The following is a 102353-nucleotide window of genomic DNA, read 5'->3' as shown; positions in this document are numbered from 1 at the left end:
CCTGCGCGGTGCCGGACGCGGTGGACGCGCCGGCGGGCGGGCCGCCGCTCGCGGCCTTCCCCCGGCCGACCCTGGCGGCGGCACGGCGGCGCTCGGCCCGGCCGGGCCCGGGAAGGGGCTCCACGGCCTCCAGGACCGTCGTGTCACCCGGGGAGGAGCGCGGGGCCTCTTCCGTCTTGTACGGCTCGTACGAGGGCACGTAGGGGTCTTCGTACGGGGTCTCGTAGGCGGGTTCAGGGTCCGGGTAGGGCTGCTGGGGTTCCCGGTACGGCTGTTGGGGTTCCGGGTGGGGCCGCCGAGGCTCGCTGTAGGGCCCTGGGGGCTCCGGGTAGGTCTGCTCCGGGGCGGGGGCCTGCCCGTACGAGGAGCCTCCCTCGTACGCGGGTGTCTCCCCGTAGGCAGGGGGTTCCGCGTACCCCGGGGTTTCCGCGTACCCGGGGGTTTCCGCGTACCCGGGGGACGCGGCCTGTTCCCCGTACGTCGAGGGGGCCCCGTACGGGTCGGCGGGTATCGGCTCGGGTCCCGGCTCGTTCGTCGCCCGGAACCACGGAGAGCCCGTCGTCACGCGACGGCCTTGCCCACCACCGGCGCGAGCCCCGCCGACCGTCCGACCGCCCCCTTGTCACCGCACTGCTCCAGCCAGTTGGCGAGCATCAGGTGTCCGTGCTCGGTGAGGACCGACTCGGGGTGGAACTGGACTCCTTCGACCGGGAGTTCCCGGTGGCGCAGGCCCATGATGATGCCGTCCGCGGTCCGCGCGGTGACCTCGAGCTCGTCCGGCACGGTGGCGGGCTCGGCGGCCAGCGAGTGGTAGCGGGTCGCGGTGAACGGAGAGGGCAGCCCGGCGAACACGCCCCGGCCCTCGTGCGTGACCGGGGAGGTCTTGCCGTGCAGCAGTTCGGGCGCGCGGCCGACGACTCCGCCGTAGGCCACGGCCATCGACTGCATGCCGAGGCAGACGCCGAAGACGGGCACGCCGGTGGCCGCGCAGTGGCGGACCATGTCGATGCAGACTCCGGCCTCTTCGGGCGTGCCGGGCCCGGGTGAGAGCAGGACGCCGTCGAAGCCGTCCTGGGCGTGGCTCAACTCGACCTCGTCGTTGCGGAGCACTTCGCACTCGGCGCCGAGCTGGTAGAGGTACTGAACGAGGTTGAAGACGAAGCTGTCGTAGTTGTCGACGACGAGAATTCGCGCGCTCACTGGCCGTCCACCGTCACATCGTTGAACGGAAGCAGCGGCTCCGCCCAGGGGAACACGTACTGGAAGAGGGCGTAGACGACCGCGAGCACCAGCACGACCGAGAGCAGCGCCCGTACCCATGCGTTGCCCGGCAGATGCCGCCAGATCCAGCCGTACATGACGTCGACAGCCCCTTCCGTTCGTTACGGGGACCAGAGTACGGGGCGACGGGGCCGTGAGGGGTCAGCTGTCCAAAGCCTGTGGACGGCCGTCGGCGACCGGCCGGGTGGCGTCGAGGTGCGCCCAGACGACGAGCCGGTGGCTGCTGCCCCACTCGGGGTCGCAGGTGGTGAGGGTGAGATAGCGGCCGGGCCCGTCGAAGCCCGACTTCACCGGTACGGGATCGATGACGCCGATGTCGGTGGGCACGGTCCGGTACGGCGCGCGGTCCACGCGGTAGGTGAACCAGGTCGTCCCGTCGGTGAGGACGATCGCGTCGCCCTCGCGCAGCCGGGGGAAGTCCTTGAAGGGGTCGCCGTAGGTGCGGCGGTGGCCTGCGACGGCGAAGTTGCCGGTGGCGCCGAGCCGGCCGGAGTTCGCGTAGTGCCCGAGGCCCTTCTTCAGGGTGGCGACCTCGGTGCCCTGGAGGACGGGCCACTTCCAGTCCTTGCCGAGCCGGGGGACGTACATGACGGCCATCCCCTTGCCGCGCACGTACGGCACGGCCTCGGGGGCGGGCTCTGCGGGCCGGACGGGGACGTCGGTCCACTCCCGCTGGAGGGTGTCGATCTGGCCGGCGCTCGCGCTCTGGGCCTGGACGCCGGTCCAGTACAGGACGTACACGACGAAGAGGACGATCAGGGTGCCGACCGTGAGGCACAGCTCGCTGAAGGTCCTCACGACGAGACGCAAGCGCCCCTCCCGCAGTCAACGCACCGGGTGTCGGCCCACCGCGGTCAGCTCACCGGCTTCGCGTAGTGGAGGTCCACTGTGCCCGAGTACCCGGGAAGAGTCACCGCCCTGTGCTCGTCGACTTTCCAGCCGAGCCCGTACGCCTTCACGTACAGCTGGTAGTTCTGGATGGCCGGGGAGCCCGCGAGCGCCCTGTTCAGCTTTCCGCGGTCGCCGACCGCGGTGATCTTGTACGGGGGCGAGTAGACGCGTCCCTGGAGGATCAGGGTGTTGCCGACGCAGCGCACGGCGCTGGTGGAGATGAGCCGCTGGTCCATCACGCGGATGCCTTCGGCGCCGCCCTGCCACAGGGCGTTGACGACGGCCTGGAGGTCCTGCTGGTGGATGACCAGGTCGTTGGCCTGCGGCTCGGGGTAGCCGGGGGCGGCCTGGGCGTTCGGAGGGGCATCATTGAGGGTGACGGTGAGACCGGAGCCGGAGACCTCGGTGGTGCCCGCCGCCGCCTCCAGCGCGTCGAGTCTCGCGTCCTCCGCGCGGGTGGATCCGTCGTCGCGGGCGGCGAGGGTGTCGACCTGGGAGCGGAGGGCGGAGGTGGACTCGTCGAGGCCCGCGTTCTTGTGGCTGCGTTCCTCGATCAGGTCGGAGAGCCGCAGGAGGGAGGCGTCGGTGCGGATATTGGTGCCCTTGGCGGTGTTGAAGCTCGTGACGAAGATCAGACCGGCGAGGGCGAAAACGGCAAGGGTGAGCACCCGGACGGGGCGCCACCTCTCGGTGCGGCCAGGTCCTTCGGGAGTGCCGGCGGAATTGGTCAACGTACCCTGATCCCCTTCGGTGCCGCGGAACCACTACGCTAACGGACGCCTGGGGGACGCAGTCGTCCTCCTTCGTCACATCCCGGCGCCAGCCACAGTTCCCTGCGCGGTCACGCAGCGCATCGACAGGAGAGTCCCTCGTGCCGAAGTCACGTATCCGCAAGAAGGCCGACTTCACGCCCCCGCCCGCGAAGCAGGCCACCAGTATCAAGCTGACCAACCGCAGCTGGGTGGCGCCTGTGATGCTGGCGCTGTTCGCCATCGGTCTGGTGTGGATCGTGGTCTTCTACGTCACCGACGGGTCGATGCCGATCGAGTCGATCCGGAACTGGAACATCGTGGTGGGCTTCGGCTTCATCGCGGCCGGTTTCGGCGTCTCCACGCAGTGGAAGTAGCGGCGATCTAGCGTCAGTACGGGCCGCTCGTCAAGCTCTCCCCTGAACTTATCCACAGCGTTGTGCACAGCACTGGATAACTTACGAAGATCTGTGGATAACTCGCACGAGGTTGACGCCGGTATGACCGGAATCACCCTCGCCGGAGCCCAGAACGCCCCTCGCCTCCCTGGAGAAACGCCAGGTCAGAGGCGAGGGGCGCGGTCTTTCCCCACAGAGTGCCGAGAGGCCGCCACGCACTGTGGATAACTCTGGGGAAAGCTCACAGAAGAGCTCGTCCACAGCGCTGTGCGCTCAGGTGAGCGCCGACGAGCGGGCCAGGACGATCCCCAGGTCGATCAGGAGCATCAGCCCGCAGGCCCCGTACTGCACCAGGTCCCGGCGCGCCCGGGGCGCGTGCACCAGTGCGTACGTCACCAGGACGCCCGCGACCAGACCGCCGACGTGGGCCTCCCAGGAGATCCCCGGACGGGTGAACGTCATGAGCAGCGACAGGGCCACGAAGAGGACCACCGGACGCATGTCGTGGCGCCGGCGCCGGGCCAGCACCACCCAGGCGCCGATCAGGCCGTAGACGACGCCGGAGGCGCCCAGCGAGGGCTGGTTGGGCGCGGCGACGAGATAGGCCAGCGCGGAGCCGGAGAGACCGGAGAGCAGGCACAGGGCCGCGTACCGGATCCGGCCCAGCTCCGGCTCGACGATCCCGCCGATCACCCACAGGCCCAGCACGTTGAAGAGGATGTGCCAGACCTCCTGGTGGAGGACGGTCGCGGTCAGCAGCCGGTACCACTCGCCGTCCGCGACCCCGACGACCTCGCCGAGCGCAGGGCTGAAGGCATAGCCGATGAGGACGAGCTCGTCGACGAGCCGGTCGCCGAACGCCAGAACGGCGAGGTACACCGCGAGATTGATCCCGATGAGGATCTTGGTGACCAATCGGTCGTCCGACACCACCCGGCCGCCGGCGAGCGTCCGCGGCTGGTTGGCGTCGGCCGCGTGACCGGTCCCCGAGCCGTTGCGCACACAGTCGGGGCACTGGAAGCCGACGGAGGCGGAGACCATGCACTGCGGGCAGATCGGCTTCTCGCAGCGCGTGCAGCGGATGCCGGTCTCGGCCTCCGGGTGCCGGTAGCAGCGCGGCAGGCCCTCGTGGGCCCGCTCGGAGGGTTTCGGTTCCATGAGAGGTGCCGTCCCTTCCGAGTCAGCGCTTCTCGATCACCACGGACTCGATGACCACGTCTTGGAGCGGCCGCTCGGTGTGCGGGTCGGTCGCGGTGGTCGCGATCGCGTCGACGACCTTCCGGCTCTCCTTGTCCACGACCTCGCCGAAGATGGTGTGCTTGCGGTTCAGCCAGGTCGCGGCCCCGACGGTGACGAAGAACTGCGAACCGTTGGTGCCCGGCCCCGCGTTCGCCATGGCCAGCAGGTAGGGGCGGTCGAAGAAGAGCTCCGGGTGGAACTCGTCGGCGAACTCGTAGCCGGGGCCGCCCGTGCCGTTCCCCAGCGGGTCGCCGCCCTGGATCATGAAGCCCTTGATCACCCGGTGGAAGACCGTGCCGTCGTAGAGCGGGTCCGAGGAGACCTTGCCGGTCGCCGGGTGCGTCCACTCACGCTCACCACCGGCGAGCTCGACGAAGTTCCGGACCGTCTTCGGGGCGTGGAACGGCATCAGCCGCACCTCGATGTCACCCAGGCTCGTCTTGAGGATCGCGTACAGCTGCTCGGCCACGGTCGCCTTCCGTCCACGTCATGTCGCGTCATGTCACGTCTGTCTCTGGCGTGTCCGATCCTCGCATGCCCCGGATGCCCGCCCCACATGCCGGACTTTGCTCCGGGGGGCATGATTCCGAAAAGGATGGAAAGGCGAAAACCCGACATCGTCGCCACCGAGGAGGAGGAATCCCGTGACCCGCATGGACAGCGTGCGCGCCGCGTCAGATTCGGCGAAGGAGAGCGTCCTGCACGCCGCGGAAGTGGTGGCGCCGTACGCCGGCACGGCGAAGGACCAGGCCGCGCACTACGCCCACGAGGCGCGTGTGCTGATCGCACCGAAGGTCTCGAAGGCCGCTCGACAGGCCCGGGCGCAGGCCCGTGAGCAGTACGACTCGTACGTCGCACCGCATGTACCGCCGCGGGTCGACGCGGCCGCGCAGATCGCGGCGGTCAAGACCCGCTCGGCCTACCGTCAGGCGGCCGACTACACCGTTCCACGTGTCGAGCACGCGGTCGCCGCGACCGGTCCCGTCCTCGAGGAGGCCGGGTCGCGTTCCACTGCCGCCTGGGCCGCGCTGCGCGGTCAGGTGACGCCGAAGGAAATCCAGAAGATCGTGAAGAAGCACGAGCGACAGGCCAGGGCCGGACGCCTCGCCAAGGGCCTGTTGGTCCTGGGCATTCTCGTCGGCGGCGCCTACGCCGCCTGGAGGTGGTGGGACAAGCAGGCCAATCCCGACTGGCTGGTCGAACCGCCCGCTCCCACCGATGTGGACGAGGGCACCGTGCTGACGTCCGTCGACGACAGTGAGGCTCCCCTCGACCCGGAGGTGGAGGCGAAGGAGACCGAGGCCGAAGCCGCGGCCGCAGCCGAGAAGGCCGCCGAACGCGACAAGCGCCGCTGACCGACCGGGTACTGCCGGCACTGCTGAACTGCTGGGCACCACTGGCACCGCCGGCACTGCTGAACTGCTGGGCACTGCTGGCGCTGCTGAGGTGCTGGGCACCACTGGCGCTGCCGGCACTGCTGAGCTGCTGGGCTTTGCTCTGCTGGGTTCTGGCGGGCGAGGCCTGCTCCGTGCTGCCGGGTTCCGGCGAGGCCTTGCCGGGTGCTGCTGGGTGCTGCACGGGTGCCGCGGTACTGACGGGTGTTGCTGGGCTCCACGGGTTCCTGCCGACTTCTGCGGGGTCCCGCTGGGGTCCAGCTCGCCTTTACGCGGTCCAGCCGGGTCCTGAGGGATCTGGCCGGATCCTGCCGTGGCGCTCCTGCGGTCCTGCGGTTCCTGCTGCGGTGGCGCCAGGAGTCTCGCCGTGCCTGCTGCGGTGGCGCCGGGATCCTCTGTGCTCCTGCCGCGGTGCTACCGGGGTCCTGCGGGTCCTGATGAAGCCCCGCGAGCCGGGTTCCTCCGCGGTGACGGTGTGAGGCCCGAGGCGCGTGACGTGCCGGTCGTGAGGTGTGGGGAGTGCGCATGATCGTCTCCCCGCGCCCTACGCGGCAGCGGCGAGCGCCGACTCCGTCAGCGCGGCCGGCTCGTCGTTCTCGGCCACGGCGCTCGCGCCGGCCGCGGAACGGTGCCGGGCGGCGGGGGAGGAACCGTGCGCCTCGGCGGCGATGCGCTGCTTGATGGTGGGCGGCAGGGAACGGTCACCGGCGACCGGCCACTGATGCGCCCGCTGTGCCGGTACGGAGGCGAGAGCGGCGCGCTCCCCGACGACGGGGGCGGTACCGGCGGCCGTGCCGGCCGGCTCCTCGGGCTGCTGCACGGCCGGCTGCTGGGTCGCGGCGGCGGTGCCCGCCAGGCCGACGGAGGCGAGCAGGGCGAAGAGGACGGAGATGAAGGCGGTCCAGAACTGCTTGACCTTGGCGGTGGCCATGGCCCCTCACTTTCGTGACGTTCCCGAATGGTTCATTTCGGTTTGCGCGCTTTACGTACTTTCCTCATGATGTGGATGCGCTCCCGATTTCCACGGAACACCGCCGCTGCCGCGCAGTTCTTCCGATGAACACCACCCGTCCGGACCAGTGCCCCCTCATGCGGAGAGCTCCGGGCCCGCGGGGGAGCGGCCCGAAAGGTCTCGTGGAGCCACTCGTGGAGTCGACGTGGAGTCGACGCGGAGTCGACGCGGAGTCGTCGCGGAGCCGCCCGTGGAGGTCTCCCCGCCCGCCGCCCCGGAGCCGGGAAACCCGCCCGCTAAATCGGGAGAAATCGGCCTTCCGTGGCACAAAAACACCCCCCTGACTGCGTTTTCGCAGGTCAGAGGGGTGCATTCACGTGGAGCCTAGGGGAGTCGAACCCCTGACATCTGCCATGCAAAGACAGCGCTCTACCAACTGAGCTAAGGCCCCGGAACGAGGACAGCGTACCGGGTCACCCCCCATGTCCGGCAAAAGGATTGGGACTCCCGGTCGGCGACCACTCTCCGTAAGATGCTCGTCGAGGTTCGCAGTGGCGAACCGAGGGATGGGGAGAAGACATGGACGCAGCGCAGCAGGAAGCCACGGCGAGAGCCAGAGAGCTTCAGCGCAGTTGGTACGGAGAGCCGCTGGGGGCGCTCTTCCGTAGGCTGATCGACGATCTCGGGCTCAATCAGGCCAGGCTCGCGGCCGTGCTCGGACTGTCCGCGCCCATGCTGTCCCAGCTGATGAGCGGCCAGCGGGCCAAGATCGGAAACCCGGCCGTGGTCCAGCGTGTCCAGGCGCTCCAGGAGCTCGCGGTGCAGGTCGCCGACGGCAGTGTCAGCGCCGCCGAGGCCACCGACCGGATGGACGAGGTCAAGAAGTCGCAGGGCGGCTCGGTCCTGACCAGCACGGGTCAGACCACCACCGGTTCCGGTGCTCCGACCGTCCGCCGGGTGGTCCGCGAGATCCAGTCGCTGCTGCGCTCCGTAGCCGCGGCGGGCGACATCATCGATGCCGCCGACTCCCTCGCCCCTGCCCACCCGGAACTGGCAGAGTTCCTCCGGGTGTACGGCGCCGGGCGCACCGCGGACGCGGTCGCCCACTACGAGTCGCACCAGAACTGACGCCGCCGGCAGCCGGCCGGCATCGCTGAAAGACGAAGCAACGGGGAGCGGGCGCAGCACGATGGGTGAGGTCTTCGCCGGGCGTTACGAGTTGGTCGACCCGATCGGACGGGGCGGGGCGGGCGCCGTGTGGCGCGCCTGGGACCACCGTCGCCGGCGTTATGTGGCGGCCAAGGTACTCCTGCAGAGCGACGCTCATACGCTGCTCCGTTTCGTCCGCGAGCAGGCCATGCGGATCGACCATCCGCATGTCCTCGCGCCGGCCAGCTGGGCCGCGGACGACGACAAGGTCCTGTTCACCATGGACCTCGTCGCCGGCGGCTCGCTGGCCCATGTCATCGGCGACTACGGGCCGCTGCCGCCCCGGTTCGTCTGCGTCCTGCTCGACCAGCTGCTCTCGGGCCTGGCCACGGTGCACGCCGAGGGGGTCGTGCACCGGGACATCAAGCCCGCGAACATCCTGCTGGACGTGACCGGCACCGGCCGGCCGCATCTGCGGCTCTCCGACTTCGGCATCTCCATGCGTAAGGGCGAACCGCGCCTCACCGAGACCAACTACGTCGTGGGCACGCCCGGCTATTTCGCGCCCGAGCAGCTCCTCGGCGCCGAGCCGGACTTCACCGCGGACCTCTTCGCCGTGGGCCTGGTCGCGCTCTATCTGCTCCAGGGCCGCAAGCCGGACTCCCAGGCCCTGGTCGAGCACTTCGTCGCCCACGGCACTCCCGGCGCGCCCCAGGGCGTTCCAGAGCCTCTGTGGCAGGTGCTCGCCGGGTTGCTCCAGCCCGATCCGCAGGCCCGCTTCCGGACCGCGACGGGCGCGCGGAAGGCGCTGAGCGCCGCCGTCGAGATGCTTCCCGAGCCGAGCGCCGACGAGGACCGGGTCGAGATCTTCGACCAACTCGGTCCCCTGCCGTCCGGCTTCGGCCCCCAGGGCCCTCTGGGGCCCGCCGACGCCTCCGCTCCCTCCGGTCCCGCCGGCGACCCCGCCGCGGCCGTCCAGGGCGCCTCCACGGGCGCCGCGCCCGGTTCCGCGCCGTCGCCCGGCCCGCTGCCCGTAGCACCCCCGCAGCAGCCACCACAGCCGCAGTACCAGCCACCGCACCCGGGCACTCCGAGTACGGCCCCGCTCGCCGCCGGAGTGCCGGCTCACGTGCCGGTGCCCGTTCCCTCCGAGACGGGCAGCTTCCACCTGCCTCCGCCGGCCACGCATCCGACCCCCTCCTTCGAGCAGACCCCCACCGCGGGCGCGCCGTACGGACAAGCCCCTACTCATCCATACACCGCTCACCCGCATCAGGTTCCCGGGCAGTACGGGGCGCCCTTCGCCGCCCCGGCGGCCGGCCCCGCCCCCGTACGCCGACCGGGACCGCCCCCGAAGGTGGCGATCCCGGTCCTGCTGCTGGCGCTGGTCTGCTTCGCGGTCGGATTCTGGGCCCTCGCCCAGATCTGACCCCTCGCCCGCGGGCGTCCTACGCCGCCCGCCGCCGCGCGATCAGCGTCCAGGCGCCGAGCCCGAGGAGCAGCACCGTGCCGCTGCCGATTCCGGCCGCCGCGACGACCCGCATGGCGCTGTTCGTCTCCGTCGCCCGGGCGCCGGTGGCGCCGTTCGCCGCCGCTTCCTTGTCGTCGGCGGTCACGGTGAACGGCCCGGGGTCGCCGTCGTACCCGGGGCCGGGCTCGGCGTCGTTCTTCACGGAGACCCGCAGGGTCAGCGGGACCGCCTTGTCGCCGAACTCCTCGGCCACCGCCGGGCTGAGCGTGGCCGACAGGTAGTACCAGCCGGCGAAGCGCATGCCGCTGGTGGCGTTGTCGTAGGTGTGGCGGTTCTCGTGGGCCACCGGCCGCAGCGGGTCGAGCGCCAGCGTCGTGGGCTCCCCGCCGTAGCTGACCGTGTTCATGTCGACGAAGCCGAGAGCCGGGTTGTCGAGCGAGAGGGTGAGCGCGTTGCTGACGGAGTCGCCCTCGGCGCCGCTGCCCAGTTCGGCGCTGGCGAAGAGCTGCTGCCCCCAGTCGACGGGCACGCGGTAGAAGAGCGTCTGACCGGGCCGGATGTCGGCCCGCCACTCGCCCTCCCGGAGCGAGACGGCCTCGTGGAATCCGGCGCCGCCCTGCCTGTTCTGCTGGCCTCCGGCCGGCGGGGCGGGTGTGGCCGATGCCCAGGTCTCGGGGAGCTCGGTGGGGCCCGCCTTCTTGAGGAGCGGCTCGGACACGTGCCGGAGTTCCAGTTCCCAGTCGTCCGGGGTGGAGACCGCCGCCGACTCGCGTTCGACGAGCACGTAGTGGGCACCCTCCTTCTGGCAGCTGGAGGATTCCGGGTCGATGATCCGGCGGGCGTAGGCGGCGAGCGGCCGGGCGTACTCCCCCGAGCCGAAGTTGACCTCCTGGTAGCCGCACTCGGCTCCGGTGGTGTCCTGGATGCTGACCTTGAAGCCGTCGCCGTACTCGACCTTGCCACCGGGCTTGGGGACGGCGACGACGGACACGTAGGTGTTCCGCTTCGTGTCGAGGTCGATCCGGTAGTAGACCTTGCCGTCCTTCTTGAGGGTGTCCCGGTACGTCTGCCCGGTCTTGAGGGCCTTGGCGTCCAGGCTGGAGGCGGCGCCCCGCACCCGCTGGGCGGACCCGTCGAAGGCGTACGGCGGTACCGCGGTGCCCTCGGCCCCTTCGGCCGCGCGGGCCTGCACGGGCAGCGCCGTCACCGCGCCCACCGCCGCGACCGCGGCGATCAGGGCTCCCGCCGTCCGGCCGATCCCGGTCCGCCTCCCGGCCTGCGTGCTCACGCGTTTCTCCCGTCCGTTCCTGCCCTGCGCCGCGCCCGCCCGAGGGCGATCAGCACCCCGGGGAGCGGCACCGGAGCCCCGCCGCCGACCGCGACGGCCGTGGTGCCGGTCCATCCTGCCCCGCCCGTACCTCCGGTGTCCGCCCGCGGAGTGGATTCGTCCTGCTTCGCGGGTCCGCCACGCGCGCGCGTGGCGCTCGGGTGCCGTCGCACCGCCCGATCCCCGGACAGGACGGTGCGGGTTCGATGGTTCCGGGGCCGGCTCGGGCAGGCCTCGGGGGCCTTCCGCGGCGAGGGCCCGTTCGTCGAACTCCCATGAGCGTCCGCGTTGTTCGCGCCGGCTCACGCCTGTTCGCGATCATTCGAATTTGCCTGAGCAAGCAAATGATTTGCTCAGGCGAACTCAAGGGTCCCCGCGTCGAAGCCCCCGAACAGCGAAACCCCGGCGGCGCTCACGCGCGGCCGGGGTTTCACCCACAGAATGTGTGTGTCTCAGACACCGGAACCTGCGGGCACGGAGTCGGTCGCCTCCGTCCACAGGTCCTGCTCGGCGCGATCCGCCTGAATCTGGCGGTACACGAGGAGCCCGCCGATGGCGGCCAGTGCGACCAGGAGAAGCTTCTTCACCGCGCGACCTCGTCTTTCGTTGACGTAGGAGACTTCTGACGCCCACTCTACACATCGACCGATACCGATCGGTGACCTGTGCGAGCTTCGAAACCGGTTCAAACCTGGAGAGGCCCCGGAAAAGCAGATCGACCCGGACGGAGGAACCGTCCGGGTCGATCGATACTGTGGGGCTAACAGGATTTGAACCTGTGGCCTCATCCTTATCAGGGATGCGCTCTAACCAACTGAGCTATAGCCCCGCCGCGCTTTGCGGTGTGTGTCCCGCGCGCTGACTCCTGAACATTAGCGCACCTGGGGGCCAGTCCCAAAATCGGTAACCACCCGGCCCCCGCGCACGTCATCCGGCCGTCACTCGTCCTCGGCGAGCGTGAGCTCCACGCCACCCACGAAGCCGGCCGACAGGTTGTAGATGAACGCGCCCAGAGTCGCCAGCGCGGTCATCAGGACCACGTCGATCACGGCGATCACCGAGGTGAACATCAGCACCCGCGGCAGCGACAGGAACGACTGCAGATCGAAGCCGTTGGACTCGTTCGAGCCCGTGGCCTCGCTGATCGTCCCGCCGACCGTCGAGAAGACGCCCATGGCGTCCATGACCATCCAGAGCACCGCCGCGGCGACGATCGTGCAGATGCCCAGCGCGATGGAGAGCAGGAAGCTCACCTTCATCACCGACCACGGGTCGGCCTTGGCCACCCGCAGGCGCGCCTTGCGCGTACGGGGCGTCGTGCGTGCCCCCGTACGCGGTCGGCGCACGGCACCGGTCTGACCGCCCGCCGTGCCGCCCGACGCCGGAGCGCCGTACGCCTGCGGAGGGTGGTAGGCCCCGCCCGGCTGCTGCGCACCCGCGCGCTCGCCGGGCAGCGGCCCGTTGTAGGTCTCGTACGAGGGCTGCTGCCCCCGAGTGTCCGTCACCGCAACCCCCTGGGAGTCCGTGGCGGAGCCACGGGCGCCGTTCGCTCCAGCACCAGCAGAAGCTCCGGCGGCCGCCGATCCGGCGCCCGTGGCTCCACTCACGCTCTTACTCCTCGTGCTCCCCGGCCGAGGGCTCCGTGCCCTCGACTGCCTCGGCCTCGACCACCACGGTCTCGGCCACCGCGCTCTCGGACGCCTCCACGGCGCCTTCCACGTCCTCGGCGTCGTCGACGTCGTCGTCGCCGCCGGCCTCGGCGTTCCGTGCGATGCCGACGACGGCATCGCGCTTGCCCAGGTTGATCAGCTGGACGCCCATGGTGTCACGGCCGGTCTCCCTGACTTCGTTGACTCGCGTACGAATCACACCGCCGGACAGCGTGATGGCGAGGATCTCGTCCGTCTCCTCGACCACCAGCGCGCCCACGAGCGAGCCGCGGTCCTCCACGATCTTGGCGGCCTTGATACCGAGGCCGCCACGGCCCTGGACGCGGTACTCGTCGACGGGGGTGCGCTTCGCGTACCCGCCGTCGGTCGCGGTGAAGACGAACGTACCGGGCCGGACGACATTCATCGAGAGCAGTTCGTCGTCGGCTCGGAAACTCATCCCCTTGACGCCCGAGGTGGCACGTCCCATCGGGCGCAGCGCGTCGTCGGTCGCGGTGAAGCGGATCGACTGCGCCTTCTTGCTGATGAGCAGCAGATCGTCCTCGGCCGAGACCAGCTCGGCGCCGATCAGCTCGTCAGCGACGCCCTCGGCGCCGTTGTCGGTCTCCCGGAGGTTGATCGCGATGACACCACCGGAACGCGGCGAGTCGTAGTCCTTCAGCGCGGTCTTCTTGACCAGACCGGCCTTGGTGGCGAGCACCAGGTACGGCGCGGCCTCGTAGTCGCGGATCGCCAGGATCTGGGCGATCTGCTCGTCCGGCTGGAAGGCCAGCAGGTTGGCCACGTGCTGACCGCGCGCGTCCCGCCCGGCGTCGGGCAGCTCGTACGCCTTGACCCGGTAGACCCGGCCCTTGTTGGTGAAGAAGAGCAGCCAGTGGTGGGTGGTGGAGACGAAGAAGTGGTCGACGATGTCGTCCTGCTTCAGCTTCGTGCCCCGCACGCCCTTGCCGCCGCGCTTCTGCGAGCGGTAGTCCTCGGTCTTCGTCCGCTTCACATAGCCGCCGCGGGAGATCGTGACGACGATGTCCTCCTCGGCGATCAGGTCCTCGATGGACATGTCGCCGTCGAAGGGCACGAGCTTGGACCGGCGGTCGTCGCCGAACTTGTCGACGAGCGCGGCCAGTTCCTCGCTGACGATCGCACGCTGGCGCTCGGGCGAGGCCAGGATCGCGTTGTACTCGTTGATCTTGGCCTGGAGTTCGTCGTGCTCGGCGACGATCTTCTGGCGCTCCAGGGCGGCGAGCCGGCGGAGCTGCATCTCCAGGATCGCGTTGGCCTGGATCTCGTCGATCTGGAGCAGGTCCATCAGGCCGCCGCGGGCGACCTCGACGGTGTCGCTGCGCCGGATGAGCGCGATGACCTCGTCGATCGCGTCGAGCGCCTTGAGCAGACCGCGCAGGATGTGGGCGCGCTCCTCGGCCTTGCGCAGCCGGAACTTCGTCCGGCGGACGATGACCTCGATCTGGTGCGTCACCCAGTGGCGGATGAACGCGTCCAGCGAGAGGGTGCGCGGCACGCCGTCGACGAGCGCCAGCATGTTCGCGCCGAAGTTCGTCTGCAGATCGGTGTGCTTGTACAGGTTGTTGAGGACGACCTTGGCGACGGCGTCGCGCTTGAGCACGATGACGAGGCGCTGACCGGTCCGGGACGAGGTCTCGTCGCGGACGTCGGCGATGCCGCCGATCTTGCCGTCCTTGACCAGGTCGGCGATCTTCTGCGCGAGGTTGTCCGGGTTGGTCTGGTACGGAAGCTCCGTGACCACCAGGCACTGGCGGTTGTGGATCTCCTCGACCTCGACGACCGCGCGCATCGTGATCGAGCCACGGCCGGTGCGGTACGCCTCCTCGATGCCCTTGCGGCCGACGACGAGCGCGCCGGTGGGGAAGTCCGGGCCCTTGATCCGCTCGATCAGGGCGTCGAGGAGCTCCTCGTGGCTGGCGTCGGGGTGCTCGAGCGCCCACTGCGCACCGGCCGCGACCTCGCGGAGGTTGTGCGGCGGGATGTTGGTGGCCATACCGACGGCGATGCCGGCGCTGCCGTTGATCAGCAGGTTCGGGAAGCGGGACGGCAGAACCGTCGGCTCCTGGTTGCGGCCGTCGTAGTTGTCCTGGAAGTCGACGGTCTCCTCGTCGATGTCCCGGAGCATCTCCATCGACAGCGTCATGAGCTTGCACTCGGTGTAACGCATGGCGGCGGCCGGGTCGTTGCCCGGGGAGCCGAAGTTGCCGTTGGAGTCGACGAGCGGCATGCGCATCGACCAGGGCTGGGCCAGGCGGACGAGCGCGTCGTAGATCGAGGAGTCGCCGTGCGGGTGGTACGTACCCATGACGTCACCGACGACGCGGGCGCACTTGTAGAAGCCCTTCTCGGGCCGGTAGCCGCCGTCGTACATCGCGTACAGCACGCGACGGTGGACGGGCTTGAGGCCGTCCCGGACGTCGGGCAGAGCTCGGGACACGATGACGGACATCGCGTAGTCGAGGTACGAGCGCTGCATCTCGGTCTCGAGCCCGACGGGCTCGATGCGCAGGACGGGCTCTTCTTCTTCGGTGGTCCCGGTCGGGGTGTTTTCGTCGGCCATTGCTGGTCGTCAGTCCTTTCGTACGGTCAGCTGAGACCGACTCAGATGTCGAGGAAGCGAACGTCCTTGGCGTTGCGCTGGATGAACGAGCGCCGTGCCTCGACGTCCTCGCCCATCAGCACCGAGAACAGGTCGTCGGCCTGCGCGGCGTCGTCCAGGGTGACCTGGCCGAGTACGCGGTGCTCGACGTCCATGGTGGTGACGCGCAGCTCCTCGGCGTTCATCTCGCCGAGACCCTTGAAGCGCTGGATCGAGTCTTCCCTGATCCGCTTGCCGCTCTGCTTGCCCAGCTCGACGAGCGCGTCCCGCTCCCGGTCCGAGTACGCGTACTCGAAGTCGTCCCGGCCCCACTTGATCTTGTAGAGCGGCGGGCGGGAGAGGTAGACGTGACCGGCCTCGACCAGCGGCCGCATGAAGCGGAAGAGGAAGGTCAGCAGCAGGGTGTTGATGTGCTGACCGTCGACGTCGGCGTCCGCCATCAGGATGATCTTGTGATAGCGGAGCTTCTCGATGTCGAAGTCCTCGTGCACACCGGTGCCGAAGGCCGAGATGAGCGCCTGGACCTCGGTGTTCTGCAGGATCTTGTCGATCCGGGCCTTCTCGACGTTCAGGATCTTGCCGCGGATGGGCAGGATGGCCTGGTACATCGGGTTGCGGCCGGACTTGGCCGAGCCGCCGGCGGAGTCACCCTCGACGATGAAGATCTCGCACTTGGCCGGGTCGTTCGACTGGCAGTCGGACAGCTTGCCCGGCAGCGACGCCGACTCCAGGAGGCCCTTGCGACGGGTCAGGTCGCGCGCCTTGCGCGCGGCCACGCGCGCGGTGGCGGCCTGGATCGACTTGCGGATGATGTCCGCGGCCTCGATCGGGTTGCGGTCGAGCCAGTCGTTGAGGTGCTCGTAGACCGCCCGCTGGACGAAGGTCTTGACCTCCGTGTTGCCCAGCTTGGTCTTGGTCTGGCCCTCGAACTGCGGCTCGCTCAGCTTGACCGAGATGATCGCGGTCAGACCCTCGCGGATGTCGTCGCCCGTGAGGTTGTCGTCCTTCTCGCGGAGCAGCTTCTTGTCGCGCGCGTACTTGTTGATCAGCGAGGTCAGCGCTGCGCGGAAGCCCTCCTCGTGCGTGCCGCCCTCGTGGGTGTGGATGATGTTGGCGAAGGAGTAGACGCCCTCGCTGTAGCCGCTGTTCCACTGCATCGCGACCTCGAGGGACAGGGCCTTGTCCTTGTCCTCCGCCTCGAGGTCGATGACGGTGGGGTGGACCAGCTCGCCCTTGCGCGAGTTGAGGTACTTCACGAAGTCGACGATGCCGCCCTCGTAGTGGTACTTCACCGTGCGCGCGGCCGGCTCGGCGGCCGCCTCGGCGTCCGGGTCGTCGGCGCCGACCGTGGCCTTGGCGGACTCGCGCTCGTCGGCGAGCGTGATCGTCAGGCCCTTGTTGAGGAAGGCCATCTCCTGGAAGCGGCGCGAGAGCGTCTCGAAGGAGTACTCGGTCGTCTCGAAGATGTCCGGGTCGGCCCAGAACGTGACCGAGGTGCCGGTCTCGTCGGTCTCCTCGTGCTGCGCGAGGGGCGCGGTCGGGGCGCCCATCTTGTAGTCCTGGGTCCAGCGGTGGCCGTCCGTCTTGATCTCGACGGAGACCTTGGTGGACAGGGCGTTCACCACCGACACACCGACACCGTGCAGACCGCCGGAGACGGCGTAGCCGCCACCGCCGAACTTTCCGCCCGCGTGGAGCACGGTCAGCACGACCTCGACGGCCGGCTTGCCCTCGGAGGCGACGATGCCCACCGGGATGCCGCGGCCGTTGTCGACGACGCGCACGGCGCCGTCGGCCAGGATCGTCACGTCGATGGTGTCGGCGTGGCCGGCCAGGGCTTCGTCGACCGAGTTGTCGACGACCTCCTGCACCATGTGGTGCAGACCGCGCTCGCCGGTCGAGCCGATGTACATACCAGGGCGCTTGCGCACGGCATCCAGGCCTTCGAGGACCTGGATGTTGCTGGCGGTGTACTGGTTGTTCTCGTTGGGGTCGCCGGAATCGGCCACGAAGCGCCCTTTCTGGCACAGCACAGGCCGTTCTCCGGGCATACGGGAGCGGCTGCGTCGTTCGACTTGTTCCGCAGGGTGGCGGGATTGTCTCCCAGTCTACCGGTAGCGCCGACAGTCATGGGGGTTTGCCGGTGCCTGAGTCCGCATGTGCCGCCCTGAGCGGGAGCCAAACGACTCCCCATATCCGGACAGGGGCTTCAGAGCCCCCTGACGGCCACCCAGCGCTTCGGGCCGTAGCGCGCTGTGGGCGGAGGCGGAGCCAGGTCGTGGACACCCTCGCCGCAGCGTCGTGGGCATGGGTTCCGCGAGGGCGGAACGCGCGGGCAGACCGCCCCCACGGCACGGCACCCGCACCACCGGGACCCGCTCACCAGGGCTGCCGCGCGACCCGGAACCCGCTCCGGTTCGAAGGGACGGGTCCGGAAGAGACGGCCTAGCCGTACGTGTCTCCCGGGCCCACGGACCCCGGCGCCCGCAGCGGCCCGTACCCCCGCCGCGGCGCCCCCGGCCCGAGCACCTTGATCACTCGCACCGTCCCGTGCCCCAGATCCTCGTTCAGCCGCGCGACGAGCCGCGGCGCGAGCAGCCGCAGCTGCGTGGCCCACGCCGTCGAGTCGCACTGCACCGTCAGCACCCGCGCGTCCGGTTCGTCGTCGAACTTCAGCGGTACGCAGTGCTTGGCGAGGTCCTCGCCGACGATCTGCGGCCAACGGCCCATGACCCCGCCGACGGCGGCCGGTGTCTCCCAGCCCCGCTCGGTGATCAGCCGGTTGATCGCCGCGCCGAGCGCCATCGGGTCGCGCCCGTCCGCGCCCGCGCCGGAGCGCAGGCCGCCCCCGCGCCGGGCCTGCTTCTTCTGCTGGGCGGCCGCGCCCTTGGCCTTCGCCTGTTCCTTGGCGGCGCGCAGCGCGACCCGTGCGAGATCCACGCCCGAGGGTTCGGGAACCGACGGCTTGTCCACAGCCTGGGGAAGGTTTTCCTCGCTCATACGCGCTCCACCGTCCCGCCGGCCACCTCGTACCGGGTCCCCGCGAGCACCCCCGGTACGTCGTCGTCCACCGCGGCCGTCACCAGGACCTGCTCGCCGCCGGCCACCAGCTCCGCCAGCCGCTCGCGCCGCCGGGCGTCCAGCTCGGCGAAGACGTCGTCGAGGACGAGGACGGGCTCGTTGCCCTCGGACCGCAGCAGGTCGTAGGAGGCGAGACGCAGCGCGAGCGCGTACGACCAGGACTCGCCGTGGCTGGCGTACCCCTTGGCCGGGAGGTCGCCGAGCTTCAGGAGCAGTTCGTCGCGGTGGGGGCCGACCAGCGTGACGCCCCGCTCGATCTCCTGCTTGCGCACCTCGGCGAGAGCGGCGATCAGCTGCGCGTACAGCTCCTCGCGGGTGTGTCCGGTGCCCGGCGCGGAGGGCCGGTACTCCAGCAGGATCGGTCCGCCGCCGGGCGCGAGCTGCTCGTACGCCTTGTCGGCCAGCGGCTGCAGTACGGAGATCAGGTCGAGCCGCTGGGCGAGCAGTTCGGCCCCGGCCCGTGCCAGATGCTGGTCCCAGACGTCGAGGGTGGAGAGGTCCATGCCGCGGCCGCCGTGGCGCCTGGCCATCGCGGCGGACTTCAGGAGCGTGTTGCGCTGCTTGAGCACGCGCTCGTAGTCGGACCGCACTCCCGCCATGCGCGGCGTGCGCGCCGTGATCAGCTCGTCGAGGAAGCGCCGGCGCTCGCCGGGGTCGCCCTTCACCAGGGCGAGGTCCTCGGGCGCGAACAGCACCGTCCGTACGATGCCGAGCACATCACGGGGTCTGACCTGCGAGGACCTGTTGATACGGGCACGATTGGCCCGGCCCGGGTTGAGTTCGAGCTCGATCAGCTGGGAACGCTCGCCCTGGGTGACGGCGGCACGGATCACCGCGCGTTCCGCCCCCATCCGGACGAGCGGGGCGTCGGAGGCGACGCGGTGGCTGGAGAGGGTCGCCAGATAGCCGACGGCCTCGACCAGATTGGTCTTGCCCTGGCCGTTGGCGCCCACGAAAGCGGTGACGCCCGGGTCGAGCGGGACCTCGACCCGGGCGTAGGAGCGGAAGTCGGCCAGCGACAGATGCGTGACGTGCATGGTTGGGCGCCGACCTTCTTCCCCCGGCGGCTGTGCACCGCGGGGTGCACAGCCTGTGGATTACTTCTTCGTCTCGACCGCGTGGCCACCGAACTGGTTGCGCAGCGCGGCGATCATCTTCATCTGCGGGGAGTCGTCCTGACGGGAGGCGAACCGCGCGAACAGCGAGGCGGTGATCGCCGGCAGCGGTACGGCGTTGTCGATGGCGGCCTCGACCGTCCACCGGCCCTCGCCGGAGTCCGAGGCGTAGCCGCGCAGCTGGTCCAGGTGCTCGTCCTCGTCCAGCGCGTTGACCGCGAGGTCGAGCAGCCAGGAACGGATGACCGTGCCCTCCTGCCAGGAGCGGAAGACCTCGCGCACGTCGGTGACGGAGTCGACCTTCTCCAGGAGCTCCCAGCCCTCGGCGTAGGCCTGCATCATCGCGTACTCGATGCCGTTGTGGACCATCTTCGCGAAGTGGCCGGCGCCGACCTTGCCCGCGTGGACCGAGCCGAACTCGCCCTCGGGCTTGAGGGCGTCGAAGATCGGCTGGACCTTCGCGACGTCCTCGGCGGAACCGCCGTACATCAGCGCGTAGCCGTTCTCCAGGCCCCAGACACCGCCGGAGACGCCGCAGTCGACGAAGCCGATGCCCTTGGCCGCCAGCTCCTCGGCGTGCTTCTCGTCGTCGGTCCAGCGGGAGTTCCCGCCGTCCACGACGATGTCGCCGGGGGAGAGCAGGTCGGCCAGCTCGTCGATGGTGGACTGGGTCGCGGCACCGGCCGGAACCATGACCCACACGACGCGCGGACCCTTGAGCTTGCCCACAAGCTCTTCGAGGCTGTGGACATCGGCGAGGTCCGGGTTGCGGTCGTATCCGATGACGGTGTGGCCTGCGCGGCGGATGCGCTCGCGCATGTTGCCGCCCATCTTGCCGAGACCGACGAGACCGAGCTCCATCAGAGATTCCTTAAGCGTCGTGTGCGGTTTACCCGGGTCCGAGCCTACGCCCGGACCCGCATGCACACCTGTGGGGTCAGCCGCTCAGGCGATGCCCCGGCCGCGGTCTCCCCGGGGGTGCTTCCCCCGGGGACCCGGACGGCATCAACCGGACAGTCGCACCGGCATGATCAGGTACTTGTACGCCTCGTCCGCCTCGGCGTCCACGGCCGGCTTGCCGCTCAGCAGCGCGGGCTTGGTGGAGGTCGTGAAGGAGAGCTGGGCGACCGGGGAGTCGATCGCGCTCAGACCGTCCAGCAGGAAGGTCGGGTTGAAGGCGATCGAGATGTCGTCGCCCTCCAGCTGCGCGTCCACCCGCTCCACAGCCTGTGCGTCGTCGCTGGAGCCGGCCTCCAGGATCAGCACGCCCTGCTCGAAGCTCAGCCGGACCGGGGTGTTGCGCTCGGCCACCAGGGCCACACGCTTGACGGCCTCGACGAACGGCGCGGTCTCGATCACCGCGACCGAGTTGAACTCGGTGGGGAAGAGCGTCCGGTACTTCGGCAGATCGCCCTCGAGGAGACGGGTGGTGGTGCGGCGGCCCGCGCCCTCGAAGCCGATGAGGCCCTCGCCCTTGCCGGAGCCCGAGAGCGCCAGGGTGACCGTGTCGCCGCTGGTGAGTGCCTTGGCGGTGTCCAGGAGGGTCTTCGCGGGCACCAGGGCGACCGCGGAGGCGTCCGGGGACTCCGGCTTCCACAGGAACTCGCGGACCGCGAAGCGGTAGCGGTCGGTGGAGGCCAGGGTGACCGTGTCGCCCTCGATCTCGATGCGCACACCGGTGAGGACGGGCAGCGTGTCGTCACGGCCCGCGGCGATCGCCACCTGGGCGGCGGCGGAGGCGAAGACCTCACCGGGGACGGTGCCGGTCGCGGTGGGCATCTCCGGCAGCGCCGGGTACTCCTCCACGGGCAGGGTGTGGAGGGTGAAGCGGGAGGAGCCGCAGACCACGGTCGCCCGTACACCGTCTGTGGAAATCTCCACCGGACGGTTGGGGAGGGCGCGGCAGATGTCGGCGAGCAGTCGGCCGGAGACCAGGACGGTGCCGTCCTCCTCGACCTCCGCCTCGACGGAGACGCGGGCCGAGACCTCGTAGTCGAAGCTCGAGAAGCTCAGCGCGCCGTCCTCGGCCTTCAGCAGAAGGCCCGCGAGTACGGGAGCCGGCGGACGGGCCGGGAGGCTGCGGGCCACCCAGGCCACCGCCTCGGCAAGTACGTCGCGCTCCACCCGGATCTTCACCGGAACCGCCTCCTGCTTGTTGCTGGCTCTTCGTCGACTGCGGGAACCAGTCTGACGTACGCCGCCGACACTCGGTGCTGCTCGGGGTCAAGTCGAGACGAGAGCGGGTCGGAGCTCCGGCGCCGAGTTGTGCACAGGCCCCACTTCGAAGCGGATTCCGGGCTAACTCTATGTGGGAGTAGTAGTAGGGCCTGTGGAAACGGTGGATAACGTCGTTTTCGCAGGTCAGGCCCGGTTTTTTGTCCACTGCGCCTGTGGGTGGAGCCGGTGGACAACTGGGGTTCTCTGTGGACACCCGAAAGTTCTGCACACCCGGTACACAGGCCACGGGGAGTTCTCCCCAGCGCTGTCCCCAGCTTTACCCACGTTCCCCACAGCCCAACCGTCCTCCTTGGTGTGACGGCTTTCACTCGACGCGGTGAGAGGGGGTGATTCGTTGCCGAACAGTGGACAGGGGTGTGGAGAAGCTGTGGGCAACGGACCCGGCCCTGTGGGCAGCCGGTGGACAACCCTCCGGACCCCCTGTGGACGAAAGTCTTGTCCACAGCCTGTGGAGATCTTTTACCAACAATTCCACAAGGGCCTGACCTGGGGTGATGATCTGTCAACAGTCCAGCCTGTGGACACGATCCGGATAACTCGACAGTCCCCACCCTGTGGACGGGAGATCATCCCCCAATCTGTGGAGAACCCGCCACCGGAACGGAGTAATCGAACAGCCCGTCCCCCGGACGAGGTTGCCGTAGGGCCCCGAGCGGGGTCCGGCAGGGCTCGGACAGGGCTCCACGAGCGCTCGACGAGGGCTTCGGGACCGCCTCCCGAGGGCTCCGGATGGACTCCGGCGGGCCTCTGAAGCGTTTCTGGAGAACATCCACAGAGGTTCCCGAGAGGTGCCCGAGAGGTTCCTCGGGGCTCCGGAGAACTCCGGGAACGCCGAAGGGCGCCCCGGGAGGTGTCCCGGAACGCCCTGTCGGAGGCCGGCTGCGGCCCGTCGGTCAGTCGGTCAGTCGGCCGTCAGCCGTTCTTGATGCGGTTGGTGAGCTCGGTGACCTGGTTGTAGATGGAGCGCCGCTCCGCCATCAGGGCACGGATCTTCCGGTCCGCGTGCATCACCGTCGTGTGGTCGCGGCCGCCGAACTGCGCGCCGATCTTGGGCAGCGACAGGTCCGTGAGCTCACGGCACAGATACATGGCGATCTGCCGGGCCGTCACCAGGACGCGGCTGCGCGAGGATCCGCAGAGGTCCTCCACCGTCAGACCGAAGTAGTCGGCGGTGGCCGCCATGATGGCCGGTGCCGTGATCTCCGGCGACGAGTCCTCGCCGCCCGGGATCAGGTCCTTGAGGACGATCTCGGTGAGCCCGAGGTCCACCGGCTGCCGGTTGAGGCTCGCGAAGGCCGTCACCCGGATCAGCGCGCCCTCCAGCTCACGGATGTTCCGCGAGATCCGGGACGCGATGAACTCCAGCACCTCCGGCGGAGCGTTGAGCTGGTCCTGCACCGCCTTCTTGCGGAGGATCGCGATACGCGTCTCCAGCTCCGGCGGCTGCACGTCGGTGGTGAGGCCCCACTCGAAGCGGTTGCGGAGCCGGTCCTCCAGGGTCACCAGCTGCCGGGGCGGCCGGTCCGAGGAGAGCACGATCTGCTTGTTCGCGTTGTGCAGGGTGTTGAAGGTGTGGAAGAACTCCTCCTGCGTCGACTCCTTGCTCGCGAGGAACTGGATGTCGTCGACGAGCAGGATGTCCACATCGCGGTAGCGCTTGCGGAAGGCGTCGCCCTTGCCGTCGCGGATCGAGTTGATGAACTCGTTGGTGAACTCCTCGGAGCTCACGTACCGCACGCGGGTACCCGGGTAGAGGCTCCGCGCGTAGTGCCCGATCGCGTGCAGCAGATGGGTCTTGCCGAGGCCCGACTCCCCGTAGATGAACAGCGGGTTGTACGCCTTCGCCGGCGCCTCGGCCACCGCCACGGCGGCCGCGTGCGCGAAGCGGTTCGAGGAACCGATGACGAAGGTGTCGAAGAGGTACTTGGGGTTGAGGCGCGCGTGCTGCTCGCCGGGGGCGCCGGCGCCCTGCCCGGAGGTGGAGGAGCCCTGACCGCCGCCCGGGACACCCATCGGGCCGCCCGGCCGGGGACCGGGGCGGGCGCCGAGGTTCTGCGGGTCGGGGAGCTCGGCACGCTCCGGCCGCTGCTGCTCGTAGCCGCGGGACGGCTCGTCGTAGCGCGACTGGCGGGGCTGCTCGGGGCCGGTGTACGGAGCCCGCTCCTGGTAGCCGCCCAGCCGGGGCTGCTGCCAGGACAGGTCCTCCTGGGTGCGCGGCCAGGCGCCGGGGTCGGGCCGCTGCTGCGGGTAGTCCGGGTAGGCCGGGCGAGCGGTGGGCAGTCCGTCGTCGGGCAGGGGCCGGTGGCCGTAGCCGTCGTACTTCTCGTACGGCTCGGGCTGCGGGCGCTCGTCGTAGCGGCCCTGCTGCAGCTGCTGCGTCGGGGGCGCGGGGGGCGTGGGCTCGCCGACGGAGTCGTCCACGGTGATCGCGATCCGGATCGGGCGGCCGCACTCACGGCTGAGGGTCTCGCTGATCAGCGGGGCGAGCCGGCCCTCGAGGACGCGCTTGCCCCACTCGTTGGGCACCGCGAGGAGCGCGGTGTCGGCGACCAGGGCGAGAGGCTGGCAGCGCTCGATCCACTGCTTGTCCTTGGGCTCGATCCCCTGCTGGCCCTCGGCGAGAAGGTGCTCGAGGACGCGTGGCCACACTGCGGCAAGATCGGCAGGTACGTCAGCCACAGGGCACGCTTTCTCGCAGGTCCCACGATGGTGTGGTTTTCGGGGGACAGTGGGTCGATGTCCGTGAGGACAGGTCCGTGAGGACAGGTAAGGACAGAACGGAAAAGATTGTGGAGTCCATCCACGGTAGTCGTGGCGGATGACGTGGTTCAAGTTGTTGTCCACAGCCTGTGCACAATGGGAGGTGGCGACAGGTCGGTTTGACCGGATGGCGTAGCCGCGCGTACCGTAACCAGGTCGAGTTGTCGATGGCTGCTGCCGCCTGCCTCCGATGGGCAAAGATCACGGTCTGTGATCGTGTAGCGGTGCACTCGGGCGTATTGCGAGCTACTCGTGGGCGCACGGTGACAGCCAGGCGATGTCCCGCCATCTACGAATCATTTCTGGAGCCCCCGAGTGAGCAAGCGCACCTTCCAGCCGAACAACCGTCGTCGCGCCAAGACCCACGGCTTCCGCCTGCGGATGCGTACGCGTGCCGGCCGAGCCATCCTTGCGAACCGCCGTTCCAAGGGTCGCTCTGAGCTGTCCGCCTGATCTGCTTAACAGGTCATGACGTGCTGCCTACCGAGAATCGGCTGAGGCGGCGCGAGGACTTCGCAACCGCGGTACGCCGAGGTCGCCGGGCCGGTCGCCCGCTCCTCGTCGTCCACCTACGCAGCGGTGCAACGAGCCCGCACGCGCCTGGGGAGAGCGCTTCCCCGGCACGTGCGGGTTTCGTCGTGAGCAAGGCCGTGGGCGTTGCGGTCGTGCGCAACCAAGTGAAGCGTCGTCTGCGCCACCTCGTCCGCGACCGACTCACCGAGCTGCCCCCCGGTAGCCTGGTGGTCGTACGGGCGTTGCCCGGAGCCGGCGACGCCGACCACGCACAGCTGGCCCGAGACCTGGACGCCGCTCTCCAGCGGCTTCTGGGAGGTGGCACGCGATGAAGTACCCGCTGCTGGCTCTCATCAAGCTGTACCAGTGGACGATCAGCCCTCTTCTGGGACCCGTCTGCCGGTACTACCCGTCGTGTTCCCACTACGGATTCACGGCCATCGACCGGCATGGCGCGATCAAGGGCACAGCCCTGACCGCTTGGCGCATCCTGCGGTGCAACCCGTGGTCGCCCGGCGGTGTGGACCATGTCCCCCCGCGTAAGCGCCCCCGCTGGCACGAAATGCTGAGGAACGCGCTGCGTGGCGACAAGGGCGGTTCCACCGCCGAGACGAGCCCGGCCGCAGAGACTTCGCCCAATGCTCAAGGAGCCTGATTAGTGGACACGATTGCCAGTCTGTTCAGCTTCATCACCTGGCCCGTTTCCTGGGTCATCGTCCAGTTCCACAAGGTGTACGGGGCGATCTTCGGCCCGGACACAGGCTGGGCCTGGGGCCTGTCGATCGTGTCCCTTGTGGTGCTGATCCGGATCTGTCTGATCCCGCTGTTCGTCAAGCAGATCAAGTCGACCCGGAACATGCAGGCGCTCCAGCCGAAGATGAAGGCGATCCAGGAGCGCTACAAGAGCGACAAGCAGCGTCAGTCCGAAGAGATGATGAAGCTGTACAAGGAGACGGGTACCAACCCGCTCTCCTCGTGCCTTCCCATCCTGGCGCAGTCGCCGTTCTTCTTCGCCCTGTACCACGTGCTGTCCTCGATCGCCTCGGGCAAGGAGATCGGCGTCATCGACGGCCCGCTGCTCGCCAGCGCCCGTCAGGCCCACATCTTCGGTGCCCCGCTGGCCTCGAAGTTCACGGACAGCGCCGCTGAGGTCGCCGCTCTCGACGCCTCGCTGACCTCGGTCCGCATCGTCACCGCGGTCATGATCGTCATGATGTCGGCCTCGCAGTTCTTCACCCAGCGCCAGCTGATGATGAAGAACGTCGACCTCTCCGTGAAGACGCCGTACATGCAGCAGCAGAAGATGCTCATGTACATCTTCCCGGTGATCTTCGCCGTCATGGGCATCAACTTCCCCGTCGGTGTCCTCGTCTACTGGCTGACCACCAACGTGTGGACCATGGGCCAGCAGATGTACGTGATCAACCAGAACCCGACCCCGGGCAGCAAGGCGCAGGACTCCTACCTCCAGCGCCTGCTGAAGAGCATCACGCAGCACGGTGAGGTCCGCGGACGCCGGCGCAAGACCATCGTCAAGGTGATCGTCGCCAAGAGCACCAGCGACCGCAACGAGAACGAGCGCCGCTTCTTCTCGGGCCTGACCAAGGCCGGCTTCGCCGCCCAGCCCGACGGCACCGTGATCAAGAGCGACACCATCGAGGCCGAGGCCGAGGGCGGTGCCACCGCCAGGCGCCAGCAGCCCAAGCGTCAGACCAAGTCCCAGCGCCAGGCCGCCGCCGCTCAGCACGGCGTGGTGAAGGACACCGAGGACGACTCCGAGCCGGCCGCCGAAGAGGCGCCGACCACCTCGCTCGAGAAGAAGCCCCAGGGTCCGGCCAAGGAAGAAGCGAAGGACGAGGCTCAGGGCGACAAGCCCGCGCGTCCCCGCGCCAATTCCGGAGGGTCCCGTCAGCAGGGCAAGTCCGGACAGCGCAAGGGCCAGCAGCGGCCCAAGCACCCGTCCTCCAAGAAGTAAGCCTCGTCGAAGCAAGAAGGAGTCCATCCGTGACGGAAGGCACCACCTCCGCCGCCGCCGAGGGTGGCGACACCCTGACCCGCCTGGAGCAGGAGGGTGAGATCGCTGCCGACTACCTCGAGGGTCTGCTCGACATCGCCGACCTCGACGGCGACATCGACATGGACGTCGAGGCGGACCGGGCTGCGGTTTCGATCATCAGCGACTCGGCCCGTGAGCTGCAGAAGCTTGTCGGCCGTGACGGTGAGGTCCTGGAGGCCCTCCAGGAGCTGACCCGGCTGGCCGTGCACCGGGAGACCGGTGACCGCAGCCGTCTGATGCTCGACATCGCCGGCTTCCGTGCCAAGAAGCGCGCTGAGCTCGCCGAGCTGGGCGCCAAGGCCGCGGTCGAGGTGAAGTCCACCGGTCAGCCGGTGAAGCTGGACCCGATGACGCCGTTCGAGCGCAAGGTCGTGCATGACGCGATCGCCGCCGCCGGTCTGCGCAGCGAGTCCGAGGGCGAGGAGCCGCAGCGCTTCGTCGTTGTACTCCCGGCCTGAACCCTCACGTAGTGTCGGCCCCGTCTGTTCGCAGGCGGGGCCGATCTTTGTCAGCCTGATAGTCAGCCACCACAGTGCGCTCGCACGCGATGCGTGCGGTACGGAAGGACGGTTCCCGTGACGGAGGCAGCGGAGCTCCCCGAGGCTCCGGAGCAGGCGCGGACAGTCTTCGGTGAGTACTTCCCGGAGGCCGTACGGTACGCCGAGCTCCTCGCGGACGCGGGCGTGAAGCGCGGCCTGATCGGCCCGCGTGAGGTCCCGCGACTGTGGGAGCGCCACCTGCTCAACTGTGCCGTCCTCTCGGAGGTCGTCCCCGAGGGCGTCACCGTCTGCGACGTGGGCTCGGGCGCCGGCCTTCCCGGCATCCCCCTGGCGCTGGTCCGGCCCGATCTGAAGATCACGCTCCTGGAGCCGCTCCTTCGCCGGACGAACTTCCTCCAGGAAGTGGTCGAGATGCTCGGTCTCGACCATGTGACCGTGGCCCGGGGGCGCGCCGAGGAGATGCTCGGCAAGATCACGCCCGTGCATGTGGTGACGGCTCGCGCGGTGGCGCCGCTCGACCGGCTGGCCGGCTGGGGAGTTCCCCTGTTGCGGCCGTACGGGGAGATGCTGGCGCTCAAGGGCGACACCGCAGAGGAGGAGATCGTCGGTGCTCGCGCCGCGCTCTCCCGGCTCGGTGTGGTGGAGACCTCGGTGCTGCACGTGGGCGAGGGGATCGTCGATCCGCTGTCCACGGTCGTCCGCGTGGAGGTCGGCGAGAGCCCGGGTGGTGTGAGGTTCGCCGCCAAGCGGGCCAAGGCGGCCCGGACGAGTAAGACCCGCCGACGCCGCTGAGCGTCGCATTCGTACCATTTCGGAGTGTCGAACGGTCCCGGCCGGGCAGCAGGGGCATGGTGTTTCACGTGAAACATCGCTCACTGCTGCAGGGGATCATCAGCCGTGGTCGCGCGGCTGCCGCGCCCCGGGACCGTAGACCCCGCGTGAAGCCACCCGCGAGGGTTACGGAGATGTCCACAGAGGTGGATTCACCCACAGAACCACCGACCTCGCTGGTTCACGACCCCGAAAGCATGGCAGGCTCTCCCCATCGCGAGCCTGAAGCCGAGGAGAGTGAATCCTTGCGGTCCGACGCCAACATCGCGGGACCGATGACCGATCCGGTCCCCGGTCCCCGAACCGAATCGGTGGGGGAGGATGTTTCACGTGAAACACCGCCCCCGATGGACGACACCCCCATTGGTCGTGCTGCCCAGCTGGCAGTAGAGGCCCTGGGTCGTGCCGGTGAGGGACTTCCCCGCCCGGCTCAGACTCGCGTGATGGTGGTCGCCAATCAGAAGGGCGGCGTGGGCAAGACGACCACGACGGTCAACCTTGCCGCGTCCCTCGCCCTGCACGGTGCTCGGGTCCTGGTCATCGACCTCGACCCCCAGGGCAACGCCTCCACGGCGCTCGGCATCGACCACCACGCCGAGGTCCCCTCGATCTACGACGTCCTCGTGGACAGCCGGCCGCTCTCCGAAGTGGTGCAGCCGGTCATGGACGTGGAGGGCCTCTTCTGCGCTCCCGCCACCATCGACCTCGCCGGCGCGGAGATCGAGCTGGTCTCGCTGGTGGCCCGTGAAAGCCGCTTGCAGCGGGCGATCCAGGCCTACGAGCAGCCGCTCGACTACATCCTGATCGACTGCCCGCCCTCGCTCGGGCTCCTCACGGTCAACGCGATGGTGGCCGGAGCCGAGGTGCTGATCCCCATCCAGTGCGAGTACTACGCGCTGGAGGGGCTCGGACAGCTCCTGCGGAACGTCGACCTGGTGCGGGGACATCTGAACCCCGCACTCCATGTCTCGACGATCCTGCTCACCATGTACGACGGCCGGACGAGGCTCGCCTCCCAGGTCGCCGACGAGGTGCGGACCCACTTCGCCGAGGAGGTGCTGCGGACCAGCATCCCGAGGTCCGTCCGTATCTCGGAGGCTCCGAGTTACGGGCAGACGGTTCTCACCTACGACCCGGGCTCCAGCGGCGCCCTGTCGTATCTCGAAGCGGCACGTGAGATCGCCCTGCGGGGGGCCGCCGTGCACTACGACCCGCAGCATGCCCACCTCGGGCACCAGAACCACCAGCGCAGCATGTCGGAGGGGATCCAGTGAGTGAGCGACGTAGGGGATTGGGGCGTGGGCTCGGTGCGCTGATCCCGGCTGCTCCCCAGGAGCGGCAGGCGCCGACGGGCGGCGTGGGTGTGGCCTCCCCCGGAGCGGTTCCCGCCATGCCTTCGGACCGAGGGGTGGCCGCCGCCAAGCTGGCCACGCTCCCCCAGAGCGCGAAGTCCCCGGACTCCTCGGCGCAGTGGGCCCAGGCCGAACCGGTGGCCGTGCCGGAGTCCCCCGCCGGGGCACACTTCGCCGAGCTGCCGCTGGACAGCATCACGCCCAACCCGCGTCAGCCGCGTGAGGTCTTCGACGAGGACGCCCTGGCCGAGCTGGTCACCTCCATCAAGGAGGTCGGTCTGCTGCAGCCCGTCGTCGTGCGCAAGGCCGGTGCCGACCGCTACGAGCTCATCATGGGCGAGCGGCGCTGGAGAGCCTGCCGTGAGGCCGGCCTGGAGCGGATCCCGGCGATCGTGCGGGACACCGAAGACGAGAAGCTGCTCCTGGACGCCCTCCTGGAGAACCTCCACCGGGCTCAGCTGAACCCGCTGGAGGAGGCGGCCGCCTACGACCAGCTGCTCAAGGACTTCCACTGCACCCATGACCAGCTGGCCGACCGGATCGGGCGCTCGCGCCCCCAGGTCTCCAACACGCTGCGTCTGCTGCGCCTCTCCCCGCCGGTGCAGCGCCGGGTCGCCGCCGGAGTGATCTCCGCCGGCCATGCCCGTGCACTTCTGGCCGTGGAGGAGCCGGAGGCGCAGGACAAGCTGGCGTACCGGATCGTGGCCGAGGGCCTCTCGGTGCGTGCGGTCGAGGAGATCGTCACGCTGATGGCCTCGGAGCCCACCTCCGCGGTCAAGCCGAAGGGCCCGCGTGCGGGGGGCCGTGTCTCGCCCGCGCTGACCGATCTGGCGTCCCGGCTCTCCGACCGCTTCGAGACCCGGGTGAAGGTCGACCTGGGGCAGAAGAAGGGAAAGATCGTCGTCGAGTTCGCCTCGATGGACGATCTGGACCGGATCCTCTCGACCCTCGCTCCCGGCGAGGGACGGGTCATGGACCAGAAGAACGACGAGCAGGGTGCGGAGGGTTGATCCCTCCCACTTGCTGAGGTGGCCCAGGGCGGGCCGTGCTCCGGTCTTCACCGGAACGCGGTCCGCCCTTTGCCTGTGCGCGGTGTCCCACCGATCGCCTGATCGATACGATTCCAAGAGGCGTATCCGTACTCGATGGCGAGGGAAGTGGGGAGCGGCCGTGGGGCGTCGGCTTGTACCGCTCACGCTGGACAATCTTCCGGACCTGCCCAAGCGGTGTCGCTCCTGCGTCTTCTGGGAGCTCGACCAGGTCAGTGGAGAAGCCGCGGTGAAGGCGGGCCGTTCGGAGCCGGAGAAGGAGGCCTGGATCTCCGGCGTTCTGCTGGAGTGGGGCTCCTGCGGACGGGTGGTCTACGTCGACGAGGTGCCGGTCGGTTACGTCCTCTACGCTCCCCCGGCCTATGTGCCGCGCTCGACGGCCTTCCCGACGAGTCCTGTGTCGGCCGATGCCGCGCAGTTGATGACGGCCTGGATCATGCCCGGCTACCAGGGGCAGGGGCTCGGCCGGATGGTCGTACAGACGGTGGCCAAGGATCTGCTGCGGAGGGGGTTCAAGGCCATCGAGGCGTTCGGAGACGCCCGGTGGAAGGAGCCGGCCTGTGTGCTGCCGGCCGACCACCTGCTGGCGGTGGGCTTCAAGACGGTGCGGCCGCATCCGTCCTTCCCGAGGCTGAGGCTGGAGCTCCGGACGACGCTCTCCTGGAAGGAGGACGTCGAGATGGCACTGGACCGGCTTCTCGGCGCGGTGCAGAAGGAACCCGTTCTGAGGCCGCTCTAGCGTCCGGCCACGAGAACGGCCCGCTCCCGAAAGGGAGCGGGCCGTTTCTGTTTCACGTGAAACGCTGCTTCTGCTTCGGCTCCTGTTTCACGTGAAACAGGGGACGGCATCAGGCCTTGGACGGCTCGACGAAGTCCGCGAGGTCGCGCAGAATCGCGGCCTTCGGCTTGGCACCGACGATCGTCTTCACGACTTCGCCGCCCTGGTAGACGTTCAGCGTCGGGATCGACATGACGCCGTACTTGGCGGCCGTGGCCGGGTTCTGGTCGATGTTGAGCTTCACGATCTCGATCTCGCCGTGCTCGGCAGCGATGGCCTCGAGCGACGGAGCGATCTGGCGGCACGGGCCGCACCACTCGGCCCAGAAGTCCACCAGGACGGGCTTGTCGCTCTTGAGGACGTCCTCGTCGAAGGAAGCGTCGGTCACAATCTTGAGGGCCACAGCGGCCTCCTTGATCTCGCGGGGTGTGGGGTGGGGAGAGACGGGGATCAGACCACGGGGGTCTCGGCCAGCTTCTCGCTGTCGGCGAGCGCGGCCAGGAAGCGCTCGGCGTCAAGCGCGGCCGAGCAGCCGGTACCGGCCGCCGTGATGGCCTGGCGGTAGGTGTGGTCGACGACATCGCCGGCGCCGAAGACACCCGTGAGGTTGGTGCGCGTCGACGGGGCGGCCACCTTGAGGTAGCCCTCCTCGTCGAGGTCCAGCTGGCCCTTGAAGAGCTCGGTCCGCGGGTCGTGGCCCACGGCGATGAAGAGGCCCGTGACGGGCAGCCGGCGGGTCTCGCCCGTCTTCGTGTCGCGCAGGGTCAGTCCACTGAGCTTCTGCTCGCCGTGGATCTCGGTGACCTCGCTGTCCCAGGCGAACGAGATCTTCGGATCGGCGAAGGCGCGCTCCTGCATGGCCTTCGAGGCACGCAGGGTGTCACGGCGGTGGACGATCGTGACGGTCTTGGCGAAGCGCGAGAGGAAGGTGGCCTCCTCGATCGCGGTGTCGCCGCCGCCGACGACGGCGATGTCCTGGTCCTTGAAGAAGAACCCGTCGCAGGTGGCGCACCAGGAGACCCCGCGACCGGAGAGCGTGTCCTCGTTCGGGAGGCCGAGCTTGCGGTGCTGGGAGCCGGTGGTGACGATGACGGCCTTGGCGCGGTGCACGGTGCCGGCGGTGTCGGTGACGGTCTTGATGTCACCGCTCAGGTCCACGGCGATGACATCGTCGGGGACCAGCTCGGCGCCGAAGCGCTCGGCCTGGGCCCGCATGTTGTCCATCAGGTCCGGGCCCATGATGCCGTCACGGAAGCCGGGGAAGTTCTCGACCTCGGTCGTGTTCATCAGTGCGCCACCGGCGGTGACGGCACCTTCGAAGACCAGGGGGTTCAGCGACGCTCGGGCGGTGTAGAGCGCAGCGGTGTAACCCGCGGGCCCGGAGCCGATGATGATCACGTTACGGACGTCGCTCACGGGTTTCTTCCTCGTCTCTGCAGACTGCTACTGCCTACGGGGGCGGTCGCCTCGGCCACTCTCACCCCACCCAACGGATCCTAAGGGGCGTACATTCCCGAGACCGCCGCGCGGCACCGTGGCCGGACGGGAAGAGGGATCAGGAGCGGGGGTATGTCTCACTGAACAGGAGCTCGGCGGCCGGGCTTCCGCTCCCGGTGGTCCGGTCCGCGCAGGAGGCATCCAGGACGTAGGCCTGGACCCGGGTGCTGTCCGCGGGATCCGTGAGGACCAGCAGATACGCGGGCGCTCCCCGGTATTCGCCCTTCTCCTGGCCGAGGACCGCGTCGGTGCGGCCCGTGCCGGCCAGGACGCAGCCGGGCACGGCTCCGTCCCTGTTCCGCTCGGGGGCCGCGGTGCGGGCTTCCGAGGACATCGATTCCGGTCCGATTCCCTGGGGCGTCGTGGTGCCGCCGCCCTCGGCGAGGAGGGCCTGGACCCGGTCCTCGACCGGAGCACCGGAGAAGGGGCTCAAGGCCGCTCCGGCGACGGTGTCGGCCTTCTTCGTATCGGCCGCGTCACCCCCGGCGGTCAGGTTGCCCGCCTGGCTGAGGTACAGGCTCGTCCCGAGGACCACGGCTCCGAAGGCGGCGCCGAGCGTGGAGAGCAGGGCGATCCGACGGCGTCGCGGCTTCCTGCTCCGTCCGGGGCCGGTGCCGGGGCCGGTGGCGGCGGGGCGTCCGGCCGGGCGGTCCGTGCCGGGGCGGTCCACTGCCGGGCGTTCCACCGCCGCGCCGGGAGCCTGGGAGGGCGCCGGTTCCGACGGGGTGCGCGATGTTTCACGTGAAACAGGGGCGTCCTCGGTCGGCGTGGTGGCGTTGAGGAGGGCTTCGGCGGCAAGGGCGGCGTCGATCCGGCCGGCGATCTCCGCGGGCATACGGGGCGGCCCGGGGAGGGTGCCGAGCAGACCGCGGATCTCCTCCAGGGAGGACCGCACGTCCGCGCAGAGGGGACAGCCGTCCAGATGCCGGCGGACGGCGGCGGAGCGGGTCGGTGAGAGGAGCCCCTCGGTCAGATCGGAGATTTCCGAGACGTCCGGGTGCTGTGTGGTGTTGGCCCTGCCGGCCGTGGAAGTCACGTGCGCCCACCTCCGCCCTTCACAGCAGCTGGATCAGTCGGTCCGGTTTCCGTAGGCCCCGGCACCGGTGGGACGGATGTCCCCGGCGTCCGGTTCCTTCCCCCCTCGGGGGCCTCGTTACCCACAGTGTCGGCGCGCAGATGAGTGACCATCGGAACCAGTCGTGCCCGTCCGCGCGCGCAGCGGCTCTTCACCGTGCCGGTGGGAACGCCGAGGATACGGGCCGCCTCCGCGACCGGGTATCCCTGCATGTCGACCAGGACGAGGGCGGCGCGCTGGTCCGGGGGCAGTGTGGCGAGCGCGGCCAGCAGCTCCCGGTGGAGGTCCTGACGCTCGGCGGGGGCCTCGGCCGACTCGGCCGGTTCGAGGAGCTGCTCGAACCGGGCGGGGTCGTCGACGGACGAGGTCTTGCGGGAGGCGGTCTTGCGGGCGCGGTCGATACAGGCGTTCACCGTGATGCGGTGCAGCCAGGTTGTGACGGCCGACTGGCCACGGAAGGTATGGGCGGCCCGGAAGGCCGAGAGCAGGGCGTCCTGGACGGCGTCAGCGGCCTCCTCGCGGTCCCCCAGGGTGCGCAGGGCCACGGCCCACAGCCGGTCGCGGTGTCGCCGTACGAGCTCACCGAAGGCGTCGGGGTCCCCGGCGACATGGCGTGCCAGCAGGTCGTCGTCCGTCGCGGTCCGGGGATCGTCAGCCGCTGGTGCCAAGGTTCCCCTCCTCGATCGGCAGCCGTGCAGGCATTCAATCCGGTCCGTGCCCGGAAGTAAATGAGCGCCGAGCTGGGCTCGGCGCTCATGGACGGGTGTGGTCGTGCCTAGGGGGTGGTCCCCTCGAAGGAGACGTTCGTGATGGCCTGCTTGAAGCCGGCCCCGAAGAAGTCGTCCCCGCCGGAGTACGGCGCGGAGGTCATCCACAGAAGCACGTAGCGGGTCTTGACCGGGGTCTTGGTCTCCGGCTTCGCCGTCGAGTCCGAGGTCTCGACCGTGGCGATCTTCTTCATGGAGTCAGGGGTCCCGGAGGGCGCCAGCGAGTCCGTCGCGTACAGGGTGACGGACGTGTGCGGGCCGCCGTAGCGGAGAGCTATGGACGCCGACGAGACGTTCCGCTCGCTGCCCAGGTCGTAGACGATCCCGACGCCCTGCTTGTACGGCGCCAGGACGGGGCCGCCGACGAAGGTCTTGGTGCGCCAGTACGAGGAGCTGTCGCTGTCGTAGGTGTTGCGGACACCTTCGGGGTTCTGCGGCAGCCCGTCGGGTGCGTACTCCTCGGCGGACTCGATCGCGAGCGGCTTGGGCGGCTCGGGCTTCTCGTCGTCGATCGTCGGAGACGTGTTCGGAGGCTTGGGGGCGTTGTCCTGGCCCAGGAGCCGGTCCGCGATCTGCCAGCTGCCGAGTCCCAGGGCGGCGATCAGCAGGGCGGAGACGGCCCACTTCAGTGCCTTGCCGGTGCGGCTCTGCAGCGGGGGCGGCGGGACGACCACCGGCTGGGTGGCCGACGGACGGGGCTGGGGGCGCCCGTACGTGCCCTGCTGGTAGGTCGTGCGCTGGTAGTCGGGCGGGGAGGCGAACTCGGGCTCCGGCGGCTTCACACGGGGCATCGCGGCCACGGCCTTGGCCAGCTCGTCCGGCGTGGTGCAGGGCGGCTCCTGGCGCGAGGCGGTGGCCCCGTCGTTGGCCAGGGCGCGCATGGCGATCTCGGAGAGACCCCGGTGGACGCCGGCGCGGACCTGGTCGGGCGGGAGCAGGCCGACACCCTTGGGCAGGCCGGAGAGCCCGTACGCGTCGCTGTCGTACGGCCAGCGCTGGGTCAGCGCGGCGTACAGGAGCGCGCCGATGGCCTCGGTGTCGTTGCGCTGCGGTCGTTCGGCGGTGATGCCGCGCAGGGCTGCGTTCACCGCGAGTCCGCGGATCCGGTACTGGCCGGTGGAGCTGCGCAGGACGGCGCTCGGCGTGAGCCGCAGGTGGGCGAGGCCTTCGCGGTGGGCGGCGGCCATGGCCTGGGAGACCTGGCTGACGAGCTGGTAGGCGTCGTGGGGCTCCAGCGGACCGGCCGCGAGCAGCGTGGTCAGCTCGGTGGAGTCGGGCAGCCACTCGTGCACGACGTACACGAGGTCGTTCTCCTCGACGGCGTCGAGGACCTGCACGAAGCGGGGGTCGCCGAGGAGGGCCGAGGAACGGGCCGCGGCCAGGACCGAGCGGGCCCTGGGGTGATCGGCGGGCAGCAGATGCACCCCGACGGCACGCCGCAGTTTCTCGTCGACGGCGCGCCAGCTGCTGAATCCGTCCAGACGGGTGACGCACTCCTCCAGCCGGTAGCGCCTGGCCAGCTTGTGACCGCTGTGCAGCTCCGGAGCCGTGATGGAGGGCTGTTCGCCGCTCTGTCGTTCGACCGCCTTCTTCTCCGTGGCCTCGGCGGAGTTCTCCGCCGTCTTCTGCTTGTCCGCCACCCCGTCGGTCGCGGCCGTGTCCGCCTTGGCGGTCAGCGGGTCGTCACCGCTGTTGTCGGCCACGTCGACGGCAGCCGTGCTACGTTCCGCCACCGTCGTTCCCTGCCTCCCCATCCGTTGCGCCACATCCAACAGCCAAGCCAATTGTGCCCACAGTTGGACGCTATGCACGACACGCGGTTGCCCCCGATGGTTGTGCGGGCCCCGTCGGTTCAGCGTCCCAGACGTCCGCGCACCATACCGACCAGGGTGTTCAGCTCGGTGATCCGCATGCGCTTGGCCGCGACGAAGAAGACTCCGAGGAGCACCGCACCGCCGACGAACAGGGCGACGAGCGAGCCCAACGCCCCCTCGCCGAGGAGCTTCAGCAGGCCGAATCCGACGGCGCCGGAGACGATGGCGGCAGGGACGGAGGCCATGCAGAGGCGGGCGTAGGTCCGCATCACCTGGGTGCCGTCCAGGTCGCCGCCGAGCCGCTTGCGGAGGCGGCGCCAGGCGATGCCGACACCGACGGCGTAGGCGAGCCCGTACGAGGCGGCCATGCCGACGACGGCCCACTGGGCGGGCAGGACGACGTAACAGACCGCCGACGCGGCCGCGTTGACGGCGGCGACGATGACCGTGTTGTAGAAGGGCGTCCGGGTGTCCTCGTAGGCGTAGAAGCCGCGGAGCACGACGTACTGCACGGAGTAGGGGATCAGTCCGAGGCCGAAGGCCATCAGGATGAAGCCCATCCCCTGGGCGGCCTCGATGCCGCTGGAGGCGTAGAGCAGGGTGCACATCGGGACGCCGAGCGCCAGAAAGGCGAAGGAGACCGGGACGATCGCGACGGCCGAGTTGCGCAGTCCCTGCGAGATGTCGTCCCGGACGGCGCCGGGGTCGTTGTCGTGGGCGGCGCGGGAGATGCGCGGCAGCAGGGCGGCCATCACGGAGACCGTGATGATGGCCTGCGGCATGCCCCAGATCAGCTGGGCGTTCGAGTAGGCGAGGAAGCCCGCACCGTTCTTCCCGGACTCCTCACCGGCGGCCGTGGCGAGCTGGGTGACGACCAGGACGCCCGCCTGGTTGGCGAGGACGAAGAGCACGGTCCACTTGGCGAGCTTGACCGTCTTGCCGAGCCCGTGGCCCTTCCAGTCGAAGCGCGGGCGGAAGCGGAAGCCCGTCTCGCGCAGATACGGGATCATCGCCAGGGCCTGGACCACGAGTCCGAGCAGGGTGCCGATGCCGAGCAGGCGGATGCCGTCGTCGGGGATGGTCTGTACACCCATGTGGGACTCGGCGGAGGTGCCGTAGACCCAGATGAACAGACCGAAGGTGACGATCATGACGATGTTGTTGAGGACCGGGGTCCACATCATCGCGCCGAACTTGCCGCGTGCGTTGAGGATCTGACCCATCACCACATGCACACCCATGAAGAAGATCGTGGGCAGGCAGTAGCGGGCGAAGGTCACGGCCACGCTGTTGGCCGCGGCGTCGTCGGCGATGGTGTTCGACATCAGCCGGATGAGCAACGGTGCCGCGAAGACGGCCAGCACCACGATCGCGCCGAGCGCCACCATCACCAGCGTGAGCAGGCGGTTGGCGTAGGCCTCGCCACCGTCCTCGTCGTTCTTCATCGAGCGGACGAGCTGGGGGACGAAGACCGAGTTGAGGCCGCCGCCGACGGTGAGGATGTAGATCATCGTCGGCAGGGTGTAGGCGATCGTGAAGGTGTCGCCCAGCAGGGCGGCGCCGAGCGCACCGGTGATCACCAGGCTGCGGACGAAGCCGGTGAGCCGGGACACCAGAGTGCCGGCCGCCATCACCGCGCTCGACTTCAGCAGCCCGGAGGCGCGGCCGGACTTCTTGGGGGCGGGGGCGGGCATGGGGTCCGGCTCCGGGGCGGGCGGGGGCACCTGGCCGGGCGTCTGCTGGTCCCGGTAGAGGTGCGCGAAGGCGTCCGGCTCGGGCTGCTCCTCGCCGGCCCGGGTCACGAGGTCGTCGACGCCGGTGAACTGGACCGTGCGCGCGTCGTCGCCGTAGGGCAGGTGACGCGAGGGGCCCTCGGGCTCCGGCGCCGGGGTCTGTGCCCACACCCGGGGGTCGGGAGCGTGCTGGGGGGCGGCAGGCTGCTGGTAGAGCGGCTGCGGCTCCTGGTACGTGCCGGGCGGGGGCGGCGGGTGGGCGGCGCGGTCGTAGAGCGCCTCCGTCACCGGGTCCTGCGCGGACAGGTCCTGGGCGCGGTACGGGTCGTGGGCGAAGGCGTCCTGGACGTAGGGGTCCTGGGCGTACGGGTTCTGGGCGTAGGGATCCTGCCCCTGCGGGCCAGGGGCGCCCTGGTGCGGGGGCGGCACCGGCGGGTAGCCGGAGCCGGGGGGTGCCGCGGGCGTCCCACCGGACGGCGCGGTGCCGCCCGCACCCTGGCCGCGGTCACCGTCGTACGGCGCGTTCATGGTTACCCCACCTCATCGTCCCCGGCCGACCGGCCACGGCATCGCTCAACGGTCCACTTTCTCACCCGGGCCCGACGGGCCGCCGCTTTCGGGACCGGTGTCCGGTGCCAGGTCACTCGGCTGCTCGGGTTCGTCCGCGTCGAGTCGCTCCGAGGGTGCCTCCACGGTCTCCGGCGCCGTCTCCGCCTCCGCGTCCGCTCCCGGCTCGGGGTCCGTCCCCTCGGGCCCGGCGGCAGCCTCGGCCGCGGCGTTGCGTGCCGCCACCCGCTTGCGCTGGCTGTACATCCGGACACCGGCCAGGACGAGCAGCAGGACGCCGCCGGCGATCACGAGCATCACCGTGGCGGTGATCTCGGAGACCTTCACGGTGAAGGTCATCGGCTGGCCGTACGGGGTGCCGTCCTCGGTGTACAGCTGGGCCGTCATCGGCACCTGGCCGTTGACATTGGCGGAGGCGGTGAACTTCACCGACTGGCTGTGGCCGCCGCTGATCTTCACGGGCAGCTCCGCGACCCCGTCGCCGTTCAGCTTCAGCCGGTGCTTGTTGTCGGAGGTGAGCCGCAGCACGAGGTGGACGTCCTGCAACAGCTTGTTCTGGACGGTCACGGGGATCGTCGCGCTGCGGCCGGAGAGGGTGAGGTCGGACTTGTCGACCAGCTGGACCCCCTCCGTGAGGTTCTGCAGATACTCCAGGACGTTGATTCGGTAGAGCGCGGCGGCCCTGGCCTGCCCACGCCACGAGGTCGACATCTCGCGGCTGATCGCGTTGCCGAACGGGGTCACCACACGGTCCTGGGCCGTGAGGATGATCTTGAAGTCGTCCAGCTCGTCGCGGGTGGTCTTCATGTCGCGGAAGGCCTGGACCGGAAGCTCACTGTCGCGCAGCTTCTTCGGGTACCGGGAGCTGCTGGGCACCGTCGTGGAGGCGTCGGGGTCCGGCTTGGCCGCGGCCGCCGCCAGGAGGTCGCTGGGCTGGCTCCAGCGCTTGGCGGAGAGCCCGCGCAGGGCGGTCGCCATGGTCTGCGCCTGGGAGATGCTCGGGACCCGCTGCGGGGCGACCACGATGCTGCGCTGGTCCTCCGGCTGCTCCAGGGTGATCGCGAGGGACTGCGCGAGGAATTCCTGGACCGCGAGCGTGGAGTTCTCCGCGCGGACCATGTCCCCTTCGAAGGCGGTGGACAGGAGCGCGTCACTCACCACGGCCGTCGTGCTGCCGTCGCCGAAGGGGCGGGCCGCGGTCGGTGTGTAGGAGAGATCGTCGCGGACGCTGTCGCTGCGGGCGATCACCTTGTCGGCACCGGCCGAGGTCGCCACCGCCAGGATCGACTGGTCGACGGCACCGTTGGCGGGCCAGGCGAAGTCGGTGGAGGGCTGGACGTGGAGGACGGTCTCGACCGTCGTTCCGGCGAGGGCGGTCGCCGACTGGAGGTGTCCCAGCGAACCGGGTACGTCCTTGCCCCGGTGGGCCAGGGAGGCGACGTCGGGGTCCGCGAAGGGAAGGGCGACGACCTTGTGCCCCTGGACGGCCTTCTCCAGCGCGCCCAGCCACCGCTCGGCGACGGCCTGGTTCTTGCCGGGGACGTGCAGGGTGCCGTCCTTGACCTGGTAGCCGTTCGCCATGGCGTCGACGGAGGCCAGCAGGTCCGGATCGACGACCCAGGTGACCGGCAGGTCCTTGCCCAGCGAGACCAGCTGGTCGAGACGCCCGCCGGGCTTCAGCTCGGTCGCCAGGGCGTCGTCCTCGAAGACCGGGGTCTGCTGGTCGTCGGTGGCCGTCTCGGCCGAGACGTGCGCCGAGGAGATCAGCGGCCAGAGGTAGGTGAGCTGGGTCTTCTTCTCGGTGGCCTCGGGCTGGTACGGCACGAAGGTCCGCTCGATGCCGAGCACCCGGTCGTAGCGACGGTCCGAGGTCTGCCCGGTGAGGGAGACGCCCAGCTGGTAGACGCCGGCCTCGTCGAGGCCGAGCTCGGAGACCGGTACGGAGAGGGAGAAGTCCGCACTGAGCCCGGCGCCCAGCCGGGGGATCTTGATCTCGGGGGTGTCCTGGAGGGGGGCCGGGTCGCTGTCGCCGCGGTAGCCGGTGCGTCCCGCCACCCGCTCGATCTCGCTGCGGCTCGTCATCCGGGGCCCGACGCTCAGCTCGACGGTCGCGTCGGTCACCGTCTTCTTGCTCCGGTTGGTGACCGTCCCCGTGACGGTGACGGTGTCCCCTTCGACGGGGGCGCTCGGAGCCAGCGTGTCGAGAGACACATCGACGGTCTTCGAACCGGTGGCGTCCTCGGCCGCCGACGCCTGGGAGGTCGCTGCCGGGGCCTGGAGCAGCCCGGCGAGGAGCGGTGCCCCGACGGCGACGGTGATCGTGCGCCGCAGCCATCGGCGGGCAGGTGAGGGACCGGTCCCCTGGATGTCTGCCGCCTCGGCCACGCGTTCGCCCGTCCTCGTCGTTGTCTCTGATGCCGGTGGTGTGGGTGGTTCCCGGTTGCTGTGTCCAGGCATGGTAACGAGGCACGCTGGGAGCAAGTGCCGGGGACTGCTCCAGCCGATCTTCGACGGGCCCCGTCCGGTGGCTCCCGAGGCCCGGTGCCCGGGAAAAACGGGGACGTCGCCACGGGCCGGGGCACGTACCCTTTTCTGTTGTGCCGAACGCCAACGAAGACACCCCGACTGCACTGAGCCAGGTGCAACGCCGCGCGGTCAGTGAACTGCTGCGTGTGTCCCCTGTCGCCGACGACCTCGCCCGCCGTTTCCAGGAGGCCGGGTTCAGCCTCGCGCTGGTCGGCGGCTCGGTTCGGGACGCGTTGCTCGGCCGGCTCGGCAACGACCTGGATTTCACCACCGACGCCCGCCCCGAGGACGTACTGAAGATCGTCCGACCCTGGGCCGACGCCGTGTGGGAGGTGGGCATCGCCTTCGGGACGGTCGGCTGCCAGAAGGACGCCCGCGTCGGAGACGTCGATCAGCGCTTTGAGATCGAGGTCACCACGTACCGCTCGGAGGCGTACGACCGGACCTCGCGCAAGCCCGAGGTCTCCTACGGCGACTCCATCGACGAGGACCTCGTCCGGCGTGACTTCACCGTCAACGCCATGGCCGTGGCGCTCCCCGAGAAGGAGTTCATCGACCCGTACGGCGGCCTTGAGGACCTCGCCGCCCGGGTGCTGCGTACGCCGGGCACGCCGGAGGACTCCTTCTCCGACGACCCGCTGCGCATGATGCGGGCCGCGCGCTTCGCGGCCCAGCTGGACTTCGAGGTCGCCCCCGAGGTCGTCACGGCGATGAAGGAGATGTCCGGCCGGATCGAGATCGTCTCCGCCGAGCGGGTCCGTGAGGAACTCAACAAGCTGCTGCTCTCCGCCCACCCCAGAAAGGGCCTCGGGCTCCTGGTGGACACCGGTCTCGCCGACCATGTGCTTCCCGAGCTGCCCGCCCTGCGGCTGGAGAGCGACGAGCACCACCGCCACAAGGACGTCTACGAGCACTCGCTGACCGTGCTCGACCAGGCCATCGACCTGGAGGAAGACGGCCCCGACCTGGTGCTGCGCCTCGCGGCCCTGCTCCACGACATCGGAAAGCCGCGCACCCGTCGCTTCGAGAAGGACGGCCGGGTCTCCTTCCACCACCACGAGGTGGTGGGCGCGAAGATGACCAAGAAGCGCATGATCGCGCTGAAGTACTCCAACGAGATGGTCAAGGACGTCTCGCGGCTCGTGGAACTGCACCTCCGCTTCCACGGCTACGGGACCGGCGAATGGACCGACTCGGCCGTGCGTCGGTACGTCCGCGATGCCGGACCGATGCTCTCGCGGCTCCACAAGCTGACCCGCTCGGACTGCACCACCCGCAACAAGCGGAAGGCGAGCGCGCTCTCCCGTGCCTACGACGGCCTGGAGGACCGCATCGCCGTGCTCCAGGAGCAGGAGGAGCTCGACGCGATCCGCCCCGACCTCGACGGCAACCAGATCCAGGAGATCCTGGGTATCGGCCCCGGGCCCGCCATCGGTCAGGCGTACAAGTTCCTGCTGGAGCTCCGGCTGGAGAACGGGCCGATGGAGCACGAACAGGCCGTCGCGGCGCTCAAGGAGTGGTGGGACACGCGGAGCTGATCCGCGTCCGGGCTCGTCGATGTTTCACGTGAAACAACGGCGAGCCCGAGAACTGTGAGGGGTGATGTTTCACGTGAAACATCACCCCTCCGTGCGTTCGCCCCGCAGTGCCAGCGCGATCGCCGCATAGATCACGGACACCAGGCCGACCAGCAGGGCGGAGCGGCCGTCCGGCGGCAGCATCAGCGCCGCCACCCCCGCCGCAGCCACGAAGGCCACGTTGAACACCACGTCGTACAGCGCGAAGACCCGGCCTCGGTACGAGTCGTCCACGGAGGTCTGCACCACCGTGTCCGTCGCGATCTTGGCCCCCTGGGTGATGAGCCCGAGGACGAAGGCGGCGACGAGGAAGGGGGCGGGGGTGAAGGTCAGACCCAGTGTCGGTACGAGGACGGCGGCCGTGGCCGCGCACACCGTCATCCAGCCGAAGGGGCCGAGCCGGCCCACCGCCCAGGGGGAGAGGACGGCCGCCGCGAAGAAGCCCGCGCCCGAGGCGGCGACGGCGAGTCCGAGGAGCCCGAGGCCTTCGGACTCCGTGGCGCTCCATGCGTAGCGGCAGAGCATGAGCACGGTGACGAGCAGCGCGCCGTAACAGAAGCGCAGGAGGCCCACGGCGATGAGGGCCCGGGCGGCCGGCCGTCGCTCGCCCAGGTGTCGCAGCCCCGCGGCCAGCCCACGGGCCGTGGAGGTGAGCGCCGGGAGGAGGCGCTGCGGCACCGGTCCCGGATCGGGCCCGAGGAGCTCCCGGGACATCCGCAGGGAGGCGAGGGCGGCGCAGAAGTAGAGGACGGCTCCGAAGGCCACGACGGCCGCGTCGGACTTGTCGGCGATCAGCCGGACGCCGAACGCGAGACCGCCGCCCAGGGTCGCGGCGAGGGTGCCGGCGGTGGGGGAGAGCGAGTTCGCCACCACCAGCCGTTCGGCGTCGACGACGCGCGGGAGGGAGGCCGAGAGTCCCGCGAGGACGAAGCGGTTGACGGCCGTGACGGAGAGCGCGGAGGCGTAGAAGAGCCACTCGGGGACGGAGACGAGGACGAGTACGGCGGTGCCGCCGGCGAGCAGGGCGCGCAGGAGGTTGCCGTACAGGAAGACCTGGCGTCGCTGCCAGCGGTCGAGGAGCACGCCGGCGAAGGGCCCGATGATCGAGTACGGGAGCAGCAGGACGGCCATGGCGGAGGCGATGGCGATCGGGGAGGTCTGCTTCTCGGGGGAGAAGACGACGTACGTGGCCAGGGCCACCTGGTAGACGCCGTCGGCGCACTGGGAGAGCAGCCGTACGGCGAGCAGGCGGCGGAAGTTCGTCAGGCGCAGGAGTACGCGCAGATCACGTACGACGGACATGGCAGCAAGACTCACATACGAAGAGGGCCCCCGGGCAGTGCCGCGGGGACCCTCGATCGACAAGCGTGCGGCGCTTTAGCGCTCGACCTCACCCTTGATGAACTTCTCGACGTTGGCCAGGGCCTCGTCGTCGAAGTACTGCACCGGCGGGGACTTCATGAAGTACGAGGACGCGGAGAGGATCGGGCCGCCGATGCCGCGGTCCTTGGCGATCTTCGCGGCGCGCAGGGCGTCGATGATGACACCTGCCGAGTTCGGGGAGTCCCACACCTCGAGCTTGTACTCAAGGTTCAGCGGAACATCGCCGAAGGCGCGGCCCTCGAGGCGCACGTACGCCCACTTGCGGTCGTCCAGCCAGGCCACGTAGTCCGACGGACCGATGTGGACGTTCTTCTCGCCCAGCTCGCGGTCGGGGATCTGCGAGGTGACGGCCTGCGTCTTGGAGATCTTCTTGGACTCCAGGCGCTCGCGCTCGAGCATGTTCTTGAAGTCCATGTTGCCGCCGACGTTGAGCTGCATCGTGCGCTCAAGACGGACACCGCGGTCCTCGAACAGCTTCGCCATCACGCGGTGCGTGATGGTCGCGCCGACCTGCGACTTGATGTCGTCGCCGACGATCGGGACGCCCGCCTCGGTGAACTTGTCCGCCCACTCCTTGGTGCCGGCGATGAAGACCGGAAGGGCGTTGACGAAGGCGACCTTGGCGTCGATGGCGGCCTGGGCGTAGAACTTCGCAGCGGCCTCGGAGCCCACCGGCAGGTAGCAGACGAGGACGTCGACCTGGCGGTCCTTGAGGATCTGGACGACGTCGACGGGCTCCTCGGCGGACTCCTCGATGGTCTGGCGGTAGTACTTGCCGAGACCGTCGAGCGTGTGACCGCGCTGGACCGTGACGCCCGCGTTCGGGACGTCGCAGATCTTGATGGTGTTGTTCTCGCTGGCGCCGATGGCGTCCGAGAGGTCGAGGCCGACCTTCTTCGCGTCGACGTCGAACGCGGCGACGAACTCGACGTCACCGACGTGGTAGTCGCCGAACTGGACGTGCATCAGGCCGGGCACCTTGGCCGCCGGGTCGGCGTCCTTGTAGTACTCGACGCCCTGCACCAGCGAGGCGGCGCAGTTGCCCACGCCGACGATGGCTACGCGAACCGAACCCATTCCGGTTGCTCCCTGTTAGATCGTGGAAGCCCTGCTGTGCGCAGGGTTTCACTTGGCGGTGTCGTCGGACGGATCCGGCCGGGTACTGCCCCCGTGCCGGGGCAGGCCGCCCGTCTCTCCAGAATCGTTGTCGTGCAGAGCGGGGGCGTCGGGGCCGGATCGTTGATCCCGCCCTGCCCGCTCGCTCTCGATGAGCTCGTTCAGCCAGCGCACTTCGCGCTCCACGGACTCCATACCGTGGCGCTGCAGCTCAAGCGTGTAGTCGTCGAGGCGCTCGCGGGTCCGTGCCAGGGAGGCGCGCATCTTCTCCAGACGCTCCTCCAGCCGGCTGCGGCGGCCCTCGAGGACGCGCATCCGCACCTCGCGCTCGGTCTGCCCGAAGAAGGCGAAGCGTGCGGCGAAGTGCTCGTCCTCCCAGGCGTCCGGGCCGGTGTGGGAGAGGAGCTCCTCGAAGTGCTCCTTACCCGCGGCCGTCAACCGGTAGACGATCTTGGCTCGGCGTCCTGCGAGTGAAGCGGCCAGGGCCTCCTCGGGAGCACTGCCCGGTTCCTCGATCAACCAGCCGTTGGCGACCAGCGTCTTGAGGCAGGGATACAGCGTTCCGTAGCTGAAGGCCCGGAAGACGCCCAGCGAGGTGTTGAGGCGCTTCCGCAGCTCGTACCCGTGCATCGGAGCCTCGCGCAGCAGGCCGAGAACGGCGAACTCGAGGATGCCGGAGCGTCTGCTCATTCGTCGCCTCCTCCTCCGCCTTCGGGGCTCTTATGCCGTGCTGATGTATCGACTCGATACATCAGCACGATAGAACGGCCTCCCTGTCTCGACAAGTGGGACCGCCGTGACCGGCGTCACATCGTCAATTCACAGCGATCGACTTGCCTGATTTGGGGTGAACTCCGGCTCTCTGTGGGTTTTGGCCGTGCGTAGTCTGTGCGGCATGCAGAACACCGGGAACCGAGCGATGCCGTGGGGCGTCAGTGCTCCGGGTGACCGGCTGCGGACGGAGGGACCTCCGATGGGGTTCCGGACGTGCGCATTTCGGGGGGACCGGAACTCAACTGCCGCTTCCAGGCGTAAGTGCCTGCCCGAGGAGTAGTCGTTCGATGAGCGAGCATCGTCGCAAAATGCCGCCGCAGCAGCCGCCGACGGGCGGTCGCGCGGCGGCACGGCGCGCTGCCCAGCAGCCGGTGGGCCGCAGGTCGGCCCCGGCCCAGGATGTCGGTACGGGGGCCCCGTCGGCCTCGTACGGGCCCGCTGCCTCCCACGGGGAGGAACAGCGTCCCTATGGGGGCCGCGCGGAGGCCCGGAGGGCCGCCCAGCGCGGCAGCCGCCGGAAGGGGGCCGAAGCCGGTCCCGGAGGCCCTGGTGGCCCCGGGGGCGGACGGCGTGGCGGCGGCGGTGGAGGCCGTGGCAGCGGTCCCGGGCGTGGCCCCGGCGGTCGGCCGCCGGGCAAGAAGCGGGCGATCGACTACCCGAGGTACGGCAAGTACGGCTGGCGTCGCTGGATGCCGTCGTGGAAGCTCGTGACGGGCACGTTCCTGTTCTTCGCGGCGAGCCTGATGGGCGCGGCCACTTTCGCGTACTCGCAGGTGGAGATCCCCAATGAGGCTCTGACCGCGAAGTCGCAGAACAACATCTACTACTGGGCCGACGGGACCCGGATGGTCGCGACGGGCAGCGGCACGAACCGTCAGATCGTCCCGTTCGCGAAGATCCCGAAGGCCATGCAGAACGCGGTGATCTCGGCCGAGAACAAGACGTTCTGGGACGACTCCGGGATCGACCCCATGGGTATCGGCCGCGCCGTGTGGAACATGGCCAAGGGCGGCGAGACCCAGGGTGGCTCGACGATCACCCAGCAGTACGTGAAGAACAACCGCCTTGACGACCAGTCGCAGACCCTCAGCCGGAAGGTGAAGGAACTCTTCATCTCCATGAAGGTCGGCGGCGAGGTCGACAAGGAAGAAATCATGGCCGGCTATCTGAACACCGCGTACTACGGGCGCGGAGCCTACGGTGTTCAGGCGGCGGCCCGCGCCTACTTCAACACGGACGCCGAGAAGCTCAACCCCAGCCAGTCGGCGCTGCTCGCCGCGGTCCTCAAGGGCGCGACGTACTACGACCCCGCCGGCTACCCCGAGATCGACTCCGAGGCCACGCCCGAGAAGAACACGGACCGTGCCACCAAGCGGTGGAAGTGGATCCTCGACGAGATGACGAACGACGGGCACCTCCAGGCCGAGGAGCGTGCGAAGTACACGACGTTCCCCAAGGTCGAGGGCCCCAAGAAGAGCGCCAACCTGAGCGGTCAGATCGGTTATCTGGTCACCACCGCCAAGGCGAACGTCAAGGCCCAGTTCGGCATCACCGAGCAGGACCTGGAGCGGGGCGGGTACGAGATCTTCACCACCTTCGACAAGAAGAAGGTGAACGCTCTCGAGAAGTCGGTCACGAAGATCCTGGACGAGTACATCGACCCGAAGAAGCGCCCGAAGACGGACACGAACGTGCAGTTCGGCGGCGCCTCCGTCGACACGGCGACCGGCAAGATCGTCGCCCTCTACGGTGGTGTCGACGCGACCAAGCACTTCCGGAGCAACGCCGACAACACCGGCGCCCAGGTCGGTTCGACGTTCAAGCCCTTCGTGCTCGCCGCCGCGATGGCGGACGGCGTCCGGGACAAGGATCTGGGCGAGACCCAGGACGCGTCCACCCGCACGATCGTCGACCCGGACAAGAGCCGCTACTCCGGCAAGAACAAGCTGACGATCCGCAAGTACAACGGCGACATCTGGCACAACGAGAAGGGCGAGGAGTGGCGCCAGACCAATGACGACGACGCGAGCTACAAGGACATGACCCTGCGCAGGGCCATGGTCAAGTCGGCGAACTCGCCGTACGTGCAGCTCGGCATGGACGTCGGCATCGACAAGGTCCGTGACGCCGCCATCAACGCGGGCCTGCGCCCCGACTCGCTCGTCCAGGGCGAGGTGCCCTCCTTCTCCCTCGGTATCTCCAGCCCCAGTGCCATCCGCATGGCCGGCGCCTACGCCACCTTCGCCAACCAGGGCAAGCAGAACGACCCCTACTCGGTGGAGATGGTGAAGAAGGAGGGGGTCGTCTACAAGAAGCACGAGGAGAAGACGAAGAACGCCTTCACCCCCGCCGTCGCCAACAACGTCACCGACGTCCTCCGGTCCGTCGTGGACGACGACGAGGGCACCGGCAAGAAGGCGCGGATCCCGGGCCGCCAGGTGGCCGGCAAGACCGGTACGACCGACGGCAACAAGTCGGCCTGGTTCGTGGGTTACACCCCGCAGCTGTCGACCGCGATCGACATGTACCGCTTCGACGACGACGAGACGAAGAAGGGGCGCCAGTTCGAGAAGATGTTCGGCACGGGTGACCAGCCGAAGATCCACGGTTCTTCGTTCCCGTCCCGGATCTGGCAGGACTACATGTCCGGGGCCGTGGAGAGCTACCCGGTCAAGAGCTTCCCGGAGCCGGAGAAGCTGGAGGGCGCCGAGCCCGTCTTCGGCGGTGGCGCCAACAGCCCGACGCCGACGCCGACGGCCACGCCGACGCCGACCGAGACCACGGCGACGCCGACGACGACTCCCCCGACCACGCCGACGACGACTCCCCCGCCGACCAAGACGCCGAAGCCGGGCAAGACGACCTGTGGCGTGTGGGACTGGGACTGCAACAACACCGGGGAACCGGGCAACCCCGGTGGCAACACCGGGCAGCCCACCACCACGCCACCCACCACCGGCACCGCGTCGCCGACCGGCACACCGACGGACGACAACGGGCCCGGCGGCGGGAACGGCCGGCCCAACGACGGGACCTGGGTTCCCTGATCCTCGGCCGGGGCACTTCCCCGAGGGCCGTCGCGTCCGCTCCGTACCTTCCGTACGGGCCGGCCGCGGCGGCCCTCGCCGTTTTCCCGGAGACGTACGGCAGGATGTCCCCATGCCGAGCCTCCAGAAGACGAGCGCGCCGCAGGACCGGCCGAAGGGCCGCTCGCAGACGGTCATCCCCACCCACCGGGACAAGGTGGCCGCCGCGGGCAGCGAGCTGATCGGCGGCCCCTACGGCCGCAGGGCGGTGACCGGCACCGGCCAGCTGACGCCGGTGCGGGTGATCGCCCTCGTGGCCATCGGCATGTTCGCCCTCGGCATGGTGCAGAAGCTGCCCTGTTACAACTGGGCCTGGTTCCGCGGCACGACCTCGCAGTACACCCACGCGTGCTACTCCGACATCCCGCATCTGTTCTCCGGGCGGGGCTTCGCCGACGGCCTGGTGCCCTACTTCGACCGGCTGGGCGGCGACATACCGTTCCTGGAGTACCCGGTCCTGACCGGTCTCTTCATGGAGGTCGCGGCCTGGCTGACGCCGGGCGGCGGCGACACCATGCAGCAGGAGCAGGCTTTCTGGCTGGCCAACGCCGGTCTGCTGATGGTCTGCGCGGCCGTCCTCGCGGTCTGTGTGGCCCGGACACACCGTCTGCGTCCCTGGGACGGGCTGCTCGTCGCCCTGGCGCCCTCGATCGCGCTGACCGCCACGATCAACTGGGACATACTGGCCGTCGCGCTGACCGCCGCCGCGATGCTGATGTGGTCGCGCGAGCGTCCGCTGGCCTTCGGAATCCTGCTCGGCCTCGCCACCGCCGCCAAGCTCTACCCGGTCCTGCTCCTCTGCCCGTTGCTGCTGCTCTGCTGGCGGGCCGGGAAGTGGCGGGAGTACGGCACCGCCGTCCTCGGCTTCGCCGGTTCCTGGCTGGTGGTGAACCTGCCCGTGATGCTGCTGGCCCCCGAGGGATGGAAGCAGTTCTACCTCTTCAGCATGCGCAGGAACGTCGACTTCGGCTCGGTGTGGCTGCTGATCAGCCAGCGGACGGGCGACTCGATCCAGCCGGACCGGGCGAACCTCTACGCGCTGCTGCTGATGCTGGTGGCGGTCGCCGGACTCGCCCACCTGGCGTTCACGGCGCCCCGCAGGCCCCGCTTCGCGCAGCTGGCGTTCCTGATCGTCGCCGCGTTCGTGCTGACCAACAAGGTCTACTCACCGCAGTACGTCCTGTGGCTGGTGCCGCTGGCGGCGCTCGCCCGGCCGCGCTGGCGCGACTTCCTCGTCTGGCAGGCCTGCGAGGTCACGTACTTCGTGGGCGTCTGGATGTACCTGGCGTTCACGACCAGCGGCAACAGCAAGCAGGGACTGCCGGTGGACGGCTACCAGTTCGCGATCGTGCTGCACCTGCTCGGCACCCTGTACCTGTGCGCGATGGTCGTACGGGACATCCTGGCGCCCGAGAAGGATCCGGTACGGCAGGACGGCGCGGACGACCCCTCGGGGGGCGTCCTGGACGGCGCGGAGGACGTCTTCGTGGCGGGCAGGGCCGCCCATCCGGCCCGGCACGCGGCCCCGGCGGCCGAGGACGGCCCGCGGGTGGAATGGGGAACCCCCGGGGACCAGGGTCCCCGGGGGTGAGCGGTACCGGCCGGCTCAGCGCTCGACGAGCCGGTCGAACTGCGTCGTGGTGTGGCGCAGATGGGCGACGAGTTCGTCGCCCACGCGCGGCTCCTGGGCGTCGGACGGCACGAACAGGATCGACACCTGCATGTGCGGCGGCTCGGCGAACCAGCGCTGCTTGCCGGCCCAGACGAAGGGCGAGAGGTTCCGGTTGACGGTGGCGAGACCGGCCCGTGCGACGCCCTTGGCGCGCGGCATGACGCCGTGCATCGCCTTGGGGGCCTCCAGGCCCACACCGTGCGAGGTGCCGCCGGCCACGACGACCAGCCAGCCGTCCGACGCGGCCTTCTGCTGGCGGTAGCCGAACCGGTCGCCCTTGGCGACCCGGGTCACGTCGAGGACCGCACCCCGGTACTCCGTGGCCTCGTGGTCGCCCAGCCACAGCCGGGTGCCGATACGGGCGCGGAAGCGGGTCTGCGGGAACTGCTGCTGGAGCCTGGCCTGCTCCTGGGCCCGCAGGTGGCTGACGAACATGGTGTGCAGCGGCAGCCTGGCGGCCCGCAGCCGGTCCATCCAGCCGATGACCTCCTCGACGGCGTCGGTGCCGTCGGGGCGGTCCAGCGGGAGGTGGAGCGCGAAGCCCTCCAGGCGTACGTCCTCGATGGCGGAGTGGAGCTGCTGGAGCTCCTCCTCGCGGACGCCGTGGCGCTTCATCGAGCTCATGCACTCGATGACGACCCGGGCGCCCACGAGGGCGTGGACGCCGTCCACGGACGACACCGAGCGGATGACCCGGTCGGGCAGCGGAACCGGTTCTTCACCACGGCGGAACGGGGTGAGGACCAGCAGATCGCCGCTGAACCAGTCCTTGATCTTCGCGGCCTCGTACGTGGTGCCCACGGCGAGCATGTCGGCGCCGAACCGGGCCGCCTCGTCCGCGAGGCGCTCGTGGCCGAAGCCGTAGCCATTGCCCTTGCAGACCGGGATCACACCTGGGAACTGGTCGATGACGGTCTTCTGGTGCGCGCGCCAGCGAGCGGTGTCGACGTAGAGGGAGAGCGCCATGGCCGGCCCGGAACCTTTCTGATGGCAGCGGTGTATCAAAGGTATGTACGAGACTACGGAAACGTCGGCGACACGACAGGGGTCGGCGCCGCGACGTGAGGGATCAGCGGCGCGACATGTAGATGTCGAGCGCCTTGTGCAGCAGCTTGTTCAGCGGGAAGTCCCACTCGCCGACGTACTCGACGGCCTCGCCGCCCGTGCCCACCTTGAACTGGATGAGTCCGAAGAGGTGGTCGGTCTCGTCGAGCGAGTCGGAGATGCCGCGCAGGTCGTAGACGGTCGCGCCCATCGCGTAGGCGTCGCGCAGCATCCGCCACTGCATCGCGTTCGAGGGCCGGACCTCACGGCCGATGTTGTCGGAGGCGCCGTAGGAGTACCAGACGTGGCCGCCGACGACGAGCATCGTCGCCGCGGAGAGGTTCACGCCGTCGTGGCGGGCGAAGTACAGCCGCATGCGGTTGGGGTCCTCGTTGTTGAGGACGGTCCACATGCGCTGGAAGTACGAGAGCGGGCGCGGCCGGAAGTGGTCACGGACGGCCGTGATCTCGTAGAGCCGCTGCCACTCGGCCAGGTCCTCGTAGCCACCCTGGACGACCTCGACACCGGCCTTCTCGGCCTTCTTGATGTTGCGGCGCCACAGCTGGTTGAAGCCCTTGAGGACGTCGTCGAGCGAGCGGTTCGCGAGCGGGACCTGGAAGACGTAGCGGGGCTGCACGTCGCCGAAGCCGGCGCCGCCGTCCTCGGCCTGCTGCCAGCCCATCTTCCGGAGCCGGTCCGCGACCTCGAAGGCGCGCGGCTCGATGTGGGTGGCTTCGACGTCCTTGAGGCGCTTGACGTCCGGGTCCTGGATGCCGGACTTGATGGCGGCCGAGTCCCAGCGCCGGATGACGACCGGCGGGCCCATCTTCACGGAGAAGGCGCCCTGCTGCTTGAGGTGCGCCAGCATCGGCTGCAGCCAGTCGTCGAGGTTGGGCGCGTGCCAGTTGATGACCGGGCCCTCGGGCAGATAGGCGAGGTAGCGCTTGATCTTCGGGAGCTGGCGGTAGAGCACCAGACCGACGCCGACGAGTTCGCCGTTCTTGTCGAACCATCCGAGGTTCTCCGAGCGCCACTCCGTCTTCACATCAGCCCATGCCGGGACCTGGCAGTGGCTCGCGGCGGGCTGGCTCTGGATGAAACCCAGATGCTGCTCGCGACTGATGGTCCTCAGGGTCAGGCTCATGCGGGGCGCTCCTCGGCAGGTGTGTCCCCATCGGTCAGGGGCTCCGGCTCTCGCGCCGAAGCCTACTGTGACCGGGGAGCGCCCCGAATGGGTGCGTGTGCCCTGACGTGCCGCTGGGCTCAGCTGATGAGGCCGCCGAAGAGGCCGCCGTGCGCCATTCCGAGGTAGAAGCCGAATGCCGACGCGCCGAGTCCGAGGATCAGCAGGAACCGTTCGCGGGTCGTCACGGAGATGAACTGTCCGTAGGCGCCGGTCAGGATGCCGATCAGGCCCGACCAGGAACTCAGCAGATGCAGGTTGTCGAACTGCGCGGTGACGAAGGCGAGGACGCCCATCACCAGAGTCACTCCGACCAGGGTGTCCTGGAGCGGATGGGGTTTGCCGTCGGTGGCGAACAGCGAGTGGCCGGGGTCGGGTCGCATTGCCTGTGCCATGGGGCACCTCCTGGCGTGCTTGCCGGAAGGCGGCGCATCGTAGCGCCGCCGACATCCGTTGTGTACAGATTGCGTCCCCTCACCGGTGAATTTCAACCGGAGGGGGATGACCGGGTACTCTGTACGGTCTGCACCGGTGTCTGCCCTGGTCCGTCCTGGATCCCGACAGTGACCCTCGTTCGTCGAGGGGGACTGTCAGTGGTGGCGGATACCGTTGCTTACGCATCACGACCCTCCTGCCACGGAACGACCGTGGCCGCTGAGTCCAAAGGAGGTGGGTTCCACATGCGTCACTACGAAGTGATGGTCATCCTCGACCCCGATCTCGAGGAGCGCGCTGTCTCCCCGCTGATCGAGAACTTCCTCTCCGTCGTCCGTGAGGGCAACGGAAAGGTCGAGAAGGTCGACACCTGGGGCCGTCGTCGTCTGGCCTACGAGATCAAGAAGAAGCCCGAGGGCATCTACTCGGTCATCGACCTGCAGGCCGAGCCTGCGGTCGTCAAGGAGCTCGACCGACAGCTCAACCTGAACGAGTCGGTCCTCCGGACCAAGGTCCTCCGTCCCGAGACCCACTGAGCATCTAGCTCAGAGGTCATCGGGTCCGAGTAGCAACAAAGCAGCCAGAAGCAATCCCGCCGAGAGGTTCCCCCATGGCAGGCGAGACCGTCATCACGGTTGTCGGCAATCTTGTCGACGACCCCGAGCTGCGCTTCACCCCGTCCGGTGCGGCGGTCGCGAAGTTCCGTATCGCGTCCACCCCCCGCACCTTCGACCGTCAGACCAATGAGTGGAAGGACGGCGAAAGCCTCTTCCTCACCTGCTCGGTCTGGCGTCAGGCGGCGGAGAACGTCGCCGAGTCGCTTCAGCGAGGCATGCGCGTCGTCGTGCAGGGCCGGCTGAAGCAGCGGTCCTACGAGGACCGTGAGGGCGTCAAGCGCACGGTCTACGAGCTGGATGTCGAGGAAGTCGGCCCCAGCCTCAAGAACGCCACGGCCAAGGTCACCAAGACCACCGGTCGAGGCGGCCAGGGTGGGTACGGCGGCGGTGGTGGCGGCCAGCAGGCCGGCGGCGGTGGCAGCTGGGGTGGAAACTCCGGCGGTGGCCAGCAGGGTGGTGGCGGTGCTCCCGCCGACGACCCGTGGGCGACCGGCGGTTCCTCCTCCGGCGGCGGCGGCCAGCAGCAGGGCGGCGGCGGCAGCTGGGGTGGAAACTCCGGCGGCGGCTACTCGGACGAGCCTCCCTTCTAGGGCAAGCCCTGGAAGCAGCTCGTACCCCCACTTCTTGATCACACAGGAGAAACACCATGGCGAAGCCGCCTGTGCGCAAGCCTAAGAAGAAGGTCTGCGCTTTCTGCAAGGACAAGACCGTCTACGTGGACTACAAGGACACGAACATGCTGCGGAAGTTCATTTCCGACCGCGGCAAGATCCGTGCCCGCCGCGTGACCGGCAACTGCACGCAGCACCAGCGTGACGTCGCCACGGCCGTCAAGAACAGCCGTGAGATGGCGCTGCTGCCCTACACGTCCACCGCGCGATAAGGAAAGGGTGACCGACTAATGAAGATCATCCTGACCCACGAGGTTTCTGGCCTCGGTGCCGCTGGCGACGTCGTCGACGTCAAGGACGGCTACGCCCGCAACTACCTGGTCCCGCGTGGTTTCGCGATCCGCTGGACCAAGGGTGGCGAGCAGGACGTGGCGCAGATCCGCCGCGCCCGCAAGATCCACGAGATCCAGACCATCGAGCAGGCCAACGAGATCAAGGCCCAGCTCGAGGGCACGAAGGTGCGCCTGGCCGTTCGCTCCGGCGACGCCGGCCGTCTCTTCGGCTCCGTGACCCCGGCCGACATCGCCTCGGCGATCAAGTCCGCGGGTGGCCCCGACGTCGACAAGCGTCGCGTCGAGCTCGGTTCGCCGATCAAGACCCTGGGCTCGCACCAGGTGTCCGTGCGTCTGCACCCCGAGGTTGCCGCGAAGCTCGGCGTCGAGATCGTCGCCGCGTAACGCTGCCCTTGGCAGTCTGCGCTCAGCAGTGAAGAAGGGCCGCACCCCTCGGGGTGCGGCCCTTCCGCCGTTTCACGTGAAACATTCAGCGCGTCGCGCCGGTGACGATCCAGCGACCCGAGCGGGAACGCAGCCAGAGCGTGGCCATCCGGACCGTCATCATCAGGGTCATCGCCCACCAGAGCGCCGTCAGCCCACCACCGAGTGCCGGGATCAGAAGGGCGACCGGGGCGAAGACCGCGAGGGTCAGCAGCATGGCCCAGGCAAGGTACGGGCCGTCCCCCGCGCCCATCAGGACGCCGTCGAGGACGAAGACGACCCCGGAGATCGGCTGCGAGAGCGCGACCACGAGCAGGGCCGGGAGCAGGGTGTCCTGGACGGTGGTGTCGCCGGTGAAGAGCGGGACGAACAGTGGGCGGGCCAGGATGAGCAGCGCGCCGAGGACCACGCCGGAGACCACACCCCACTGGACCATGCGGCGGCAGACCTGACGGGCGCCCTCGGAGTCGTCCGCGCCGAGGTAGCGGCCGATGATGGCCTGGCCCGCGATGGCGATGGCGTCGAGGGCGAAGGCCATCAGACTCCACAGGGACAGGATGATCTGGTGCGCGGCGACCTCGGCGTCGCCCATGCGGGCCGCGACGGCCGTGGCGATCATCAGGACCGCGCGGAGCGAGAGCGTACGGACGAGGAGGGGGACGCCCGCCTGGGCGGAGGCGCGTATGCCTGACGGGTCGGGGCGGAGGGAGGCGCCGTGGCGCCGGGCGCCCCGTACGACCACGACGAGGTAGGCGACGGCCATACCGCACTGGGCGATGACTGTGCCCCAGGCGGAGCCGGCGATGCCGAGACCGGCCCCGTAGACCAGGCCGATGTTGAGCGCGGCGTTGGCGGCGAAGCCGGCGATGGCCACATAGAGCGGTGTACGGGTGTCCTGGAGGCCGCGCAGAACGCCGGTGGCGGCCAGCACGACCAGCATCGCGGGGATGCCGAGGCTGGAGATCCGGAGGTAGGTGACGGCGTGGGGTGCCGCGGTGTCGGAGGCCCCGAAGAGGTCGATGAGCCAGGGCGCCGCGGGCAGGGTCAGCGCGACGACCGCGGCGCCGAGAAGGAGGGCGAGCCAGATGCCGTCCATGCCCTGCCGGATGGCGGCCGGGAGGTCTCCGGCGCCGACGCGGCGAGCGACGGCTGCTGTGGTGGCGTAGGCGAGGAAGACGAAGACGCTGACGGCGGTCGACAGCAGGGCTGCGGCGATCGCGAGGCCCGCGAGCTGAGGGGTGCCGAGGTGGCCGACGACGGCGCTGTCGACCATGAGGAAGAGCGGCTCGGCGACGAGTGCGCCGAAGGCCGGCAGGGCGAGGGAGACGATCTCGCGGTCGTGCTGCCGGCGGACGGCCTTGGGGGTCGCGGGAGCCTGGGTCATGGAGGCCAATCTAATCTTCCACAGGTAAGAGATGCAATGCATCTCTGATCCTTACTTTGGAAGGGTGGAGCGCTTCGGGTGTGGGTCGTTTGTTCTGATCTTGATCCAGGGGGGAAAGTTTTTCTCCCCCACAGCCCGTGGATGGAAAAAGCGCAGGTCAGGCCCCTGAGGTCAGGGGGTCTATGAGTTTGTCCACATGGCTGTCCCCCGGTCCGTGCACAGGTTCCGGCGAGTTCTCCACAGACTCTGGCCCTTCACCCACAGGGCCTGTGGATAACCAGATTGGCTGATGCCTCCCGCAGGCCTACCGTGGACCGGCGCCCGACGCGCCAGAAGCGGTCGCAAAGCCACTCGTTGATCAAGCCCGTGGCGTAAGACAGAGTGGCACGGCGAGGTCCGCGGAGCGGACGGGAGGAGGTGCTTGGTGAGCGTTCCCGAGCCCATGGACGACCCTTGGGCCGACAGCGGACCGAGTGACCGACTGCCCACCCGCACCCGGGGCGAAGGGCGCGGCCGTGGCCGCGGGCGCGACGACCAGCACGAGCGGGGCAGCGAAGGCCCGTGGGACGGCGGGCTCTCCGGCTTCGAGCGCGTTCCCCCGCAGGACCTCGACGCCGAGCAGTCCGTCCTCGGCGGCATGCTGCTCTCCAAGGACGCCATCGCCGACGTCGTGGAGATCATCAAGGGCAACGACTTCTACAAGCCGGCCCACGAGACCGTCTACGCGGCGATCCTCGACCTCTACGCCAAGGGAGAGCCGGCCGACCCGATCACGGTCGGCGCGGAGCTCACGAAGCGCGGCGAGATCACCCGTGTCGGCGGCGCCTCCTACCTCCACACCCTGGTCCAGTCGGTCCCGACCGCGGCCAACGCCTCGTACTACGCGGAGATCGTCCACGAGCGGGCCGTCCTGCGCCGCCTCGTGGAGGCCGGCACAAAGATCACGCAGATGGGCTACGCGGCCGACGGAGACGTCGACGAGATCGTGAACTCGGCCCAGGCCGAGATCTACGCGGTCACCGAGCAGCGCACCACCGAGGACTACCTCCCGCTCGGAGACATCATGGAGGGGGCCCTCGACGAGATCGAGGCGATCGGCTCCCGCAGCGGCGAGATGACCGGTGTGCCCACCGGCTTCACCGACCTCGACTCGCTCACCAACGGTCTGCACCCCGGCCAGATGATCATCATCGCGGCCCGCCCCGCCATGGGTAAGTCCACCCTGGCCCTGGACTTCGCCCGGGCGGCGTCCATCAAGCACAACCTGCCCAGCGTCATCTTCTCCCTCGAAATGGGTCGCAACGAGATCGCGATGCGTCTGCTCTCGGCAGAGGCCCGGGTCGCGCTGCACCACATGCGCTCCGGCACGATGACCGACGAGGACTGGACCCGCCTGGCCCGCCGGATGCCGGACGTGTCGCAGGCACCGCTGTACATCGACGACTCCCCGAACCTGTCGATGATGGAGATCCGGGCGAAGTGCCGCCGGCTCAAGCAGCGGAACGGGCTCAAGCTCGTCATCATCGACTATCTGCAGCTCATGCAGTCCGGTGGCTCGAAGCGGCAGGAGAGCCGACAGCAAGAGGTCTCCGACATGTCGCGAAACCTGAAGCTCCTCGCCAAGGAGCTGGAGCTGCCGGTGATCGCGCTGTCCCAGCTGAACCGTGGCCCCGAGCAGCGCACCGACAAGAAGCCGATGGTCTCCGACCTGCGTGAGTCCGGCTCGATCGAGCAGGACGCGGACATGGTGATCCTGCTGCACCGCGAGGACGCCTACGAGAAGGAGTCACCGCGCGCGGGCGAGGCCGACATCATCGTGGGCAAGCACCGTAACGGCCCGACGGCCACGATCACCGTGGCCTTCCAGGGTCACTACTCCCGCTTCGTGGACATGGCCCAGACCTGATCGGGCGGCCTGTCCGCGGAAAGCGGGAGAGGGCAGAGGCCCGCGGCGGTTGCCCGGCCCGACCCGCGCGCGGGATCACGGCGTGACGGGCAGGCATTCGGCGAGGAGCTCGACGACGTCGCGCCAGGCTCGCTGTGCGTGCCGCGGGTGGTGGCCGACGCCGGGGACCGTGGTCTGGTCGACCGGCGGGTGGTGGAAGGCGTGAAGGGCGCCGCCGTAGACGACGAGGCGCCAGTCGACGCCGGCCGCCTGCATCTCGGTGGTGAACGCGTCCCGTTGCGCGGGATGCATGATCGGGTCCTCCGATCCGACCCCGACCCACACGGGGCAGCGAATGTTCGCCGCCTCGCCCGGTCGGCCGGTGGTCAGCGCGTTGACCGTCCCGATCACGCGCAGGTCGACGCCGTCACGCCCGAGCTCCAGTCCGATCGCGCCCCCGGTGCCGTAGCCGATGGCGGCGATCCGGTCGGGGTCGGTGCGCGGCTCGGCGCGCAGCACGTCGAGCGCCGCATGGCCGATCCCCCGCATCCGGTCGGGGTCGGCGAGCAGGGGTGTCGTGTGCGCGAGCATCTCCTCGGGGTCGGTGAACCAGCGCCCGCCGTTGATGTCGAAGGCCAGGGCCACGTAGCCCAGTTCGGCCAGGGCGTCGGCACGGCGCCGCTGGAAGTCGTTCAGCCCCGGCCCTTCGGGGCCGATCAGGACCGCCGGCCTGCGGTCGTCACCGGCCGGGAGTGCGAGGTGCCCGACCATCGTCAGGCCGTCGGCCGGGTACTCGACCGTACGCGTGGTAACCGTCGTCATGGGAAGGGACTGTAATGACCGTCGCCGTCGTTCGGACCGGACTTCACCGTCGGCGGAATCGCACGTGTGCGGTTCCACGACCGATGCGTTGTGAGGCTCCCCAGCGTCCTGGCGCCGACGTACGACCGCTGTGTGACGGAGGGGTTCTGACATGGCCAGCAGGTTCACCGAGCTCGCGATCGACTGTGCCGACCCGGTGGGGCTCGCCCGGTTCTGGTGCGCGGTTCTCGACTACGAGGTGTGTGACGAAGAGGACGGGCTCGTCACGATCGGATCGCCCGTGCTGCCCGAGGACAAGGACCGTCTCGGTCCGGTGCCGCCGACGTTGACCTTCGCGCGGGTGCCCGAGGGCAAGAGCGTCAAGAACAGGCTCCACATCGACGTCAACCCCAGCGACCGGGATCAGGACGCGGAGGTCCGGCGTCTGCTCGACCTGGGTGCTCGGCATGTCGACGTCGGCCAGGGCGATGTGAGCTGGGTGCCCCTGGCCGACCCGGAAGGGAACGAGTTCTGCGTCCTTGCGGGCCGTCGCCCCTGATTCCCCCACGCCTCTGACGTCCGGCCACCCCTGACCTCGGGCCGCGGCTCCTGATCCCGGGCCGCCGCTCGCGGTCCCCGGGCCGGCGGGGTGCGCCCGCGAAAACGGGGAGGCCTCGCTCGGGGCCATCGCGTTGGATGGGTCCCATGACGACAACGTTCGAAGTTCTGCTGCCCGGTACCGAGCGGGCTCTGCTCCATCGGGTCGCGGTGGCCCAGTCCGAGGGGCGGTCACCCTCCTTCGTGGGGGCCGTGGTGCGCGACGGAGCGCTGGTGTGGAGCGGATCGCGCAGCTGTGTGGACGGGCACGCGCCCGACGCCGACACGCAGTTCAGGATCGGATCCCTCACCAAGGTGTTCACCGCCGTGCTGGTGATGCGGCTGAGGGACGAGGGGCTTCTCGGTCTCGACGACCCGCTGGAGCGGCATCTCAAGGGCACCGGGGCCGGTGAGGTGACGATCGCTCAACTCCTCGGTCACAGCGGTGGTCTCGCGGCCGAGACGCCCGGCCAGTGGTGGGAGCGTTCTTCCGCCGCCCTGCGTCCGGAGCTCTCCGACGTGCTGGGGGAGCAGCCCTTCCTCCAGGCGCCTGGGCGTCGTCATCACTACTCCAACCCGGGCTACACACTGCTCGGTTCGCTGGTCGAGGCCGTGCGCGGGGTGTCGTGGGAGGAGGCGCTGCGGAGCGAGATCCTGGAACCCCTGGGAATGGGCCGTACGACCGTCGACCCCGTCGCCCCGCACGCGGGCGGCTGGGCGGTGCACCCGTGGGCCGATGTGATGCTGCCGGAGCCCTCCGAGGATCTGGGGCTGATGGCCCCGGCCGGTCAGCTCTGGTCGACGGCGGCGGATCTCGCCCGGTTCGCCGCGTTCCTCGCGGCGGGTGACGAACGGGTGCTCGTCGCTGCCTCCGTGGAGGAGATGCGGGCTCCGGCCGCCGCGGTCGGGGAGGGTGACTGGGACGGGAGCTACGGACTCGGACTCCAGCTGCTCAGGAAGGACGGCCGGACCCTGATCGGCCACACGGGTTCGCTTCCCGGCTTTGTCGCTGCCCTGTGGATCAGCGTCGAGGACGGGCTGGCGGCGATCGCCCTTGCCAATGCCACCTCAGGGCCCCTGACGGCCGCTGTGGCCGCCGATCTCGTGCGGATCGTGGCGGAGACGGAGCCGAGGTTTCCGGAGCCCTGGCGCCCGCTTCCGGAGGCGGAGGTGGACAAGGAGCTGCTGGCCCTGACGGGGCCCTGGTACTGGGGGACGTACGCCTATGGGCTCCGGCTCGGTGCCGAGCGGAGCGTGGTGCTCGAACCCCTGCGGGGCCCCGGTCGGCGGGCTCGCTTCCGGGCCCTGCCCGAGGGCGGCTGGGTCGGGCTGAACGGGTACTACGCGGGGGAGACGCTCCGGGTCGTGCGGCGTGACGACGGCAGTGTGAGCCATCTCGACCTCGCCTCGTTCGTCTTCACACGGGAGCCGTACGCGCCGGCGGACGCGGTGCCGGGCGGGGTGGACGAGGCGGGCTGGCGCGGTCTCTGAGCCGTTCTGCGTTGTTTCACGTGAAACAGCGCGCCGGGACCGTGTCCCGGCGCGCTGTTCTCCTGGCTCAGAGGTTCTTCTTGAAGCCCACGTGGGAGGCCTCGAAGCCGAGCCGCTCGTAGAAGCGGTGGGCGTCGGTACGGGTGGCGTCGGACGTCAGCTGGACCAGTCGGCAGTTCCGGCGCTCGGACTCCTCGACGGCCCACTCGATGAGCTCCGTACCGAGGCCGCTGCCGCGCTCGTCGCTGTGGATGCGGACGCCCTCGATGATCGAACGCGTGGCGCCCTGACGGGAGAGCCCGGGGATGATCGTCAGCTGGAGGGTGCCGACGACCCTGTCCTCGCGGACGGCCACGACCACATGCTGGTGGGGGTCGCCCTCCAGGAGCTCGAAGGCGGCGAGGTACGGGCCGAGGTCGTCCGGCGATTCGCGCTGCGCGCCCAGGGGGTCGTCGGCGAGCATCGCGACGATGGCTTCGATGTCCTCCGCGGTGGCGGGGCGTATCTCAAGATCGCTCATGTCCCGCAGCGTACGCCGGACCGCTTCCGGTACGCCGGGTCGCTTCCAGGGGTCGTTCCTCGGGGGCTCGGGGGCTCGGGGGCTCGGGGCCTTGGAGGTCGCCGCGTTCCCGCGTCACACGGAGACGGTCACGCCTTCCACGACCTGGACCAGCGGGGCCAGCTCGGGGTTCTTCGCGGCCTCGTCGAGGGCCTCGCGCAGTGCGCTGTCGTTGGTGGGGCGGGCCTCTGTCAGGAGCGTGAGACCGGCCTCGGTGACATCGGTGTAGATACCGCGCCGGTCGGTGGCGCAGAGATAGCGGGTGAGCAGACCCCGGTCCTCGAGTCGGGTGACGAGCCGGGTGGTGGCGCTCTGGCTGAGCACGACCGCGTCGGCGACCTGCTTCATCTGGAGGTGGCCGCCCGGTCCGCTGTGCTGCCGGCTGAGGACGTCGAGGAGCGAGTACTCCCGCACGCTCAGGCCGTGCCGGCTCTCCAGGGCGCGCTCAATGTGGGACTCGATCCTGCCGTGCAGCAGGGAGAGGGCGCACCAGCGCTGGGAGAGCGCGGTGAGTGCGGGGTCCGTCGCGGTCATGGTCTCTCCTCGGTCTCTCCTCGGCACCGGAGTGGCTCCCGACCCAGGGTAGACGATGCGACGCAATAATGCGCGTCTGCAAGTAAATGCTCCCCGGGTCGGGAGAAGGGGTGAGGCCTCGTTCCGTCGGGGGTTATCCGGCCGCGACCGTCAGGGGGGCGAAGCGGCGGCGCCAGTCGCCGGGGAGGTCGGGGACGGAGCGGACCATCACCGCGTTGGAGGCGATCGAGTCGATCCCGTTCTCCTTCACCCAGCTCAGCAGCGCCGTGTGGCGCACATCGATGTCCGTGCGCAGCGGTCGGTCGGTGGCGGCCGCCAGCGAAGCGATCAGGGCCTGTGCGGTGGCCGGGTCCCGGGCGATCAGGGGACCGACGACATGCGTGTCCATGTTGGGCCAGGCCGCGGCGAAGCCGGTGATCTCGCCGTCCTCCTCCGCGACCCGGAGATGGTCCGCGAACGCGGGGAGCCGGGTGATCATGTGGGTGCGGTCGAGGCCGAAGACCTCGTGGTCCAGACGCAGGATCGCCTGGAGATCCTCCGCCGTCGCCGGGCGGACCGGAACGGCCGGGGCGGGTGTGGTGAAGGTGAAGCGCCCGAGCACCATCTCCGAACGGCTTGTCTCCGTGAAGCCCAGCTCCTCGTACAGAGGCTGTCCGTTCGGTGTGGCGTACAGGGTGAGCGGGGTGTCCCCGGCTTCCGTCAGGACGTGCTGCATGAGCCGGCGTCCCACGCCTTGGCGTGCGTACCGTTCGGCGACGAGCACCATGCCGATCGCGGCGATCCCAGGGCCGTACGAGGTGACCACGCAGCAGGCGAGCAGCCCGGCGCCGGCCGGGTCGTCGATGCCGTAGCCGGTTCCCGCGGTGAGCAGCAGCCCCCATTTGTGTTCTTCGCGCTGCCAGCCCCGGTTCTCGGAGAGGTCGGAGCAGGCGAGGAGGTCCTCCGGGGTGAGGCGGCGGACGGGGAGCTGAGCGAGCGGGGAGGGGGAGATCGGCATGCTTTCAGGCTGTCCGACTCGGTGATCTTCCGTCCACTGCTTTACCGGATCTGACCGATGCCCGAGGAGGCGTTGCTTCCATCCCGTGGCATGGGGACGATGTTTCACGTGAAACCCACCAAGCGGCGTCTGCACCTCTTCGACCTCGACGGCACCCTGATCCGGGGGTCGGCCGCGGCGGTGGAGATCTCCCGGCAGCTGGGCCTTCTCGACGAGATCACGGCGCTGGAGGAGGGTTTCCTGCGGGGGCTCACACCGGACGAGTTCGCCGTCCGGGCCCGCGAGCTGTGGTCCGCTCTCACGGCGGACCAGGTCGCGGCCGCGTTCGAAGGGGCGCCCTGGCTGGCGGGCATCCGTGAGGTCTGGGCCGACATCCGGGATCGGGGCGACCGCTGCGCGGTCATCTCCCTCTCTCCGGACTTCTTCGTCGAGCGGCTGCTCGACTGGGGCGTCGACGCGGCGCACGGTTCGCGCTGGCCGGCGGTCCCCTTCACCGAGCCGATCCACCGGCCCGACATTCTCGACGCGCAGGCGAAGGTGCGGATCGCACGGCAGCTCTGCGCGGAGTTCGGGGTGGGCCCGGCCGAGTGTGTCGCCTACGGAGACTCGATGTCCGACGCGGCGCTCTTCGCGATCGTCCCGGACACGGTGGCCGTGAACGCGGATCACCATCTCGCCGGGCTCTCCCGTCACAGCTACACAGGAGGAGATCTGCGCGAGGCCTACGCCCTGGTCCGAAACAGCGCAGCTTAGCCAGAAACCCTGCCCTATGGCCCGAGAACACCGCTTTCCGTCCGAAGCGGTGGACAGAGGGGTCATGCTGCGACCACGGAAGCCGGCCAGCGCGAGGGCGAGGCACATGATGGATGCTCCGACCACCCCGAGGGCGACGGAGGATGCGGACGGTCGCGAGCCCGGGGCGACGGGCGGGCAGGAGTCGCCGGCGGGGGACGGCAAGGAGCCGCCCATACCCCCCGAGCCCTCCGCCGACGCGGTACTCGTCCGCCGCACCCTGGCGGAGATCGCACCGGTCGCCGACCGGGTGACCTCGTACTTCTACGCCCTGCTCTTCATCCGCAACCCCGAGCTGCGCGAGATGTTCCCCGCGGCCATGGACACTCAGCGGGACCGGCTGCTGAAGGCACTTCTCACCGCGGCGGAGCATCTGGACGACACCCCGGTGCTCACCGCGTATCTGGAGAACCTCGGCAGGGGACACCGCAAGTACGGCACCCACTCCGCCCACTACCCGGCCGTCGGCGAGGCCCTCATCGGTGCGCTCGTCCGCTATGCGACGACGAGCTGGGACGCGGAGACCGAGGCGGCCTGGGTTCGTACGTACACGACGATCTCCCAGATCATGATCGACGCGGCGGCGGAGGACGAACGCGCGGCGCCCGCCTGGTGGCAGGCCGAGGTGGTCTCTCACGATCTGCGCACCCCGGACATCGCCGTCGTCACGCTCCGGACCGACCAGCCGTACCCCTTTCTCGCGGGGCAGTACACGACGCTCGAGACCCCGTGGTGGCCACGGATATGGCGCCACTACTCCTTCGCGTCGGCGCCCCGGCCTGACGGGCTGCTCTCCCTGCACGTCAAGGCGGTGCCCGCCGGCTGGGTGTCCAACGCCCTGGTCCATCGGGCGCGCCCGGGTGACGTGCTCAGACTCGGACCGCCGGCCGGGTCCATGACGGTCGACCACGCCACGGACAGCGGCCTGCTCTGTGTGGGCGGTGGTACCGGGATAGCGCCGATCAAGGCCCTGGTGGAGGACGTCGCGGAGCACGGGGACCGGCGCCCGGTCGATGTCTTCTACGGAGCGCGCAGCGGCCACGACCTCTACGACATCGATACGATGCTGCGGCTCCAGAAGACCTTTCCCTGGCTCTCCGTCCACCCGGTCACCGAGGAACAGGGGCGGCTCCCCGAGGCCGTCTGCCGCTACGGCCCCTGGAGCGAACGCGACGCCTATCTGTCGGGGCCGCTGGGCATGGTCCGTCGCGGGGTGGACGCGCTGCGGGGAGCGGGGGTCCCCGCGGAGCGCATCCGCCACGACTTCCTTGCCGAGCTCGCCCCGGCCGGCGCCGATCAGCCCAGGTCGGGGGCGTGCATCGCCCGGACACCCTCGATGTTGCCGTCGAGGTAGTGGCGCAGTGAGAGCGGGACGAGGTGCACGGCGGCGATGCCGACCCGGCTGAAGGGCACCCGGACGATCTCGTACTCGCCGATCGGTTCGTCCATCTCGGGGCCGTGCCGCAGCGAGGGGTCCATGGAGTCGAGCCGGCACACGAAGAAGTGCTGGACCTTCACCCCGGAGACCCCGCCGTCGACGATGTGCTCGACGGTGTCGACGAAGCAGGGCACCACATCGGTGATCTTGGCGCCGAGTTCCTCGTGCACCTCGCGGTGCAGGGCCTCGACGACGGTGGTGTCGGAGGACTCCACCCCGCCGCCGGGCGTGAGCCAGTAGGGATCCATCCCCGGCTTGGTGCGCTTGATGAGGATGAGATCGTCCCCGTCGAGCAGGATGGCGCGTGCGGTGCGCTTGATCACGGGCCGTTCGTTCATGGGAAGAAAATGGCCCATGTGAGGTGTCCTGAAACGCACTGGCGGCAGGCACGGTCTCATCAACGACCCCGGCAGGGACTCACCAGGCCCCGGCGGCCCTCAGCAGTTCCTCGTGGGCCCGCGCGATCGGCGCCAGGGCGAGCGTGCCCGTACGCACGACCAGGAAGTAGGTCCGCAGCGGAGGGACCGGCGGATCGAGCAGCGCCACGAGCCGGCCCTGCGCGAGGGCTTCCTCGCACAGATAGCGGGGCAGGACGGCGAGCCCGGCGCCGGAGGCGGCGGATTCCCGTACGGCGCGCAGGTCAGGGGCGATCACGGTGGCGGCGACGGCCGGTTTGGTCTCGAAGACGCTCGCCCAGTAGCGGGCGACGAACGGCAGCGACTCGTGGACCTCGACCACGGGAAGCTGCTCCAGGACGACCGCTCCCTTGCGGAGCAGCACGTCGGGGGAGAGCCGGGCCGCCCAGCGGGGTGCCGCGACCAGCACGTACTCCTCGTCGCAGAGCGGGGTGGAGACGAGCAGGCCACCTCGGGGGCGGGCAGTGGCGACGGCCAGATCGTGGTGGCCCGCGGCAAGCCCGTCGAGGATCTCCTCTGTATTGCCGAGGAACGACGTCCGTACGGCGAGGCCCTGGCCGACCAGCGGGGTGAGGGCGGGCAGGACGCGGAGGGCGGTGAATTCCGGGGGCCCGGCGACATGGAGGGTACGGACGCCGCTCTCCTCGTCGAGCCCCGTCTCGGCGATCTCCACGAGGGCGTCCAGGTGGGGAGCGGCGCGGTGCGCGAGTTCGTCGCCGATGGTCGTCGGGGTGACCCCGCGGGCCTGTCTGAGGAAGAGCGGCCGCCCGAGCTGTCGCTCCAGCGTCCGGATCTGGCTGGTGACGGCGGGCTGGGAGAGGCCCAGGAGGGCGGCGGCTCGGGTGAAGGAACCGGCCCGGTGCACCGCGACGAACGTGCGCAGCAGGGCCAGATCCATGTCCGCCCCCTCCCGGCCGTGCGGCCGTTCGACTCAGGCGGTCGGCTGACTGCGCCTCAGGACCGTCCAACTATAAATAAGTCGATAGGTCTCTGTCGCTACCGTGATTGGACACTGACGCACAGTCAACTAGCCTTGTTCAGGCGGTCTCCGCGCGTGGAACCGGGGCGTTCCGAGCCATGAGGGGGGAGGCTCGGAGCGCCCCGTTCCGTGCGCCCGAGGGGGACCCGGCCTAGGATCCCGCCTCGTCGAGGGCGCGCAGCACGTCGGCGATCAGGTCTTCCGGATCCTCGGCGCCGACGGAGAAGCGGATGAAGCCCTCCGCGACCGCGTCCCCGCCCCAGCGCCCGCGCCGCTCCGCCGTGGAGCGCACACCTCCGAAGCTGGTCGCGTCGTCCACGATCCTCAGCTCCTCCAGGAACCGATCGGCCCGCTTCCGGTCCGCCAGTTCGAAGGAGACGACGGATCCGAAGCGCCGCATCTGCCGTGCGGCCACCGTGTGCGAGGGGTCGTCCGGCAGGCCCGGGTAGCGCAGCCCGGTCACGTCCGCGCGGCCGGCGAGCGTCTGCGCGAGCGCGAGCGCGGTGGAGCACTGGCGGTCGATCCGCAGCTGGAGCGTGGCGAGCGAACGGTGGGCGAGCCAGGCCTCCATGGGGCCGGGGATCGCGCCGACGACCTTGCGCCAGCGCCGTACCTCCGCCGCACGCTCGGGATCACGGCAGCTGACATGGCCGAGGAGGATGTCGCCGTGCCCGGTCATGCCCTTGGTGTCGCTGGCGACGGAGAAATCCGCGCCCAGTTCGAGCGGGCGCTGGCCGAGCGGGGTGGCGAGTGTGTTGTCGACGGCCACGAGCGCCCCCGCGGCATGCGCCTCGCGCACCAGGCGACGGATGTCGCACACGTCGAGCCCGGGATTGGACGGGGTCTCGATCCACAGCAGCCGGGCCCCTTCGAGGACGGCGAGCTGACCGTCGCCGCCGGTGGGCGCGGTGCGGACCTCGATGCCGTACGCCCGCAGCTGCTCGTGCAGCAGCGGCAGGGCCTGGTAGCCGTCGGTGGGCACCACCACGACGTCGCCCGTCCTCAGCTGCGAGAGGAGGACGGCGGAGATCGCGGCCATGCCCGAGGCGAAGACCAGCGTCTCGACGCCCTGCTCCCCCGGCGCCTCCAGCTCGCCGATCGCCCGCTCCAGATGGGTCCAGGTCGGGTTCTCGTCGCGGCCGTAGGCGTATCCGCCGGTCGGCTCGCCCGGCAGATGGAAGTGCGCGGCGAAGACCGGCCCCGGCAGGGTCGGCTCGTACTTCACGGGGTCGGGCAGCCCGGCCCGTACCGCGCGCGTACCGTCGCCGTAGTTCTTGTCCGTCACGGAGTTCGTTCCTCCAGTTCGAGGCGGACGGCAGCGAGTAGTCCCTCACTCGCGGCCTCCACCATTTCCAGGCACTCCTCGAAGCCCTCGCGGCCCCCGTAATAAGGGTCGGGGACGTCGAGTCCGTCCCCCGCGGCCGGGTCGTAGGAGCGCAGCAGGCGTATCCGCGCCGCTTCCTCGGGTGTGCGGGCGAGCTCGCGGAGCTCCCGCAGATGCCCTTCGTCCAGCGCGATCACCAGGTCGAGCGCGGGGAACCAGGAGACCCGGAACTGACGGGCGGTGTGCGCGGAGGTGTAGCCGTTCTCCTCGAGAACGGAGACCGTGCGCGAGTCGGCGCCGTCGCCCTCGTGCCAGCCTCCGGTGCCGGCGCTGTCGACTTCCACCAGCTCGCCGAGGCCGGCCTCCTCCACATGTCGGCGGAAGACGTGCTCGGCCATCGGCGAGCGGCAGATGTTGCCGGTGCAGACGAAGCAGACGCGGTAGGTCATGGTTGCCGCTCAGTCGCCGTCGGGGAGCACGACGTTCAGTGCCCACGAGACGACGGAGATGATCAGGCCGCCCAGGACGGCGGTCCAGAAGCCCTCCACGTGGAAGCTGAGGTTGAACTGCTCGGCCAGCCAGGAGGTGAGGAGCAGCATCAGGGCGTTGACCACGAGGGTGATCAGGCCGAGCGTCAGAATGAAGAGCGGCAGCGTCAGCAGTTTGACGACCGGCTTGACCAAGACGTTCACGAGCCCGAAGACCAGGGCGACGAGAATGAGGGTCAGGATCTTCTTGCCGGTGCTCTCACCGGTCAGGGTGATGTCCTGGAGCAGCCAGATGGCGACTCCCAGGGCGCCCGCGTTGGCGAGCGTCTTGACTACGAAATTCTTCATGTGTCTGATCGTGGCAGACATGATCGGGCCGACGGCAGGGGCTGACAGGCGATGAAGGCATTCCGACTGGATGAGCTGGAGGCGGAGCGTGCCGCTAACAAGGGCGCGTACCTCCAGTTCCTGCGGGAGCGGAACATGTCGGTGGGCCTGTACGCGCTGGACGCCGGGGAGCTCGACCCGCAGCAGCCGCACCGCCAGGACGAGGTGTACTTCGTGGTGAGCGGCCGGGCGGCGATCACGGTGGGGACGGAGACGACCCAGGTCGCGCGCGGCAGCGTGGTCTACGTGCCGGCGGGGGTGGAGCACAAGTTCCACCACATCAGCGAGGACCTGCGGGTGATGGTGGTCTTCTCCCCGCCGGAGAGCTGAGGCGGGGACCGCCGTCCCCTGGAGCTTCGGTCCGGGAGTGCTCCTCCGGAGTCAGGGGGTCGGTCCGAGGCCCAGGAGGGCTTTCGGACGTGGGAAGTGCTTCCGGGGATCGGGGCCGCGCTCGGGGTCCGGCGGTCGAAGCCCCTAGGGGGTGGATCAGGGGAGAGCGGGGGCCGCAGGGCCCCCGTGCGTCCCTCCCGGCCCCTAGCCTTGAAGGTGTTCGGCGCGGAGTGTGCGGAACGGATCTTCGAGAGCGAGGTAGGGACGATGGCCGTACAGGAGATTCTCGCGGGGATGCCCTGGTGGGTGAAGTGGGTCGCCATACCCGCACTTGCCCTGCTCGTCTTCGGCGGACTGATCACCAGCGTCCTGGCCGTCGTGGTCGGACTGCTCTTCAAGGTGCTGCTCTTCGTGGCCCTCGTCGCCGGACTGATCTACGTCGTAAGGAAGTTCAGCTCCTCCGACCGCTCGCGTGAGGACTGGTAGCACAAGCTACCGATCGGTATGAGGCCGACGGAGCGTATTAGCCCGGCTGGGGGAACGCGCAGGTCTATTCAAGACGCGGGCCCAGGGGCTGCCACTAGAGTGGAATCCCTCCGCCGCATTGGGGACTACAGGCGTAGACCTCCCTACTGACCAGCGGTTTCCCAGGCCCGGCGGGCGCGCGGGGGCGGCCCCCGCGGGCGGATGCACTGCATCCGTCGTCACGCCTGGGGGTGACCTTTGGCCACGGCTACGCATACTGCTGCGCCTACCCTGATCGGCTCGGTGCAGCGAGCGCTGAGACTTCTGGAGGCCGTGTCCTCCCACGCGGACGGCGCCCCAGCCAAACAGCTCGCCCGTGAGACGGGCCTTCCGCTGCCCACCACGTACCACCTGCTCCGCACCCTGACGCACGAGGGCTATCTGGTCCGTGAGAAGGGTGTGTTCGTGCTGGGTGACGCCGCCGTCCGACTGGCCGGCGGCGGAGCTGTGCAGAATCGTCGCATCAAGATCGAAGACTCCCTTGCCCGCTGGCGGGACGAGATCGGTGTGCCGGTCTACTTCGCCCTCTACCGCGAGGGGGAGATCGAGCTCGTCGCAGTCGCCGACACCCCTTCCGCCCCTGCGGTGGAGGAATGGGCCGACTTTCGCGAGACCGCGCACGCCCATGCGATCGGGCAGTGCCTGTTGAGTCAACTCGATCTGAAATCTCGTCAAGACCACCTTGACCGCCATCCGGTGGAATCCATCACTCCGTACACGGTGCGTAATCGCGGTGTGCTTTTGGAGCGTTTGGGCGGTTTGGGGCGAATGGAGCCTCTGGTGGAGCGTCAGGAATATGCGCTCGGCACGGTCTGTGCCGCGATCCCCATCACCGCGGGCTCCACGGCGGCCGCAATGGCCATTTCTCTCCCTCTTCACCAGGAAGAACGGTTGCTCCCAGCAGTCGAGCGACTACGCACGGAGATCGGAAGGCTCTTCAGTTCACTCGCGTTCTCTATCAGTATCTGAAAAATCACTCCTTGTGATCTGCTAGTGCTTACAGCACGATTACGTCAAGAGGGCCACGGGGGATCATTCCTGGCCGTTTCGGTCACAGCTTTCAGCAGCTGTGTTTACACAACTGCTTCATCTACTGCGGGGTACATGATGCGAGAGTCGGTTCAGGCCGAGGTCCTGATGAGCTTCCTCGTCTCCGAGGAGCTCTCCTTCAAGATCCCGGTGGAACTGCGATACGAGACCCGGGATCCCTACGCGGTGCGGATGACCTTCCACCTCCCCGGGGACGCGCCTGTGACCTGGGCGTTCGGCAGGGAGCTGCTGCTCGACGGGATCAACCGGCCGAGCGGGGACGGCGATGTGCACATCGCCCCGACGGAGCCCGAGGGGCTCTCGGACGTCTCCATCCGGCTCCAGGTCGGTGGTGACCGCGCCCTGTTCCGGGCCAGCGCTCCGCCGCTGGTCGCCTTCCTCGACCGGACGGACAAGCTGGTTCCGCTCGGTCAGGAACGCACGCTGGGTGACTTCGAGGACAACCTGGAGGCCGCCCTGGGGCGGATTCTCGCCGAGGAGAGCGCGGGCCCGGCTGCCTGAGCCCGCGGCTCACTTGGCTCGGCGGCGCCGCCCACCCCGTACGGCTGCCGGCTTCCGGATCCCGCCCTCCGTCCGGTCGGCGGAGACCACCAGGGCCGCGAGCGCCGTGGTCACCGGCACGGAGGCGACCAGGCCGATCGACCCGACGAGCGTCCGGACGATCTCCTCGGCGACCAGTTCGCTGTTGGCCACCGTCCCCATGCTGCTCTGCGCGATGGTGAAGAGCAGAAGCAGGGGGAGGGCGGCGCCCGCGTAGGCGAGCACCAGGGTGTTCACGACCGAGGCGATGTGGTCGCGGCCGATCCGGATCGCGGCCCGGTACAGCGCACGCGGTCCCATGCCCGGATCGGCCTGCCGCAGCTCCCAGACCGCGGAGGTCTGGGTGACCGTCACGTCGTCGAGCACACCGAGCGAACCGATGATGATGCCGGCCAGGAGCAGGCCGGACATGTCGATGCTCGGGTACAGGCCGTGGATCAGGCCGGTGTTGTCGTCGGTGTTGCCGCTGAGCGAGGCCCAGCCGATGAAGAGCGAACCGAGCAGACCGATCAGCAGCAGCGAGATCAGCGTCCCGAGCACCGCGACCGAGGTGCGCGCCGAGAGCCCGTGGCACATGTAGAGCGCGACGAGCATGATGGCACTCGATCCGACCACCGCCACGACCAGCGGATTCGACCCCTGCAGAATCGCCGGCAGGATGAAGAACGTCAGGATCAGGAAGCTCACGGCGAGCGCGATCAGCGCCATCACGCCCCGCATCCGGCCGACGACCACGACCACCAGGGCGAAGATCCCGGCGAGGACGGCGATCGGCACCTTCCGGTTCACATCCGTCACCGAGTACTGCAGATCGCGCGGGGCGTCGGGGGCGTACGCCACCACCACACCCTGTCCCTCGTGCAGTTGGCGCGGGGCGTCAGGCTGCACGATCTCGGTGAACCTGCGTCCCTTCTCCGGACCGCTGGTGACCTCGACGGTCGCCTTCGCGCAGTCCCCCTGCTGCGCCGCGACCGCCTCGCGCCCCTGCGGAGTCGAGGTGTCCCCGGTCGGCGGTACCTGGGCGGCGTTCACGTCCTTGCAGTCGACCTGTTCGACGGCGACGACCTCGCCCTGCTCGATCTGGCGGTCGAAGCCGACCCCGGTGCGCTCGTGCGCCGGGACGCCACCTGGCCACAGGACCACGAGCCCGACCACGACGGCCGTCGCGAAGGGGATCAGGACCGCGGCGATCACCTTGCGCAGATGGCGCGACACCGGAGCGGCCGGTCCGTGGCTGTGGCTGTGGCCATGCCCGTGGCCGTTGCCGTGAGAAGGCTCGTGCCCCTGGCCGTGCCCGTGGGAGGGGCCGGGACCGTGATCGTGGTCGTGCGGCTCGGGAGTCTGCTGGGGGGAAGTCACCGACCGATCATCGCAAGAACGGAGGGGGCCCACTGTTCAGCACGCCAGGGTTGACGCTAGCGTGGTGGCACCTTTGCACACGCGGGAGCTCGGAGCACCGGGCTGAGAGGGCGCTGATCACCGTACGCGCGTACTGATGTACGTACGGGAGGAGGCTGCGCCGACCGCCGAACCTGTTACCGGGTAATGCCGGCGTAGGGAGATCGGTCTCATGACCATTCAGGATGCACGCACGCCTGCCTCCAACCAGGACGACGTCTCCGTCGACCCCGTCGACGCCGAGCGCACGCCGGGCTGGCACAAGGGATACGTCCAGGGCTCGCGCCCCGACCTCCGGGTGCCGGTCCGTCAGGTGCACCTCACCAACGGCAAGGACGTCACGCTCTACGACACGTCCGGCCCGTACACCGACCCGACCGTCGACACCGACGTACGGCGGGGCCTTCCGCCGCTGCGCGAGAACTGGATCATCGCGCGCGGCGACACCGAGGAGTACGCGGGCCGCCCGGCCCGCCCCGAGGACGACGGCATCAAGCACACCTCGCCGCGCGGCGGGGGGCTGAAGAACCTCGACGCCGTCTTCCCCGGCCGCCCGCGTCTGCCGCGCCGCGGCCGCGACGGCCAGGCCGTGACCCAGCTCGCGTACGCGCGCCGGGGGGAGATCACCCCGGAGATGGAGTACGTGGCGATCCGGGAGAACGTCTCTCCCGAGGTCGTCCGGGAGGAGATCGCGGCGGGTCGCGCGGTGCTCCCGGCCAACGTCAACCACCCGGAGATCGAGCCGATGATCATCGGCAAGCGGTTCCTGGTGAAGGTCAACGCCAACATCGGCAACTCCGCCGTGACCTCCTCCATCGAGGAGGAGGTGGAGAAGATGACCTGGGCGACCAAGTGGGGCGCCGACACGGTCATGGACCTCTCCACCGGCCGCAACATCCACACCACCCGCGAGTGGGTGCTGCGCAACTCCCCCGTGCCGATCGGCACCGTGCCGCTCTACCAGGCGCTGGAGAAGGTCGACGGCCGGGCCGAGGACCTGACCTGGGAGATCTACAAGGACACGGTCATCGAGCAGGCCGAGCAGGGCGTGGACTACATGACGGTGCACGCCGGCGTACTCCTGCCGTACGTGCCGCTCACCGCGCGCCGCAAGACCGGCATCGTCTCGCGCGGCGGCTCGATCATGGCCGCCTGGTGTCTCGCGCACCACAAGGAGAACTTCCTCTACACGAACTTCGAGGAGCTCTGCGAGATCCTGGCGACGTACGACGTCACGTACTCGCTGGGCGACGGTCTGCGCCCCGGCTCGATCGCGGACGCCAACGACGCGGCGCAGTTCGCCGAGCTGAAGACGCTGGGCGAGCTCAACACGATCGCCAAGCGCCACAACGTCCAGACGATGATCGAGGGCCCGGGCCACGTCCCGATGCACAAGATCAAGGAGAACATCGACCTCCAGCAGGAGATCTGCGAGGAGGCGCCGTTCTACACGCTCGGCCCGCTGACCACGGACGTCGCACCCGCGTACGACCACATCACCTCCGGCATCGGCGCCGCGATGATCGCCTGGTGGGGCACGGCGATGCTCTGCTACGTCACGCCCAAGGAGCACCTGGGCCTGCCCAACCGCGACGACGTGAAGACCGGTGTCATCACGTACAAGATCGCGGCGCACGCGGCCGACCTCGCCAAGGGGCACCCCGGGGCGCAGGAGTGGGACGACGCGCTCTCGGACGCGCGGTTCGAGTTCCGCTGGGAGGACCAGTTCAACCTGGCGCTCGACCCGGACACCGCGCGTGAGTTCCACGACGAGACGCTGCCGGCGGAGCCCGCGAAGACCGCGCACTTCTGCTCGATGTGCGGTCCGAAGTTCTGCTCGATGAAGATCTCGCAGGACATCCGCCGTGAGCACGGCGGCGACCTGAAGGCGGACGAGATCGAGGCGGGCATGGCCGCGAAGTCGGCCGAGTTCGCCGCGACGGGCAACCGGGTGTACCTCCCGCTGGCGGAGTGACCCGGAGGACCCCGACACGCCACCGGCCCGCGGCCCACGGGGGGAGACGCGGGCCGGCGGCGTGTCCGGGTCAGGGGACGGGCGGGCCCGGGGGCGGGGCGGTGGCCGCCAGGACGTCCCGGAGGAAGGGCAGGATGCCGCGCTCCAGCAGGGCGCGGCGCCAGGCCTCCCGGGCGAGGGACAGCTCGTCGTCCGGTGCGGCGGGCGGGCCGCCCGCGCTCACCTCGGCAGGACTGTTCCGCAGGGCCGTCAGGAGCAGCCCGGCCGCAGCACAGAGCAGTCCCGCGGCGGCCACGACGCCGAAGACCAGACCGGCCGTGAGGAGGGTCGCCCCGAACACCATGGTGGGGGCGAGCGCGTGCAGAACCGCGCCGACCAGCAGGAATATGACGGCGGCCGCGCCCGCGAGGACGGGCACGAGGACGGTGAGGATCGCGACGACGCCCGGCCCCGGGCCGGGACCCGGCCGGTCGGAGGAGGCCGGAGCCCGGCTCCCCCTCGTCGAGCGGTTCTGCTCGCGGACCTTCACGAAGTGGTCGTACTCGCTCGCCGCCGCGCTGGTGACCAGCGTTGTCGCGTTCAGCGTCAGGGAGCGCAACTGCGCGAGCGTGAGCCGGGTTCCGGCTCCGTCGAGATCCGGACGGGTGTGGGCGGTGCTCAGTGCGTCGTCGAGGAGCCGCTCGTACTCGGCGCGGTCCTCGGTCAGCAGGTGCGGAGCCACGTTCATCTGCATCCCCCGATGCTCCGTAGGCCCGGATCAGCCGTGGGAAACGGTCGGTTGGGCGGAAACGGAGGAGAGCCTGCTACGGATGGATCCGATGGTATTGCGGCGGTGCCACGCGCTGACAGGGTGTTTCCGGAATTCGCCTTCCCCGGATGCGGAGGGTTATGCGTCAGCTGTTCAGCGGCAGTTGGACGACCAGTAGCTTTCCGGCCATGGTCACTCCGCCGTCCATGGCGATCGCCAGACCGTCGGCGTAGACATGCGGTCCGTCGACGATCGGGCCCGAACTGTCTTCCCCCTCCTCCGTGCCGACCTGGCCGAGGAGGTACGGGATGGGGCTGTGGCCGTGCACGATCCGGTGGCCGCCGTAGGTGGAGAGCAGCTCCTGTACGGCCTGCGGCCCGCCTTCGTCGCGGAAGGCGAAGCGCTTGGTGAACTTTCGGAAGACGTCCCAGACCTCGTCGGCGTCGTTCCTGGTGAGGATCTCGTGGACGGTGTCGTTGACGTCCTCGATGGTCTCGCCGTATTCGAGGTACGCGGTGGTGTCGGAGTGCAGGAGGAGGTGGTCGTCCTCGCGCACCACGGCGTCGAGCCGGGACATCCACTGCAGATGGACGTCCTGGAGGCGGTCCATGTCGTGCTTCTGGCCGCCGTTGAGCAGCCAGGCGGCCTGGAAGGTGGCGGTGCCGGCGCCGGAGTTCACCGGGGTGTCGCCGAAGCGCTTGGCGCCGATGAGCAGCAGTTCGTGGTTACCCATGAGGGCCTTGCAGTAGCCGCCGGCGGCGGCGGCCTCGGCGGAGAGCCGCATGACGAGGTCGATGACGCCGATGCCGTCGGGGCCGCGGTCGGTGAAGTCGCCGAGGAACCAGAGGCGGGCGTTGCCGGCGGACCAGCCGCCGTTCTCGTCGATGAGGCCCTGGGCGCGCAGGGCGGCCACGAGTTCGTCGAGGTAGCCGTGGACGTCGCCGACGACGTAGAGCGGGCCGGGTCCTTCGCCGTTCGCGGGGGCGGCCTCGGCGGCGGGGGCGGCCTCGGGGGTGACCGGGACCTGGACGGTGTCGCCGCGGTTGATGACCGGGAGGTCGCGTTCGGTCGGCGTGTATCCCTCGGGCATCCGGTCCTCCGGGAAGCCGCTGCCGGGGTGGCCGGTGGCGACGGAGACGATGGAGGAACCCGCCGCGGCGGGGTACGCGGGGGCGGCGGTCCGGTGTCCCAGGTGCAGGGTCGGCTCGGCGGGCATGGGCGCGCTGGGCGCGGTCCGGGCGGGCGGCTGCGGGGGGACGGCGGGGATCGCGGGGGCGCTCGCGGGTGTGTGCTCACGCGGGTCGGCGGGGGCGGTCGCGGCGGGGAGGGGCGAGGGTGCGACGGGTGCTGGCTGGGCCGGGGCCTGGACTGGTGCCGCCGGGGCTTGGGCGGGTGCCGTCGGGGCCTGCGCGGGTGCTGCCGGGGCCTGGGCGGGTGCCGCCGGGGCCTGGGCGGGTGAGGTCTGCGTGGCTGAAGCCTGTGGGGCTGACGCCCCTGCCTGTGCGGCTGACGCCCGGGCTGCCGTGGCCGCCTGCGCGGCTGCGGCCCGTGCCGCCACGGCCTGCACCGGTACGGCCTCGACCGGCGCGGGTGCGACGGGAGGCAGTTCCTCGGCCGGCCGCGCGGGCGCGGTGGGCATGGACATGGGCACGGGCGGGATCTCTGCCGGTGGTGACACCGGCAGAGGCTCCGTGGATGTCGGATCGGTGGCATGGCCCTGTACGGGCACGCGGGCGTACGGCGGTACGCGGAAGTCACGCAATGTCGCCGTGCGCACCACGGGCTCCTGCCCGGCCCCCTGAGTCATGGACCCCTCCACCACCGTCGCGATGCCCTGCACATCGCGGACCGGCCTGGTCGGGGTGGTCCGCGGTGTCGTGCGCCCATCATAGGAATGAGGGTCCTCCTGTGTGACGCACCAGGGGTGGTGAATCCGGGTCCACTCCGGGTTCACCGGTTGTTTCGCCCGAATTGAGAAGGTCGAATCCAGGGTTGAGGCCGGATAGGTGGCCGGTTTTGCCGTCCTGGCCCACGGGCAGGGGCGAGGACGGCAGATTCGGTGGTGCCGGTTGACGGGGTGTCGGCCCTTCGCCGATCAGTCTTTCGTGGGTCGTGCTCCGGAGGCCGGTCCTTCGGAAGTGGGTACTTCGGAGGACGGGCCTTCGGACATCGGTCCTTGGTGGGTCAGTCCTTCGCGGGTGAGCGCGGCGGGCTGACGGTCGTGCGTGGCGAACGGCGCTGCGAGGAGGTGCGCACGATCAGTTCGGTCGGTATCACCTGCTCGACCGGGCCGTCCGTGTCGATCCCCTCGATGGCGTCGATGAGGAGCTGGACGACGGCCGTGCCGATCCGTCGCGGCTTGAGCGACAGTGTCGTGATGGGCGGTTCGGTGGTGGCGTAGACGGTGGACTCGCTGCAGCAGACCAGCAGCAGGTCGTCCGGGACGCGCAGTCCGTAGCGGCGCGCGGCCGCGAGGAGGTCGGTTCCGTTGGGGTCGAAGAGGCCGTACACGGCGTCGGGCCGGTCCGGTCGGGCGAGCAGCCGGTCGGCCGCGACGGCGCCCGCGCACGGGTCGTGCGCCGGATAGGCCTCGTAGACGGGGTCCTGGCCCACCCGCTCGCACCAGTTGAGGTACGCGGTGGTGGACAGACGGGTGTAGGTGTCGGTGGTGGTTCCGGTGAGGAGTCCGATGCGGCGGGCGCCGGCGTCGGCGAGATGGTCGAGCAGATCGAGGACGGCGGCTTCGTGGTCGTTGTCCACCCAGGCGGTGACCGGAAGGGTGCCGGCGGGGCGTCCGTCGGAGACGACGGGGAGGCCCTGCCGGACCAGTTCGGTGACGACCGGGTCGTGGTCGGAGGGGTCGATGACGACGGTGCCGTCGAGGGCGACGTTCGACCAGACGTCATGTCGGGAGGTGGCGGGGAGGATGACCAGGGCGTAGCCCCGGGCGAGCGCGGCCGATGTGGCTGCTCTGGCCATCTCCGCGAAGTACGCGAATTCGGTGAAGGTGAAAGGTTCATCCCCGTACGTGGTCACGGTCAGGCCGATGAGTCCCGACTTCCCCGTACGGAGCGTGCGGGCCGCCGCGGATGGGCGGTAGCCCAGCCGGTCGGCGACCTCGCGAACGTGACGGCGGGTGGCGTCGGGGAGTCGGCCCTTCCCGTTGAGCGCGTCGGAGACAGTCGTGATGGAGACCCCGGCGGCGGCGGCCACGTCCCGGATGCCTGCCCGGCCCTGCCGGCTTCCCCGGGTCTGTGCCCGGCTCACCTGGTGCTTCCCTGCTGCTGTCATGGCGAGCCGATAGTAGGGCGACGAGGGGCGGTTGGGCCGGTCGCATATGCAGGCATTGACAGGCACGTTTCTGCATGGCCGAAAGGCATCAATAGGCAATGAATCAAAGGCAGTTACGGCCTTTGACATGAGACCTGGGGTTGTCGAACGGTGTAGGCCTGGCGTGGGGGCGAGGTCTCGAAGAGGTCTCAACTCACCTCTACGGGGGATGCGCGCCACGGCGCCCGCCACCGGCGCGCGCCACCCAAGCACGCGCTCCCCCTCTGTGGGGGCGCTCCGAGGGGGCCGTTTCCACAGCGTGTCCCTCCTGTTGTCCACAGCCCATTCGCAGCGGGCGGGAATCCTCTTAAGGTGAGCAGTATTGGCGGTACGGACGGTCGAGGAGGCCACACTGTGAGCGAGACCAGCGGGACGAGTACGGGCAGCCCGAAGCTGCGCGCCGAGCTGGACGGCGTCCCCACCTACAAGCCGGGCAGGCCGGCCGCCTCGGGCGGTCCCGTGGCCTTCAAGCTGTCCTCCAACGAGAACCCGTATCCGCCGCTGCCCGGGGTCATGGAGTCCACGCTGGCCGCCGCCGCGAACTTCAACCGCTACCCGGACATGGCCTGCACGGGCCTGACCGAGGAGCTGGCCGACCGCTTCGGCGTGCCCGTCTCGCACATCGCGACCGGCACCGGCTCGGTCGGCGTCGCCCAGTCACTGCTCCAGTCGACCTCGGGCCCCGGTGACGAGGTCATCTACGCCTGGCGCTCCTTCGAGGCGTACCCGATCATCACGCAGATCAGCGGGGCCACCTCGGTGCAGGTGCCGCTGACCGACGGCGAGGTGCACGACCTCGACGCGATGGCCGAGGCGATCACCGACAGGACCCGGCTGATCTTCGTCTGCAACCCCAACAACCCCACGGGCACCGCGGTGCGCCGGGCCGAGCTGGAGCGCTTCCTCGACCGGGTGCCCTCCGACGTCCTGGTCGTGCTCGACGAGGCGTACCGCGAGTTCGTCCGCGACACCGAGATCCCGGACGGCATCGAGCTGTACCGCGACCGGCCGAACGTCGCCGTGCTGCGGACCTTCTCCAAGGCGTACGGCCTGGCGGGGCTGCGGGTCGGCTTCGCGGTCGCCCACGAGCCGGTGGCGGCGGCGCTGCGCAAGACGGCGGTGCCGTTCGGGGTGAGCCAGCTGGCGCAGGACGCGGCGGTGGCCTCGCTGCGCGCGGAGGACGAACTGCTCGGGCGGGTCGGCTCGCTGGTGGCGGAGCGCGACCGGGTCCATGCCGGGCTCGTGGCCCAGGGCTGGACGGTGGCGGACACCCAGGCGAACTTCGTCTGGCTGCGGCTCGGCGAGCGGACGCTGGACTTCGCGGCGGAGTGCGAGCGCCACGGTGTGATGGTGCGGCCGTTCGCGGGCGAGGGTGTGCGCGTCACGATCGGCGAGAGCGAGGCGAACGACCTGTTCCTGAAGGCGGCGGAGGGCTTCCGCAAGGAGGGCTGATCAACCGCTGACGACTCCGCGCGGATCGGCGCGCGGTCGGTCGCCGGCGGTCTCTCCGCGGACCGGTGGCCGGATCGGCCGCCGGTCGGCTGCCGGGTGCCGTGCGGTTCGCCGGTCGGTCAGCCGCCGACGCGTTCCACGCGGATGGGGTCGCCGTCCCGGACCGTGGCCAGGATCCGGGGGTCGCCGTCGAGCGCGCCCAGCAGGTTGCAGGGGCTCGCGAGCCGGCATTCGGCACCCCGTGAGATCGGGGTGGGGCCGTAGGGGAGGGCGAGCGCGTCACCCTCCGTCCAGAAGGCCACCGTGCCCGGGTCGACGACCTGGCGTGCGCCGTCCTCCACGGAGGCGGAGACCGGAGTGTCGAAATAGACCTCCTCGCCCCAGGTCCGGGCGGTGGAGGAGATCGGGAGAGCCCCCGCGAGCGCCTTGCTCGTGGGGGTTTCCTCAAGGGTGGCCGTGGTGTGTCCGGCCGGCCAGACGATGCGTATCCGAAGGGTCATGCCCCGGATTCAACAATATGTTGAAGGCCCTGGGAAGAGATGGCCCACGACAAGGGGACCCCCGGCTGAAGGTACGGATTTCGTATGAGCCATAATGCTTGTGAATGTGAACGCGTTCACAAGCGTGTCCCGGTTAGTCCCTGAATGGGTGGGGCAAGCGGGGCAAACTGCCGATGTGACCACGGCGATGTAAGGAGAAAACGACGTGGACCTCGCTTTGGCGCCAGAGACCCTGGCGCGCTGGCAGTTCGGCATCACCACCGTCTACCACTTCCTCTTCGTCCCCCTGACGATCTCCCTCGCCGCGCTCACCGCGGGCCTCCAGACCGCCTGGGTCCGGACGGAGAACGAGAAGTACCTCAGGGCGACGAAGTTCTGGGGCAAGCTCTTCCTGATCAACATCGCCATGGGTGTCGTCACCGGCATCGTGCAGGAGTTCCAGTTCGGTATGAACTGGTCCGACTACTCCCGGTTCGTCGGGGACATCTTCGGTGCGCCACTCGCCTTCGAGGCGCTGATCGCCTTCTTCTTCGAGTCGACCTTCATCGGTCTGTGGATCTTCGGCTGGGACAAGCTCCCCAAGCGGATCCACCTCGCCTGCATCTGGATGGTGTCGATCGGCACCATCCTCTCCGCGTACTTCATCCTCGCGGCCAACTCCTGGATGCAGCACCCGGTGGGTTACCGCATCAACGAGGAGCGGGGCCGGGCCGAGCTCACCGACTTCTGGCAGGTGCTCACCCAGAACACCGCCCTCACCCAGTTCTTCCACACGATGACGGCGGCCTTCCTGGTCGGCGGCGCGTTCATGGTGGGTATCTCCGCCTTCCACCTGGCGCGCAAGAAGCACATCCCGGTGATGCGGACCTCGCTGCGGCTCGGCCTGATCACCCTGATCATCGCGGGCCTCGGCACCGCCATCAGCGGCGACCTGCTCGGCAAGGTCATGTTCAAGCAGCAGCCGATGAAGATGGCCGCCGCCGAGGCGCTCTGGGACGGAGAGGCGCCCGCGCCGTTCTCGATCTTCGCCTACGGCGATGTCGACAAGGGCCACAACAAGGTGGCCATAGAGATCCCGGGCCTGCTGTCGTTCCTGGCGAACGACGACTTCACCTCGTACGTCCCGGGCATCAACGACATCAACAAGGCCGAGCAGGAGAAGTTCGGCCCCGGCGACTACCGGCCCAACATCCCCGTCGCGTACTGGGGCTTCCGTTGGATGATCGGCTTCGGCATGGCCTCGCTGACCATCGGCATGCTCGGCCTCTGGCTGACCCGCAAGAAGTTCATGCTGGCGCCGGGGCTGCGGACCGGTGAGGACGAAGTGCCGAACCTGGTCCTGTTCAAGCGGAAGGCGCTCAGCCCCCGCCTGGGCAAGTGGTACTGGATCGTCGCCCTCTGGACCATGGCGTTCCCGCTGATCGCCAACTCCTGGGGCTGGATCTTCACCGAGATGGGCCGTCAGCCCTGGGTCGTCTACGGCGTGCTGCGCACCCGGGACGCCGTCTCCCCCGGCACCACGACGGGCGAAGTGCTCACCTCGATGATCGTCTTCACCGCGCTCTACGCCGTGCTCGCCGTGATCGAGGTCAAGCTCCTCGTGAAGTACATCAAGGCGGGACCGCCGGAGCTCACCGAGAACGATCTCAACCCGCCCACCAAGATCGGCGGGGACTCTCGTGACCCCGACCGCCCCATGGCCTTCTCGTACTGAGGCTCAGGAGATCGAGGCATGGAACTCCACGACGTCTGGTTCGTACTCATCGCCGTCCTCTGGATCGGCTACTTCTTCCTCGAAGGCTTCGACTTCGGGGTCGGCATCCTGACCAAGCTGCTCGCCCGCGACCGGGTCGAGAAGCGGGTCCTCATCAACACCATCGGACCCGTCTGGGACGGCAACGAGGTGTGGCTGCTCACCGCCGGCGGCGCGACCTTCGCCGCGTTCCCCGAGTGGTACGCGACGCTCTTCTCCGGCTTCTACCTGCCGCTGCTGATCATCCTGGTCTGCCTGATCGTCCGGGGTGTCGCCTTCGAGTACCGGGCGAAGCGGCCGGAGGAGAACTGGCAGCGCAACTGGGAGCAGGCCATCTTCTGGACCTCGCTCATCCCCGCGTTCCTCTGGGGCGTGGCCTTCGGCAACATCGTCCGGGGCGTGAAGATCGACGCGGACATGGAGTTCGTCGGCACCTTCTGGGAACTGCTCAACCCGTACGCGCTCCTCGGCGGCCTGGTCACGCTCACCCTCTTCACCTTCCACGGGGCGGTCTTCGCCTCGCTCAAGACGGTCGGTGACATCCGGGGACGGGCGCGGTCCCTGGCGTTCAAGCTCGGCCTGGTCACGGCGGTGCTCGCGCTCGGCTTCCTGATCTGGACCCAGATCGACACCGGGGACAGCTGGAGCCTCGCGGCGATGCTGATTGCCGTGGTGTCCCTGGTCGGCGCGATCGGCGCGATCAAGGCAGGACGCGAGGGCTGGTCGTTCGCGCTCTCGGGCGTCACCATCACCGCAGCCGTGGCGATGCTCTTCCTCGCGCTCTTCCCGGACGTCATGCCGTCTTCGCTCGACCCGGAGTGGAGCCTTACCGTGACGAACGCGTCGTCGAGCCCCTACACGCTCAAGATCATGACCTGGTGCGCGGCGATCGCGACCCCGCTGGTGCTGCTCTACCAGAGCTGGACCTACTGGGTCTTCCGTAAGCGAATCGGTACGCAGCACATCGCCGACGCTCACTAGCCGGCCCTTCCCAGGGAGCATGTTTCACGTGAAACCGATCGATCCGCGCCTGCTCCGGTACGCCCGGGCCACCCGTGTCTTCCTGATCGCGGTGGTCGTACTCGGCCTCGTCGGGGCGGCGCTGGTCATCGCCCAGGCGATGCTCATCGCCGAGATCGTGGTGGGGTCCTTCCAGAAGGGCCAGTCGGTTTCCGACCTGACCACCGCCCTGCTGCTGCTCGTGGGAGTCGCGGCGGCGCGGGCGCTGGTCTCCTGGCTGACCGAGCTCGCCGCCCACCGGGCGAGCGCGGCGGTCAAGTCCGAACTCCGCGGCCGTCTTCTCCTGCGGGCGGCCGCGCTCGGGCCGGGCTGGCTGAGCGGCCAGAAGGCCGGCTCGCTGATCGCCCTCGCCACGCGAGGCGTGGACGCCCTCGACGACTACTTCGCCCGCTATCTGCCCCAACTCGGTCTCGCGGTGGTCGTGCCGGTGGCCGTTCTGGCGCGGATCGTCACCGAGGACTGGGTCTCGGCGGCGATCATCGTCGTCACCCTGCCGCTCATCCCGGTCTTCATGATCCTCATCGGCTGGTACACCCAGGCCCGTATGGACCGGCAGTGGAAACTGCTCTCCCGGCTCTCCGGTCACTTCCTGGACGTCGTGGCCGGACTGCCCACCCTCAAGATCTTCGGTCGGGCGAAGGCCCAGGCCGAGTCGATCCGAGCGATCACCTCGGAGTACCGACAGGCGACGATGCGCACGCTGCGGATCGCCTTCCTCTCCTCCTTCGCCCTGGAACTCCTCGCGACGCTGTCGGTGGCGCTGGTCGCCGTGACGATCGGCATGCGGCTCGTCCACGGCGAACTCGATCTGTACACCGGACTCGTCATCCTGATCCTGGCGCCCGAGGCGTATCTCCCGCTGCGGCAGGTGGGCGCCCAGTTCCACGCGGCGGCCGAGGGGCTCGCGGCGGCGGAGGAGATCTTCGACGTCCTGGAGGAGCCGGTACGGGACGGGGGAACGGGCGCGGCCCCGGACTCCGTACGCCTGGAGCTCGAAGGGGTGACGGTGCGGCACGCGGGGCGGGCGGAGCCCTCGCTCGACGCGACGACGCTGACGGTCGAACCGGGCGAGACGGTGGCCCTGGTCGGGCCGAGCGGGGCCGGGAAGTCGACGCTGCTCGATGTCGTCCTCGGTTTCGCGGTGCCGGAGGAGGGCGGTTCCGTCCGCGTCGGCGGCGAGGAACTCTCCTCGCTCGACCTGGAGGCGTGGCGCTCACGGATCGCCTGGGTGCCGCAGCGGCCGTACCTCTTCGCGGGGACGATCGCCGAGAACGTCCGCCTCGCCCGCCCGGACGCCTCCGACGAGGCGGTACGTGCGGCACTGCGGGACGCGGGGGCGGACGGATTCGTCGCGGGGCTGCCCCAGGGGCTGAACACCCCGCTCGGCGAGGACGGTGCCGGCCTCTCGGCAGGACAGCGGCAGCGGCTCGCGCTCGCCCGGGGGTTCCTCGCGGACCGGCCGCTGCTGCTGCTCGACGAGCCGACGGCGGCGCTCGACGGTGAGACCGAGGCGGGTGTGGTCGACGCGGTTCGCCGGCTCGCGGTCGGACGGACGGTGCTTCTGGTGGCGCATCGGCCGGCTCTGTTGGCGGTGGCGGACCGGGTGGTGCGGATCGGGGCCGAGGCCGAGGTCACCGGTCCGGGAGCCGGAGTGCGCCCCACGGTTCCGCCCCGGGCGGAACAGGAGCCCCCTACCGGCCCGGCGGAGGGCGGCGCGGAGCGCGTGCCGACAACGGAACCCGGAGACTCCGGCGCGGAGCGGACGCCCGCGCCCGGCGGGCCGCTGCTGACGCGGGTCCGGGAGATGGCCGGAGTACTGAAGGGGCGAATGGCGCTCGCGCTGCTGCTCGGCAGCCTCGCGCTCGGCTCCGCCGTCGGGCTCATGGCCGTCTCCGGCTGGCTCATCTCCCGCGCCTCCGAACAGCCGCCCGTGCTCTACCTGATGGTGGCCGTCACCGCCACGCGCGCCTTCGGCATCGGGCGGGCCGTCTTCCGCTACGCCGAGCGCCTCGTCTCCCACGACGCCGTGCTCCGGATGCTCGCCGAGCTCCGGGTCTCCGTCTACCGGCGGCTGGAGAGGATCGCCCCGGCCGGGCTGCGCCGCACCCGCCGGGGAGACCTGCTCGCCCGGCTCGTCCAGGACGTCGACGCGCTCCAGGACTACTGGCTGCGCTGGCTGCTCCCCGCGAGCGCCGCGCTCGTCGTGGGCGTCGCCTCCGCCGGATTCACCGCCTGGCTGCTGCCCGAGGCCGGTGCCGTCCTCGCCGTGGGCCTGCTCGTCGCGGGTGTGGCCGTACCGGCCGTCTCCGGTGCGCTCGCCCGCCGGGCCGAACGGCGGCTCGCCCCCGCGCGCGGCGCCCTGGCCACCGCCGTGGCCGACCTGCTGCGCGGCTGCGCCGAACTGACGGTGGCCGGTGCGCTGCGGGGCCGGATCGAGCGGACCAGGGACGCCGACCGGGCGCTCACCGGTATCGCCTCCCGGCAGGCCGCGGCCGCCGCGCTCGGTGCCGGCCTCTCCGCCCTGGTCTGCGGCCTGACGGTCGTCGCCGCCGCGGTCGTCGGCGTCCAGGCCGTCCGGGACGGGCGGCTCGAAGGAGTGGCCCTCGCCGTGGTCGTCCTCACGCCGCTCGCCGCCTTCGAGGCCGTCACCGGACTCCCCCTCGCCGTCCAGTACCGGCAGCGCGTCAAGCACAGCGCCGAGCGGGTCTTCGAGGTGCTCGACGCCCCCGTGCCCGTACACGAGCCGGACCGGGCCGAGACTCCCCCGGCGAGCCCGTTCCCGCTGGAGCTGTCCGGGCTCTCCGCCCGGCACGCCGGGCAGGACCGGGACGCGCTCGCCGACTTCCGGCTCACTCTGGAGGCCGGACGCCGGGTCGCCGTCGTCGGCGCCTCCGGTTCGGGCAAGACCACGCTCGCCCAGGTGATGCTGCGGTTCCTGGACGTCGAGCACGGCATGTACCGGCTCGGCGGGGTGCCCGCATGGGAGCTCGACGGAGACGCCGTCCGGCGGTTCGTCGGCCTGTGCGCCCAGGACGCGCACCTGTTCGACAGTTCCGTCCGGGAGAACCTGCGGCTCGCGCGCACCGGCGCCGGCGACGAGGAGCTCCGCGAGGCGCTGCGCAGGGCCCGGCTGCTCGACTGGGTCGACGGACTCCCGGAAGGGCTCGACACGCTCGTGGGCGAGCACGGGTCCCGGCTCTCCGGAGGTCAGCGGCAGCGCTTGGCCCTCGCCCGCGCCCTGCTCGCCGACTTCCCCGTACTCGTCCTCGACGAGCCGGCCGAACACCTGGACCTGGCCACCGCCGACGCGCTCACCGACGATCTGCTCCGGGCCACCGAAGGCCGTACGACCGTCCTCATCACCCACCGGCTGCACGGACTCGACGCGGTCGACGAGGTCCTGGTCCTGGACGAGGGCCGCACCGTGCAGCGCGGCCCGTACGCCGAGCTGGCCGAGGCCGACGGGCCTCTGCGCCGGATGCTGGAGCAGGAGCGGGAGACCGATCTGCTCGTCGTCGGCGCGGGAGCGGCCACCAGCGCGGGAGAGGGTACGGGCGCGGGATCGGGCACGGGGGCGACGACCGGAACCACCGCGGCCCCGCACACCGGAGAGCAGCCGACTTTTCTCGCCAAATAGGACTTACTAGTCTCAAGCTCATGACCGCCGCAGAGTCCGACGTCCCGGACCCCCTGGAAGCCGCCACCCAGGCCACCCGCAGCCTCCAGGGGCTGTCCACGGAGCTCACCGCCCGCGTGCCGCAGCTCCTGGAAGCCATGCGCTCGGTCGGCACCGGGCTCGAACTCCACTCCACCCTCGACCGCATCTGCGAGACCGCCGCCGAACTCGCCGACGCCCGCTATGCCGCGATCGGTGTCGTCGACGACGAGGGCAAGGGCCTGTCCGACTTCGTCACCTTCGGCGTCGACGACGAGACGGCCGCCCGGATCGGCCGTCGCCCCGACGGCCACGCGGGGCTGCTCGGCGCGCTCATCCAGGACCCCCAGACGATCCGCCTCGCCGACCTCTCCACCGATCCGCGCGCGGCGGGCTTCCCGCCGGGGCATCCGCCGATGCGGACCTTCCTCGGCGTCCCCATCCGGGTCCAGGGCGAGATCTTCGGAAATCTGTACCTCGCGGAGAAGCACGGCGGGGGCGAGTTCAACGACTACGACGTGCACATGGTCCGGGTGCTCGCCACCGAGGCAGGCATCGCCATCGGCAACGCCCGCCTGTACGAGGCGGCCCGCCAGCGGGAACGGTGGATCGACGGCTCCGTCGCCGTCACCACCGCCCTGCTCTCCGGCGGCGACGCGGACGACGCACTCACGGTCGTCGCCGAGCAGGCCAGACGCCTCGCCGACGCGGACGCGGGGATCGTGCTGCTGCCCGCCGAGGAGGGCGGTCTGGAGATCGTCGCCGTCTCCTCGCCCCGGCCCACCAAGTCGCTGGGTGTGGTGATCCCGCCCGAGAGCGCCGTGGTGGAGCGGCTTCTCGACGGCGAGGCGGTCTTCGTGGCGGACGCCTCGACGGACCCGCGCATGATCAGCCGGCTGACCTCCCCGTACGGGCCGAGCATGATGCTGCCGCTGCAGAGCGGCGGGCGGGTGCTCGGCGCGCTCGCCACTCCCCGGGTGCGGGGCGCCCGCCAGTTCACCGAGATGGAGCGGACGCTCGCCACCCAGTTCGCCTCCCAGGCGGCCCTCGCCCTGATGATGGCCGACGCCCAGCGCGACCGGGAGCGCCTCGCCGTCTACGAGGACCGTGACCGGATCGCCCGTGACCTGCACGATCTCGTCATCCAACGCCTCTTCGCCACCGGCATGATGCTGGAGAGCGCCCAGCGCAGGTCGATCGTTCCGGCCGTACGCGAGGGCGTCGGCAAGGCCGTGGACGAGCTGGACGTCACCATCCAGGAGATCCGTACGGCGATCTTCGCGCTCCAGCAGGGGCCCGCGGAGGCTCCGTCGGGGCTGCGGACCCGCGTTCTGCGGGAGATCAACATGGCGGCCGTGCCGCTCGGCTTCAAGCCCGCGCACCGCTTCCTCGGCGCGATCGACGCGACGGTCGGCGACCTCACCGGCAAGAACCTCATCGCGGCCCTGCGCGAGGCGCTGTCCAATGCCTTCCGGCACGCGGAGGCGACCCGGATCGAGGTGGTCGTCGACGCCGGCGTCACCCTCCCCGACGGCTCCGCGGGAGTACGGCTGGAGGTCGCGGACGACGGCATCGGCATCCCGGCGGGCGGGCGTCGCAGCGGCCTGCGCAACCTGGCGCGGCGGGCCGAGTCGCTGGGCGGCGCGAGCTGGTGCGGGCCGGGCCTCGGGGAGGACGGCGGGGGTACGACGGTGGTGTGGGAGGCCCCGCTGTAACGGGCGCCCCTCAGCCCTGCGGGGCCCCGTTGGAGCGGGCGCCCCTCAGCCCTGCGCCGGCCCGTTCCCGGCGGCGGCCAGTGCCTCGGTCACCAGCTGTTCGATGACGACGGCCACCCCGTCCTCGTTGTTGCCGACCGTACGGCCGGAGGCGGCGGCGATCACCTCGGGGTGGGCGTTGCCCATCGCGTACCCGCGGCCCGCCCAGCTCAGCATCTCGATGTCGTTGGGCATGTCGCCGAAGGCGACGACCTCCTCGGCCGTGATGCCGCGCTCGGCGCAGCACCGGGCCAGGGTGGACGCCTTGGAGACGCCGAGTGCGCTGATCTCGATGAGGGCGGTGGGGCTGGACCGTGTGAACGAGGCCCGGTCGCCGGCGGTCTCCCTGGCCACCGCCAGGAATGCGTCGGGGTCGAGCTCGGGGTGCTGGGCGAGCAGCTTCAGCACCGGGGCCGCGGCGCCGGGCGTCTCCTCGAAGAGGAGCTTCTCGGCGGTGGCGACCGTCGCGCCGGGGTCGAGGAAGAACGGCGGGTACTGAGGCTCGTAGTGGATGCCGGTGGTCAGCTCGACCGCGAAGGACGTCCCGGGCGCGGCGGCGCGCAGGGCCCGTACGACGGCGAGGGCGACCGGCCGCTCCAGCGGCCGCACCTCGAGGAAGGTGCCGCCCGCGTGGAGGTCGACGACGGCGGCGCCGTTGGCGCAGATCGCCAGGCCGTGGCCGTGGACGTGCTCGCTGACGACATCCATCCAGCGGGCCGGGCGGCCGGTGACGAAGAAGACCTCGATCCCGGCCTGCTCGGCCGCGGCGAGGGCGGCGACCGTGCGCTCGGAGACGGACTTGTCGTCGCGCAGCAGCGTGCCGTCGAGGTCGGTGGCGATCAGCCGGGCCGGGGCGGACGAGTGCGGGGAACGGGGAGAGGTCACCGCACCATTGTTCCGCACCGAGCGCACGGGCGTGCGGGGAGCCGCACATATGAGTGACGGATCGAGGACGGATCGAGGGGGCGGAGTGCTCGGATCGGGTAGGCGTGGGGCTCCCGAGGCCGGTGTGTACGCCCCGACGTGGCCGTAAACGTCCGTTCGTTTTCCGGATGACGGGGAAGATCTCTGAGAGCTGACGGCGTCTCAAGGGGGCGGGGCATGGGCTCGGGCCGGCGAAGCGACGAGTGCGATTCCTGCGGTGTGCCGTACGGGACGTGGGTCCCGAGCCTCGGCATGTCCCTCTGCGCGCGGTGCGAGGGCGCGGGAGCGGCCCACCCCACGCGGGACCCGGTGCTGGTGGGCGACGTCCTGGCGGGTCTGGTCGACGCCGCGTCGTTCGCGGCGCGGGGCAGCGGCGGTGGGATCGGCGGTGGTACGGGCAGCGGCGGCAGAGGCATCGGCGGGGGCGGCGGCCCGGGTGGCCTCTCGCCCGGCGGTCTCATACCCGAGGCCCGGTCCTTCGGTTCCGTGCCGGACGCCGGGAGACCGGGGGCCTCGGCCTGCGGTCGGTGCGGGGCGCGCGCCGCGTGGCACCGTACGGTGCGGGGCCGCTGGATCATGATCGAGCCCGGAGAGCTGAGAGCCGCCACCGTCCCCGCGGGCAGCCGCTGGCGCGTCGCGGGGGACGGAACGGCGGTGAATCTGGGGTCCGCCGTGCCGTCCGACACCTGCCGAATCAGTCACTTCGACGTCTGTCCGGCGGGACCGGAGCCGGTGGGCTCCCCTGTCCTGCTCGCCCTGTGGCGGGGGCACGCCCGGCGGATCGTCTGATCCACCGAGCGGGTGGCCACCGGACCTTGACCGGGTCTCCGGCAGGCCCGACGGGCCAGGCAGGCCCCGTCGGGTCAGCCGAGCCGGTCCAGTGCCTCCGTGGCGATCCGTTCGAAGACCGCCTGGTCGGCGGCGAAGTCCGAGTCCGGGATCGGCCAGTGGATCACGATCTCCGTGAAACCGAGTTCGCGGTGGCGTCCGGCGAAGTCGACGAAGGCGTCCAGGGACTCCAACGGCCGGCTCCGGTCCGGGGTGAAGCCGGTCAGGAGGATCTTGTCGAGCTCGGCCACGTCACGGCCGGTCTCCGCGCAGGCCTTGCCGAGCTTTTCGATCTGGCCGCGCAGCGCCGCCACCGACTGCTCCGGCGTGCCCTCCTCGAAGATCTTCGGGTCACCGGTCGTCACCCAGGCCTGCCCGTACCGCGCGGCGAGCCTCAGCCCGCGCGGCCCGGTCGCCGCCACCGCGAACGGCAGCCGCGGGCGCTGGACGCAGCCGGGGATGTTCCGCGCCTCGTTCGCCGAGTAGAACGTGCCCGTCTCCGTCACGGACTCCTCCGTGAGCAGCCGGTCGAGCAGCCCCACGAACTCGCCGAACCGATCCGCCCGCTCCTTCGGAGTCCACGGCTCCTGGCCGAGCGCGGTGGCGTCGAAACCGTTGCCGCCGGCACCGATGCCGAGCGTGATCCGCCCGCCGGAGATGTCGTCGAGAGCCATCAGCTCCTTGGCGAGCGTCACCGGGTGCCGGAAGTTCGGCGAGGTCACGAGCGTGCCGAGCCGGATCCGCTCGGTGGCCGTCGCCGCCGCGGTGAGGGTGGGAAGGGCCCCGAACCACGGGCCGTCCCGGAAGGTCCGCCAGGACAGGTGGTCGTAGGTGTACGCGGCGTGGAACCCGAGTTCCTCGGCCCGCCGCCAGGTCTTCTGCCCCTCGCTCCATCGGTGGATGGGGAGGATCACCGTGCTCAAGCGCATGACGCCACGATACGCGCGGGTGGGGGAGCTGCTTCGGGCGAACGCGGTGGGGTCAGCGGACCCGGCTGTTCATCCAGGACGTGAGTGAGGCGTTGGGGACGAGCTCCTTGTACGTCTCGTCGCCGGGCAGCGGGACGATCAGCCACCAGCCAGGAGGGAAGAATCGTCCCTTCACGTGGGCCAGACCGCCGTGGACCGAGCGGAGGAAGGCGGGGACGGCGTCGCGGGGGACGTCCGCGAACTCGATGCCGTCCACGATGATCCTGGCGTCGTCCTCGGGGTAGATCTGGACCGTGACCGAGGGGGAGCCGCCGAGCTCGACGTAGGCCTCGTGAGGCAGCGAGCCGTCCACGTCGAGGACGGCGAACGCGCCGGACGAGGTGCGCCGGGACGTCTGGTCCGCGCCGATGTCGTCGGTCACCGTCATCTCCAGGTTGAACTCCTGGGCGAACTCGCGGATCGCGGTGACGGCTGCTTCTGTACTGGGCAGGTGCGGGTGAGCCATGGGAACGATCATGCCTCAGTCGGGAAGGCGCCCGTCGGGAAGGCGCCCGTCGGGACGGCACCGGTCCCCGTCGGGACGGCGCCGGTCGGGAGGTCGTCGGCCGGGGAAACCTGTCACTCGGGAAAGCGGAGGAATTCCGGCGGGACGGTGCTCGCCAGCCAGACCCCGTTGGCGCTCACGTGGAAGACGTGCTCGGCCCGGTGCATGGCGCCCGCGTCCACGCTGATCACGACGGGCCGTCCGCGCCGTGCGCCGACCCGGGTCGCGGTCTCCCGGTCGCGGGAGAGGTGCACATGGTGGCGGGCCATGGGGCGCAGTCCCTCCGCCCGGATCGCGGGAAGCCGGGCCGCGACCGTACCGTGGTAGAGGTACGCGGGCGGTTCGGCGGGCGGCAGGTCCAGGTCCACCTCGACGGTGTGGCCCTGGCTGGCGCGGATGCGGGTGCCCTCGATCGCGAACCGCTTCTTGTCGTTGGACTCCACGACGTGGTCGAGCTCCGCGCGGGTGATCGGGAAGCCGTTCCGCGCGGTGGCCTGGAGCAGAGTGTCGATCTCGGTCCAGCCGTGGGCGTCGAGGACGAGGCCGATGCGCTCCGGCTGGTGGCGCAGGTGCTTGGAGAGGTACTTGGAGACTTTCACCGTGCGGCGCTCGTCCGGCGGTCCTTGTCTGGTCATTCCGTCAGGATGACGGAGCTCGGATCGCCCGGCCATCGATTTTGAATGGTCGAGGATGGAATGTTTGATCCACAGCCAAAGAGGCTTATCCACAGGCTAGTTGGCGATTCTGTGGACAACGCGTCTTTGTTTTCAGGGGGATTGGGTAACTTCATCACCAATTGGGTGACTTGAGGTGAGAGCGTCCAATGTCCTTTTGTGGACCTCTCGTTCCGTGGCAGCGGTGACGAAGGCCGCGACCCCCTCCGGACCCACCAGCCCCTGAACGGCCCTCACCGTCCCGCCCGGTAGGGCAACGGCGCGCGGCTCGTCGTCCCTCATCTGCGGCATGTCGGGCGACAGATGGAGCTGGAGATGGCGGGCCGCCAACAGGCGCATGGCCCGCGCCAGTTCGGCATCCACCGTCTGCTGGGCGAGCGGCCGGAGCCGTCGCACCATCGTCGCCGCCTCGGTCGCGTCCGCGTCCGTCGGCGGTCGGTGCTCCAGATAGCGCGCGAAGACATGCTCGGTCGTGAACTCCAGGAAGCGGGAGGCGATGTGCTCCACCTGCTCCCGAAGTTCCCTCAGGTGTCCGGTGATTGCGGAGAGTGGCACGCCCGCCGCGTACAACTCGACGGCCACCGCGAGTTCCTGGGGGCTCGGGACGAGGTACTCCTCCGTCTCCCGGTCGGGGAGCGGCTCCAGTACGCCGAGCTCGACGGCCTCCAGAATCGCGGCCTCGTCCGGTGTGCCGCCGAATCGGGCGTCCAGTTCCGCGCGGGAGATCCGGTCCGCCTGCTCGTCCGTCCACGGCCCGTGGACCTCCGCGACCAGACCGAGCACCCCGCCGAGCCCCCTGCCGGTGTCCCAGGCCTCCAGAAGTTCCTTGATCGAGGCCAGGGTGTAGCCGCGGTCGAGGAGGTCGGCGATCTGCCGGAGCCGCGCGAGGTGCGCGTCCCCGTACACGTTCGACCTGCCCCGCCGCTCCGGGCGGGGCAGCAGCCCCCGGTCCTGATAGGCGCGGATCGTCCGGACCGTGGCGCCGCTGTGATGGGCGAGATCCTCGATCCGGTACTCCGGCTGTGCTGACTGCTCGGACAAACCCGCTCCCACCGACCGCTCGCTCCACCCCGCAGCCCGCGGGGCCCCTGCCTGGAAGGGATCGTACGACCGCCGTCCGGGTCCGCTCCCGCGCGGGCGGACCCGGTTCGTCCCCCGCGCGGACGGACCCGGCTCGCCCCGCGCGGGCGGCGGCTCGTTCCCGCCTACGCCGGCGGCTGCCACCGCGCGAAGGCCCGCAGGGTTCCCGGGCTCAGCCGCGACAGGAAGTGCGCGCCCTTGGCCTCCGGGGTCACCGGGACGACCGCGCGGTCATGGAGGACGGCCCCCAGGATCGCGTCCGCGACCTTCTCCGGCGGGAAGTTCCGCAGGCCGTACAGCCGGGACGCCTTCTTCTGGCGCCGCTTCTCCTCCGCCTCGTCGGTCACCCCGGCGAACCGCGCGGTCGCCGTGATGTTGGTGTTGACGATGCCGGGGCAGATCGCCGAGACCCCGATGCCCTGGTCGGCCAGTTCGGCGCGCAGGCACTCGCTGAGCATCAGCACCGCCGCCTTCGAGGTGCTGTACGCGGGCAGGGCCCGGGAGGGCTGGAACGCCGCGGCGGACGCGGTGTTCACGATGTGGCCGCCCTCGCCACGCGCGGTCATCTGCGCGCCGAAGACCCGGCATCCGTGGATCACGCCCCACAGATTGACGTCGAGGACCCGCTTCCACTCCTCGCTCGTCGTGTCGAAGAAGGAGCCGGTGAGCCCGATCCCCGCGTTGTTGACGAGGACGTCGACGATTCCGTACTCGCTCGCGACCTTGGCGGCCAGCTTCTCCATCGCCTGCTCGTCGGCGACGTCCACGGTCTCGCCCCAGGCCTCCGGGGCGCCGATCAGCCGGGCCATCTCGGCCGTGCGGACCGCGCCTTCGGCGTCCCGGTCGACGGCCACGACCCGGGCGCCGGCCTCCGCGAACGCGAAGGCGGTGGCGCGCCCGATACCGCTGGCCGCCCCGGTCACCAGGACCAGCTGACCGCCGAACCGTTCCGCGTACTCCGGCTTCACCCCGCTCTTCGCCGCCGCGGCCGCGACCGGCTTCGGCGCCCTCGTCGCCGGTTCCTCGTTGGCCCGGACGAACTCGCCGATCCACGCGGACAGCTGTTCCGGCCGGGTGCGCGGCACCCAGTGCTTCGCGGGCAGCGTGCGCCGGGTCAGGTCCGGCACCCAGCTGCCCAGGTCGTCGTAGAGCCGCTCGGAGAGGAAGGAGTCACCGGTCGGAGTGATCAGCTGCACGGGCGCGTGCGCGTACGCGTCGGGGCGCGGCCTGCCGAGTCGGGCGCGGACGTTGTCCCGGTAGAGCCAGGCGCCGTGCGCCGCGTCACTGGGCAGCGAGGGCGTCGGGTAGTCGCCGGCCGGGACCTTCTCCATCCGCTCCAGGATCTTCGGCCAGCGCTTGCCCAGCGGTCCCCGCCAGGCGAGCTCCGGCAGCACGGGCGTGTGCAGCATGTACACGTACCAGGACTTGGCTCCCTGGCCGAGGAGCTGGCCGACCCGGCGCGGGGTGGGCCGGGCCATCCGCTGCTTGATCCAGTGCCCGAAGTGGTCGAGGGAAGGCCCCGACATCGAGGTGAAGGAGGCGATGCGGCCCTCGGTGCGCGGGACGGTGACGAACTCCCAGGACTGCACCGATCCCCAGTCGTGGCCGACGAGGTGGACCGGACGGTCGGGGCTGACGGCGTCGGCGACCGCGAGGAAGTCGTCCGTCAGCTTCTCCAGGGTGAAGCCGCCGCGCAGCGGGGCCGGCGCCGTGGAGCGGCCGTGGCCCCGGATGTCGTACAGCACGACGTGGAAGTTCTCGGCGAGCCGGGTCGCGACCTCCGACCAGACCTCCTTGGAGTCCGGGTAGCCGTGCACGAGCAGCACGGTCGGCCGGCCCGTCTCGCCCAGCTCGGCGACGCACAGCTCGATGCCGCCCGTACGGATCCAGCGCTCCCGCGCTCCCGCGAGCCCCGCGGACGGACCGCCCCGCCCCATGACCGGACCGCCGAGCCGCGCGACCGGACGCGAACCGCCCGCCGTCGAACCGCCCTGCCCCGCCGTCGAACCGTCGTGCCCCGCCTTCGGACCACCGAGCCCCGCCATCAGACCGCCCCCTCGTTCCAGCGCCGCACGTGCGGCAGATCGTCGTCCAGCCAGAACGCGCTCTGCTCGGGGTCCCGGGAGTCGGTGACGACCAGGATCTCCTCGAACTTCGCGCCCGTCCCCCGGAAACCGAGGTGCGGCTCGACCGCCCACAGCCCGGGCTGCGGCGGGTGGTCGGAGAACGTGTACGGCGACCAGAGCGGCGACCAGCCGTCCCGGTGGCCGTGCACGACGTCGCTCGCCAGGCCCTTGAGCGCCTGGGTGCCGAAGCCGAAGACCGTCGGCGACCAGCGGCGCTCCTTCACCCGGTCTATCTTGTGGGCGATGACGCCGAAGGGGTAGGCGCGATGCCGGTTCGCGTACCCCTGGCGGACCATGAGCCGGTCCACGTCCTGATAGATCTCGCGGAGCGTGCGGCGCTCGCGCACCTCGCGCAGGATCAGCTCGCGGTGGTCCTTGAGATCGGCGAGCAGCTTGTCGTGCAGCGGATTGAGGCCCAGGCAGCCGCTGTAGCCGATGTCGGCCGTGTGCCCCTTGTAGACCGGAGCCATGTCGAGGATGAAGGGCATCCCCGCCTCGAGACGGCGGTCGGTGGGGAAGAACTGCAGCGGAATCTTGAAGTCGACGAAGGCCGTGCGGTCCCCGAACCAGGCGAACGGCCGGTGGAACCAGTCCCGCACACCCCGCTCGTACAGCCACTCCCGCTGCATCCGCGCGGCCTCGCGCTCGGTCACCCCGGGCTTGAGCTGCGCCGCGACGGCCTCCGCGCACTCGTAGGAGAGCCGCTGTACTTCCCTGAACCCCCGCAGCTCCGCGGAGAGTTCCCCTTTCACTGCTGAGGCCATGCCACCCGCCGTCCCGTGTGAGCGCCCGACCGCGCTACGTGTCCGTAACTTGACACCGATGAATGTGACAATGCTCGGCGGCTGCGTCAAGGGGTCGGACGGAGCCCTGTGGAAAAGCCGTCGCCGCGACCTCGACCGGCCCCGGGAAAAAGACTTTCGTCGCGAGCTCCCCTACTGGCTTGTACTCCTCTGGTCGGACAAGGATCGAGCCGTTGGGTGGACGACCGCTGTGGCGCACGCCACTACCGTCGAAGACGTGACTGTGATCGCGACCGAAAGCCTCAGCAAGCGGTTCCCCCGGGTGACCGCTCTTGACCGGCTCTCCCTGGACATCGGACCCGGTGTGACCGGACTCGTGGGTGCCAACGGAGCCGGCAAGTCCACCATGATCAAAATCCTGCTCGGACTCTCCCCCGCCACGGAGGGGCGCGCCGAGGTCCTCGGCATGGACGTCCGGACCTCAGGCGCGCAGATCCGTGAGCGCGTGGGCTACATGCCCGAGCACGACTGCCTCCCCCCGGACGTCTCGGCCACCGAGTTCGTCGTCCACATGGCGCGCATGTCCGGGCTGCCCGCGACCGCCGCCCGTGAGCGGACCGCGGACACCCTGCGCCATGTCGGCCTGTACGAGGAGCGGTACCGCCCCATGGGCGGCTACTCGACCGGCATGAAGCAGCGTGTGAAGCTCGCCCAGGCCCTGGTCCACGACCCGAAGCTGGTCCTGCTCGACGAGCCGACCAACGGTCTGGACCCGGTCGGCCGCGACGAGATGCTGGGACTGATCCGCCGGGTCTGGACCGACTTCGGCATCTCCGTCCTCGTCACCTCGCACCTCCTCGGCGAGCTCGAGCGCACCTGCGACCACGTCGTCGTCATCGACGGCGGCACGCTCCTCCGCTCCAGCTCCACCAGCGACTTCACCCGGACCACCACGACGCTCGCGGTCGAGGTCACCGACTCCGACACCCACCCCGACGGCACGGCGGCGCTCCGCGCGGCGCTCGCCGGCGCGGGTGTCACCCTGCACGCGGGCGTGGAGGACGGCCTGCCCGGCGCCGGCCACATCCTGCTCCTGGAAGCCGCTGGCGAGGAGACGTACGACCTCGTGCGTGACGTCGTCGCCGACCTCGGCCTCGGCCTGGTCCGCATGGAGCAGCGCCGCCACCACATCGCCGAGGTCTTCCGTCCCGAGGCGTCCCCGCAGCACGAGGACCCGCAGCACGAGGAGGTGCCGGCCCGATGAGCACCCAGACCCCCCAGCCCTCCCAGGCCGCTCCCGACACGACCCGCATCCACAACATCGGCTACCGGTCCTACGACGGCCCGCGTCTCGGCCGGTCGTACGCGCGCAGGTCGCTGTTCTCGCAGTCGCTGCGCGGCGCGTACGGCCTGGGCCGGAGCGCCAAGTCCAAGGTGCTGCCGATGCTCCTCTTCGGTGTGATGTGCGTTCCCGCGCTGATCATCGTCGCGGTCGCGGTCGTCACCAAGCAGACCAAGCTGTCGATCGAGTACACGCAGTACGCGATCTTCCTCCAGGTCGTGATCGGCATCTTCCTGGCCTCGCAGGCGCCGCAGTCGGTCTCCCGCGACCTCCGGTTCAGGACCGTGCCGCTGTACTTCTCCCGGCCGATCGAGCGCGCGGACTACGTGCTCGCGAAGTTCGGCGCGATGGCCTCGGCGCTCTTCCTGCTGACCTCGGTCCCGCTCCTCATCCTCTGGATCGGCTCCCTGCTGGCCAAGATGGACTTCGGCACCCAGACGCAGATGTTCGGTCAGGGACTGCTCTCCGTGGCCCTGCTGTCGCTGCTCTTCGGCGGCATCGGTCTGGTCATGGCGGCGCTCACCCCGCGCCGCGGCTTCGGCGTCGCCGCCGTGATCGGCGCGCTGACGATCTCGTACGGCGCGGTCTCCACGCTCCAGGGCATCGCGTACGGCACGGACAACCTGGGCGCCATCTCCTGGCTCGGCCTGTTCTCGCCGATCACGCTCATCGACGGCGTACAGACCGCCTTCCTCGGCGCGCCCTCATCCTTCCCCGGAGGCGAGGGACCGGGCGCCGGTACCGGCGCGGTCTATCTGCTGGTCGTCCTCGCGCTCGTCGCCGGCTCGTACGGCATCCTGATGCGCCGCTACCGAAAGGTCGGGCTGTGACAACCCTCGAAATCGACCACGTCTCCCGATGGTTCGGAAACGTCGTGGCCGTGAACGACGTCACGATGACGGTGGGCCCGGGCGTCACGGGCCTCCTCGGGCCCAACGGTGCCGGGAAGTCCACCCTGATCAACATGATGGGCGGCTTCCTCGACCCCTCCACCGGCAGCGTCACCCTCGACGGGCGGACGATCTGGGGGAACGAGTCGGTGTACCGCGAGATCGGCGTCGTGCCCGAGCGGGAGGCGATGTACGACTTCCTCACCGGCCGCGAGTTCGTCCTGGCCAACGCGGAACTGCAGGGCCTCGGCGCCAAGGAGGCCCAGACGGCCCTGGCCACGGTCGAGATGGAGTACGCCCAGGACCGCAAGATCTCCACGTACAGCAAGGGCATGCGGCAGCGCGTGAAGATGGCCTCGGCCCTCGTCCACGAGCCGTCCGTGCTTCTGCTCGACGAGCCGTTCAACGGCATGGACCCGCGCCAGCGCATGCAGCTGATGGATCTGCTGCGGCAGATGGGCGCGGACGGCCGCACGGTGCTGTTCTCCTCGCACATCCTCGAGGAGGTCGAGCAGCTGGCCTCGCACATCGAGGTGATCGTGGCCGGGCGCCACGCCGCCTCCGGCGACTTCCGCAAGATCCGCCGTCTGATGACGGACCGTCCGCACCGCTACCTGGTCCGCTCCAGCGACGACCGGGCGCTGGCCGCGGCGCTGATCGCCGACCCGTCCACGGCAGGGATCGAGGTCGACCACGCGGAGGGCGGCCTGCGTGTGCAGGCGGTGGACTTCGGAAGGTTCACGGAGCTGCTGCCGAAGGTCGCGCGCGAGCGGGGGATCCGTCTCCTGACGGTCTCGCCCTCGGACGAGTCCCTCGAATCGGTCTTCTCGTACCTCGTCGCGGCCTGAAAGGAGCCTGACCGATGTACAACCCCACAGTCGCCCGGCTCACCTACCGGGCCCTCCTCGGCCGCCGTCGCGCCCTGATCCTGTTCCTGCTGCCCGCCATGCTGCTGGTCATCGCAGCGGCCGTCCGCGCGTTCAACGGTGCGGACGACCAGGTCGCGGCCGATGTCCTCGGCGGTTTCGCGCTGGCCACGATGGTGCCGCTGATCGGCGTGATCGCCGGTACCGGTGCGATCGGTCCGGAGATCGACGACGGCTCGATCGTCTATCTGCTGTCCAAGCCGGTGAAGCGGCCCTCGATCATCTTCACGAAGCTGATCGTGGCGATCGCGGTGACCATGGTCTTCTCGGCGGTCCCGACGTTCATCGCCGGATTCATCCTCAACGGCAACGGCCAGCAGGTGGCCGTCGCGTACACGGTGGCGGCTCTCGTGGCCTCCATCGCGTACAGCGCGCTCTTCCTGCTGCTCGGCACGATCAGCCGGCACGCGGTGGTCATCGGCCTGGTCTACGCCCTGGTGTGGGAGGCCCTGTTCGGCTCCCTGATCGCGGGTGCGCGGACCCTGAGCGTCCAGCAGTGGGCGCTGGCCCTCGCGCAGAAGGTCACCGGAGACGGCCTGGTCACCTCCGAGGTCGGGCTCACGACCGCGGTGGTGCTCCTCGCGGCGGTCACGGTCGTGGCGACCTGGTTCGCCGGCCACAAGCTCGGCAAGCTGACCCTGGCGGGCGAGGAGTAGCCACAGCAGGCGATTCCGCCGGACACGTGTCCGGCGGAGTGACGCGGCGGCCGAGGAGACGCAGCAGTCGGAGAAGGAGGATGCGGTACGACTCCGCGGGCCGGAGCCCCACCCCGGGAGCCCCACCCCGGCGTCGTACCGCATCCCCCTCTCCCCGGACCGTCCGGTTCTCCCCGGACGGTCCGGCTGTCTCGGCCGGCCCGGCTCTCCTCAGACCGTCCGGTTCCGGGCGGCGAGGAGACCGACGCCGAGGGCCGCCGCGCAGACGGCGAGCACCACACAGATCGGCAGGGTCCAGGAGCCGGTGGCCTGGTGGAGGACACCGGCCGCGAGCGGGCCCGCCGCGGCCAGCAGATAGCCGACGGTCTGGGCCATCCCGGAGAGCCGGGCCGCGGTGATCGCGTCGCCCGAGCGCAGCACGATCAGGGTCAGGGCGAGACCGACCGCACCGCCCTGGCCGACGCCGAGCACCGCCGACCAGAGCCACGCGCCCTGCACCGGGGCCGCCATCAGACCGGCGTAACCGGCCGCGACCAGCGTGGTGACGAGCACGATCAGCGGGCGCTGGCTCCGCATCCGGCCGGCGAGCAGCGGCACCACGAAGGCGCCCGCCACCTGGATCAGGTTGTTGAAGGCGAAGACGACACCCGCTGTGGAGCGGCTCATCCCGTGGTCGGTGAAGATCGTCGGCATCCAGGCGATCAGCACGTACGACCAGAGCGACTGCAGCCCCATGAACAGCGTGACCTGCCAGGCCAGCGCCGAACGCCAGACGCTCACCGGGCGGGCGCCGGCGGCCGGGACGGCCCGTACCCCGTGGCCCGTACGGCCCCGGGCGATCAGGACCTGGGGCAGCCACGCGAGGGCGGCGACCGCGGCGAGCAGCGACCAGAATCCGAGAGACGCCTCCCAGCCACCGCCG

The 102353-nt window shown here is 69.9% G+C and carries 93 protein-coding genes, 2 tRNA genes and 1 pseudogene (1 of these 96 running past the window's edge); 40 read left to right on the top strand and 56 right to left on the bottom strand.

Features of this window, described 5'->3' with window-relative positions:
• The 5 genes and pseudogenes from IE311_RS23280 to IE311_RS23260 all read right to left on the bottom strand — a co-directional run.
• Nucleotides 1-565 (bottom strand): annotated as a pseudogene (locus IE311_RS23280) (class E sortase); the annotation flags it as partial.
• Nucleotides 562-1200, bottom strand: coding sequence for an aminodeoxychorismate/anthranilate synthase component II (locus IE311_RS23275; protein WP_189833717.1), 639 nt, complete (start codon nt 1198-1200; stop codon nt 562-564). The gene IE311_RS23275 and the pseudogene IE311_RS23280, both read right to left, overlap by 4 nt.
• The gene (locus tag IE311_RS23270; protein WP_189833716.1) at nt 1197-1358 is read right to left on the bottom strand and encodes a hypothetical protein; all 162 of its coding nucleotides are present in this window, start codon (nt 1356-1358) and stop codon (nt 1197-1199) included. Before IE311_RS23270 ends, IE311_RS23275 begins: the two co-directional genes overlap by 4 nt.
• A 64-nt stretch (nt 1359-1422) precedes the next feature.
• Nucleotides 1423-2091, bottom strand: coding sequence for a class E sortase (locus IE311_RS23265; RefSeq protein ID WP_189833715.1), 669 nt, complete (start codon nt 2089-2091; stop codon nt 1423-1425).
• A gap of 44 nt (nt 2092-2135) precedes the next feature.
• Nucleotides 2136-2903, bottom strand: coding sequence for a DUF881 domain-containing protein (locus IE311_RS23260; protein WP_189833714.1), 768 nt, complete (start codon nt 2901-2903; stop codon nt 2136-2138).
• A gap of 140 nt (nt 2904-3043) precedes the next feature.
• On the opposite strand from IE311_RS23260, the gene crgA reads away from it, so the two are divergent.
• Nucleotides 3044-3298 (top strand): cell division protein CrgA, encoded by a 255-nt coding sequence (crgA, locus tag IE311_RS23255; RefSeq protein WP_030321260.1) that lies wholly within the window; start codon nt 3044-3046, stop codon nt 3296-3298.
• Between the two features lie 294 nt (nt 3299-3592).
• Here the strand turns inward: crgA and IE311_RS23250 are convergent, their stop codons facing one another.
• Nucleotides 3593-4477 (bottom strand): rhomboid family intramembrane serine protease, encoded by an 885-nt coding sequence (locus IE311_RS23250; RefSeq protein WP_189833713.1) that lies wholly within the window; start codon nt 4475-4477, stop codon nt 3593-3595.
• Nucleotides 4478-4499: 22 nt separating this feature from the next.
• Complete coding sequence (locus tag IE311_RS23245; RefSeq protein ID WP_189833712.1) at nt 4500-5027, bottom strand: peptidylprolyl isomerase; 528 nt, start codon at nt 5025-5027, stop codon at nt 4500-4502.
• Nucleotides 5028-5202: 175 nt separating this feature from the next.
• Between IE311_RS23245 and IE311_RS23240 the strand changes: the two genes are divergently transcribed.
• On the top strand, nt 5203-5913 hold the full coding sequence (locus IE311_RS23240) for a DUF5324 family protein (protein ID WP_189833711.1): 711 nt from the start codon (nt 5203-5205) through the stop codon (nt 5911-5913).
• Nucleotides 5914-6496: 583 nt separating this feature from the next.
• Here the strand turns inward: IE311_RS23240 and IE311_RS23235 are convergent.
• Both IE311_RS23235 and IE311_RS23230 read right to left on the bottom strand, forming a co-directional pair.
• Entirely contained in the window at nt 6497-6883 is a 387-nt protein-coding gene (locus IE311_RS23235) for a DUF6344 domain-containing protein (RefSeq protein ID WP_189833710.1), read from the bottom strand.
• A 399-nt stretch (nt 6884-7282) separates the two neighbouring features.
• A tRNA-Ala gene (locus IE311_RS23230) sits at nt 7283-7355 on the bottom strand.
• Between the two features lie 128 nt (nt 7356-7483).
• Here IE311_RS23230 and IE311_RS23225 point away from each other — a divergent pair.
• Both IE311_RS23225 and IE311_RS23220 read left to right on the top strand, forming a co-directional pair.
• Nucleotides 7484-8032: a helix-turn-helix domain-containing protein gene (locus IE311_RS23225; protein WP_189833709.1), complete on the top strand. Its 549-nt coding sequence runs from the start codon at nt 7484-7486 to the stop codon at nt 8030-8032.
• A gap of 61 nt (nt 8033-8093) precedes the next feature.
• A complete protein-coding gene (locus IE311_RS23220; RefSeq protein WP_189833708.1) occupies nt 8094-9482 on the top strand; it encodes a serine/threonine-protein kinase in 1389 nt (462 codons plus the stop codon).
• Nucleotides 9483-9501: 19 nt separating this feature from the next.
• On the opposite strand, the gene IE311_RS23215 is transcribed toward IE311_RS23220, so the two are convergent.
• From IE311_RS23215 to dnaA, 11 genes are all read right to left on the bottom strand, one after another.
• A complete protein-coding gene (locus IE311_RS23215; RefSeq protein ID WP_189833707.1) occupies nt 9502-10812 on the bottom strand; it encodes a hypothetical protein in 1311 nt (436 codons plus the stop codon).
• 491 nt (nt 10813-11303) lie between these two features.
• Nucleotides 11304-11438, bottom strand: a complete 135-nt coding sequence (locus tag IE311_RS23210; protein ID WP_003958712.1) for a DLW-39 family protein — start codon at nt 11436-11438, stop codon at nt 11304-11306.
• 168 nt (nt 11439-11606) lie between these two features.
• Nucleotides 11607-11680, bottom strand: a tRNA-Ile gene (locus IE311_RS23205).
• Nucleotides 11681-11789: 109 nt separating this feature from the next.
• Complete coding sequence (locus tag IE311_RS23200; protein WP_229902094.1) at nt 11790-12458, bottom strand: DUF3566 domain-containing protein; 669 nt, start codon at nt 12456-12458, stop codon at nt 11790-11792.
• Between the two features lie 4 nt (nt 12459-12462).
• Nucleotides 12463-15102, bottom strand: coding sequence for a DNA gyrase subunit A (gyrA, locus tag IE311_RS23195; RefSeq protein WP_189833705.1), 2640 nt, complete (start codon nt 15100-15102; stop codon nt 12463-12465).
• Between the two features lie 41 nt (nt 15103-15143).
• Entirely contained in the window at nt 15144-17174 is a 2031-nt protein-coding gene (gene gyrB / locus IE311_RS23190) for a DNA topoisomerase (ATP-hydrolyzing) subunit B (RefSeq protein WP_189833704.1), read from the bottom strand.
• A 412-nt stretch (nt 17175-17586) separates the two neighbouring features.
• Nucleotides 17587-18141 carry a DUF721 domain-containing protein gene (locus tag IE311_RS23185; protein ID WP_189833703.1) on the bottom strand — a complete coding sequence of 185 codons (555 nt, stop codon included), beginning with the start codon at nt 18139-18141 and terminating at the stop codon, nt 17587-17589.
• The gene (gene recF, locus IE311_RS23180) at nt 18138-19259 is read right to left on the bottom strand and encodes a DNA replication/repair protein RecF (RefSeq protein ID WP_189833702.1); all 1122 of its coding nucleotides are present in this window, start codon (nt 19257-19259) and stop codon (nt 18138-18140) included. The genes IE311_RS23185 and recF overlap by 4 nt, the downstream gene beginning before the upstream one ends.
• 60 nt (nt 19260-19319) lie before the next feature.
• A complete protein-coding gene (gnd, locus tag IE311_RS23175; protein ID WP_141298773.1) occupies nt 19320-20198 on the bottom strand; it encodes a phosphogluconate dehydrogenase (NAD(+)-dependent, decarboxylating) in 879 nt (292 codons plus the stop codon).
• A gap of 144 nt (nt 20199-20342) precedes the next feature.
• Nucleotides 20343-21473 (bottom strand): DNA polymerase III subunit beta, encoded by a 1131-nt coding sequence (gene dnaN, locus IE311_RS23170; RefSeq protein ID WP_030205035.1) that lies wholly within the window; start codon nt 21471-21473, stop codon nt 20343-20345.
• A gap of 1014 nt (nt 21474-22487) precedes the next feature.
• On the bottom strand, nt 22488-24254 hold the full coding sequence (gene dnaA, locus IE311_RS23165) for a chromosomal replication initiator protein DnaA (protein ID WP_189833701.1): 1767 nt from the start codon (nt 24252-24254) through the stop codon (nt 22488-22490).
• 396 nt (nt 24255-24650) lie between these two features.
• On the opposite strand from dnaA, the gene rpmH reads away from it, so the two are divergent.
• The 9 genes from rpmH to IE311_RS23120 all read left to right on the top strand — a co-directional run bounded on the left by rpmH (nt 24651) and on the right by IE311_RS23120 (nt 31375).
• Nucleotides 24651-24788 carry a 50S ribosomal protein L34 gene (gene rpmH, locus IE311_RS23160; protein WP_030205020.1) on the top strand — a complete coding sequence of 46 codons (138 nt, stop codon included), beginning with the start codon at nt 24651-24653 and terminating at the stop codon, nt 24786-24788.
• Between the two features lie 20 nt (nt 24789-24808).
• Complete coding sequence (gene rnpA / locus IE311_RS23155; protein WP_189833700.1) at nt 24809-25180, top strand: ribonuclease P protein component; 372 nt, start codon at nt 24809-24811, stop codon at nt 25178-25180.
• Nucleotides 25177-25503, top strand: a complete 327-nt coding sequence (yidD, locus tag IE311_RS23150) for a membrane protein insertion efficiency factor YidD (RefSeq protein ID WP_015034858.1) — start codon at nt 25177-25179, stop codon at nt 25501-25503. Before rnpA ends, yidD begins: the two co-directional genes overlap by 4 nt.
• Nucleotides 25504-25506: 3 nt before the next feature.
• On the top strand, nt 25507-26823 hold the full coding sequence (gene yidC, locus IE311_RS23145; protein WP_189833699.1) for a membrane protein insertase YidC: 1317 nt from the start codon (nt 25507-25509) through the stop codon (nt 26821-26823).
• A gap of 29 nt (nt 26824-26852) precedes the next feature.
• On the top strand, nt 26853-27362 hold the full coding sequence (locus IE311_RS23140) for a Jag family protein (RefSeq protein WP_189833698.1): 510 nt from the start codon (nt 26853-26855) through the stop codon (nt 27360-27362).
• A gap of 117 nt (nt 27363-27479) precedes the next feature.
• Nucleotides 27480-28196 (top strand): 16S rRNA (guanine(527)-N(7))-methyltransferase RsmG, encoded by a 717-nt coding sequence (gene rsmG / locus IE311_RS23135; protein WP_189833697.1) that lies wholly within the window; start codon nt 27480-27482, stop codon nt 28194-28196.
• Nucleotides 28197-28432: 236 nt separating this feature from the next.
• Nucleotides 28433-29509, top strand: coding sequence for a ParA family protein (locus tag IE311_RS23130; RefSeq protein ID WP_073908721.1), 1077 nt, complete (start codon nt 28433-28435; stop codon nt 29507-29509).
• Nucleotides 29506-30597, top strand: a complete 1092-nt coding sequence (locus IE311_RS23125; protein WP_189833696.1) for a ParB/RepB/Spo0J family partition protein — start codon at nt 29506-29508, stop codon at nt 30595-30597. Before IE311_RS23130 ends, IE311_RS23125 begins: the two co-directional genes overlap by 4 nt.
• A 160-nt stretch (nt 30598-30757) precedes the next feature.
• Nucleotides 30758-31375, top strand: a complete 618-nt coding sequence (locus IE311_RS23120) for a GNAT family N-acetyltransferase (RefSeq protein WP_189833695.1) — start codon at nt 30758-30760, stop codon at nt 31373-31375.
• A 109-nt stretch (nt 31376-31484) separates the two neighbouring features.
• Here the strand turns inward: IE311_RS23120 and trxA are convergent, their stop codons facing one another.
• The 7 genes from trxA to IE311_RS23085 form a co-directional block, all read right to left on the bottom strand.
• Entirely contained in the window at nt 31485-31817 is a 333-nt protein-coding gene (gene trxA, locus IE311_RS23115; RefSeq protein WP_189833694.1) for a thioredoxin, read from the bottom strand.
• Between the two features lie 47 nt (nt 31818-31864).
• On the bottom strand, nt 31865-32830 hold the full coding sequence (gene trxB, locus IE311_RS23110; RefSeq protein WP_189833693.1) for a thioredoxin-disulfide reductase: 966 nt from the start codon (nt 32828-32830) through the stop codon (nt 31865-31867).
• 139 nt (nt 32831-32969) lie between these two features.
• Nucleotides 32970-33947, bottom strand: coding sequence for a zf-HC2 domain-containing protein (locus tag IE311_RS23105; RefSeq protein ID WP_189833692.1), 978 nt, complete (start codon nt 33945-33947; stop codon nt 32970-32972).
• A complete protein-coding gene (sigM, locus tag IE311_RS23100) occupies nt 33944-34654 on the bottom strand; it encodes an RNA polymerase sigma factor SigM (RefSeq protein ID WP_189833691.1) in 711 nt (236 codons plus the stop codon). The genes IE311_RS23105 and sigM overlap by 4 nt, the downstream gene beginning before the upstream one ends.
• 107 nt (nt 34655-34761) lie before the next feature.
• On the bottom strand, nt 34762-36486 hold the full coding sequence (locus tag IE311_RS23095; RefSeq protein WP_189833690.1) for a protein kinase family protein: 1725 nt from the start codon (nt 36484-36486) through the stop codon (nt 34762-34764).
• 119 nt (nt 36487-36605) lie between these two features.
• On the bottom strand, nt 36606-38828 hold the full coding sequence (gene murJ, locus IE311_RS23090) for a murein biosynthesis integral membrane protein MurJ (protein WP_189833689.1): 2223 nt from the start codon (nt 38826-38828) through the stop codon (nt 36606-36608).
• A 45-nt stretch (nt 38829-38873) separates the two neighbouring features.
• Entirely contained in the window at nt 38874-41252 is a 2379-nt protein-coding gene (locus IE311_RS23085; RefSeq protein ID WP_189833688.1) for a DUF6049 family protein, read from the bottom strand.
• A 212-nt stretch (nt 41253-41464) separates the two neighbouring features.
• Between IE311_RS23085 and IE311_RS23080 the strand changes: the two genes are divergently transcribed.
• Entirely contained in the window at nt 41465-42931 is a 1467-nt protein-coding gene (locus IE311_RS23080; protein ID WP_189833687.1) for a CCA tRNA nucleotidyltransferase, read from the top strand.
• A gap of 81 nt (nt 42932-43012) precedes the next feature.
• Here the strand turns inward: IE311_RS23080 and IE311_RS23075 are convergent, their stop codons facing one another.
• From IE311_RS23075 to IE311_RS23065, 3 genes are all read right to left on the bottom strand, one after another.
• Nucleotides 43013-44272 (bottom strand): MFS transporter, encoded by a 1260-nt coding sequence (locus IE311_RS23075; protein WP_189833686.1) that lies wholly within the window; start codon nt 44270-44272, stop codon nt 43013-43015.
• Nucleotides 44273-44347: 75 nt separating this feature from the next.
• Nucleotides 44348-45430 carry an inositol-3-phosphate synthase gene (locus tag IE311_RS23070; RefSeq protein ID WP_189833685.1) on the bottom strand — a complete coding sequence of 361 codons (1083 nt, stop codon included), beginning with the start codon at nt 45428-45430 and terminating at the stop codon, nt 44348-44350.
• Between the two features lie 48 nt (nt 45431-45478).
• Nucleotides 45479-46159 carry a PadR family transcriptional regulator gene (locus IE311_RS23065; RefSeq protein ID WP_189833684.1) on the bottom strand — a complete coding sequence of 227 codons (681 nt, stop codon included), beginning with the start codon at nt 46157-46159 and terminating at the stop codon, nt 45479-45481.
• 371 nt (nt 46160-46530) lie between these two features.
• On the opposite strand from IE311_RS23065, the gene IE311_RS23060 reads away from it, so the two are divergent.
• Together IE311_RS23060 and IE311_RS23055 are read left to right on the top strand one after the other, a co-directional pair.
• A complete protein-coding gene (locus IE311_RS23060; protein WP_189833683.1) occupies nt 46531-49290 on the top strand; it encodes a transglycosylase domain-containing protein in 2760 nt (919 codons plus the stop codon).
• Between the two features lie 112 nt (nt 49291-49402).
• Nucleotides 49403-50920, top strand: a complete 1518-nt coding sequence (locus tag IE311_RS23055) for a glycosyltransferase family 87 protein (RefSeq protein WP_189833682.1) — start codon at nt 49403-49405, stop codon at nt 50918-50920.
• 15 nt (nt 50921-50935) lie between these two features.
• Here the strand turns inward: IE311_RS23055 and IE311_RS23050 are convergent, their stop codons facing one another.
• From IE311_RS23050 to IE311_RS23040, 3 genes are all read right to left on the bottom strand, one after another.
• Nucleotides 50936-51967 (bottom strand): alanine racemase, encoded by a 1032-nt coding sequence (locus tag IE311_RS23050; protein WP_189833681.1) that lies wholly within the window; start codon nt 51965-51967, stop codon nt 50936-50938.
• A gap of 103 nt (nt 51968-52070) precedes the next feature.
• A complete protein-coding gene (locus IE311_RS23045; RefSeq protein WP_189833680.1) occupies nt 52071-53189 on the bottom strand; it encodes a lipid II:glycine glycyltransferase FemX in 1119 nt (372 codons plus the stop codon).
• A gap of 119 nt (nt 53190-53308) precedes the next feature.
• Nucleotides 53309-53623: a hypothetical protein gene (locus IE311_RS23040; RefSeq protein WP_189833679.1), complete on the bottom strand. Its 315-nt coding sequence runs from the start codon at nt 53621-53623 to the stop codon at nt 53309-53311.
• 285 nt (nt 53624-53908) lie between these two features.
• On the opposite strand from IE311_RS23040, the gene rpsF reads away from it, so the two are divergent.
• From rpsF to rplI, 4 genes are all read left to right on the top strand, one after another.
• A complete protein-coding gene (gene rpsF / locus IE311_RS23035; RefSeq protein WP_015034882.1) occupies nt 53909-54199 on the top strand; it encodes a 30S ribosomal protein S6 in 291 nt (96 codons plus the stop codon).
• Nucleotides 54200-54273: 74 nt separating this feature from the next.
• Nucleotides 54274-54870 (top strand): single-stranded DNA-binding protein, encoded by a 597-nt coding sequence (locus IE311_RS23030; protein WP_189833678.1) that lies wholly within the window; start codon nt 54274-54276, stop codon nt 54868-54870.
• A 56-nt stretch (nt 54871-54926) separates the two neighbouring features.
• Nucleotides 54927-55163 (top strand): 30S ribosomal protein S18, encoded by a 237-nt coding sequence (rpsR, locus tag IE311_RS23025; protein ID WP_003956534.1) that lies wholly within the window; start codon nt 54927-54929, stop codon nt 55161-55163.
• Between the two features lie 18 nt (nt 55164-55181).
• Nucleotides 55182-55628, top strand: coding sequence for a 50S ribosomal protein L9 (rplI, locus tag IE311_RS23020; RefSeq protein WP_189833677.1), 447 nt, complete (start codon nt 55182-55184; stop codon nt 55626-55628).
• Nucleotides 55629-55713: 85 nt separating this feature from the next.
• On the opposite strand, the gene IE311_RS23015 is transcribed toward rplI, so the two are convergent.
• The gene (locus tag IE311_RS23015; RefSeq protein ID WP_189833676.1) at nt 55714-57051 is read right to left on the bottom strand and encodes an MATE family efflux transporter; all 1338 of its coding nucleotides are present in this window, start codon (nt 57049-57051) and stop codon (nt 55714-55716) included.
• 424 nt (nt 57052-57475) lie between these two features.
• Between IE311_RS23015 and dnaB the strand changes: the two genes are divergently transcribed.
• Nucleotides 57476-58957, top strand: a complete 1482-nt coding sequence (dnaB, locus tag IE311_RS23010) for a replicative DNA helicase (protein WP_116159964.1) — start codon at nt 57476-57478, stop codon at nt 58955-58957.
• A 75-nt stretch (nt 58958-59032) separates the two neighbouring features.
• On the opposite strand, the gene IE311_RS23005 is transcribed toward dnaB, so the two are convergent.
• Entirely contained in the window at nt 59033-59758 is a 726-nt protein-coding gene (locus tag IE311_RS23005; protein WP_189833675.1) for a dienelactone hydrolase family protein, read from the bottom strand.
• A 151-nt stretch (nt 59759-59909) separates the two neighbouring features.
• Between IE311_RS23005 and IE311_RS23000 the strand changes: the two genes are divergently transcribed.
• Together IE311_RS23000 and IE311_RS22995 are read left to right on the top strand one after the other, a co-directional pair.
• Nucleotides 59910-60296, top strand: coding sequence for a VOC family protein (locus IE311_RS23000; protein WP_189833674.1), 387 nt, complete (start codon nt 59910-59912; stop codon nt 60294-60296).
• Nucleotides 60297-60442: 146 nt separating this feature from the next.
• Entirely contained in the window at nt 60443-61825 is a 1383-nt protein-coding gene (locus IE311_RS22995; RefSeq protein ID WP_189833673.1) for a serine hydrolase domain-containing protein, read from the top strand.
• Nucleotides 61826-61892: 67 nt separating this feature from the next.
• On the opposite strand, the gene IE311_RS22990 is transcribed toward IE311_RS22995, so the two are convergent.
• The 3 genes from IE311_RS22990 to IE311_RS22980 all read right to left on the bottom strand — a co-directional run bounded on the left by IE311_RS22990 (nt 61893) and on the right by IE311_RS22980 (nt 63915).
• Nucleotides 61893-62345: a GNAT family N-acetyltransferase gene (locus tag IE311_RS22990; protein WP_189833672.1), complete on the bottom strand. Its 453-nt coding sequence runs from the start codon at nt 62343-62345 to the stop codon at nt 61893-61895.
• 114 nt (nt 62346-62459) lie between these two features.
• The gene (locus IE311_RS22985) at nt 62460-62918 is read right to left on the bottom strand and encodes a MarR family winged helix-turn-helix transcriptional regulator (RefSeq protein WP_189833671.1); all 459 of its coding nucleotides are present in this window, start codon (nt 62916-62918) and stop codon (nt 62460-62462) included.
• A gap of 133 nt (nt 62919-63051) precedes the next feature.
• Nucleotides 63052-63915, bottom strand: coding sequence for a GNAT family N-acetyltransferase (locus IE311_RS22980; protein ID WP_189833670.1), 864 nt, complete (start codon nt 63913-63915; stop codon nt 63052-63054).
• A gap of 99 nt (nt 63916-64014) precedes the next feature.
• Between IE311_RS22980 and IE311_RS22975 the strand changes: the two genes are divergently transcribed.
• Both IE311_RS22975 and IE311_RS22970 read left to right on the top strand, forming a co-directional pair.
• Nucleotides 64015-64668 (top strand): HAD family hydrolase, encoded by a 654-nt coding sequence (locus IE311_RS22975; protein ID WP_189833722.1) that lies wholly within the window; start codon nt 64015-64017, stop codon nt 64666-64668.
• 106 nt (nt 64669-64774) lie between these two features.
• Complete coding sequence (locus tag IE311_RS22970; RefSeq protein ID WP_229902093.1) at nt 64775-66061, top strand: globin domain-containing protein; 1287 nt, start codon at nt 64775-64777, stop codon at nt 66059-66061.
• On the opposite strand, the gene IE311_RS22965 is transcribed toward IE311_RS22970, so the two are convergent.
• From IE311_RS22965 to IE311_RS22945, 5 genes are all read right to left on the bottom strand, one after another.
• Nucleotides 66004-66483, bottom strand: a complete 480-nt coding sequence (locus tag IE311_RS22965; protein ID WP_189833669.1) for an NUDIX domain-containing protein — start codon at nt 66481-66483, stop codon at nt 66004-66006. The genes IE311_RS22970 and IE311_RS22965 overlap by 58 nt on opposite strands.
• 79 nt (nt 66484-66562) lie before the next feature.
• On the bottom strand, nt 66563-67459 hold the full coding sequence (locus IE311_RS22960) for a LysR family transcriptional regulator (protein ID WP_189833668.1): 897 nt from the start codon (nt 67457-67459) through the stop codon (nt 66563-66565).
• A gap of 232 nt (nt 67460-67691) precedes the next feature.
• Nucleotides 67692-68825 (bottom strand): cystathionine gamma-lyase, encoded by a 1134-nt coding sequence (locus IE311_RS22955; RefSeq protein WP_189833667.1) that lies wholly within the window; start codon nt 68823-68825, stop codon nt 67692-67694.
• The gene (locus IE311_RS22950; protein ID WP_189833666.1) at nt 68822-69313 is read right to left on the bottom strand and encodes a low molecular weight protein-tyrosine-phosphatase; all 492 of its coding nucleotides are present in this window, start codon (nt 69311-69313) and stop codon (nt 68822-68824) included. The genes IE311_RS22955 and IE311_RS22950 overlap by 4 nt, the downstream gene beginning before the upstream one ends.
• 9 nt (nt 69314-69322) lie before the next feature.
• On the bottom strand, nt 69323-69700 hold the full coding sequence (locus IE311_RS22945) for a phage holin family protein (protein ID WP_189833665.1): 378 nt from the start codon (nt 69698-69700) through the stop codon (nt 69323-69325).
• A 51-nt stretch (nt 69701-69751) separates the two neighbouring features.
• Here IE311_RS22945 and IE311_RS22940 point away from each other — a divergent pair, with 51 nt between their 5' ends.
• The 4 genes from IE311_RS22940 (at nt 69752) to IE311_RS22925 (ending at nt 72145) form a co-directional block, all read left to right on the top strand.
• Nucleotides 69752-70069: a cupin domain-containing protein gene (locus IE311_RS22940; protein ID WP_030204915.1), complete on the top strand. Its 318-nt coding sequence runs from the start codon at nt 69752-69754 to the stop codon at nt 70067-70069.
• A 267-nt stretch (nt 70070-70336) separates the two neighbouring features.
• Nucleotides 70337-70555: a DUF5326 family protein gene (locus IE311_RS22935; protein WP_189833664.1), complete on the top strand. Its 219-nt coding sequence runs from the start codon at nt 70337-70339 to the stop codon at nt 70553-70555.
• Nucleotides 70556-70792: 237 nt separating this feature from the next.
• The gene (locus IE311_RS22930; protein WP_189833663.1) at nt 70793-71563 is read left to right on the top strand and encodes an IclR family transcriptional regulator; all 771 of its coding nucleotides are present in this window, start codon (nt 70793-70795) and stop codon (nt 71561-71563) included.
• 138 nt (nt 71564-71701) lie between these two features.
• Nucleotides 71702-72145 (top strand): SsgA family sporulation/cell division regulator, encoded by a 444-nt coding sequence (locus IE311_RS22925; RefSeq protein WP_030317990.1) that lies wholly within the window; start codon nt 71702-71704, stop codon nt 72143-72145.
• Nucleotides 72146-72154: 9 nt separating this feature from the next.
• Here IE311_RS22925 and IE311_RS22920 read toward each other — a convergent pair whose 3' ends face one another.
• The gene (locus IE311_RS22920) at nt 72155-73543 is read right to left on the bottom strand and encodes a YibE/F family protein (protein ID WP_373313942.1); all 1389 of its coding nucleotides are present in this window, start codon (nt 73541-73543) and stop codon (nt 72155-72157) included.
• Between the two features lie 211 nt (nt 73544-73754).
• On the opposite strand from IE311_RS22920, the gene thiC reads away from it, so the two are divergent.
• Nucleotides 73755-75557 carry a phosphomethylpyrimidine synthase ThiC gene (thiC, locus tag IE311_RS22915; RefSeq protein WP_189833661.1) on the top strand — a complete coding sequence of 601 codons (1803 nt, stop codon included), beginning with the start codon at nt 73755-73757 and terminating at the stop codon, nt 75555-75557.
• A gap of 70 nt (nt 75558-75627) precedes the next feature.
• Here the strand turns inward: thiC and IE311_RS22910 are convergent, their stop codons facing one another.
• The 3 genes from IE311_RS22910 to IE311_RS22900 form a co-directional block, all read right to left on the bottom strand.
• Nucleotides 75628-76290 carry a hypothetical protein gene (locus IE311_RS22910; RefSeq protein WP_189833660.1) on the bottom strand — a complete coding sequence of 221 codons (663 nt, stop codon included), beginning with the start codon at nt 76288-76290 and terminating at the stop codon, nt 75628-75630.
• A 160-nt stretch (nt 76291-76450) separates the two neighbouring features.
• Complete coding sequence (locus IE311_RS37355; protein WP_409351071.1) at nt 76451-78127, bottom strand: metallophosphoesterase; 1677 nt, start codon at nt 78125-78127, stop codon at nt 76451-76453.
• Nucleotides 78128-78489: 362 nt separating this feature from the next.
• Nucleotides 78490-79596 (bottom strand): LacI family DNA-binding transcriptional regulator, encoded by a 1107-nt coding sequence (locus IE311_RS22900; protein WP_041130217.1) that lies wholly within the window; start codon nt 79594-79596, stop codon nt 78490-78492.
• Nucleotides 79597-79989: 393 nt separating this feature from the next.
• Between IE311_RS22900 and hisC the strand changes: the two genes are divergently transcribed.
• Nucleotides 79990-81087 (top strand): histidinol-phosphate transaminase, encoded by a 1098-nt coding sequence (hisC, locus tag IE311_RS22895; protein ID WP_189833658.1) that lies wholly within the window; start codon nt 79990-79992, stop codon nt 81085-81087.
• Between the two features lie 119 nt (nt 81088-81206).
• Here the strand turns inward: hisC and IE311_RS22890 are convergent, their stop codons facing one another.
• A complete protein-coding gene (locus IE311_RS22890) occupies nt 81207-81587 on the bottom strand; it encodes a cyclophilin-like fold protein (RefSeq protein ID WP_189833657.1) in 381 nt (126 codons plus the stop codon).
• Nucleotides 81588-81792: 205 nt separating this feature from the next.
• Here IE311_RS22890 and IE311_RS22885 point away from each other — a divergent pair, with 205 nt between their 5' ends.
• From IE311_RS22885 to IE311_RS22870, 4 genes are read left to right on the top strand one after another with little or no spacing between them, the layout of a single operon-like run.
• On the top strand, nt 81793-83301 hold the full coding sequence (locus IE311_RS22885; protein WP_189833656.1) for a cytochrome ubiquinol oxidase subunit I: 1509 nt from the start codon (nt 81793-81795) through the stop codon (nt 83299-83301).
• Nucleotides 83302-83319: 18 nt separating this feature from the next.
• Nucleotides 83320-84321: a cytochrome d ubiquinol oxidase subunit II gene (gene cydB / locus IE311_RS22880; protein WP_189833655.1), complete on the top strand. Its 1002-nt coding sequence runs from the start codon at nt 83320-83322 to the stop codon at nt 84319-84321.
• 28 nt (nt 84322-84349) lie between these two features.
• Nucleotides 84350-87997: a thiol reductant ABC exporter subunit CydD gene (cydD, locus tag IE311_RS22875; protein ID WP_229902091.1), complete on the top strand. Its 3648-nt coding sequence runs from the start codon at nt 84350-84352 to the stop codon at nt 87995-87997.
• Between the two features lie 20 nt (nt 87998-88017).
• On the top strand, nt 88018-89730 hold the full coding sequence (locus tag IE311_RS22870; RefSeq protein ID WP_189833654.1) for a GAF domain-containing sensor histidine kinase: 1713 nt from the start codon (nt 88018-88020) through the stop codon (nt 89728-89730).
• 45 nt (nt 89731-89775) lie between these two features.
• On the opposite strand, the gene IE311_RS22865 is transcribed toward IE311_RS22870, so the two are convergent.
• Nucleotides 89776-90654 carry a Cof-type HAD-IIB family hydrolase gene (locus IE311_RS22865; protein WP_189833653.1) on the bottom strand — a complete coding sequence of 293 codons (879 nt, stop codon included), beginning with the start codon at nt 90652-90654 and terminating at the stop codon, nt 89776-89778.
• 291 nt (nt 90655-90945) lie between these two features.
• Here IE311_RS22865 and IE311_RS22860 point away from each other — a divergent pair, with 291 nt between their 5' ends.
• The gene (locus IE311_RS22860; RefSeq protein ID WP_189833652.1) at nt 90946-91482 is read left to right on the top strand and encodes a DUF6083 domain-containing protein; all 537 of its coding nucleotides are present in this window, start codon (nt 90946-90948) and stop codon (nt 91480-91482) included.
• A gap of 74 nt (nt 91483-91556) precedes the next feature.
• Here the strand turns inward: IE311_RS22860 and IE311_RS22855 are convergent, their stop codons facing one another.
• From IE311_RS22855 to IE311_RS22830, 6 genes are all read right to left on the bottom strand, one after another.
• Nucleotides 91557-92450, bottom strand: coding sequence for an LLM class flavin-dependent oxidoreductase (locus tag IE311_RS22855; RefSeq protein WP_189833651.1), 894 nt, complete (start codon nt 92448-92450; stop codon nt 91557-91559).
• 52 nt (nt 92451-92502) lie between these two features.
• Entirely contained in the window at nt 92503-92955 is a 453-nt protein-coding gene (locus IE311_RS22850) for a hypothetical protein (protein ID WP_189833650.1), read from the bottom strand.
• A gap of 113 nt (nt 92956-93068) precedes the next feature.
• Entirely contained in the window at nt 93069-93629 is a 561-nt protein-coding gene (locus IE311_RS22845) for an RNA 2'-phosphotransferase (RefSeq protein WP_189833649.1), read from the bottom strand.
• A 132-nt stretch (nt 93630-93761) separates the two neighbouring features.
• Entirely contained in the window at nt 93762-94709 is a 948-nt protein-coding gene (locus IE311_RS22840; protein ID WP_189833648.1) for a MerR family transcriptional regulator, read from the bottom strand.
• A gap of 164 nt (nt 94710-94873) precedes the next feature.
• Nucleotides 94874-96685: an SDR family oxidoreductase gene (locus IE311_RS22835; protein WP_189833720.1), complete on the bottom strand. Its 1812-nt coding sequence runs from the start codon at nt 96683-96685 to the stop codon at nt 94874-94876.
• A gap of 107 nt (nt 96686-96792) precedes the next feature.
• Complete coding sequence (locus IE311_RS22830; RefSeq protein WP_189833647.1) at nt 96793-97638, bottom strand: M24 family metallopeptidase; 846 nt, start codon at nt 97636-97638, stop codon at nt 96793-96795.
• Between the two features lie 262 nt (nt 97639-97900).
• Here IE311_RS22830 and IE311_RS22825 point away from each other — a divergent pair, with 262 nt between their 5' ends.
• Genes IE311_RS22825 through IE311_RS22810 form a run of 4 tightly spaced genes read left to right on the top strand, consistent with a single transcriptional unit; the run spans nt 97901 to nt 101431 of the window.
• Entirely contained in the window at nt 97901-98881 is a 981-nt protein-coding gene (locus tag IE311_RS22825) for an ABC transporter ATP-binding protein (protein WP_189833719.1), read from the top strand.
• On the top strand, nt 98878-99789 hold the full coding sequence (locus IE311_RS22820; RefSeq protein ID WP_189833646.1) for an ABC transporter permease: 912 nt from the start codon (nt 98878-98880) through the stop codon (nt 99787-99789). Before IE311_RS22825 ends, IE311_RS22820 begins: the two co-directional genes overlap by 4 nt.
• Nucleotides 99786-100697, top strand: a complete 912-nt coding sequence (locus IE311_RS22815; protein ID WP_189833645.1) for an ABC transporter ATP-binding protein — start codon at nt 99786-99788, stop codon at nt 100695-100697. The genes IE311_RS22820 and IE311_RS22815 overlap by 4 nt, the downstream gene beginning before the upstream one ends.
• Before the next feature lie 14 nt (nt 100698-100711).
• The gene (locus IE311_RS22810) at nt 100712-101431 is read left to right on the top strand and encodes an ABC transporter permease (protein ID WP_189833644.1); all 720 of its coding nucleotides are present in this window, start codon (nt 100712-100714) and stop codon (nt 101429-101431) included.
• 210 nt (nt 101432-101641) lie between these two features.
• Here the strand turns inward: IE311_RS22810 and IE311_RS22805 are convergent, their stop codons facing one another.
• A protein-coding gene (locus IE311_RS22805) for a CynX/NimT family MFS transporter (protein WP_189833643.1) crosses the window boundary here: on the bottom strand, nt 101642-102353 show its 3' portion. It continues 578 nt past the right edge of the window; the window shows 712 of its 1290 coding nt (coding positions 579-1290); the start codon falls outside the window, past its right edge; the stop codon is at nt 101642-101644.

It is taken from the genome of Streptomyces zaomyceticus (assembly GCF_014656215.1).
Taxonomy (GTDB): Bacteria; Actinomycetota; Actinomycetes; order Streptomycetales; family Streptomycetaceae; genus Streptomyces; species Streptomyces zaomyceticus.
Note: the sequence above shows the minus strand (reverse complement) of the source record. Positions and strands in the feature narration are given on the sequence as shown.

Bases quoted from the DNA above. Each gene is read 5' to 3' on its own strand.
- IE311_RS23270 (WP_189833716.1), bottom strand. From the start codon at position 1,358: ATGTACGGCTGGATCTGGCGGCATCTGCCGGGCAACGCATGGGTACGG.
- IE311_RS22985 (WP_189833671.1), bottom strand. From the start codon at position 62,918: ATGACCGCGACGGACCCCGCACTCACCGCGCTCTCCCAGCGCTGGTGC.
- IE311_RS23185 (WP_189833703.1), bottom strand. From the start codon at position 18,141: ATGAGCGAGGAAAACCTTCCCCAGGCTGTGGACAAGCCGTCGGTTCCC.
- IE311_RS22960 (WP_189833668.1), bottom strand. From the start codon at position 67,459: ATGGATCTGGCCCTGCTGCGCACGTTCGTCGCGGTGCACCGGGCCGGT.
- gyrA (WP_189833705.1), bottom strand. From the start codon at position 15,102: ATGGCCGACGAAAACACCCCGACCGGGACCACCGAAGAAGAAGAGCCC.
- IE311_RS23235 (WP_189833710.1), bottom strand. From the start codon at position 6,883: ATGGCCACCGCCAAGGTCAAGCAGTTCTGGACCGCCTTCATCTCCGTC.
- recF (WP_189833702.1), bottom strand. From the start codon at position 19,259: ATGCACGTCACGCATCTGTCGCTGGCCGACTTCCGCTCCTACGCCCGG.
- IE311_RS22950 (WP_189833666.1), bottom strand. From the start codon at position 69,313: ATGACCTACCGCGTCTGCTTCGTCTGCACCGGCAACATCTGCCGCTCG.
- IE311_RS22900 (WP_041130217.1), bottom strand. From the start codon at position 79,596: ATGACAGCAGCAGGGAAGCACCAGGTGAGCCGGGCACAGACCCGGGGA.
- IE311_RS22965 (WP_189833669.1), bottom strand. From the start codon at position 66,483: ATGAACGAACGGCCCGTGATCAAGCGCACCGCACGCGCCATCCTGCTC.
- yidD (WP_015034858.1), top strand. From the start codon at position 25,177: ATGAAGTACCCGCTGCTGGCTCTCATCAAGCTGTACCAGTGGACGATC.
- IE311_RS22860 (WP_189833652.1), top strand. From the start codon at position 90,946: ATGTCCCTCTGCGCGCGGTGCGAGGGCGCGGGAGCGGCCCACCCCACG.
- rplI (WP_189833677.1), top strand. From the start codon at position 55,182: ATGAAGATCATCCTGACCCACGAGGTTTCTGGCCTCGGTGCCGCTGGC.
- IE311_RS22850 (WP_189833650.1), bottom strand. From the start codon at position 92,955: ATGGCTCACCCGCACCTGCCCAGTACAGAAGCAGCCGTCACCGCGATC.
- IE311_RS22990 (WP_189833672.1), bottom strand. From the start codon at position 62,345: ATGAGCGATCTTGAGATACGCCCCGCCACCGCGGAGGACATCGAAGCC.
- IE311_RS22845 (WP_189833649.1), bottom strand. From the start codon at position 93,629: ATGACCAGACAAGGACCGCCGGACGAGCGCCGCACGGTGAAAGTCTCC.
- IE311_RS22970 (WP_229902093.1), top strand. From the start codon at position 64,775: ATGATGGATGCTCCGACCACCCCGAGGGCGACGGAGGATGCGGACGGT.
- IE311_RS22835 (WP_189833720.1), bottom strand. From the start codon at position 96,685: ATGGGGCGGGGCGGTCCGTCCGCGGGGCTCGCGGGAGCGCGGGAGCGC.
- IE311_RS23065 (WP_189833684.1), bottom strand. From the start codon at position 46,159: ATGAGCAGACGCTCCGGCATCCTCGAGTTCGCCGTTCTCGGCCTGCTG.
- IE311_RS23220 (WP_189833708.1), top strand. From the start codon at position 8,094: ATGGGTGAGGTCTTCGCCGGGCGTTACGAGTTGGTCGACCCGATCGGA.
- IE311_RS22995 (WP_189833673.1), top strand. From the start codon at position 60,443: ATGACGACAACGTTCGAAGTTCTGCTGCCCGGTACCGAGCGGGCTCTG.
- IE311_RS23050 (WP_189833681.1), bottom strand. From the start codon at position 51,967: ATGGCGCTCTCCCTCTACGTCGACACCGCTCGCTGGCGCGCGCACCAG.
- IE311_RS23040 (WP_189833679.1), bottom strand. From the start codon at position 53,623: ATGGCACAGGCAATGCGACCCGACCCCGGCCACTCGCTGTTCGCCACC.
- rpsR (WP_003956534.1), top strand. From the start codon at position 54,927: ATGGCGAAGCCGCCTGTGCGCAAGCCTAAGAAGAAGGTCTGCGCTTTC.
- IE311_RS23075 (WP_189833686.1), bottom strand. From the start codon at position 44,272: ATGTCCGTCGTACGTGATCTGCGCGTACTCCTGCGCCTGACGAACTTC.
- IE311_RS23055 (WP_189833682.1), top strand. From the start codon at position 49,403: ATGCCGAGCCTCCAGAAGACGAGCGCGCCGCAGGACCGGCCGAAGGGC.
- IE311_RS23000 (WP_189833674.1), top strand. From the start codon at position 59,910: ATGGCCAGCAGGTTCACCGAGCTCGCGATCGACTGTGCCGACCCGGTG.
- IE311_RS22820 (WP_189833646.1), top strand. From the start codon at position 98,878: ATGAGCACCCAGACCCCCCAGCCCTCCCAGGCCGCTCCCGACACGACC.
- IE311_RS22910 (WP_189833660.1), bottom strand. From the start codon at position 76,290: ATGCAGATGAACGTGGCTCCGCACCTGCTGACCGAGGACCGCGCCGAG.
- gnd (WP_141298773.1), bottom strand. From the start codon at position 20,198: ATGGAGCTCGGTCTCGTCGGTCTCGGCAAGATGGGCGGCAACATGCGC.
- IE311_RS22945 (WP_189833665.1), bottom strand. From the start codon at position 69,700: ATGAAGAATTTCGTAGTCAAGACGCTCGCCAACGCGGGCGCCCTGGGA.
- IE311_RS23130 (WP_073908721.1), top strand. From the start codon at position 28,433: ATGGCAGGCTCTCCCCATCGCGAGCCTGAAGCCGAGGAGAGTGAATCC.
- IE311_RS23060 (WP_189833683.1), top strand. From the start codon at position 46,531: ATGAGCGAGCATCGTCGCAAAATGCCGCCGCAGCAGCCGCCGACGGGC.
- IE311_RS22935 (WP_189833664.1), top strand. From the start codon at position 70,337: ATGGCCGTACAGGAGATTCTCGCGGGGATGCCCTGGTGGGTGAAGTGG.
- IE311_RS23015 (WP_189833676.1), bottom strand. From the start codon at position 57,051: ATGACCCAGGCTCCCGCGACCCCCAAGGCCGTCCGCCGGCAGCACGAC.
- IE311_RS22890 (WP_189833657.1), bottom strand. From the start codon at position 81,587: ATGACCCTTCGGATACGCATCGTCTGGCCGGCCGGACACACCACGGCC.
- cydB (WP_189833655.1), top strand. From the start codon at position 83,320: ATGGAACTCCACGACGTCTGGTTCGTACTCATCGCCGTCCTCTGGATC.
- IE311_RS23005 (WP_189833675.1), bottom strand. From the start codon at position 59,758: ATGACGACGGTTACCACGCGTACGGTCGAGTACCCGGCCGACGGCCTG.
- IE311_RS23045 (WP_189833680.1), bottom strand. From the start codon at position 53,189: ATGAGCCTGACCCTGAGGACCATCAGTCGCGAGCAGCATCTGGGTTTC.
- IE311_RS23070 (WP_189833685.1), bottom strand. From the start codon at position 45,430: ATGGGTTCGGTTCGCGTAGCCATCGTCGGCGTGGGCAACTGCGCCGCC.
- IE311_RS22870 (WP_189833654.1), top strand. From the start codon at position 88,018: ATGACCGCCGCAGAGTCCGACGTCCCGGACCCCCTGGAAGCCGCCACC.
- IE311_RS23225 (WP_189833709.1), top strand. From the start codon at position 7,484: ATGGACGCAGCGCAGCAGGAAGCCACGGCGAGAGCCAGAGAGCTTCAG.
- rpsF (WP_015034882.1), top strand. From the start codon at position 53,909: ATGCGTCACTACGAAGTGATGGTCATCCTCGACCCCGATCTCGAGGAG.
- IE311_RS22940 (WP_030204915.1), top strand. From the start codon at position 69,752: ATGAAGGCATTCCGACTGGATGAGCTGGAGGCGGAGCGTGCCGCTAAC.
- IE311_RS22855 (WP_189833651.1), bottom strand. From the start codon at position 92,450: ATGCGCTTGAGCACGGTGATCCTCCCCATCCACCGATGGAGCGAGGGG.
- IE311_RS22830 (WP_189833647.1), bottom strand. From the start codon at position 97,638: ATGGCCTCAGCAGTGAAAGGGGAACTCTCCGCGGAGCTGCGGGGGTTC.
- murJ (WP_189833689.1), bottom strand. From the start codon at position 38,828: ATGAACGCGCCGTACGACGGTGACCGCGGCCAGGGTGCGGGCGGCACC.
- IE311_RS22980 (WP_189833670.1), bottom strand. From the start codon at position 63,915: ATGCCGATCTCCCCCTCCCCGCTCGCTCAGCTCCCCGTCCGCCGCCTC.
- IE311_RS23250 (WP_189833713.1), bottom strand. From the start codon at position 4,477: ATGGAACCGAAACCCTCCGAGCGGGCCCACGAGGGCCTGCCGCGCTGC.
- thiC (WP_189833661.1), top strand. From the start codon at position 73,755: ATGACCATTCAGGATGCACGCACGCCTGCCTCCAACCAGGACGACGTC.
- IE311_RS22810 (WP_189833644.1), top strand. From the start codon at position 100,712: ATGTACAACCCCACAGTCGCCCGGCTCACCTACCGGGCCCTCCTCGGC.
- IE311_RS23030 (WP_189833678.1), top strand. From the start codon at position 54,274: ATGGCAGGCGAGACCGTCATCACGGTTGTCGGCAATCTTGTCGACGAC.
- IE311_RS22925 (WP_030317990.1), top strand. From the start codon at position 71,702: ATGCGAGAGTCGGTTCAGGCCGAGGTCCTGATGAGCTTCCTCGTCTCC.
- IE311_RS22975 (WP_189833722.1), top strand. From the start codon at position 64,015: ATGTTTCACGTGAAACCCACCAAGCGGCGTCTGCACCTCTTCGACCTC.